Origin of the sequence: Pseudarthrobacter sp. CCNWLW217 (assembly GCF_037203985.1) — a bacterium.
Classification (GTDB): Bacteria; Actinomycetota; Actinomycetes; order Actinomycetales; family Micrococcaceae; genus Arthrobacter.
In genome coordinates, this window is sequence record NZ_JBBCBT010000001.1 from 228,890 (window position 1) to 342,586 (window position 113,697).

General features: G+C 64.1%; 106 protein-coding genes and 2 pseudogenes (2 of these 108 only partly in view). 46 read left to right on the forward strand and 62 right to left on the reverse strand.

Features of this window, described 5'->3' with window-relative positions:
• Positions 1-103 carry the start of a LapA family protein gene (locus V9L18_RS01065; protein ID WP_337345321.1) on the reverse strand. Its footprint begins 275 nt before the window's first position, so the window shows 103 of its 378 coding nt (coding positions 1-103); the start codon lies at positions 101-103; its stop codon lies beyond the left edge, outside the window.
• A gap of 157 nt (positions 104-260) precedes the next feature.
• Positions 261-1,448: an ABC transporter substrate-binding protein gene (locus V9L18_RS01070; protein WP_337345322.1), complete on the reverse strand. Its 1,188-nt coding sequence runs from the start codon at positions 1,446-1,448 to the stop codon at positions 261-263.
• A 193-nt stretch (positions 1,449-1,641) separates the two neighbouring features.
• Between V9L18_RS01070 and V9L18_RS01075 the strand changes: the two genes are divergently transcribed.
• Positions 1,642-2,226 carry a TetR/AcrR family transcriptional regulator gene (locus V9L18_RS01075; protein ID WP_337345323.1) on the forward strand — a complete coding sequence of 195 codons (585 nt, stop codon included), beginning with the start codon at positions 1,642-1,644 and terminating at the stop codon, positions 2,224-2,226.
• 685 nt (positions 2,227-2,911) lie between these two features.
• On the opposite strand, the pseudogene V9L18_RS01080 reads toward V9L18_RS01075, so the two are convergent.
• From V9L18_RS01080 to V9L18_RS01125, 10 genes and pseudogenes are all read right to left on the reverse strand, one after another.
• A pseudogene (locus V9L18_RS01080) lies at positions 2,912-3,127 on the reverse strand (6-phosphofructokinase); the annotation flags it as partial.
• Between the two features lie 64 nt (positions 3,128-3,191).
• Positions 3,192-4,385, reverse strand: coding sequence for a mannose-6-phosphate isomerase, class I (manA, locus tag V9L18_RS01085; protein WP_337345324.1), 1,194 nt, complete (start codon positions 4,383-4,385; stop codon positions 3,192-3,194).
• A 37-nt stretch (positions 4,386-4,422) separates the two neighbouring features.
• A complete protein-coding gene (locus V9L18_RS01090) occupies positions 4,423-5,346 on the reverse strand; it encodes an N-acetylglucosamine kinase (RefSeq protein ID WP_337345325.1) in 924 nt (307 codons plus the stop codon).
• 36 nt (positions 5,347-5,382) lie between these two features.
• Complete coding sequence (locus V9L18_RS01095; protein WP_337345326.1) at positions 5,383-5,817, reverse strand: glycosyl hydrolase 2 galactose-binding domain-containing protein; 435 nt, start codon at positions 5,815-5,817, stop codon at positions 5,383-5,385.
• Positions 5,818-5,916: 99 nt separating this feature from the next.
• Positions 5,917-8,457: a glycoside hydrolase family 2 protein gene (locus V9L18_RS01100; protein ID WP_337345327.1), complete on the reverse strand. Its 2,541-nt coding sequence runs from the start codon at positions 8,455-8,457 to the stop codon at positions 5,917-5,919.
• Between the two features lie 12 nt (positions 8,458-8,469).
• A complete protein-coding gene (locus V9L18_RS01105) occupies positions 8,470-9,384 on the reverse strand; it encodes an ABC transporter ATP-binding protein (protein ID WP_337345328.1) in 915 nt (304 codons plus the stop codon).
• A complete protein-coding gene (locus V9L18_RS01110; protein ID WP_337345329.1) occupies positions 9,381-10,280 on the reverse strand; it encodes an ABC transporter ATP-binding protein in 900 nt (299 codons plus the stop codon). The genes V9L18_RS01105 and V9L18_RS01110 overlap by 4 nt, the downstream gene beginning before the upstream one ends.
• A complete protein-coding gene (locus V9L18_RS01115; protein WP_337345330.1) occupies positions 10,277-11,272 on the reverse strand; it encodes an ABC transporter permease in 996 nt (331 codons plus the stop codon). The genes V9L18_RS01110 and V9L18_RS01115 overlap by 4 nt, the downstream gene beginning before the upstream one ends.
• A 13-nt stretch (positions 11,273-11,285) precedes the next feature.
• A complete protein-coding gene (locus tag V9L18_RS01120) occupies positions 11,286-12,275 on the reverse strand; it encodes an ABC transporter permease (RefSeq protein ID WP_337345331.1) in 990 nt (329 codons plus the stop codon).
• Between the two features lie 76 nt (positions 12,276-12,351).
• Entirely contained in the window at positions 12,352-14,055 is a 1,704-nt protein-coding gene (locus V9L18_RS01125; protein WP_337345332.1) for an ABC transporter substrate-binding protein, read from the reverse strand.
• Positions 14,056-14,227: 172 nt separating this feature from the next.
• Here V9L18_RS01125 and V9L18_RS01130 point away from each other — a divergent pair, with 172 nt between their 5' ends.
• Complete coding sequence (locus V9L18_RS01130) at positions 14,228-15,514, forward strand: ROK family transcriptional regulator (protein ID WP_337345333.1); 1,287 nt, start codon at positions 14,228-14,230, stop codon at positions 15,512-15,514.
• Complete coding sequence (locus V9L18_RS01135) at positions 15,511-17,655, forward strand: alpha-galactosidase (RefSeq protein ID WP_337345334.1); 2,145 nt, start codon at positions 15,511-15,513, stop codon at positions 17,653-17,655. Before V9L18_RS01130 ends, V9L18_RS01135 begins: the two co-directional genes overlap by 4 nt.
• Before the next feature lie 26 nt (positions 17,656-17,681).
• On the opposite strand, the gene V9L18_RS01140 is transcribed toward V9L18_RS01135, so the two are convergent.
• Complete coding sequence (locus V9L18_RS01140) at positions 17,682-18,551, reverse strand: LacI family DNA-binding transcriptional regulator (protein ID WP_337345335.1); 870 nt, start codon at positions 18,549-18,551, stop codon at positions 17,682-17,684.
• 59 nt (positions 18,552-18,610) lie between these two features.
• Between V9L18_RS01140 and V9L18_RS01145 the strand changes: the two genes are divergently transcribed.
• Together V9L18_RS01145 and V9L18_RS01150 are read left to right on the forward strand one after the other, a co-directional pair.
• On the forward strand, positions 18,611-19,810 hold the full coding sequence (locus tag V9L18_RS01145; RefSeq protein WP_337345336.1) for an ROK family transcriptional regulator: 1,200 nt from the start codon (positions 18,611-18,613) through the stop codon (positions 19,808-19,810).
• A 1,059-nt stretch (positions 19,811-20,869) separates the two neighbouring features.
• Positions 20,870-23,227, forward strand: coding sequence for a glycosyl hydrolase (locus tag V9L18_RS01150; RefSeq protein ID WP_337345337.1), 2,358 nt, complete (start codon positions 20,870-20,872; stop codon positions 23,225-23,227).
• 558 nt (positions 23,228-23,785) lie between these two features.
• Here V9L18_RS01150 and V9L18_RS01155 read toward each other — a convergent pair.
• From V9L18_RS01155 to V9L18_RS01175, 5 genes are all read right to left on the reverse strand, one after another.
• Positions 23,786-24,043, reverse strand: coding sequence for a hypothetical protein (locus tag V9L18_RS01155; protein ID WP_337345338.1), 258 nt, complete (start codon positions 24,041-24,043; stop codon positions 23,786-23,788).
• A 206-nt stretch (positions 24,044-24,249) separates the two neighbouring features.
• Positions 24,250-24,630, reverse strand: coding sequence for a universal stress protein (locus V9L18_RS01160; RefSeq protein WP_337345339.1), 381 nt, complete (start codon positions 24,628-24,630; stop codon positions 24,250-24,252).
• A 45-nt stretch (positions 24,631-24,675) separates the two neighbouring features.
• A complete protein-coding gene (locus V9L18_RS01165; RefSeq protein ID WP_337345340.1) occupies positions 24,676-26,703 on the reverse strand; it encodes a tripartite tricarboxylate transporter permease in 2,028 nt (675 codons plus the stop codon).
• Between the two features lie 8 nt (positions 26,704-26,711).
• Entirely contained in the window at positions 26,712-27,920 is a 1,209-nt protein-coding gene (locus V9L18_RS01170; RefSeq protein ID WP_337345341.1) for a Bug family tripartite tricarboxylate transporter substrate binding protein, read from the reverse strand.
• Positions 27,921-28,003: 83 nt separating this feature from the next.
• Complete coding sequence (locus V9L18_RS01175; protein ID WP_337345342.1) at positions 28,004-29,083, reverse strand: PrpF domain-containing protein; 1,080 nt, start codon at positions 29,081-29,083, stop codon at positions 28,004-28,006.
• A 277-nt stretch (positions 29,084-29,360) separates the two neighbouring features.
• On the opposite strand from V9L18_RS01175, the gene V9L18_RS01180 reads away from it, so the two are divergent.
• Both V9L18_RS01180 and V9L18_RS01185 read left to right on the forward strand, forming a co-directional pair.
• A complete protein-coding gene (locus V9L18_RS01180; protein ID WP_337345343.1) occupies positions 29,361-30,275 on the forward strand; it encodes a LysR family transcriptional regulator in 915 nt (304 codons plus the stop codon).
• A gap of 99 nt (positions 30,276-30,374) precedes the next feature.
• A complete protein-coding gene (locus tag V9L18_RS01185; RefSeq protein WP_337345344.1) occupies positions 30,375-31,577 on the forward strand; it encodes an MFS transporter in 1,203 nt (400 codons plus the stop codon).
• 139 nt (positions 31,578-31,716) lie between these two features.
• On the opposite strand, the gene V9L18_RS01190 is transcribed toward V9L18_RS01185, so the two are convergent.
• On the reverse strand, positions 31,717-32,469 hold the full coding sequence (locus tag V9L18_RS01190) for an amidohydrolase family protein (protein ID WP_337345345.1): 753 nt from the start codon (positions 32,467-32,469) through the stop codon (positions 31,717-31,719).
• Positions 32,470-32,584: 115 nt separating this feature from the next.
• On the opposite strand from V9L18_RS01190, the pseudogene V9L18_RS01195 reads away from it, so the two are divergent.
• Positions 32,585-32,776: pseudogene (locus V9L18_RS01195) on the forward strand (Ldh family oxidoreductase); the annotation flags it as partial.
• Positions 32,777-32,917: 141 nt separating this feature from the next.
• Here the strand turns inward: V9L18_RS01195 and V9L18_RS01200 are convergent.
• From V9L18_RS01200 to V9L18_RS01235, 8 genes are all read right to left on the reverse strand, one after another.
• Positions 32,918-33,364 carry a VOC family protein gene (locus tag V9L18_RS01200; RefSeq protein ID WP_337345346.1) on the reverse strand — a complete coding sequence of 149 codons (447 nt, stop codon included), beginning with the start codon at positions 33,362-33,364 and terminating at the stop codon, positions 32,918-32,920.
• A 29-nt stretch (positions 33,365-33,393) separates the two neighbouring features.
• On the reverse strand, positions 33,394-34,257 hold the full coding sequence (locus tag V9L18_RS01205; protein ID WP_337345347.1) for a sugar phosphate isomerase/epimerase family protein: 864 nt from the start codon (positions 34,255-34,257) through the stop codon (positions 33,394-33,396).
• A gap of 235 nt (positions 34,258-34,492) precedes the next feature.
• Complete coding sequence (locus V9L18_RS01210; protein WP_337345348.1) at positions 34,493-35,728, reverse strand: MFS transporter; 1,236 nt, start codon at positions 35,726-35,728, stop codon at positions 34,493-34,495.
• Between the two features lie 312 nt (positions 35,729-36,040).
• Positions 36,041-36,619, reverse strand: coding sequence for a flavin reductase family protein (locus V9L18_RS01215; RefSeq protein ID WP_337345349.1), 579 nt, complete (start codon positions 36,617-36,619; stop codon positions 36,041-36,043).
• A gap of 203 nt (positions 36,620-36,822) precedes the next feature.
• On the reverse strand, positions 36,823-37,671 hold the full coding sequence (catA, locus tag V9L18_RS01220; protein WP_337345350.1) for a catechol 1,2-dioxygenase: 849 nt from the start codon (positions 37,669-37,671) through the stop codon (positions 36,823-36,825).
• 166 nt (positions 37,672-37,837) lie between these two features.
• On the reverse strand, positions 37,838-38,116 hold the full coding sequence (gene catC, locus V9L18_RS01225) for a muconolactone Delta-isomerase (RefSeq protein WP_337345351.1): 279 nt from the start codon (positions 38,114-38,116) through the stop codon (positions 37,838-37,840).
• A 50-nt stretch (positions 38,117-38,166) separates the two neighbouring features.
• Entirely contained in the window at positions 38,167-39,267 is a 1,101-nt protein-coding gene (locus tag V9L18_RS01230) for a mandelate racemase/muconate lactonizing enzyme family protein (protein ID WP_337345352.1), read from the reverse strand.
• Positions 39,264-40,175, reverse strand: coding sequence for a LysR substrate-binding domain-containing protein (locus V9L18_RS01235; RefSeq protein WP_337345353.1), 912 nt, complete (start codon positions 40,173-40,175; stop codon positions 39,264-39,266). The genes V9L18_RS01230 and V9L18_RS01235 overlap by 4 nt, the downstream gene beginning before the upstream one ends.
• A gap of 584 nt (positions 40,176-40,759) precedes the next feature.
• Between V9L18_RS01235 and betA the strand changes: the two genes are divergently transcribed.
• The 6 genes from betA to V9L18_RS01265 all read left to right on the forward strand — a co-directional run bounded on the left by betA (position 40,760) and on the right by V9L18_RS01265 (position 47,879).
• Complete coding sequence (betA, locus tag V9L18_RS01240) at positions 40,760-42,472, forward strand: choline dehydrogenase (RefSeq protein WP_337345354.1); 1,713 nt, start codon at positions 40,760-40,762, stop codon at positions 42,470-42,472.
• Between the two features lie 31 nt (positions 42,473-42,503).
• The gene (locus tag V9L18_RS01245) at positions 42,504-44,057 is read left to right on the forward strand and encodes an aldehyde dehydrogenase family protein (protein WP_337345355.1); all 1,554 of its coding nucleotides are present in this window, start codon (positions 42,504-42,506) and stop codon (positions 44,055-44,057) included.
• A 120-nt stretch (positions 44,058-44,177) separates the two neighbouring features.
• Positions 44,178-45,776, forward strand: coding sequence for an APC family permease (locus tag V9L18_RS01250; protein WP_337345356.1), 1,599 nt, complete (start codon positions 44,178-44,180; stop codon positions 45,774-45,776).
• Positions 45,777-45,910: 134 nt separating this feature from the next.
• Positions 45,911-46,729 carry an HAD family hydrolase gene (locus V9L18_RS01255; protein WP_337345357.1) on the forward strand — a complete coding sequence of 273 codons (819 nt, stop codon included), beginning with the start codon at positions 45,911-45,913 and terminating at the stop codon, positions 46,727-46,729.
• Between the two features lie 96 nt (positions 46,730-46,825).
• Positions 46,826-47,071: a hypothetical protein gene (locus V9L18_RS01260; RefSeq protein ID WP_337345358.1), complete on the forward strand. Its 246-nt coding sequence runs from the start codon at positions 46,826-46,828 to the stop codon at positions 47,069-47,071.
• Positions 47,072-47,135: 64 nt separating this feature from the next.
• The gene (locus V9L18_RS01265; protein WP_337345612.1) at positions 47,136-47,879 is read left to right on the forward strand and encodes a glycerophosphodiester phosphodiesterase; all 744 of its coding nucleotides are present in this window, start codon (positions 47,136-47,138) and stop codon (positions 47,877-47,879) included.
• Between the two features lie 39 nt (positions 47,880-47,918).
• On the opposite strand, the gene V9L18_RS01270 is transcribed toward V9L18_RS01265, so the two are convergent.
• Positions 47,919-48,341, reverse strand: coding sequence for a hypothetical protein (locus V9L18_RS01270; protein WP_337345359.1), 423 nt, complete (start codon positions 48,339-48,341; stop codon positions 47,919-47,921).
• A 130-nt stretch (positions 48,342-48,471) separates the two neighbouring features.
• Between V9L18_RS01270 and V9L18_RS01275 the strand changes: the two genes are divergently transcribed.
• A complete protein-coding gene (locus tag V9L18_RS01275) occupies positions 48,472-48,702 on the forward strand; it encodes a DUF6480 family protein (RefSeq protein ID WP_337345360.1) in 231 nt (76 codons plus the stop codon).
• Between the two features lie 43 nt (positions 48,703-48,745).
• On the opposite strand, the gene V9L18_RS01280 is transcribed toward V9L18_RS01275, so the two are convergent.
• From V9L18_RS01280 to V9L18_RS01290, 3 genes are all read right to left on the reverse strand, one after another.
• A complete protein-coding gene (locus V9L18_RS01280; RefSeq protein WP_337345361.1) occupies positions 48,746-49,810 on the reverse strand; it encodes an EAL domain-containing protein in 1,065 nt (354 codons plus the stop codon).
• Between the two features lie 173 nt (positions 49,811-49,983).
• Positions 49,984-51,519: a putative bifunctional diguanylate cyclase/phosphodiesterase gene (locus tag V9L18_RS01285; protein WP_337345362.1), complete on the reverse strand. Its 1,536-nt coding sequence runs from the start codon at positions 51,517-51,519 to the stop codon at positions 49,984-49,986.
• 21 nt (positions 51,520-51,540) lie between these two features.
• The gene (locus tag V9L18_RS01290) at positions 51,541-53,148 is read right to left on the reverse strand and encodes an ATP-binding protein (RefSeq protein WP_337345613.1); all 1,608 of its coding nucleotides are present in this window, start codon (positions 53,146-53,148) and stop codon (positions 51,541-51,543) included.
• A gap of 241 nt (positions 53,149-53,389) precedes the next feature.
• On the opposite strand from V9L18_RS01290, the gene V9L18_RS01295 reads away from it, so the two are divergent.
• Positions 53,390-54,199 (forward strand): class I SAM-dependent methyltransferase, encoded by an 810-nt coding sequence (locus tag V9L18_RS01295; RefSeq protein WP_337345614.1) that lies wholly within the window; start codon positions 53,390-53,392, stop codon positions 54,197-54,199.
• A gap of 9 nt (positions 54,200-54,208) precedes the next feature.
• Here V9L18_RS01295 and V9L18_RS01300 read toward each other — a convergent pair whose 3' ends face one another.
• From V9L18_RS01300 to uriH, 3 genes are read right to left on the reverse strand one after another with little or no spacing between them, the layout of a single operon-like run.
• Positions 54,209-55,192, reverse strand: coding sequence for a ribokinase (locus V9L18_RS01300; protein ID WP_337345363.1), 984 nt, complete (start codon positions 55,190-55,192; stop codon positions 54,209-54,211).
• A complete protein-coding gene (uriT, locus tag V9L18_RS01305) occupies positions 55,189-56,616 on the reverse strand; it encodes a uridine transporter UriT (RefSeq protein WP_337345364.1) in 1,428 nt (475 codons plus the stop codon). The genes V9L18_RS01300 and uriT overlap by 4 nt, the downstream gene beginning before the upstream one ends.
• Positions 56,617-57,678, reverse strand: coding sequence for a uridine-preferring nucleoside hydrolase UriH (uriH, locus tag V9L18_RS01310; RefSeq protein WP_337345365.1), 1,062 nt, complete (start codon positions 57,676-57,678; stop codon positions 56,617-56,619).
• A 234-nt stretch (positions 57,679-57,912) separates the two neighbouring features.
• Between uriH and V9L18_RS01315 the strand changes: the two genes are divergently transcribed.
• Together V9L18_RS01315 and V9L18_RS01320 are read left to right on the forward strand one after the other, a co-directional pair.
• Positions 57,913-58,890 (forward strand): LacI family DNA-binding transcriptional regulator, encoded by a 978-nt coding sequence (locus tag V9L18_RS01315; RefSeq protein ID WP_337345615.1) that lies wholly within the window; start codon positions 57,913-57,915, stop codon positions 58,888-58,890.
• Positions 58,891-59,051: 161 nt separating this feature from the next.
• Positions 59,052-60,176, forward strand: coding sequence for a glycerate kinase (locus V9L18_RS01320; RefSeq protein WP_337345366.1), 1,125 nt, complete (start codon positions 59,052-59,054; stop codon positions 60,174-60,176).
• Between the two features lie 49 nt (positions 60,177-60,225).
• On the opposite strand, the gene V9L18_RS01325 is transcribed toward V9L18_RS01320, so the two are convergent.
• From V9L18_RS01325 to V9L18_RS01350, 6 genes are read right to left on the reverse strand one after another with little or no spacing between them, the layout of a single operon-like run.
• A complete protein-coding gene (locus V9L18_RS01325; RefSeq protein ID WP_337345367.1) occupies positions 60,226-61,446 on the reverse strand; it encodes a fumarylacetoacetate hydrolase family protein in 1,221 nt (406 codons plus the stop codon).
• Complete coding sequence (locus V9L18_RS01330; RefSeq protein WP_337345368.1) at positions 61,443-62,912, reverse strand: aldehyde dehydrogenase (NADP(+)); 1,470 nt, start codon at positions 62,910-62,912, stop codon at positions 61,443-61,445. Before V9L18_RS01330 ends, V9L18_RS01325 begins: the two co-directional genes overlap by 4 nt.
• Positions 62,913-62,942: 30 nt before the next feature.
• Positions 62,943-64,130 (reverse strand): mandelate racemase/muconate lactonizing enzyme family protein, encoded by a 1,188-nt coding sequence (locus V9L18_RS01335; protein WP_337345369.1) that lies wholly within the window; start codon positions 64,128-64,130, stop codon positions 62,943-62,945.
• A 7-nt stretch (positions 64,131-64,137) separates the two neighbouring features.
• Positions 64,138-64,971, reverse strand: a complete 834-nt coding sequence (locus V9L18_RS01340; protein WP_337345370.1) for a carbohydrate ABC transporter permease — start codon at positions 64,969-64,971, stop codon at positions 64,138-64,140.
• The gene (locus V9L18_RS01345) at positions 64,971-65,957 is read right to left on the reverse strand and encodes a carbohydrate ABC transporter permease (protein ID WP_337345371.1); all 987 of its coding nucleotides are present in this window, start codon (positions 65,955-65,957) and stop codon (positions 64,971-64,973) included. The genes V9L18_RS01340 and V9L18_RS01345 overlap by 1 nt, the downstream gene beginning before the upstream one ends.
• The gene (locus V9L18_RS01350; RefSeq protein WP_337345372.1) at positions 65,954-67,216 is read right to left on the reverse strand and encodes an ABC transporter substrate-binding protein; all 1,263 of its coding nucleotides are present in this window, start codon (positions 67,214-67,216) and stop codon (positions 65,954-65,956) included. The genes V9L18_RS01345 and V9L18_RS01350 overlap by 4 nt, the downstream gene beginning before the upstream one ends.
• A gap of 111 nt (positions 67,217-67,327) precedes the next feature.
• On the opposite strand from V9L18_RS01350, the gene V9L18_RS01355 reads away from it, so the two are divergent.
• A complete protein-coding gene (locus V9L18_RS01355; RefSeq protein ID WP_337345373.1) occupies positions 67,328-68,071 on the forward strand; it encodes a FadR/GntR family transcriptional regulator in 744 nt (247 codons plus the stop codon).
• A gap of 57 nt (positions 68,072-68,128) precedes the next feature.
• Here the strand turns inward: V9L18_RS01355 and V9L18_RS01360 are convergent, their stop codons facing one another.
• Complete coding sequence (locus V9L18_RS01360) at positions 68,129-69,169, reverse strand: LacI family DNA-binding transcriptional regulator (protein WP_337345374.1); 1,041 nt, start codon at positions 69,167-69,169, stop codon at positions 68,129-68,131.
• A 232-nt stretch (positions 69,170-69,401) separates the two neighbouring features.
• Between V9L18_RS01360 and V9L18_RS01365 the strand changes: the two genes are divergently transcribed.
• Genes V9L18_RS01365 through V9L18_RS01415 form a run of 11 tightly spaced genes read left to right on the forward strand, consistent with a single transcriptional unit; the run spans position 69,402 to position 80,976 of the window.
• Positions 69,402-70,733 (forward strand): extracellular solute-binding protein, encoded by a 1,332-nt coding sequence (locus V9L18_RS01365; RefSeq protein WP_337345375.1) that lies wholly within the window; start codon positions 69,402-69,404, stop codon positions 70,731-70,733.
• On the forward strand, positions 70,730-71,668 hold the full coding sequence (locus tag V9L18_RS01370; RefSeq protein ID WP_337345376.1) for a carbohydrate ABC transporter permease: 939 nt from the start codon (positions 70,730-70,732) through the stop codon (positions 71,666-71,668). Before V9L18_RS01365 ends, V9L18_RS01370 begins: the two co-directional genes overlap by 4 nt.
• 1 nt (position 71,669) lies before the next feature.
• Positions 71,670-72,575, forward strand: a complete 906-nt coding sequence (locus V9L18_RS01375; RefSeq protein WP_337345377.1) for a carbohydrate ABC transporter permease — start codon at positions 71,670-71,672, stop codon at positions 72,573-72,575.
• Positions 72,576-72,605: 30 nt separating this feature from the next.
• On the forward strand, positions 72,606-73,796 hold the full coding sequence (locus V9L18_RS01380) for a Gfo/Idh/MocA family protein (protein WP_337345378.1): 1,191 nt from the start codon (positions 72,606-72,608) through the stop codon (positions 73,794-73,796).
• 27 nt (positions 73,797-73,823) lie between these two features.
• A complete protein-coding gene (locus tag V9L18_RS01385; RefSeq protein WP_337345379.1) occupies positions 73,824-74,828 on the forward strand; it encodes a sugar phosphate isomerase/epimerase family protein in 1,005 nt (334 codons plus the stop codon).
• Positions 74,829-74,877: 49 nt separating this feature from the next.
• Positions 74,878-75,576 carry a ThuA domain-containing protein gene (locus V9L18_RS01390; RefSeq protein WP_337345380.1) on the forward strand — a complete coding sequence of 233 codons (699 nt, stop codon included), beginning with the start codon at positions 74,878-74,880 and terminating at the stop codon, positions 75,574-75,576.
• Positions 75,561-76,685 (forward strand): Gfo/Idh/MocA family protein, encoded by a 1,125-nt coding sequence (locus V9L18_RS01395; RefSeq protein WP_337345381.1) that lies wholly within the window; start codon positions 75,561-75,563, stop codon positions 76,683-76,685. Before V9L18_RS01390 ends, V9L18_RS01395 begins: the two co-directional genes overlap by 16 nt.
• Positions 76,686-76,687: 2 nt before the next feature.
• A complete protein-coding gene (locus V9L18_RS01400; RefSeq protein ID WP_337345382.1) occupies positions 76,688-77,686 on the forward strand; it encodes a sugar phosphate isomerase/epimerase family protein in 999 nt (332 codons plus the stop codon).
• Between the two features lie 46 nt (positions 77,687-77,732).
• Positions 77,733-79,502 (forward strand): dihydroxyacetone kinase family protein, encoded by a 1,770-nt coding sequence (locus V9L18_RS01405; protein ID WP_337345383.1) that lies wholly within the window; start codon positions 77,733-77,735, stop codon positions 79,500-79,502.
• Positions 79,499-79,987: a ribose-5-phosphate isomerase gene (locus tag V9L18_RS01410; RefSeq protein ID WP_337345384.1), complete on the forward strand. Its 489-nt coding sequence runs from the start codon at positions 79,499-79,501 to the stop codon at positions 79,985-79,987. The genes V9L18_RS01405 and V9L18_RS01410 overlap by 4 nt, the downstream gene beginning before the upstream one ends.
• Before the next feature lie 2 nt (positions 79,988-79,989).
• Entirely contained in the window at positions 79,990-80,976 is a 987-nt protein-coding gene (locus V9L18_RS01415) for a 3-hydroxyacyl-CoA dehydrogenase family protein (RefSeq protein ID WP_337345385.1), read from the forward strand.
• Between the two features lie 30 nt (positions 80,977-81,006).
• Here the strand turns inward: V9L18_RS01415 and V9L18_RS01420 are convergent, their stop codons facing one another.
• The 3 genes from V9L18_RS01420 to V9L18_RS01430 form a co-directional block, all read right to left on the reverse strand.
• Positions 81,007-81,333, reverse strand: a complete 327-nt coding sequence (locus V9L18_RS01420; RefSeq protein WP_337345386.1) for a LuxR family transcriptional regulator — start codon at positions 81,331-81,333, stop codon at positions 81,007-81,009.
• Positions 81,334-81,393: 60 nt separating this feature from the next.
• Positions 81,394-82,056, reverse strand: coding sequence for a DUF6766 family protein (locus V9L18_RS01425; protein ID WP_337345387.1), 663 nt, complete (start codon positions 82,054-82,056; stop codon positions 81,394-81,396).
• Between the two features lie 73 nt (positions 82,057-82,129).
• Entirely contained in the window at positions 82,130-82,624 is a 495-nt protein-coding gene (locus tag V9L18_RS01430) for a DUF6328 family protein (protein WP_337345388.1), read from the reverse strand.
• A 219-nt stretch (positions 82,625-82,843) separates the two neighbouring features.
• On the opposite strand from V9L18_RS01430, the gene V9L18_RS01435 reads away from it, so the two are divergent.
• The 4 genes from V9L18_RS01435 (at position 82,844) to V9L18_RS01450 (ending at position 86,163) form a co-directional block, all read left to right on the forward strand.
• Positions 82,844-83,743, forward strand: coding sequence for an SDR family oxidoreductase (locus V9L18_RS01435; RefSeq protein WP_337345389.1), 900 nt, complete (start codon positions 82,844-82,846; stop codon positions 83,741-83,743).
• Between the two features lie 49 nt (positions 83,744-83,792).
• Positions 83,793-84,299 (forward strand): hypothetical protein, encoded by a 507-nt coding sequence (locus V9L18_RS01440; RefSeq protein ID WP_337345390.1) that lies wholly within the window; start codon positions 83,793-83,795, stop codon positions 84,297-84,299.
• A 179-nt stretch (positions 84,300-84,478) separates the two neighbouring features.
• Complete coding sequence (locus V9L18_RS01445; RefSeq protein WP_337345391.1) at positions 84,479-85,297, forward strand: GAF and ANTAR domain-containing protein; 819 nt, start codon at positions 84,479-84,481, stop codon at positions 85,295-85,297.
• Entirely contained in the window at positions 85,294-86,163 is an 870-nt protein-coding gene (locus V9L18_RS01450; RefSeq protein WP_337345392.1) for an SGNH/GDSL hydrolase family protein, read from the forward strand. The genes V9L18_RS01445 and V9L18_RS01450 overlap by 4 nt, the downstream gene beginning before the upstream one ends.
• A gap of 17 nt (positions 86,164-86,180) precedes the next feature.
• Here V9L18_RS01450 and V9L18_RS01455 read toward each other — a convergent pair whose 3' ends face one another.
• Positions 86,181-87,533, reverse strand: a complete 1,353-nt coding sequence (locus V9L18_RS01455; RefSeq protein WP_337345393.1) for a uracil-xanthine permease family protein — start codon at positions 87,531-87,533, stop codon at positions 86,181-86,183.
• A 272-nt stretch (positions 87,534-87,805) separates the two neighbouring features.
• On the opposite strand from V9L18_RS01455, the gene V9L18_RS01460 reads away from it, so the two are divergent.
• Positions 87,806-88,411, forward strand: a complete 606-nt coding sequence (locus V9L18_RS01460; RefSeq protein ID WP_337345394.1) for a malonic semialdehyde reductase — start codon at positions 87,806-87,808, stop codon at positions 88,409-88,411.
• A 29-nt stretch (positions 88,412-88,440) separates the two neighbouring features.
• Here V9L18_RS01460 and V9L18_RS01465 read toward each other — a convergent pair whose 3' ends face one another.
• Positions 88,441-88,863, reverse strand: a complete 423-nt coding sequence (locus V9L18_RS01465) for a response regulator transcription factor (protein ID WP_337345395.1) — start codon at positions 88,861-88,863, stop codon at positions 88,441-88,443.
• Between the two features lie 291 nt (positions 88,864-89,154).
• Between V9L18_RS01465 and V9L18_RS01470 the strand changes: the two genes are divergently transcribed.
• On the forward strand, positions 89,155-89,829 hold the full coding sequence (locus V9L18_RS01470) for a metal-dependent transcriptional regulator (protein WP_337345396.1): 675 nt from the start codon (positions 89,155-89,157) through the stop codon (positions 89,827-89,829).
• 57 nt (positions 89,830-89,886) lie between these two features.
• Here V9L18_RS01470 and pgm read toward each other — a convergent pair whose 3' ends face one another.
• Positions 89,887-91,545 (reverse strand): phosphoglucomutase (alpha-D-glucose-1,6-bisphosphate-dependent), encoded by a 1,659-nt coding sequence (gene pgm / locus V9L18_RS01475; protein ID WP_337345397.1) that lies wholly within the window; start codon positions 91,543-91,545, stop codon positions 89,887-89,889.
• Between the two features lie 232 nt (positions 91,546-91,777).
• Between pgm and V9L18_RS01480 the strand changes: the two genes are divergently transcribed.
• Together V9L18_RS01480 and V9L18_RS01485 are read left to right on the forward strand one after the other, a co-directional pair.
• Positions 91,778-92,671 carry a nuclease-related domain-containing protein gene (locus tag V9L18_RS01480; RefSeq protein ID WP_337345398.1) on the forward strand — a complete coding sequence of 298 codons (894 nt, stop codon included), beginning with the start codon at positions 91,778-91,780 and terminating at the stop codon, positions 92,669-92,671.
• A gap of 71 nt (positions 92,672-92,742) precedes the next feature.
• On the forward strand, positions 92,743-93,375 hold the full coding sequence (locus V9L18_RS01485) for a DUF4190 domain-containing protein (RefSeq protein ID WP_337345399.1): 633 nt from the start codon (positions 92,743-92,745) through the stop codon (positions 93,373-93,375).
• Positions 93,376-93,395: 20 nt separating this feature from the next.
• On the opposite strand, the gene V9L18_RS01490 is transcribed toward V9L18_RS01485, so the two are convergent.
• From V9L18_RS01490 to V9L18_RS01510, 5 genes are all read right to left on the reverse strand, one after another.
• On the reverse strand, positions 93,396-93,755 hold the full coding sequence (locus V9L18_RS01490; protein ID WP_337345400.1) for a hypothetical protein: 360 nt from the start codon (positions 93,753-93,755) through the stop codon (positions 93,396-93,398).
• A 126-nt stretch (positions 93,756-93,881) separates the two neighbouring features.
• The gene (locus tag V9L18_RS01495) at positions 93,882-94,085 is read right to left on the reverse strand and encodes a hypothetical protein (RefSeq protein ID WP_337345401.1); all 204 of its coding nucleotides are present in this window, start codon (positions 94,083-94,085) and stop codon (positions 93,882-93,884) included.
• Between the two features lie 96 nt (positions 94,086-94,181).
• Entirely contained in the window at positions 94,182-94,400 is a 219-nt protein-coding gene (locus tag V9L18_RS01500; RefSeq protein ID WP_337345402.1) for a hypothetical protein, read from the reverse strand.
• Positions 94,401-94,553: 153 nt separating this feature from the next.
• Positions 94,554-96,002: an amidase gene (locus V9L18_RS01505; protein ID WP_337345403.1), complete on the reverse strand. Its 1,449-nt coding sequence runs from the start codon at positions 96,000-96,002 to the stop codon at positions 94,554-94,556.
• Positions 95,995-96,738, reverse strand: coding sequence for a peptidase E (locus tag V9L18_RS01510; protein WP_337345404.1), 744 nt, complete (start codon positions 96,736-96,738; stop codon positions 95,995-95,997). The genes V9L18_RS01505 and V9L18_RS01510 overlap by 8 nt, the downstream gene beginning before the upstream one ends.
• Positions 96,739-96,848: 110 nt before the next feature.
• Here V9L18_RS01510 and V9L18_RS01515 point away from each other — a divergent pair, with 110 nt between their 5' ends.
• The 3 genes from V9L18_RS01515 to V9L18_RS01525 all read left to right on the forward strand — a co-directional run bounded on the left by V9L18_RS01515 (position 96,849) and on the right by V9L18_RS01525 (position 98,523).
• Positions 96,849-97,175: a rhodanese-like domain-containing protein gene (locus V9L18_RS01515; protein WP_337345405.1), complete on the forward strand. Its 327-nt coding sequence runs from the start codon at positions 96,849-96,851 to the stop codon at positions 97,173-97,175.
• 81 nt (positions 97,176-97,256) lie between these two features.
• Positions 97,257-98,237 carry a prephenate dehydratase gene (pheA, locus tag V9L18_RS01520; protein WP_337345406.1) on the forward strand — a complete coding sequence of 327 codons (981 nt, stop codon included), beginning with the start codon at positions 97,257-97,259 and terminating at the stop codon, positions 98,235-98,237.
• An 85-nt stretch (positions 98,238-98,322) separates the two neighbouring features.
• Positions 98,323-98,523, forward strand: a complete 201-nt coding sequence (locus tag V9L18_RS01525; RefSeq protein ID WP_337345407.1) for a hypothetical protein — start codon at positions 98,323-98,325, stop codon at positions 98,521-98,523.
• Between the two features lie 32 nt (positions 98,524-98,555).
• Here the strand turns inward: V9L18_RS01525 and V9L18_RS01530 are convergent, their stop codons facing one another.
• The gene (locus V9L18_RS01530; RefSeq protein WP_337345408.1) at positions 98,556-99,617 is read right to left on the reverse strand and encodes a diacylglycerol/lipid kinase family protein; all 1,062 of its coding nucleotides are present in this window, start codon (positions 99,615-99,617) and stop codon (positions 98,556-98,558) included.
• Between the two features lie 89 nt (positions 99,618-99,706).
• On the opposite strand from V9L18_RS01530, the gene serS reads away from it, so the two are divergent.
• Positions 99,707-100,987 carry a serine--tRNA ligase gene (gene serS, locus V9L18_RS01535; protein ID WP_337345409.1) on the forward strand — a complete coding sequence of 427 codons (1,281 nt, stop codon included), beginning with the start codon at positions 99,707-99,709 and terminating at the stop codon, positions 100,985-100,987.
• A gap of 38 nt (positions 100,988-101,025) precedes the next feature.
• Here serS and V9L18_RS01540 read toward each other — a convergent pair whose 3' ends face one another.
• A complete protein-coding gene (locus V9L18_RS01540; RefSeq protein ID WP_337345410.1) occupies positions 101,026-102,048 on the reverse strand; it encodes a hypothetical protein in 1,023 nt (340 codons plus the stop codon).
• 261 nt (positions 102,049-102,309) lie between these two features.
• Between V9L18_RS01540 and V9L18_RS01545 the strand changes: the two genes are divergently transcribed.
• On the forward strand, positions 102,310-103,170 hold the full coding sequence (locus V9L18_RS01545) for an HAD family hydrolase (protein WP_337345411.1): 861 nt from the start codon (positions 102,310-102,312) through the stop codon (positions 103,168-103,170).
• A 102-nt stretch (positions 103,171-103,272) separates the two neighbouring features.
• Here V9L18_RS01545 and V9L18_RS01550 read toward each other — a convergent pair whose 3' ends face one another.
• The 7 genes from V9L18_RS01550 to V9L18_RS01580 form a co-directional block, all read right to left on the reverse strand.
• Entirely contained in the window at positions 103,273-104,022 is a 750-nt protein-coding gene (locus tag V9L18_RS01550) for a ThuA domain-containing protein (RefSeq protein WP_337345412.1), read from the reverse strand.
• The gene (locus tag V9L18_RS01555) at positions 104,022-105,116 is read right to left on the reverse strand and encodes a Gfo/Idh/MocA family protein (protein WP_337345616.1); all 1,095 of its coding nucleotides are present in this window, start codon (positions 105,114-105,116) and stop codon (positions 104,022-104,024) included. Before V9L18_RS01555 ends, V9L18_RS01550 begins: the two co-directional genes overlap by 1 nt.
• 88 nt (positions 105,117-105,204) lie before the next feature.
• Positions 105,205-106,119: a carbohydrate ABC transporter permease gene (locus V9L18_RS01560; RefSeq protein WP_337345413.1), complete on the reverse strand. Its 915-nt coding sequence runs from the start codon at positions 106,117-106,119 to the stop codon at positions 105,205-105,207.
• Positions 106,116-107,078, reverse strand: coding sequence for a carbohydrate ABC transporter permease (locus V9L18_RS01565; protein WP_337345617.1), 963 nt, complete (start codon positions 107,076-107,078; stop codon positions 106,116-106,118). Before V9L18_RS01565 ends, V9L18_RS01560 begins: the two co-directional genes overlap by 4 nt.
• A gap of 2 nt (positions 107,079-107,080) precedes the next feature.
• Positions 107,081-108,370: an ABC transporter substrate-binding protein gene (locus V9L18_RS01570; RefSeq protein WP_337345414.1), complete on the reverse strand. Its 1,290-nt coding sequence runs from the start codon at positions 108,368-108,370 to the stop codon at positions 107,081-107,083.
• A 141-nt stretch (positions 108,371-108,511) separates the two neighbouring features.
• Positions 108,512-109,510 carry a LacI family DNA-binding transcriptional regulator gene (locus tag V9L18_RS01575; RefSeq protein ID WP_337345415.1) on the reverse strand — a complete coding sequence of 333 codons (999 nt, stop codon included), beginning with the start codon at positions 109,508-109,510 and terminating at the stop codon, positions 108,512-108,514.
• A 143-nt stretch (positions 109,511-109,653) separates the two neighbouring features.
• Complete coding sequence (locus V9L18_RS01580; protein WP_337345416.1) at positions 109,654-110,238, reverse strand: histidine phosphatase family protein; 585 nt, start codon at positions 110,236-110,238, stop codon at positions 109,654-109,656.
• Between the two features lie 96 nt (positions 110,239-110,334).
• Between V9L18_RS01580 and V9L18_RS01585 the strand changes: the two genes are divergently transcribed.
• A complete protein-coding gene (locus V9L18_RS01585; RefSeq protein ID WP_337345417.1) occupies positions 110,335-111,186 on the forward strand; it encodes a DUF6597 domain-containing transcriptional factor in 852 nt (283 codons plus the stop codon).
• A gap of 117 nt (positions 111,187-111,303) precedes the next feature.
• A complete protein-coding gene (locus V9L18_RS01590; protein WP_337345418.1) occupies positions 111,304-111,696 on the forward strand; it encodes a DUF1761 domain-containing protein in 393 nt (130 codons plus the stop codon).
• A gap of 58 nt (positions 111,697-111,754) precedes the next feature.
• On the opposite strand, the gene V9L18_RS01595 is transcribed toward V9L18_RS01590, so the two are convergent.
• The gene (locus tag V9L18_RS01595) at positions 111,755-112,354 is read right to left on the reverse strand and encodes a hypothetical protein (RefSeq protein ID WP_337345419.1); all 600 of its coding nucleotides are present in this window, start codon (positions 112,352-112,354) and stop codon (positions 111,755-111,757) included.
• Positions 112,355-113,040: 686 nt separating this feature from the next.
• Here V9L18_RS01595 and V9L18_RS01600 point away from each other — a divergent pair.
• A protein-coding gene (locus tag V9L18_RS01600) for a phosphoketolase family protein (RefSeq protein ID WP_337345420.1) crosses the window boundary here: on the forward strand, positions 113,041-113,697 show its beginning. The gene runs 1,737 nt beyond the window's last position; 657 of the gene's 2,394 nt are visible here — the first part of the coding sequence; its start codon is at positions 113,041-113,043; the stop codon falls past the right edge of the window.

Below are 113,697 nucleotides of genomic sequence, written 5' to 3' on the forward strand. Positions count from 1 at the left end.
TCGCAGCTGCGGGCGGAGGTACCGGCTCGGCGGGCCGAACCGTGGGTTGGGACTCCGGCGTGGGCGGTACGGCGGCGGGTGGCAACGGTTCTTCTGTGCTCATACCGCCATTGTCTCTCTGCACGGGAACTTTGGCGGGACCTCCGTGAGCGATTTAGGCGAACTCAACACGGCCGTTAACCCGCTCATCCGCCCGGAACTGGTTTGCAGTTCCGGGCGGATGAACGGGTTGCGTGAAGAAAGGCCTCAGCAGCGCGGTGCTACTCCTTACCCAGCCCTGCGGCGGAAGTCTTCTCCCCGGTGACCTCATTCAGGGCGGTGAGGTCGAAGATGCCGTTGATGTCTGCCTGCTTCGTGGTGCCGGCTTCCACGCCGTCCTTCAGCAGCTTGGGGTAGGTCCCGGCCAGCGGATCTACGGTGAAGACGATGTTCTTCAGGGACCGGTCGATCACATCGGCCTTCAGCTCCGCGCCGGCGGCTTCCTTCAGGGCGGCGTTGATGACCTTGGCTTTCTCATCCGCGGCGGCGCTGTTCAGCCACTCCACGGACTTCACGTGTCCCTTCAACAGGGCCTTCACGGTGTCCGGGTGCTCTGCCGCAAACGTCTTGCTCACGATCAGGATGGTGGTGGGGAATTCGCCGGCCTTGCCGGAGAGCGAACCGTCCCAGAGGTCCTTTTCGTCCACCAGGACCTTGGCTCCGGCCTGGAGCACCAGGCGGGAGGCCCACGGCTCAGGCAACCACGCGCCGTCGAGCTTTCCGTCCTGGAACAGTTTGAGCGTCTGCGCGTTTTCGGTGGGGTTGATGGCTACATCGCCGCTGCCGTCAACGTTCGTCTTGTAGCCCTGCGTGGCGAGCCAGGCGCGGAGCGCGACGTCCTGCGTTCCGCCGAGCTGCGGCGAGGCGAGGGTCTTGCCCTTGAGGTCGGCGGCGGAAGTGATTTCCGGCCGGACCACCAGCTGCGCACCGCCGGCGGCGGCCCCGGCGATGATGTTCACGGACTCCCCGCCGCTCTTGACGAAGGAGTTGATGGCCGGGTTCGGGCCGATGTACGTGGCGTCGATGGCTCCGGCGTTCAGGGCTTCGATTGCGGCGGGTCCGGCGTTGAAGACCTGCGTGGTGAGCTTGGTGTCGCCCAGTTCCTTGGCGATGTAGCCCTGGCTGACGCCAACCAGTGCCGGGGCGTGGGTCACGTTGCCGAAGTAGCCGAGCTTCAGCTCCGCGGCGGGGTTGCCGGCAGGCGCTGCAGCCTCGGCCGAGGTGCCGGTGCTGGACGAGTTGCTGGAGACGGCGGAGGCGACGGCCACGCCGCCGCCCACCAAGGCGAGGATGCCGGCCACGATGCCGATCTTCAGGCCGAGCGGACGCTTAGGCGTGGGGGACTGGCCAGCCACGATGCGGGTAGAGCCTTGCGGGTTCTGCGGACCGTTGTCCTGCGGTGTTGCCATGGAAATTCCTTTGTTGGGGCGGGTACTGGAGTTGAGATTACGGACGGCCCAACAGCGCCACAACGGGGCAGGACATGGACGTTCACCGGACGTAGCGGACGCTCAACAGAACGTAGCGCGGCGTCAAATAACGTCGCGGGGCGTCTTCTTTGGCAGAGATGCACCATCGCGGCTTTCGCCATAGTCTGGCCAAGTGGATACAAGCATCGTGAATTCAGGCGAACAGGTTGACAGGCAGTCGCGCATCCTCGAAGCGGCGCTGGCCCTGCTGTCCCGCCACGGCATCTCGGGGGTCAACATGCGCGCGGTGGCTCGCGAAGCCGGCGTCGCACTGGGGCTCGTGAATTACTACTACGAAGACAAATCGAGCTTGATCCGAGCGGCCTTGAATCGAATTGACGAAAGCGACCTCAGGCTGGTCGCCCCCGACCCGGGGTCGCCACCGGACGAACAGCTCCAAAAGGCCCTCCGGCGCGTTGCGGACCCGGAATTCCTGACCACACAGTATCTGTCCCTGCGTCTGCACCTTTGGGCGCTTGCGCAAGCCCATGAAGACTTTGCGTTGATCAATGCGGCAGCTTTTGAGCGGTATCTCGACGGACTCGCGGCGCTGATAGGAAATGCCAAGCCTGGGCTTTCCGGCGATGAATGCAGGGAGCGGGCAGCTGACATCGTCGTCGTCCAGAACGGGATGTGGTTGACGGCGCTCCTTGGCGTAGACAAGGCGTCCATCCGGAGAAGCATCGCACGCACTGAGGAGATCGCTTTCGCCGCGTAGACCCGCTTGGCAGGCTTGGGGCTTGGGCTCCGGGGGCGGGTGCCGGGGGCGTCGCGCCAACCGGTGTTCAGAGGGGCGGCCGCCTGCAGGCTGGACGACGTGATGATGCTTGTGGCGCTGCCGTCAGAGACGCCTCACAGCGTCAGGTTATGGTCTGACAGTTTCCACGCCCCACTGTCAGAAACGGAAGTCCAGCCCTATTTGACGGCCCTTGACCACCCTGGCTGACGTCAGGGTGGGGTGTAGCTTTATCTGAACCGGGAGTACGCCCAAGTACAAGATGGCTGCCCAGGGCGGCCATTGCAGTACCGTGAATTGCGCTGAAGTGGGTAGGTTGTGGCTGATCACGTATTGGGGCGAATATAGGTTCCGGGTTGGCGTTCAATAATGCGGCGGCCTGATGCCCCGTTGAACGCCAGCCATAGGGCGGATCCGTCAGCCATAACGGCATCCACGCGCCCCCGGTCGATTATGCTGCCACCGCGGTGTATCTCAATGTCTTGACCGTGGAGTGTTGTCCAGTCGTCGATGGATTGCCATGGTTTGGGTGGCTCGGCGGGTGCCTCTGTCTGTGTTGGGTTGGTTGCGGGCATGTCTTCCTCGTGATGTCTTAGTGAGGGTCCGGTTTTTGGTTTGCCTGCCGGTATCCTTCTGAGGCGTGGCGCCCTTTGGTCTGGTGGCAAAATCAGCCGAAGAGAACAGCGGCTTCGTCGTAGCGCTCTGGCGGGACGGTTTTGAGCTGGCCTAGGGCTTCCTGGAGGCCCACGTGTTCAATGTTCGTTCCCTTGAGGGCCACCTTGGTGCCCCACTTGCTTTCCATGATCGGGTCGATGGCGGCCATGCCGAGCCGGGTGGCCAGGACACGGTCGAAGGCGGACGGAACGCCGCCGCGCTGGAAATGGAATTTCGGGGTCAGCGGGGTAAGCGGTCTAAGGGACCTCTTCCAGAAGGGCATTGATTCTGCGCTAATGCGTGGGAACGAAAATCTGGGCCAGGGAGCCGCAGCCGGTGACTTGTATGGCTGGTTCTTCGGCAGACACGAAGAGGGATTGTCCCCTGGTTACGGTTTCTGCGTTGCTGGCTGCTGTTGTGGTTGTAACTTGGCCGCTGAGGCAGACGAGAACCCGGGGGCCGTGGCCGGGCAGGGTCGTGGTTCCGCCTACGGCGAGGTGCGGGCGGGTGATACTCAATGCGTATTCCGGAGTTGCTGGCTCGAAGACGTGCGTGATCTGGTCGCTGGGGGCTGTCTCGACGGCGAATCCGGAGGAGTTGAAGTCCAGTGCCTTGAGCATGGAGGGCACGTCAATGTGTTTCGTGGTGAGGCCGAGTCGAAGAACATTGTCGGAGTTACCCATAACCTCAAGGCCGAAGCCGCCGAGGTAGGCGTGCGGCACGCCGTCGCCGAGAAATACGAGTTGTCCGGGTTGCAGCTGGACCTTGTTGAGCATCAGGGAGATCACCGCACCGATGTCTTGCGGGTAGAGCCGAGATAGTTCGTTCACTGTGCTGCAAGCGGCGCGGATCGTGGGGTTGGCGTGTGTGTCAGCCAGTTTTGTAGTGGTCTCGAGGACCTCTTTGACTTGCAGGGCGTTCAGTTCCAGCATTTGTTCCAGCGTGGACTGCATTCCCTGCTCCCCGGGTGACTGGCAGAGGGCATCAGATGCCGGGCGGAGTGGCCCCGCCACTGTTTGGAGAAGGAGCGCGATTTCCTCTCGGGCCCGGAACCCGACGAGTCCTTCGAAGTATGTGATGGCGTAAACCATTTCTGGTTTGTTGTGCTCGTCTTTGAAGCTGCGTTGAGGGTCATCCAGGGGTATGCCGCGTCGTTCCTCCTCCTGGTAGCCGGCGATCGCCATCTGTCGGTTTGGGTGGACTTGCATTGAGAGGGGGCGTGCGGGGGCGAGGAGTTTCACGAGGTAGGGGAGTTGGCCAAACCTTGAGGTGACATCTTCTCCGAGGTATCGGGGGGTATCACCGGAAATGACCCGGTCCAGCTGCTCTGGCCCGTTTGGTGTTTCCGCGGTTGCGGGACCGGTGGGGTGGGCGCCCAGCCATAGTTCTGCGTATGGGGCTCCGTCGGGGGCGGAGCCCAGGAATTCGGACATGGCTGTGGTGGATCCCCAGTCGTATGAGCGCCTTGCTCCGGTCAGTCGGTGCATGTGATTGTCTTTCTACTTTTGGCGGTGGTGCTGGGAGTCACGCGGTGTGAAGGAGCGGATACAGGGCGTGGTGGCTTGGCAGGTCTGCCAGTTGGGCTATGCCGTCCAGGGGTCCGCCGTGGGGCGCGACGATGTTGGCGTTGGGCCATGCCTGTTGGAGTCTGCGTTGCAGGGGCTGGGCCATGCGGTTGTTGGAGAGGATTTTTCCCACCCAGCTGATTGTGGGGCTTGATCCGGGTTTCCAGCCGGTATTGCGAAGGCTCGCGCCGACGGAAAGTGCAAGTTCGTCGGTTGCGTGTTCGACGATTCGTGCTGAGACGGTGTCGTGTTCGGACAGGTCGATGACTTTGCGGGCGTAGGAGGCGACGAAGGAGATCTTTTCCGGGTTGGACTGTATTTCTATGTAGGCTCCTTCCACGTCGGGGAAATCCTGCTTGAGCAACCCGAGCAGCGCTGTGGGGTCTCCGCGGCCATCATGGGCGCGCATGGCGGCATCGAGCCCGGCGCGGCCAATCCAGTAGCCGCTTCCGGCGTCCCCCATGATGTTTCCCCAGCCGTCCACCCGGGTTGAACCCGTCGGTCCGGTTGCCAGGGTCACTACGCCTGTTCCCGCGGCGATGGCCGAGCCTGCCCGGTCGCCAAGGCATCCGAGGTATCCGGAGATGGAGTCATGGGCTATGCGGATGGAGGTGACGCCAAGGTCGCGGCAGGCTGCCATGACGCCGGGGGCGTCTGCGTTGGCTGAGGTGAGGCCGGAGAGGGCTGCCGCCACCCGGACGTTCTCGCGTGGGTTGGCGGTGAGAACGGACCGTACGACGCCTGCGAGTTGGGGCATGAGTGGTGCGTCGGTGAGCAGCGGCGGGAATTCCTGCTCGAACTCGATTCTTGTGCTGGCCAGCAGTCGGGCGCGGATGGATGACTGGCCGCCGTCGACGGCGAGTACGGGGACTTGAGAGGTCACAGTGGTGGCTTTCTGCTGGAAGAGTGGTCCGGTGCCCTAGCTGAGGGCGGGCACAACGGAGACTTTGAGGTTGTTCAGGCCTTGGAAGAGATGGGCCCCAACGTCATGCGAGTTCGGGTTTTGTTCTCCTGTACGGGTCAGCGGTTGCCCGTTGAGCTGTACTTCGGCTGCAGTGTCCAAACCACTGATCACGAGTTCCACGGGAGAGGCGGCAGGCTTCCGGAGGGGGAAGTCAAGGCTGTACTCCCAGGCGCATTGTGTGATCCATCCGAGTGCCTCTCCTGCCTGGTTGGAGGACAGGAGACCTGCGGTTGTCAGGTCCTGCCGGATTGAGCCGGGAACAGACGCGGGGATATGCCGCCCGGCGATGCCGAGGGGGGCCGGTCCGTCAATGAGGCGGATGTGCCAGCCAGTGTTGAGGGCACGGCACTCGGTGTCGGTATAGATCTCTGTGTTGAAGTGGTGTGTCATGATCTTCTTCGTCTTGGCTGCGGGCTCGCTTGTGAAACCGGCGCCGCCCTTGGGGGCGGCGCCGGCTGGTTGCTCGAGCTGGTGGGGGCAGTGGTTTCCTTATTGGATCCGGGCAGGCACGTGCTCTGTAGCGGCTACGAGGGGTACCGCGCGCAGGTCATTGCCGGTACGCAGGACGGCCGGTGAAAGGAATGCCTCCGGGTCAATACCGGCAGCTGTGCTGGCTACTGTGAAGGTCCATTCACCCCCTGCGGGGAGGGTGACGAGCCCGTCACCCACTGTTGCGTCCGGGTCCACCCTGTCAACGTGCAGCGTGATGTCACGCGCAAGTGAGACAGCCTGGACGTGAATTTCGTAGCCTCCCGGGACCGCTTTCGCGGTCGCGTTCAGCGGGTTCGGATCCAGGTTCAGCTCAACGTCATCGGCGAAGGTGTGGGCGGCCTGCTCTGCTCCGAGGGTGGCAACGAGCACTTCGCCTGTTGCGTCTTCGGGCCGGGACAACAATCCGCCCGTAACTGGCAGGGTTGTCACCGTCCGTGCAGCCACGTCCACATCTTCTGTATATTCGCCGCGAACGCCGCCGTCAAAGGTCTGCAGGCGCAGCACCAGATGGCCGGTCCACGGCTGGTCGGTGTCGTTGACCAGTGACACGGTCAACTGGTTTTCCCGGTTCCCGAAACTGATGATGCGGGGCGCGTTAGCGAGCCGGAGCCCGTGCCAGAGCGGCTTGGGCCGCTCCTGGGAGTCGACGGCGGCCCAGGATGTGACCGGCCAGCAATCGTTGAGCTGCCAGACGATCGCGCCGGCCGTGCGGGGCCACCAGGAGCGGTAGTGCTCGATGGCGTACCGTATAGCGCGGGCCTGGTTGAGCTGGGTTGCCCAGTGCCAGTCCTCAAAGTTCTCCGGCACACCAAGGTGCGGGGTGAGGCCGCGGTCGAGCTTGCCGTTTCCGTCGTCTGCCTTTTGGTGGATGAGGAAGACCGCGTCGTTCTTTGGGTCTTCTTCGCCGGTCAGAGGGCCACCGTTGCTGGAGTGCACGAAATCAGTCAGGGTACGCCACGTCGGCGGTCCCTGGAATCCGAACTCGGAGCAAAAGCGTGGGGTGTCGTTCCGGTAAGCGGAGTAGTCGATCCGGTTCCAGACTTCCCACTGGTGGTGGGTTCCATGATTGGGGTCGTTGGGGTGCACGGCTTCCGGTTTTTGGCCGGGGGAGTAGGGACTGTTGTCGCAGTAGGGCCGGGTGGGGTCCAGTTCGGCGACAATGCCGCCGAGCAGTTCGTGCGCATACCGGTCTCCCCAGGTCCGCCCTTCCAGGTCTTCCTTCCACCCCCAGTCTTCATGGCCCCAAACGTTTTCGTTTCCGCCGTTCCAGATCACCAGTGAGGGGTGCGAGGCGAGACGGACAACGTTCTCGCGAGCTTCTGCTTCCAGTTCTTCCCACAAGGGGGATTCCTCAGGGTATGCGGCACAGGCGAGCAGGAAGTCCTGCCAAACCAGGATTCCGCGCTCATCGCATGCAGCGTAGAAGTCCTCCGTTTCGTAGATTCCCCCGCCCCAGATACGCAGCAAGTTAAGGTTCGCGCCGATGGCCTGGTCCAGTCTCCTGTCGAGGCGGGAGCGTGTTATCCGGGTCAGGAGATGGTCGTCCGGGATCCAGTTGGCACCTTTAACGAAGACGGCTTTGCCGTTGACCTTGAGGGTGAAGGCGGTTCCGATTTTGTCGGGGGTTGTGTCGAGTTCAACGTTACGGAATCCAATGCGGCGTTCCCATGAGTCCAATGGTGTGGTGCCGGATGCCTCAAAGAGTTGGACCTGGAAAGTGGACAGGGGTTGCTCGCCGTAACCGGCAGGCCACCAGAGCGGGGCGTCTGGGACGTCAAGGGTCACCACTGTTGTGGTGGTTCCTTCCGGGACAATCGCAGTGGCGGTTTGCCCGTGAACGGATGCCTGGATTGCCAGATCACCTTCGTCGTCCAGGCCTGAACGTTCAACGGTGACGTGTACTTCAACGTGTCCTGTTCCTTCGGCCGTAACGCTCACCAGAGGCCGGACCTCGGCCAGGCGCGCGACGGTCCAGCGCTCGATCCGCACCTCTTTCCAAAGACCGGCAGTGCGCAGGTCCGGGCCCCAGTCCCAGCCGAAACTGCACGCCATCTTCCTGACGAAGTTGAACGGGACGGGGTGGTAGGCGCTGGGCCGGTCTCCCAGCAGTGCCCGCATTTCCTCGGCGTAGGCCGTGGCGGAGCGCAGGTTGACCGTCAGCGCTTGTGCGCTGCCGTCTGCTTCTGAACGGACATCGAACCGGTATGAACGGTGCATGTTGGCCGTTTGCCCCAGCTCCCGTCCGCCCACGCTGATGTTGCTGACGGTGTCCACACCGTCCAGGACCAGGTCTATCCGTTCCCCTTCAGCGGCAGCCGGCAGGGTGAGGAGGGTCTGGTAGCGCCAGTCAACGTCGTGCATCCACCGGAGGCTGGTTTCGTTGGCGTCCAAGTACGGGTCCTCGATCAGGCCGGCGCGCAGCAGGTCAGTATGTACGGTTCCGGGTACTTCTGCCGGAATCTGCGCCGGGATGTCCTGAGGGACCGTGCCGGAGACAGGCTCTACAGTCCAATCGTGTGTCAGTGGGGAAGAAATCATGATGGGGTCGTCCTAGCGGTGTTCGGAGGTCGGCAGGTCTGCGTGGACTTCGTCGATGTGCACCCAGCGTTGGCTGAAGTGGTTAAAGCACACGGAGTTGTCGATGGCGTCCCTGTCGGGCGGAAGCTCAGTGGCTGCGACTTTTCCGACGCGTTCGGGATCGGGGGCAGCCTGGGCCAGAAGTTTTGTGTAGGCATGTTGGGGGTTGAGGATGACATCGTCGGCCGGGCCCCGCTCCACGACCCTTCCCCGGTACAGGACCAGGATTTCGTCGGAGAAGTGCCGGGCGGTCGCCAAGTCGTGAGTGATGTAGAGGACGGCCAGGTTGTCTTCGCGCTGCAGGCGCCCCAGAAGATTCAGTACGCCGAGCCGGATCGAGACATCGAGCATTGAGACTGGTTCGTCGGCGATGAGCACCTGGGCGCCGGGGGCGAGGGCGCGTGCGATGGCGACCCGCTGCCGCTGCCCCCCGGAGAGTTCGTGGGGACGTTTGGCTGCAATGACATCAGCGGGGGTGAGGTTAACCCGCTCCAGCATCTCGAGCACCCGGTCATGCGTTTCCTGGGCAGTGCGAGTCCGTTGATGGATCCGCAGCGGCCGGGCGATGTGGTGTTCGACGGAGTGAAAGGGGTTCAAGGATGCGAAAGGGTCCTGGAACACCATCTGGACATGCCGCCGGTACACCGAGCCGAGCACCGGGGTTTTGTCGTCCAACTCGACCGAGATTTTTCCGGCGGTTGGCTTCTCCATCCGGGTCAGAAGCTTGGCGATCGTGGACTTGCCTGATCCGGATTCTCCTACCAGGGCTACTGTTTTTCCCGGTACAAGGTCGAAACTGACCCGGTCCACTGCCAGGAGGGACCGTCGCCGCAGGCCGCCCCTGAGCGCGTACTCCTTCGTCAGGTTTGATACTGAGACGCTGGTCATGGCTGCTCCTCGAAGCTGTCGTATTCGCCTGAACGGATGAAGGCGCCCCGGTCGCCACTGAGGCTGGGGAAAGATGCAAGCAGCTTGCGTGTGTAAGGGTGGACGGCGGAGCGGTACAGGGTCTCCGCGTTGTCCAGTTCAATAATTTCCCCGCGCAGCATCACGGCGATACGGTCGCTGATCTCCAGCAGCAGGGGTAGGTCATGCGTGATGAAGATGACCGCGAAGTTCAGTTCTTCCTTAAGCCGCACGATTTCGCGGAGGATGTCGCGCTGCACGACGACGTCAAGGGCTGTGGTTGGTTCGTCCATGATCATGACTTGGGGCTCCAGCAGCATGGCCATGGCAATCATGACCCGCTGACGCATCCCCCCGGACAGCTCGTGGGGGTAGGACCGCAACCGTTCGGGGTCTACCCCGACACGTTGGAGGACGTCTGCGCATCTGGTTCGGCGGGCCTGCTTGCCGAGGGACCGATCGTGGGCGCGCAAAGCGTCGTCGAGCTGGCTGCCAATGGTACGCACTGGGTTCAGGGCGTTCATGGCGCCCTGGAACACCATTGATAGCTTGGTCCACCTGAAACGGCGCAGCGCTTCATCCTCCAGCGTGAGGAGCTCGATGTCTTCCCCGTCTTGGTCGTGGAAGGTCACTTGCCCGGATGCGATGCGGGCCGGGGCCTGGTGGAGCCGGTTTATCGCGTAGGCAAGGGTGGTCTTGCCGCATCCGGACTCGCCTGCCAGGCCGAGGATTTCACCGCGCCCCAGCTGGAAGCTGGCGTTCTTGACGGCGTGGACCGGGCTGTCTGTTTCGTAGACAACGCTTAGGTTTTCAACGGTGAGGACAGGTCCGGGACGTACCTGGGCCTGTTGAAGGCCTTGGGTCAGTTCAACGCTCATGACACTGCTGCTTTCTTGTCCGTCCGGGCGGCCCGCCGGGCACGTCGGCGCACCAGGCGGGCGTTTTTGAGTTTGGGGTTGATGATCTCGTCGATGGAGAAGTTGATGAGCGAGAGCCCCATGCCGAAGAGCGCGATCATCAGGCCGGGGGGAAGGAACCACCACCAGGCACCCAGGGGAAGCGCGAATCCGTTCTGCGCGTAGAACAGCATGGTGCCCAATGTGGAGGAACCTGATGCCCCCAAGCCTAGGAACGACAACCCTGCTTCGCCGAGGATCGCTGAGATGACGGCGAACACAAACTGGGACGCTAGCACCGGTAGGAGGTTGGGCAGGATTTCGACGGCGATGACCCGCCAGGGCCGCTCACCGGAAACCCGGGATGCTGCCACGTAGTCACGGTTGCGCACCGACAGGGTCTGTGCCCGAAGGACACGGGCCGAGGCGGCCCAGCTGGTCAGCGCAAGGACCAGCGCAATGGTCCATAGGCCGCGGCTCTCACGCGGCACGAAACCGGAGATCACGATAACGAGCGGCAGGCCGGGGATGACCAGGAAGACATTGGATAACAGCGAGAAGACCTCGTCAGCGAATCCGCCGAGGTACGCACCGTAGATCCCGAAGAACGCTGAGAGGATGGTGGCCAGTACGCCCACGAGCAACCCGATTTGCAGAGAGCCGCGGGTGGCGTAGGCGAGCTGGGCCAGGACGTCCTGGCCGGTCTGGGTGGTCCCCAGCCAGTGTTCCGCGCTGGGCCCGCTGAGCCCTGTGTTGCTGATGGCGTCCGGATTGCCGACAAGAAACGGACCGAAGATACCGAAGGCTGCGATGCCGCCGATGAGGGCGAGGCCGGTGATGAGCCACGGCGTCGGTGTCGGCAGCAGCAGGCGCCAGGCGGCTGTGGGCCGTTGCCCGCTTGCTTTGGCGAGAGTTGCCAGTTCCTCAGTCGGACTGGCCGGGGCCGTTTCAGACAGGGGTTGGATGTTGGTCATGAGAAATCCTTCGTTAGCCCTTGGCCCGGGTCCGTGGATCAACCAGGCTGTACAGGAGGTCCACCAGAAGGTTTGCCGCCAGCACCGCGATGGTGATGTAGAGGAAGACGCCCTGCATCAGGGCGTAGTCGTTGTTGGTCACAGCGGACAAGAGCCTGGACCCGATGCCCGGGTAGGAGAAAACCTGCTCAGTGACGACTGAACCTGAAACGACGAAGCCGAGGGAAATAGCGAAACCGGCCACGGAAGGAAGAACAGCGTTGCGCGCTGCGTAGTTAACCATGATCCACCGGACTGGCAGGCCCTTCGCACGTGCTGTGAGGACGTAGTCTTCGGACAGCGTGGACACCATCATGTTCCGCATACCCAACAGCCAGCCGCCCAAAGACGCGATGACAATTGTCAGGGCGGGAAGGGTTGCGTGTTCGATGGCGGAGAGGATGAAGGGAAGGTTCCAGCCTGGATCGAGAATTACGTCGTAACCTCCCTGGCCAGGGAACAGACCGAGACCGCGGGAGAGGATGTAGACCAGCACCAGGGCAAGCCAGAAGTACGGAACAGCTGCCAGCAGGGTCGTAGCGGGAATCAGGGAGTCGAGCCATGTTCCCGGGCGCCACCCGACCAGGGCACCGAGGATGATGCCAATGGCAGCTGCCAGGACGGTGGAAACGCCAACAAGGATGACCGTCCACGGCATCGAAGCGCCGATCACGTCGGTGACTTTTGCCGGGAAGTAGCTGATGGATACTCCGAGGTCCCCGCGGGCAATGTTCGCCAAATAGGACCAGTACTGGGCCAGGATGGGCTGGGTGTCATCCCCGCCCAGGAGGATCGCGTACGCCTGACGGGTCTCAGGCGTGACGCTGCCGCCGCGCTGCTGCAGCTTTGCCAGAAGGATGTCGACGGGATTACCCGGCAGCATCCGGGGGATGATGAAGTTCAGGGTCAGCGCCGCCCAGAGGGCAGCGGCGTAGAAACCCAGCTTTCGTATTACGTAGTTCACTTTTGCACCTGTCACGCCTGGTTTTGGTTACGGTGACCTTTGGGCCGGGCAGCGGACTGCCCGGGCCAAAGAATTGTTAGCCGTTGGCTGGTTCGAGGGCCTTGAAGATCTGGGCCGCATCGAGGCGTGACCAGACGGCCGGGAAGGCGTACATGTTCTCCTCAGTGGGCCAGCCGGTGAACTTTGCCTTGTTCCAGATGCTGGTCGTGCCGCCTGTCAGGACCGGGATGTAAGGCATGTCCTCGACGATGGCGCCCTGGATGACGTCAAACTGCTTCTGGCGTGCTTCCTTATCCGCGAACCCTGTGTTCTTGACGGCGTCAATGGCAGCATCCACTGCGGGATTCGAGTAGCGGGCGTAGTTGTTGCCGGCGCTTTCGCCCACAGGTGCGGTGTTGGCCGAGGAGAAGAAGTAGTTGTAGACGTAGTAAGGGTCCGAGGCCGGCCCCTGCCAGAGGGAGTCGATCGCCAACTGGAAGTTGCCCTTGGTCCGCTTGTCGGTCCATTCGTTCCAGGAGGACTGCGATGCCTGGACATCAATGCCGGAGGCCTTGGCCTGCTCTGCAATGGTCTGGATCGCGGTGATGTAGTCGGTCCACCCGGTGACAACCTCGATTGTCAGGGTCAGCTTCTTACCGTCCTTGGCAAAAATTCCATCGGCTCCCTTGGTCCAGCCCGCTGCTTCCAGCGTTTTCTGCGCCGCGGCGGGATCTGCAGTCGCAGGCGCCTCAACAGGCTTCACGGACTCTGAGATCCATTCGGACTGGGTATCGGTCAGTGCGAACGATGGGGAGATCGGCGCTGCGGTGTCTTCGTAAGCAAGTTTGTTCAGCTGGGTGCGGTCGATCGCGTGGTAGAGGGCCTTCCGAACGGCCGGATCAGTCTGCGGTCCCGTGCAGCCCAGGGCCGCACTTGAGCAGGAAGCGAGCACCTGCTGGCTCTGGGCAACGGTCTGCTTTTCGTAGTTCGGGAAGTTCTTGGACACGTTCTGGATATCCGGGACCGGGCCGGTCTGCCAGTCGATTGACCCTGAAGCAATGGCATCGGCGCCGGCCGTGTTTCCCGACAGGGCGATGTAGCGAACGTTCTTGACGGCCGGTTCGCCGCCCCAGTAGGAAGGGTTGGACGTCAGCGTGAAAGCCTGGGGTTTGAAGTCACCGAGCTGGTAAGCACCGGTTCCGACAGGCTTTTCAATCACGTCGGTCTCCGGGTCAATTTTGGACCAGAGGTGCTCGGGGACGATGACTGCCTGGGTGAGGATGTCCGGCCCGGACACGAAGGCCGGGGCGTCCCAGGTGAACGTGACGTGAGTGTCATCGGTGGCGGTCACCGTGCCTTTGAAGCCGAGGCTGTTCAGTGCCGGGTGTTCTTTGAGCAGGTTAAAGGTGAAGGCCACGTCACCGGCGGTAAAGGTCTCGCCGTCACTCCACTTCACCCCATCCCGCAGTGTCACGGACAGTTCGGTGCCAGCCTCGTTCCAGGCGTACTCGGTTCCGAGCAGGGGTTCGGGTTTGGAATCGGCGGCTGCCTTATTCAGGAAGAACAGGGGTTCGTAGATAGTGCCGGGTCCTGCGATCTGCGAGGGGGAGAACGGGTTGAAGTTCAGCTGGTAGTCACCGGCCTGCCCGGTGTAGGCGATCAGCGTTGCATCGCCGGCTGCGTCGCTGCCGCCGCCGCTGGTGCATCCGCTGAGGAGGAGACCCAAGGCGGTTGCGCCTGCGGCGAGAGCCAGGGCACCCCGGTGCCGGACGGACCTGCGGGGTCGAGTGGGGAGGAGCATCTCTGGTCCCTTTCATTGTGCCGGACCACAGTGACCGGCTGGATTGTGGGCCGAAGATCACGGCCTAAGAAGAAGTTAGGTGATTAAATTAAGTTGGTCAAGTTATTATTGAAAGAGAGCGCACAGGCGGCGAAGGGCCACCCGGCGGACGGATGAACCAGGGAAATGAGGAATGATGCGATCTGCACCGGCGAGCCGGCCTGTTCTGTGGTCGTCGACGCGGTCGCGGCTGCTGGACATCATGCGCACGCGCGGCACCGTCAGCCGGGTCGAACTGGTGGGCGCCACCGGCCTGACACCCGGGACCATCTCCAACGTCGTGCGTGACCTCCTGGACGAAAATTTGGTGCTCGAAGTGGGACATGCACGCTCCCGGGGCGGGCAGCCCCGCCGGCTTCTGCAGCTTCGGGCGCAGGCCCATTATGCCGTGGGCGTTCAAATGGACAGATGTACGAGTTCGGTGGTCCTGACCGATTTCGGCGGCCAACTGGTCGCCCAGAGGACTTTTCAGGGCTCGGGCAACACCAGTCCCGAGGAGATGCTGGCGCTGCTGTCCCGCCACATTCTGGAGCTTCTGGACTTGGAGCAGATCCGGCTTGGCAAGGTCCTTGGGGTGAGCCTCGTCACGTATGGCCCTCAGGACCGGCTAAGCGGAAAGCTGATGGCGCCCCGTCCCACTCCTGAATGGTACGGACATCCCCTGGCCCCCGCATTGTCGCACCTGACGGGACTGCCGGTCCTGCTCGAGAACGATGCGACCGCCGCAGCGCTCGGTGAACAATGGCTTGGGGACGTGGAACCCGATACGTTCGGGGTGATTTACATGGCCAGCGGTTTGGGCGGCGGCGTCATCGTGGACCGGGAGGTTTACCGGGGGGGCGGCTCCAACACAGTGGAGCTGGGCCACATCTCCGTTGATGCTTCCGGTGCGCGGTGTGAGTGCGGCAACAGAGGGTGCGTCGAGTCAACGTACGGAACTGCCGCCGTCGTCGCCCGCGCCCTGTCAGACACCCGTCTCGGTACCCATCTCAGTCTCACCGGCAAGCCGGGCGACACCCTTGCAGACTTTGAAAAGTTGTCGCAGGCAGCCATCAGTGGCGATCCCTATGCCGAATCCCTGCTCGCCGATGCTGCCTACGGGCTCGGGCAGGCCGCGGTGACCCTGGTCAACCTCTTTGACCTGCAGACCGTGGTCCTTGCAGGACCGGCCTTCACAGTTGCGGGCCCGCTCTTGCGTGAGGGCATTTCGAAAGTCCTGAACGAAGCAGCCTTCAGCCGTGAGCTTCGCCCCATCAATGTCGTTTTGTCCTCCCACGGATTTTTGGCCGCAGCCATCGGGGGCGCTTTACAAGTACTGCGGACACCTGCCGGAGCGGCAGCGAAAGCATACCCCTTCCAGCACACAACTCCAGACACCGCCCAGAAAACAACACACCTTCCATCTACGGAGATCACATGACCCAGTCCTTGCCCCGATTCACAGTGCTGCGCCGCGACGGTGTCAGCCTTGTACTGCGCTTCCTGCCCCATGGACTGCCGTCCGTGCTGCACTGGGGAGCTGACTTTGGAGACCTTAGTGACGACGACCTGGGGAACATTGTTGCCGCTGCGGGCCGGCAGACCGCCCCGGGGACCCTGGACGCGGCATGGCAGCTGAGCATCCTGCCCCAGGAAGGCGATGGTTGGGCGGGCCGCCCTGGCCTGATGCTTACAACGGAGGGGCAGTCCGTTTTTCCCCGGTGGGCGGTCAGCAGCGCCGACAGCATACCCCACTCTGCCGTGGTCCACTCCCTCGACGCAGCCCGCGGGCTTGAACTTCTGAGCACATTCTCCATTGCAGCAGGCGGTGCGGTCATTGTCAGTCATGAGCTGACGAACAAGGGTGAAGGCATTGTTGAGATCAATTGGCTGGAGGCAACGCTGCCCGTGCCCAAGACAGCTGACTACCTGACCATGTTTTCGGGCCGCTGGACCAGGGAAAAGGCGCCCTTCACGACACCTATGCCCCGGGGTGCCATGAACCGGCAGACCCGACGGGGGCGGGGCGGGCACGATGCTCCCCACCTCGAGATTGCAAGCATTGACCGACCGCGGAACCGCACGGGGGAGGTGTGGGCAGTGCATCTCGGGTGGAGCGCGGATGCAACCTACCGGACGGACCGGATGACCGATGCTCTCACCCTGATCGGGGCCGGCGAGCTGGTCCGCCCGGGAGAAATCCGCTTGGCGCCAGGGGAAAGTTACTGCACTCCCATGACGTGGTTCGCCTGGTCGGATGCCGGCCTGGATGGCTTGTCGTCCCGGTTCCACACCGCGCTCCGTTCCCGGGACCAGCACCCCCGCGGACCGCGTCCCCTGGTTCTGAACACCTGGGAAGCTGTCTATTTTGACCACAATCCTCAGACCGTCCTGGAACTGGCCGAGCGTGCCGCTGAGGTTGGAGTCGAACGGTTCGTCCTGGACGACGGCTGGTTCATGGCCCGACGGGATGACACGAAAGGTCTCGGGGACTGGATCGTGGACCCTGCTGTCTGGCCCGAAGGCCTGGGTCCCCTTGCGGGCCGGGTTCACGAACTCGGGATGCAGTTCGGGTTGTGGTTTGAACCGGAGATGGTGAACCTGGACTCCGATCTCGCACGCTCGCACCCGGACTGGCTGCTGCACAATCCTGACCATGTCACCGCCACCCCGGACGATCTGTCTTGGCGGACGCAGTTTGTCCTGGACCTGGCCAACCCGGACGCCTACAACCATGTGCGCCGGCAGATGAGCGACCTCGTCAAGGAACTCGGTATCGACTTCATCAAATGGGACCACAACCGGGACCTGATTGAGCCGGTGCACGCTGGCCGCCCCGGGACCCATGAGCACACGCTTGCGACCTACCGGTTGATACGCGAGCTCAAAGAAGCCCATCCCGGCCTGGAAATCGAATCGTGCTCCAGCGGAGGGGCGCGCACCGATCTGGGAATTCTGGAGTTCGCAGACAGGGTCTGGGCCTCGGACTCCAATGATGCCGTTGAACGCCAGGATATTCAGCGCTGGACCCAGTTGCTGCTGCCCCCGGAGATGGTGGGGGGCCATGTTGGTCCTGCAACGTCCCACAGCTCAGGGCGCACAGTCGATTTTTCGTACCGGGCCGCGACGAGCCTCATGGGTTCTGCCGGGTTTGAATGGAACATCCTGGAATGCACTCCCGAGGAGTTGGAGACGGTCCGCGCATTCGGGCGTCTGTACAAGGAACTGCGCCACGTTCTGCACACCGGGACAGCGGTACACGCTGACGTCTTTGACCCGGCGCTGCGCGTTACAGGGTCGGTTCTGCCGGACCAGAGCGAGGGTGTGTGGACGATCGCCTCGATAGCGACCCTTGAGGACGCCCTGCCTGAAAAAGTCCGGCTCCACGGACTGGATCACGACAGCCGCTACCGCGTCAGCGTCCGGAAGGAGCTCGGCACCCCGCAGCACGGCTGGATCACGCCGCCCTGGTTTACTGCCGGGGAAGTAACACTTCCCGGCAGCATCCTGGCCGGGGAAGGGCTGCAGATTCCGGTCCTGTGGCCGGCCCAAGCGATTATCCTTCACGTACAGAAGGCCTAGGGGCCCCGCCCGGTACCGGACCCAACTCAGGCCCCGGTACTGGGCCAGGCCGCGGTGCTGCCACGCTGGATGATGTGGGCAGTAGGCACGTGGACCACCGTTTGGAGCGCCCCGGAATAGGTCTGCATCAGCACTTCCGCCACGATTCTCCCCAGTTCGTAAACATCCAGGCTAACCACCGAAAACGGCGGGTCGGACAGGCGGCAGTGCGGTCCGTCGTCCCATGCCAGCAGTGAGACGTCCGCCGGAACGGTCATCCCCAGGGTCTGCGCGGCAGTCATACCAGCTACCGCCATGATGCTGTTGTCATAAACGATGGCGGTAGGACGCTCGGCCGCAGTCAACAGGTGGCGGGTTTGTGCCGCCCCTGATGCGGCCGAATAATCCCCTTCGACAGAAAAGCCATTGATGGCCCGGCGGGCAAGAGCACGATCGAAGGCCAGGCTGCGGGCCCTCGTGTGATGCAGGTGCGTTGGGCCGGAAACCCTGCCCACTATTTGGTGTCCCAACCCGGCCAGGAAATCCACAGCCATCTCCATGGCTCCTGAATTGTCAACGTCAACCAGGGACACTCCGGGGGTCGGGGGGCCGCCCAGGACCACAACCGGCAGCCCAAGCTCGTGGCAGAGCCCGGCCCTGGAATCATTTTCCTGGGAATCAACCACCACGACCGCGTCAACGTCCCCACTGTCAGCCCATCGGGGATAAGAGTCCAGCTCGTCCTGATAGGAACTGAACTGTCTCAGTATTACGGTAGCGCCGTGCTGGTCAAGGGCTTCTTCCATACCGGTCAGGAGCTCTTCAAAATAGGGATCCGTGCCGTGTGGTCCGTTTTTGCTTTGTACACCAATAGCGAACCTTGGATGCAGGCTTGATCCTGTAGGGAGGGTGTCCATGTGCTAAGTATGGCTTTGACCGGCAATACTTAGCACATGAGCCCAGCCGCAGAGCGTCCATGACCGTCGTGCTGAACCCATCCGTAACGCAAACCAGCAGGGGCCTGGTCCTCGACCGCGTCAGGGCTGAAGGGCCCGTCAGCCGTGTCGAACTCGCGGAACGCACAGGATTAACCCAGGCTGCCATCTCCAACCTTGTCCGGTCGTTGCTGAACGAGGGGCTCCTGGTTGAGACCGGTGAACGAACGTATACCGGGGCCAAAGGTAAGCCCCGTGTGCTGCTGGGGCTTAACCCACGCGCGCGGTGCAGCGTGGGCGTGCAGATCGGCGCGGACTGGATCGTCCTGGTTTTGACCGATGCCGCCGGTTCAGTGCTGGCCAGGACACGGATCAGGGGCGCCCGCTCGAGAATCCCGGACGACGTCGTGAAGGACGTTGCCGAACAGGTAGGCGTCCTGCTGGGGCTGACCGGCGTGGAACAGGAAATTGTTGCTGGAATCGGGCTGGTTGCCCCGGGCGCGCTTGATGTTGAGAGCGGCTCCATACTGACCTCACAGAGCATGCCCCTCTGGGAGCAGTTTCCCGTCCGGGATGCGCTGGCAGCGGCATCGGGCCTGCCGACGCTGCTGGACAATGTCGCCACAGCGGCTGCAATGGGGGACTTCTGGAGCGGTGCCATTCCAGATGCAACCGCGCACTGCACGCTGTACATGGGGGCAAGCATCAGCGCGGGCCTGCTGATTGGCGGCTCGATTTATCGGGGCTCCAGTTCCAACACCGGTCTGCTTGGCAGCGTACGGTTCCAGGGCGACAGGCGGGCAGGGACAACCCTTGAAGAAGCTGCCGGACCCCGGGCGGTGGCTGAACGGGCCAGAGCCGCTGTCTCAGCGGGGCGGACCACCACTGCGAAGCTTTCAGGAGACTTCGATCCTTTCAGCGATTTCGCCGCCATTGCCACAGCCGCTGTGCACGGTGATCCATTGTCCATGGCACTCATCGAAGAGTCGGCAGATCACGTCGCAGACGCTGTCGTGGCACTGGTCAACATCCTCGACCTTGATTCCGTGACTCTCGCCGGCCCGTCCTTCACCACTGCCGGGTCCCTGTACCTGCCCCTCTTAGACCAGCGCCTGCGCGGTGAAGCGTTTGCCCGGCCCAAGCACGGAGTAACCGTGCGGCTCTCAACACAGGTCACCGATGCTGCGGCTGTTGGTGCTGCTGCCCTCATGCTCCAGCACAGCTTGTCTCAACCCGACTAGTCCAAAATTCCTGTGAGCGACGACGGCCGCCGTCGACGATATGAAGCATTTGCTGGACGAGATACGACGGCTCTGATCAGGAAACCATCGTTCTTCATCTCTATGCGACCATTCAAGCGCCTAACTTAGTTCGCTTGGTCCGTCGGAGCGGTTCTGTGCTCCTCTAGGTGCAGGAGCTCGAAGCCCTCCCCGGTGACGGTCATAATCGTTCCCGGAAATCGCTAGCTGCTTTCTGCGAATACCCGTGATCACTCCACTCCTTGGACCTCATCGCGGATCCCCAGTCAACAGTACCCACGGGGACGCGCTCAGCACTGAGATGAAAGAGATGCATCACGTGCACCTGATGAGTAGAAATAAAATGGGGAAGCAGTAGCAACCTCGGGGTTACCGGCACTTGGGTGGAATTGGAGCCGGGAGAAACGGGGTTGTTTATGCCCCGCTCATGCCTCCCTGCTGCAGTGATGGGTACAGAGTGAGGACATGGTCCGTTGCCCACCCCTGCTACGGGAAGCATCGTCCTTATGCCCATGAAGGTGTCGGTGCCGGACCAAACTATTGAAGGCCAGCTTGCACGGGCACTACATTGGCCGCCCCAATTCAGTTAATCGTCTGATCTCGGTCCATGCTCGTGGAGTGCCTCAATCTGAAATATGGACGACGGTTGGGGGTCGCTTCCACCTTCGCTCACCGGATGCTTCCATCCCCAACACCTCTCGCCCGCCCGGATCGGGCGCTCCGCTACGAATCTTGCAGAGCATGACTACAACCAACGCCATGCCTTTTTCTCATGGGAGGGCCCAACGAATTCAACACCGGTCTCAGGATTTACTTTACGAAGTTAACTTAATCACATACTGTTGTGCGTCAGTGATGCACTGAGGCGTCACGGAAGAGATGGGATTCGCGTTGATAAGCTCAGGTCAACTTTTAAGCCGTCTTAGACGAGGCGGCGCGACACTACTTATAGCCGCATTAGCAGCTTCTACCACTGGCACCGCTTTTGCCGCGCCTCCATCAGGGTCCGAACGCACAGGCGCACCGGAACGACTGTCCCTCGTGGACCCGGAGGCAAACTCGCGCACAGCGTCACTTTTCGGATACCTGCGCTCCCAGCAGGGCAACGGCATCCTTTTTGGGCACCAGCAGGACACTGAATTTGGCGTCACCTTTCCTGCAGAAAGCGCAGACGGTGTGCTGTCGGACGTGCAGGCGGCTACCGGCGACTACCCAGCTGTATTCGGTTGGGACTTTGGCCACCACGGATATGGCTCGGCACCAGGCAGTCCGACGCCCGAGGAGAACTTCGCGCACACAGTCAAGCTGGTCAAGGCAGCCGACCGGATCGGCGGCATTCAAACCTTTTCCGCACACATGGACAACTTTGTTACCGGCGGGCCATTTGACGATACAGACGGTGGGGTAGTCCCACGAATAATGCCTGGCGGGGATAAGAACCAAGCCTTCACGGATTACCTGGACAGGGTGGCCCGCATTGCACATGCCGCTGTCGATGACAATGGGACTGCCATTCCTATCGTCTTCCGCCCGTTCCATGAGAACGCAGGATCGTGGTTCTGGTGGGGCGCCGCACACGCTTCCTCCTCCCAGTACATCGAGCTCTTCCGTTACACCGTGGAGTACCTACGGGACGTCAAGGACGTGCACAACTTCCTGTACTCCTACTCCCCAGGCGGGGGCTTCAGTGGAAAAAGCGATGTGTTCCTGCAAACCTACCCGGGTGACGCTTACGTGGACGTCCTCGGTTACGACAACTACGACAGCTCCGGTGGTTCCCAGCAGTGGTTGGACGGCTTGGTAGCGGACTTGGGCATGCTTGCGAAGCTGGCTGATGAACGCGGCAAAATAGCGGCACTCACTGAAGTCGGAATTAGCGGGGCACTGAAAGCCAACGGCCAGAACTCGGAGGTGAACTGGTACACAAAGCTCCTGAACGCGCTGAAAGCTGATCCTGGTGCCCGACGTATGGCATGGATGCTGACCTGGACGAACTATGGGACGGGCCAGTTCTTCGTGCCCTACCCGGCCACGGGTGACCTTGCTGAACACGAAATGCTCCCGGATTTCCGCGCTTTTGCGGCAGATGACTTCTCTGTTTTCGCTTCAGCGCTTTCCCGGACCGATGTTTGGCAACGCAAAGTCAAGACTGTGGAACATGCACCTGCGATGCATGTTGTTTCCCCCGTAGATGGTGCCAGAATCACTGAACAGGAAACCACTGTCCGAGTCCGTGTCACAGATGCAAAGGCCACCAGCGTCGCATTTTCCATTCCTGGTGATCCAAGCCTGCACCAGTTGACTTTCGATGCTGCTTCCGGATACCACGTTGGTACTCTGGCCGTCTCCGAAGCCGAGCTGATCAACAAGCGGACCACGCTGACGGTCACTGCCGGACTGCCGGGTAAAAAGGAACTGACTGCTGTCCAGCAGCTCGTTCTAGGGGAGAAACCCGCCTCGGCTCCCGGTGTCGTGGATGACTTCGAAGGGTACACCGAAGACAGCGAGCTGCGGGCAACGTACAGCGCGGTCGGCGCCAACAGCATCTCGCTTTCCAGCGACCCGGTGGGCAGCGGCACAAGAGCGCTGAAATTCGATTACGACTTCAGCCTGCAGAACTACACCGGAATCACCCGGCGTGTTGAGGGGGATTGGTCGCAGTTCAATGCGCTCTCGTTGTGGTTGCAGCCGGACGGGTCGCAGCAAAAGCTCGTGCTTCAGCTGGTCTGCGGCGGAGTCGCCTATGAGGCGTATCCTTCCCTTGCCGGCACTGAAGCGCAAAAGCTGACTATCCCGTTTGCGGACTTCAAACCTGCCCCTTGGGACACCGCCAACGCAGGCCGCCGGATCACTGCCCAGGACTTGAAGGACCTTTCCCAGTTCAACATCTTCATCAATCAGGCTCCGGAGGGGACCACCACCAGTGGGACCTTCTACCTGGACGACCTGCGGGCGGGGGAGCCGAACAGCACTGTCGACGATGCCGTCGTGGTCGCCGACTTCGACAACGGCGCTGAGGGTTGGAATGTTGCGTCGTGGGAAACCAATGGCGGAACCGTTTCGGCTGCCGACGGTCGGCTGGTCGTCGACGCAGGCTCAGGCGGCAATTGGGTAACCTGGTCCGGCGGTCTCGACCTCGCCGGGCGCACGCAGCTACTGTTGGACGTTCCGGTTACCGTCGGCACGGGTACGAAGGCGGCTCTGCAACTGGGACCCAATTGGACCTGGTGCGAGACCGACACCGAATGGATTGACGGGCCCCGCACCGGGACCTCTGCCGTCGCCATTGACCTGACGACCCTTAGCGCTGACTGCCAGTCGATGCTCGGGGACGTGCGTGGCCTTAACGTTCATCTCGATGAAGGCCACCACGAGGTGGACTCGGTCACCGTGCGCTGATCTGAACGCGATGGCGGTCGTCTGTCCTAGGCGACCGCCATCAAACCCAGTAGACCAAAGAGAACCGTACACGGCACCCCGGACGGTTTGAAGACCGTGAACGCGTCTGGGCGCATTACCCGGATCCAAGCCGATGGAGGCAGGACAAGTCTTGTTGCGACCTATGAGAATTGCCCCAGTTGTGGGGGGGCAGCAAAAATTGATTCCGCCGCTTTTGCAGTCCACGCAAGGCGACGCCGCGAATGGACCCTTTCTGCGGCCACTCTCTAAACACCAAGAATGGATATTCCGTCAACCCGGCTCGACCGGGCGAGAGAGTGCTTGCTGATCACGCGGCCGGAACTGGTGGGAACTCTGATCCGTCCATGGCTGGGGGCAATTCAGGTTATCCACGGCTGGAAGTAGGAGCCGCTGGGGTAGCTCCCCCCTTGGCAGCAGTAGCGGTGGACAACCTATGAGAATTGTCCCCGGCTGCGGGGGCCGCAGCGTCCTTCTTAGTGGTGGAGCGAAGTACACTTCCCAATGCCAGGTTGGGGTGTTATCTCACCTGTTGTCGGCTCAGCTTTGCTTGACTGGTCGCCGGTACACGCGCAGTCCGTCGCTGTGCAGGAACAGTGCCCGGCCCTTTCCGTCGTCCTGCTGAAGCCAGAGGACGCTGCCGTCCATGGCGAGCATATCGATGCAGCCTGAGGTAATGACTTGTCCGTGATTGTGGATCTCTACTTGGTCGGCCCGGGAAAGTGTGGACCAGTTGGGAATGGGTTCGGGCCTCGGGGACCCGGTGTGGTGCGTGATTTTGCGAGAGCGGCTGTTCATTTCGGTTGTCCTTAATCTGGGGCGGTTCGGGCGAATAGTTCTTCTGGTAGTTATGGGAGGAGGCAGGGTGACCGTTTGGTCACCCTGCCTCCGTTTGCGTGCTGCGGCTGTCCTCGCGCCCGTCCGTCGGGCTTACCTGTTGCGATGGAGTGCGGGAACGGCAGCACACGCGCCGGACAATGTGTCCGGCAGTCAGTAGCGCCGGGTCAGAGTTTGTCGGCCCGGACTGCGAGTACCGGACACGTCGCATCCAGCAGGATGCGCTGGACGGTGCTTCCCAGGATGAGCTTGCCCACCATCGACCGGTGCCTCAGCCCAATGACAATCACTTCGACGTTGCGGTCCTGTGCGATCTGGATGACCGCGTCCCCCGGATCGGCCAGGATAGAGGATTCGAGGGTCAAGGCCAGGCCGGCCTTGGTCAGTTGGCTCTCCAGCTCCTGCAGTTCCTGTGCGTCCAGGTCGTGGTGGCCGCGGCCGATATTGACGATGAGCAGGTCTGACTTCCGCCGGTGGGCTTCCTTGATCCCCTCGGTCAGTGCCTCCCTGCCTTCGGGGGCGGATGCGTAGGCTACGAGTATCGTCATTTTCTTTGATTCTCCAATGGCGTTCTATTTACGGGGTGTCCGGTGCTAGACGAGGGTGTTGAGCCAGCCCTGCGGCAGGTCGATCGGCAGCAGCGAGGGCAGTGCCAGGAGCACGATGTACAGGACGCCGGTGTAGATGATAGCGACCTTGAGCCGTGCTCTTGCGACTATCAGGAGGAAGGCCGGGATGAAGATTGTGACTGCAATCAGGTATCCGAAGGCGGCCGTGAGGGCGAGGAATCCTGTCATCCATAGGAAGGTCTTCAAGGCGAACTTTGCGTCAACGGTCCAACCTGCTTTCGCGGGCTGTGTGCCAAGAATCCCCTCTGCCTCGTCAGAGATGGTTTGATCTGCATTCGGGGTTCTGGCGCGAAGCCTTCTACGGATCTCAATGAAGAGCAGGATGCCGGAGAAGATCAGGCCTGAGGTGCTCACCAACTGGGGCACCAGCCTGGCTTCCGGTGAGAACGAAGCGGACGAGATGAAGGCGGCCGCGAAGGCGACGAAGAAGATGCCTGATGCGGTGAGGGACCAGGTTGAATTCTTCAGCGGAGCTTCGTCGTCCTCGGGCTGTTCATCCCGGTGACCATCGTCAAGGTTGGTGTGTCGGCGGGCGCGGATGAACTTGATGAATGCCCATACCATCGGGAGGATCAGGATTGCCAGGAAGACCATGACGCCGGGGCGTGCCATCCAGTCGAATCCTTCGTAGAGGCTGTCGGTGAGGAAGTAGTAGCGTTCCAGTGGGATGGCCAGGACGAAGCCGATGAGGAACGGTGCCCGGGGGAATCCGGTTGATTTCAGCAGCCAGCCGAAGGCGCCGAGGATGATCATGATCCAGAGGTCGCCGAGCTGGCCGCCTTCCTGGAATGAGCCCAGGAGCATGATGGCTACGAGGCCTGCTGCCAGGACGGCGAAGGGGACCTTGGTCAGTTTTGCGAGCTGTTTGACGCTGAGGAAGCAGAGCAGTGCGCCAAGGATCGAGGCGATCGCGAAGGACCAGACGATCAGGTACATCAGGTCGAGGTGTTCGGTGATGATGGACGGGCCTGGCTGGATGCCGTATGTGAGGAGCATTCCCAGGAGCATCGCTGAGGGCACGCCGCCGGGGATGCCGAAGAGGAGAGTGGGGATCAGGTCGCCGGCTTCCACGGAGTTGTTGGCGCTTTCGGGGCCGACAATGCCGCGGGGGTCTCCCTTGCCGAACTGGCGCTTGTCTTTGGCGGTGGCGACGGCCTGGCCGTAGGCCATCCAGGTTCCAGCGGTGGCGCCGACGCCGGGCAGGACGCCTGCCCAGATTCCGATGAGTGCTCCACGGATGACCTGGCTCCAGTGGGTGAGCCATTCCCGGATGCCTTGTCCCCAGCCTCCGCCGAGGGTGATGTTTTCCTTCTGTCCTCGGCGTTGGCTGGCGCGGGACGCAATTTCGGCGAGTCCGAAGACGCCAAGGGCTACAGCTACGAGCGAAAGGCCGTCGCCGAGGAACAGGCTGCCGAACGTAAAGCGCTCCTCCGCCGTAGTCGGTGCCGTCCCGACCATCCCGAGGATCAGGCCAAGGAGGCCTGCCGAAACTCCCTTGATGATGTTTCCCCGTGAGAGGACTGCGGCCAATGAAACACCGAGGACGGTCAGCATGAACAGTTCGGGACTCGCGAAGGAAAGGACCAAGGGCCGGGCCAGTGGGATCGCCAGGGTCAGACCGACCGCGCCGATGATGCCTCCGGCCATGGAGGAGAGGAACGCCAGGGTCAGCGCGCGGGCTGCCTGCCCCTTCTTGGCCATGGAGTAGCCGTCGAGCATGGTGACGCTGGCTGATGCTGAACCTGGGGCGCCGAGCAGTACCGCAGAGACGGTGTCGGAGGTGTGAACGACTGCGAGGGCACCGATGAGGAGCGCCAGGGCCTGGGGCGGTTCCATGCCGAAAGTGATCGGCAGCAGGATCGCGACGGCGCCTGTGCCGCCCAGGCCGGGGATGAGGCCCATGATCAGACCGGCGACAGTGCCGATCAGGAGCATGATGAGGAGGGAGGGGTCAGCGAGGGATGCCAGCGCTGCCATTGCGGAGTCAAGCATGATGGTCCTTACTCAACGTGGATGTTGTATTTGCTCGCGAGCAGCCCTGTGACATAGGACCGGACGGAGCCGCTGACTTTGTAGGCGTCCCGGACGCGATCGGCCACTCCGGGGTCCGCAACAAGGGGGTAGCCGCCGAGCACTTTGGCGGCCTTCTCTTGGAATCCTGCGTCCATGCCGAGTTTTTCGCTGGACTGGCGCAGCAATGTGTAGGCGTTCTCCGGGGTCTCCTGCGGAACCCAGAGTCCTTTTTGATAGGTGTAGGTGAGACCGAGCAGGGTCTTGTAGGCCTCGTACTTTTCCCCTGACGGTTTCTTTCCGTGGAGCGTTTCGTAGGCTTCTGCGACCGTGGGCACGTCGGGAAAGTTCGGGTCACGGATGACGTCCCCGGCCTCGTTCAGCTGGCCGAAGGACATGAGGACGACGGCTTTGCCTTCCTTCACGATGCCGGCTACGGCTGAGCCGTAGGCTGAGGTCGTCTGGTAGTCCAGGTCGATTTCCCCGCGCTGCAGGGCCAGGTTGACCGGGCCTCGGCCTTCGAAACCGAAAGTGCTCGTCACGTCTGCTTCGAGCAGGTCGAAGGCTACCAGGGTAGTGATGTCCAGGCCTGTGGCGCTGATCCCGCCGAACTCAAGCGGCTGGTCTCTGTTGATCAGGTCCTGAATACCTGCAACCCCGGCTTCGGCCCGGGCATAAATGACTCCACCGGTGCCGTTCACAACTACAGGTTTGAGGTCTTCGAAGGAGTACTTCACGGCCGAGCGTCCCAGGACCCAGGGCACGACGGTGGATGCCGTGCCGACCAGGATCTCGGTGCCGTCGGTCTTGGCTGAGCGCGCGAACCTGTTGGTGCCCAAGATACCTTCGCCGCCAGCCTCGTTTACGGGTGCAAAACCGGGGCGGCCGGGGACGTAGTTAGTAAGTTCGGTGCCGATGAACCGGGCCCAGGTATCGGTTCCACCGCCTGAAGCCAGAGGAATCAGGAATTCGAGGGTTTCGCCGCTGAAATCGCCGTCTTCGGTGCTGGAGGGTGGGTTAAGCAGGCTCCCACCCAGGATCGTGGTTGCCGTTCCCAGCAGTGCGAAGGCTCCGACGGCTGTGAGGATCGTGCGCCGGGAGTGCTTGGGCGGATCGGGCTGTTCGCTTGGCTCGGTCTGCCCGTCGGTGCCTTCCGGGGAGAGTCCGGGCGGCTCCAAGGATGACTTGTTGCTCGTCATTGAGGAATCCTTAGGTAGGGCCTACCTCAATGCAACACCACTCCGGCGTCGATAGGAGGACAGGCTGTTTGTTTGTGTTCCGCTTACCAGGACTCTGGAAGCAGCAGTTCGGCGTCCGCGATGCGGCGGGCGCTTCGAATGGTTCCGACGACGGGCAGGCCGTCGCGATATTCCGCCCATGTCTGGACGATGCCGGCCGGGGTGCGCATGACCAGCCCTGAGGACGGATCAGTTGTGAGGAGGTCCCGGACCACGGTGCCTTCGTGCTGGGCGGCCATGGTGAGCGCCACGCTTCCCGTGATGGCCAGGGCAGGGTGGAGCCTTCCCATGGACAGCATTCTGACGTTGAGGTCGGCTTCATCGTCCTGGGACGCTTTGCCGACCAGGGCCAGCTTCGGTATCGCTCGAGCGGCCTCAGCGCGCGTGGCTGCAAGACCCATGCGCACGGCGGCATCTCTGCGGACGTCGTCCAGATGCACAAGGAGTGCAGCCTGGCTGTCGATGTCCGCGGCCGTCTCTTTGCCGGTAAGGCCGATGGACTCAGCGTCCAGAATGATCAGAGGAGCGCCGGCATCGATGAGAGTGGCTGGCACTTCCCGTCCGTCGAAGGTCACCTTGTCCAGCGGTTCGCCGGTAGGGAACAGTTTTCCGGTGGTTCTCCCGGCGGGGTCAAGGAATCCCAGGCCGACTGCCATTCCGGGGAACGGAACGCCGGGAATCATCTGGGTGCCCGGGTCCTGAAGTTCGCCGTCCGGCGTTGGAACCTTCTGCAGAATGAGCTGGTCTGTGTTGGTATTCAGGGTTCGGACCGTTGTGGTCTCCTGGCCGGGAGTCACCCATCCCCGTTGGATGGCATACGGGGCGACGACGGCGGAGCAGTTCCCGCAGTTGCTGCCCCAGTCCACCTTCTGCTCGTCGATGGCCACCTGTGCGAACGTGTAGTCGACATCGGCCGCGTCGCTAAGGGAGCGGGACAGGATGACTGCTTTGCTCGTCGTGGACGTTCCGCCGCCCACGCCGTCGATCTGACGGTTGTCGGGGCTGCCGAAGAGACGCAGAAGAACTTCGTCCACGCTCTTGCCCGGGACTTGGAGGTTGTCCCACTCGAACACCCAACACTTGCTAGTGCCGCCCCGCATCCACGCTGCTGGGATCTTAAACATGATTGCTTTCACACCTTCCTGGGCCCTTCTTTGGGCCTTGCAAGCCTTGCCGGCTGATCTAAGTGTGATCCGAACCTCAAATGAATTACAAACGCCAAATAATGCAGCTCTATGCACTTTTACTTCAGTCAAGGGCGTTAGAAATAGGGTTAGTAGCGACTCTTCATCACGATCTATGACATCTGGACCTGACTGACGCCCGGAATTCCGCTTTCGATGAAGCATGAGCCTAAGATTGTTTAGGGGGCTTAAGTAACACTTCAAAGGAGGCGCGGCTGTGTTGAACATTCGAAGGCTGGAATTGCTGTTGGATGTGGTCGAGCTTGGATCGATCACCGCTGCTGCAGAAAAGCATGTGTACTCACCGTCGGGAGTCTCGCAGCAGCTACGGCGTCTGGAAACTGAAATCGGGCAGCCGCTTCTTCAACGGCAGACCCGTGGCATGGTCCCCACCGATGCCGGGCACGTTCTGGCTGCGCACACCCGCCGTATCCTGCGCCAGATGGCCGCCGCAGAGGCGGATCTGGCAGAAATCGCCGGACTCCACCGGGGCAGCCTCACTATGGGGACCTTCCCCACCCTGGGCGGATCCTTTCTCCCGCTCGTGATCAGCAGGTTCAAGAAGGAATACCCGGCCATCGAACTGCACGTCCGAAGCAGCCGCTTCGAGGACTTAGTTGAAATGCTGGAAAACGGCCAAGTTGGAATGTCTCTTCTCTGGGACTACGAATGGAACCGTATTGACCCTGGCGACTTTGCGCTCACGACTGTCTTCGAAGACGCAACCGCACTCATAGTCGGAAAGGATCACCGGCTGGCGCGCCGTAAGCAGGTGGACATGGCAGATTTGGCCGCAGAAGAATGGATCGTTCGTGGTGATGCGCATCCTGTGGTTGAAGTACTGCAACGAAGCGCAAGCGCGGCAGGGTTCACTCCACGGATCGCTTTCCAAGCCAACGACTACCAGGAGGCCCAGGCCATGGTCAGTGTTGGCCTGGGCATCGCGCTTGCTCCGCGAACCGCAGTGGTGAATAAGCATCCCGGTGTCAGCATCGTTTCACTGGGTTCGAGTGCACCGTCGCGAAGGGTGCTCCTCGCTCACCGCCACGACAGGGTACGTGCTGCCGCGGAAATGGCCTTCCAAGCGACGCTCCTGCAGGTAGCCAAAGACACGACAGCGGACTTCCGGTGATGGGCTGCCTTCGAGAAGCCCAGTGCCGGCAGTGAGGCACTTCGTGTCGGCATCGCTTCTGTTGGCATCGGCTGACTTGGCCGCACCAAAGGGGGAGGGGTGAACGAAAGCCAGTCGATCCGTTGGTTATGGATGCTGATTGGAACCGCGGTGCTTTGCCAGATCGCTCTCAATCTGGCAAGGCCGCTCATCTCTTACAAGGTGTTGGCCCTGGGCGGAGACTCGGTTGCAGTCGGCTTGACCTCTGCCTCCTTCGCCCTCCTTCCGGTGGTGATCGCCCTCTGGCTGGGTCGAATGTCCGACCGCCGCACGTCCATGAAGAGCATCACCGTGGCCGGGACGCTCTTGCTCGCGGCCAGTCCGTTCCTGCTCTCGGCCGCCCCATCTCTTTTGCTCGTTGGTGTGGCCAGCGCGGTGCTGGGCGTAGGGCACCTGTGCTTCACGATTGCCGGGCAGTCCGCCATCGCACGATTTGTTCCGCTCAGCAGGATGGACGCAGCCTTCGGCTGGTTCACTGCGGCATTCTCCCTAGGCCAGCTCGTCGGTCCGCTGGTTGCAGGTCTGGCCATGGGAGCTGCAGGAAACGCACCAGCCGATACCCGGCTCATGGACGCCAACGCCGCATTGATACTCGCCGGGGCAATAGCGGTCCTGGCCATCCCGGTCGCTTTCGGGGCATCAACGAAGCAACGTGCCAACGCTCCAAAAACAGAAGCAGCTCCAGTGAAGGCCCCGGCCTCGAAGTCTGTGGCCCACCTTCTGGGTATCCCAACCGTGAAGACCAATATGCTCGCCAGCCTGGCATTGCTGGCGACAACCGACATCATCGTTGCGTTCCTCCCCCTCGTTGGGGAGCAAAACGGGATCGCCCCCATCGGAATCGGCGTCCTTCTGGCCATCCGGGCAGCCGCCTCGATTACGTCCCGACTGCTCCTGCCCATGATGCTGTTCCGGTGGAGCAGAACCGGGCTCATCACTGCCAGCCTCGTTGGGGCAGGTACCACCCTGGCGACCCTGCCGTGGCTGTTCGGGAATCCTGTCCTGGCGGCCATCCTCTTAGCCATCATTGGATTCTTCCTCGGTCTCGGACAACCGATCACGATGACGCTCATTACCCAGGCGGTTCCTCCTGACGCACGCGGCGCCGCACTGGCGCTGAGGCTCCTCGCAAACCGCCTCGGACAGGTTGCCTTGCCGATCGGGGCAGGGTTGCTGGCAGCTCCAGCCGGACCGGGGGGAGCCTTATGGATGTCGTCAGCAGTTCTCTGCGTTGCATCCATAAGATGGCCAAGGAAGCACTGAGCTGCCACCCATCAGAAAAGCTACCTTGGCCGCTGTCGGACTAGGGTTACTCCTCCAAGGACAGGGGGACGCTGTTGGCGCCCGGGCGGAGGCCGGCTGTTGAGCTCAACGACGGGCAAACCAACCGCAATGTTGGGGGCTACGCAGTCAAACCGTAAAAGCGTGCCGCGTTGTCGTAAAGGGCGAGGCTCGTGTCGTCAGCAAGAATGTCCGCAACGAGTTCCAGGTCGTCCCGATGGAAGGGCACTGGAGCCCTGGTGCTGGGGAGATCGGTTCCAAACATCAACGCCTCGGGGTTCTCTTGGTGGATCTCCCGAATAGTTGAAGTCACGTCCAGTTGGACCCGGCCGAAGCCTGTGGCCTTCACGCGTACGCCGCGGGACACGAGTCGGAGCAGGACATCGCGATGCACTGAAGTCATTCCTAAGTGGTCGATGCTCACCTTCGGAAGTGCTGTAATGACCGGTTCCAACTCGACGAGGTCCTTCGCGTCGAGATAGAACTCCGCGTGCATCCCTGCCACATCCCATGCTCGTCGCCCAAGTGAGGAAACACTTTCAATTTCTGCGGAGCCGCCCCGGTAGAGATTGAACCGAACGCCGCGGACTCCCGCTTCAGCAAGACGAAGAAGTTCCTCATCGCTTGTCGTCTCGGCAATATTGGCAACGCCCACGAACATCGGGCCAAGTGTTGCAAGTGCGTCGGTCAGATAGGTCTGGTCGAAGGCCTGGAATGAACCCGAAACCACTGCGCCGCCCGTAACTCCCAGGTCTGAAACGGCGCGCAGATAATCGGTCGCGGTGAACTCGGGCGGCAGGTATCCGTTGTTTCGCACGAGCGGAAAGCGGGAATCGATGATGTGGAAATGGCTGTCGAAGATCTGTCGAGTCACTGTGGTTGCCTCGCTTAGTGGATTGTGCGCCTCCAACCCTCATTCTGTCAGGTTGCCACATCCCTACTGAGCGACGACGGGACCAACATCAACGGCACAATCTTGGCGTCGGACGAGGCGCGCAGCGGCCGACGGGTGCGTGTCTATGCTGACCACCAACGCTTCCCCCGCCATGGCGCCCTGGGGCGGGCGCGAGAAAGTCATCGGCACGAATCCCTGGTCCATTGCCGCCCCCTATGGGGACACCGCCGTCGCCGTCGATATCGCCAACACGGCAGTCGCCCGAGGCAAGATCTACCTTGCACGCCAGCGAAGACCACGGTCGCGCGAGACCGTGGTCTTCGAGGCGAGCGCGTACGGGCTTCGGTCTGATCGCCGGCCGGTCGGCCGGCGACCAGGTGCAGAGTCACGCACTCGCCCTTTGACTGCAGACGAGAATTCGCCTTTCTTAGTCGAGTACCTCGACGAGCTCGAGAATATTTCCCTCCAGATCCCAAAAGTGCGCACACCGCATCTTGAGTTCGTCGTAGTCGGCGACATCCCAAGCGAACTTCACGTCGCGAAGTTTGAGCTCTGCAACGGCGGCGGCGCAATCGTCCACGGTGAAGGCCATGTGGAACGGGCCATTCTTAATGGCCATACCGGGCGGGTCACCCCACTGGGTTGATGACGGCGAGGATTCGTTCATCGAGACAAGCTCAAACGAGAATCCATTGACAGTCACGATCCGGACGTGAGCTCCAAGTTCCTCCGGGTCCCAGGCTCCGGTTACCACGGCACCGAGCTTCTCCTGGTACCAGGCAACCATTGCGTCCATATCGCGCACGGAGATCGCATAGTGGTGGCCACGGGTGACCTCGCCAAGCGGGTATTGCATTCGACCATTGCTGGACATTGTTGACTCCCTACAGTTTGGTGGGGTGATTAGGCGAAATCGGCGCTTCGTTTGAGCACGTCATTCATTGCGGTGAAACCGATCGTGGCTGCCTCCTCGACGGGGCGCAGCCAAACGTCATGCGGCGAGAATAGCTCTGCGTCCGCCCAAGTGTCGTAGCCGTGCTTGCGGAGTGCACCCAGGATTTCCACAGTTGGTGAAGCGCCCGTTCCCGGCACCAGGCGGTTGGGGTTTCCGGCAGGTGCCCGATCACACACGTGCAGACCGATGACGCGATCCCCGTGAGCCTCGATGTCCTCGAACAACGTGGGTGAATCCCCAGAATGCCACGTGTCGATTAGAATGCCAACGGCGTCCGCGACCCCAGCATCGTCGATAATGTGGGCCGTCTCAGCGATGGACTGACCCAGCGTGTGGATGATCGACGGGTGAATCGGCTCGATCGCGATTCGAACCCCACTTTTCGTCGCCACATCCGCGATGCGGCGCAGACCATCTCTCAGCGCAGCTTCAGCGGCTCGAGCGCTATCGAAGCCGTCCGGCGAGCCAAACGACACAGTCACGGACGAAGGCTTATACGGTCCGAGGCGCCGGACGGCGTCGCAAATCAGGCGGATACGGGTCTCGGTGTCCTCGGGACCTTCGAAGTCGATGCCCTTCCAGTCTCCCTTCGGCAACACCACTCCTTGCAAGGGCAGGATCGAGAGGACGCTTACGATGCAGTTCGACACCTCGAAGCCGTACTTGTCCAGCAGGCGGCGGTTGTTGTTGTCGTCTTCGGGCAGTTTCATCTCCAGAAGGCCAATGGCTTCGAACCCCGCTGCTGCATATGCGGGCAAATCCTCTTCGAATGTGGCTTGCATGGTCGAGATCTGGTTCATGGCGGGTTTCATGCTAAGACTTCCTTTCGCGGGGCCGCTAAGTGCCCGAGGTGGTGAACATAGATCAGATGTACGGAGCGTGAGCAGGACAGGTGACGGGCGCCGTCCCATTGCTGGGCGGGCTGGCCACCTATGCCTGGGAGCTGAACTGATAGTCCTTCACGCCGACATTTCCCTCTGTGTGGTGCAGCTGAACGAGACGCGAGCGGCTGCTGACACAGGTTTCCTTTTGTGCTGCTTGACGTAGTTATAGTGCGACGACGTACGAGTCAGCGGCGGGCGCTGAATGCACCTTCTTCGTTGCGATGACCAGCATGATGGCGCAGAGAATGACTAGCGCCGGGATGACCAGAAAAGCGAGGAATGTGCCGGTGACGTCCGACAATGCCCCTAGGATGATGGGGAAAGTACCGATCGCGATGCCCTGTCCAATTGAGATGCGCGACTGTGCCTTGGTTTCCTCTCCCGGAGAGACTGAGAACAGGGAAGCAGCTGTCAAGGGCTGCAGCGGGCCGATCCCCAGGCCGGCGATGAATAGTCCTACGACGGCAATGAGAGGGACGCTGGCAGTCCAGAAGATAAGCCATCCCAACGCAGTAACGCTGAGGGCAACCAGCAGCAAAGGCCTGAGCGTCCATCGCGTACTGAGACGCGATGAGATCGATCGGGCAATCAGTTCACCCAGAACGAGCGCGGAGGCCGAGGACGCGGCTGCCCCCAGGCTCATGCCAGCACGCTCCGAGAAGAGCGCCGGAACCCAGAACAGGGTGGAGAATTCCAAAGCGATACCGCAAATGCAAGCCACCCAGAGGAGCCAGAATACGCCAGTGGTTTTCGACGGGCGGGCTGCCGATGGGTGAGCGGCGCTTCGCAGGCGTCGTCCGTCAAGTGCACCTACTCGTGGCATCCCCGCCAGGAAGAGGCATGCGATCACGAGGAGCACAACGGTTGTGGAGATGCCGACCCTCCATCCCCATCCCGCCGAGATACTCAGACCAACGAGGAACGGTGATGCCAGGCCCGCGGCCGCCCCAATCGCGGCGCCCTCACTCAACGCGGCTGGAGCCATGGCCTGGTGATGCACTGCGAGGCCCGGGAGCACTGAGGCGATAATCAACTCGGCCCCGAAAGCACACACAAAGGTCGCGGCGACAGTCAGTGGGAAGGAAGAACTCAAAAGGAGCCCAATAACGCCAACAGTCAGGATGGTGCTTGCAGAAAAAAGGACCCTCTTGCGGCCCAAACCGGCTGTGGTTCGGTTGATCGCGAGTGCCCCCAGAATAAGTCCCAAGGCGAGAGCCGGTCCTATCAGCCCCGCTTGGCCATTTGAGATATTCTGCTCCTGGGCGATGATCGGAACGCACGGAGAGAATCCGAGCATGAACCAACCAAATGTGCAGAAGTAGGCGTATAGCGAATAAGTGACGCGGTTTCTCACGAATTTAGGTTTAGCGGAAACGGCGACGATGGGCTCAGCGGACATTGCCTGCTCCTGCCATCGTGTGTAATGTTTTCGTCATTGTCTTATCTCCTTTGATAGCAACAAACTTCAGAATCTGGATGAAAAAGGATGCCCAATTCATTCACGGGCACGCGCAAAGCACGCGGCCAGTTCTCGGGTCTGACTTTCACGCCTGACGGCGCAAGAGTGCACGAGCGATCGGAACGCCTTATGCAAGCGTCTGGAAAGAGCGCGTTGTGTTCCGGCTACATGGAACTGCCAGTCGCTGCCATCCGGCACTGAACCGACGGACACCGGCAGGCGGTCCGGCCGTGCTGCCGGGATAAATCTCGGCTAGGGGCTGCGCATCCGTGTGAAAGTACTGGAGCCGGCGAACCAGCCCGATTCGGGAGCGTCGCCGGGGTGGTCCCACGGAGCGCCCTCGACCAAGCGCCCGATCTCCCGGAAGTCCCCGCCGAAGAACAGGAGCGGCTGGCGATCGGTGATGTGCATGGCGACGACCTCGCCCACCACGACGATGTGGTCGCCGCCGTCATAGATATTCCAGGGCCGGCATTCAAGCGTAGCTGCATTCTTCAGCAACACCGGAACGTTGCCGGCGAGGGTCCACTCGGGCTCTTCGTCCAGCACCTTGCCGCCGAAGTGCAGCGCGACGTCTCTCTGCTCGAGCGAGAGGATGTTGATCGCGAAGGGGGTGCCTTCGAGGTACCGGGCGGCCCGTGAAGTACGGGTTAGCGTCACCAGGGCAAGTGGTGGGTCAACGGACACTGCGGTGAAGGCGTTGACGGTGGCACCGTGCGGGACACCGTCGGCCGCGCGGGTGGTGACCACCGTGACTCCGGTAGCGAACCTGCCGAACGCGTGCCGCAGGTCGAGGTTATCAACGCCGGCTCTGACTGCTCCCTGAGTCATCGACCTCTCCTGTCTGGTGTGGGGTTGTGTGAGCACTGAATGATGGGCTTTATCGGGCAGAAGGAGCGTTTTTGGCAGCGCGCCATCGCGGCACGTCTGCTGTGTGGATCGACGGCGGTACGGTGCCGCCGTGTGCGGTGTTTGGTTAGGCCCGTGGCCGTCCCCGTGCCTAACGAGTACCAGTCCTGGAACTGGTAGCGGGCTTAGTCCTCGGGGTCGAGGATGAAGTCGTAGGTGACTTCGCGGCCCTGGCCGTCGGCACGCCGGGTGGGGGCGAGGATGAGTTCGGGCTTGACGGCAGAGGCGATGTCGTCGCCAACGTGCTCGCCGCCTTCGAAGTAGAGCTGGGTGGTGATGGGCTGGTGCCCGGGAGCTGAAACCTTGAGGTGCAGGTGGGCGGGGCGCCAGGCGTGCCAGCCGGCCGCGGCGATGAGGGCACCGCAGGCGCCGTCGGTGGGGATCTGGTACGGCGCGGGCTGGATGGTGTTGATCTCGAAGTTGCCCTCGCCGTCGGCGATGACAGAGCCTCGGAGGTTCCACTCCGGCAGCCCCGGGGCGAACTGGGAGTAGAAGCCGAGGTCGTCGGCGTGCCACAGCTCAATCAGCGCACCGGCCAGCGGTTCTCCGGCGACGTTCTTCGCCTGGCCCTGGAAGAGCAGCGGAGTGCCGGGCTCATCCTCGCGCATCGGCAGGGTTGCCGGAGTGTTCTGTGTGGGCGCGTCCGGGATGTAGTACGGCCCCTCGATGGTGCCCTTGGTCCCATGCCGGTTGGCGTTGGCAACCTCCTCGACCGAATGCTCCACCCAGACGTCCAGGAACAGCGGCCATTCGCCGTCCTCGCCGACCTGGATGAGCCAGGCCTTGAAGGCGTTGTACTCGTCGTAACTGACCTTCTCGTCAAGCACGATGTCATTGACCGCCTTGATGAGCCGGCCGGCGAGGGTGTTCACTCGCTCCTGGCTCGTGCCAGTGGCAAGCTGCTTGTTTTCCCTGAAGCGGGCGGTGGCGCCAGCGCCCGAAGCGGCCGCAGTGGCATGTGTTTCCGTGGTCATGATGACTCCTTTGTCGATTCACGGTTGGGGTTCCGGACCGTTGTGCGCTGCATTGTGCTGGGCCTCACGTTCCTTGTTGTTTCAACAGTAGGCCCGGCATTGATTGTTGAGAAATACCTATCTGCCGCTGATTGAGAGGTGGGGTATATGAATCCGCATCCGACCGCTACCCGATGGCAGAGGGGTGCCTGGCGAGCGGAGTGACCTTGATGTCCATATACGGAAATAGCGGCAGGCCTGAGAGGAGGGTGTGTAGCTCGTCGTTGTCCGCGACGTCGAACACCGAGTAGTTGGAGTACTCGCCCACGATCCGCCACAAATGCGGCCAGCGGCCGTCGTACTGGAGCTTTTGGGAGTACTCCCGTTCCTCCGCCTTGATGGCGTCGGCGCGTTCTTTGGGCATGTCCAGCGGGATATCTACATCCATGCGGACCAGGTAGAGCATGAGATTCTCCTTGTTGTGTGGGGTTTCTGGGCAGGCGTGGGCGGGGCGGCCTAGTCCTGGCGGTACTTCTGCAGCTTGTCGGCATCGATGACAGCACCGACGCCAGGGAACTCACGGACCCGGATGGCGCCGTCGTTGATTTCGAGCGGCTCCGCGAGCAGGTCATCCGTCATGTCCAGGTAGTTGGAGAGCTCCCCGGCCCGCCGGCTGCTGGCCTCGAAGGCCGCGCCGAAGGTGACTGTGGCCAGGCTTCCGACTTGGGTGTCGATCTGGTTTCCCATCGTGACGTCCACACCCAGCCCCTCGCAGAGGCTGAGGATCTGCTGGGCCTCGGTGAAGCCGCTGCGGGCTGTTTTGATGCAGATGGCGTTGCTGCCGCCGGAGAGCAGCTCCCGGGACACGTCGCCGAGGGTGGGGACGCTTTCATCGCCGACGATGGGGATGCGTGACTGCTGCACGAGCCGGCGTCGGCCCAGGGCCTCACTGGCGTCGCACGGTTCTTCCAGCATGGACAGTCCCAGGCCTTCGGTTTGGCGGAGGACCTCCATGGCCTCGTTCGCCGTCCAGCCCCGGTTGGCGTCGAGGTAGATCTCGGTGTCCGCACCGAGGCCCTCCCGCAGCACATGGCAAGCCTCGACGTCCAGGGAGAGCGGCCGCCGGCCGGTCTTGAGCTTGAAGGTGTCGATGCCGTACGTTTCGCGGAACCCCAGCGCTTCCTCGAGGAGCTCGGCGGCGGGCTTGAAGCCCAGCATGTGGGACACGCGCATGCTGTCAGTGAAGCCGCCAAGCAATTTGTGCACGGGGGTGTCCAGGGAGATGCCGATGATGTCCCACAGGGCGATGTCCAGGGCCCCCTTGGCCGTGGGGTTGTTGATCGTGCGGCGGAGCACCTGCTGGACCTTGGAGCGGTCCATTGGGTCCAGCCCGATCAGCTGCGGGGCAAACACATTGGTCACCACAGCGACGATGGATTCCTGCGTTTCGCCGTACGTGTAGGGGCGTGGAGGAGTGTCGGCCACGCCGCAGATGCCAATGTCCGTATGGATCCTGACCAGCACGTGTTCCGCGGCCGCGACTTCTCCGCTCGCGAACTTCAAGGGACGGGCGTAGGGGATGGAGTAGGGGATGGCCTCAATACGTGCGATTTTCATGCGGAGATGTCCTTTGCGGCGGCTGCTGGCTGTGAAGTGGGGAGGGCGTCGAAGAGGCCCAGAAAGCTCCGGATCAGCGGTGTCACATTGTTCCGGTTCCATGCGACGGCGAGGTCAACCGGCGGCGGGTCCCGGAGCGGGCGGAAGGCGACGCCTTGGAATGAAAACATCCGGGCGGTCATGGGCACGAGTGCGACGCCCATGCCGGCGGCCACGAGCGAGAGCAGGGTGGATGTTTCCTTGGACTCCTGCACCAGGCGAGGTTGGAAACCGGCCTTGCGGCAGGCTTCAGCGGAGATGGTGTTGACGGCGGAGTGCGCGGAATAGCCTATAAAGTCCTCGTTGGCCAGATCGGTGATGTCCAGTGTGCCGCGCTCCGCGAGGGGCGAATCGGCAGGAAGCGCCGCCACCAGCTGGTCCTGTTCAAGCAGCCTCAGCTTGAGCTCGCCGGAGCGGACCGGCGGACGGAGGACTGCCACGTCCAGCCGGCCCTCTTCGAGAGCAGCCTCCATCTGTGGTGTCAGCATCTCGCCTTGCACGGTGATCCTGAGCCCTGGGAGGGTCCGGCGTGCTGCCTGAACGATGCTGGGCATCAGCCGGTACGTCGCCGTTCCGGTGAAGCCTACCCGGATCACGCCGGTGGCTCCTGCCCCGACCTGCTGGACGTCCTCCACGAGGGCGCTGAGGTCCTGCAGCAGCACGCGTCCGCGGTCCAGCAGGACTTGTCCGGCCGGGGTGAGCTCAACCTTGCGGGTGGTGCGCACCAGCAGGGGCGTGCCGAGATGCTCCTCGAGCTGTCGGATCTGCTGCGACAGCGGCGGCTGCGCCATGTGCAGGCGGAGGGCTGCCCGGCCGAAGTGTCTCTCCTCGGCCACGGCAATGAAGTACTTCAGATGCCGAGTCTCCATTGACGCTCCTGGCAGATCGAGGCAGGGCACGGTGCCATGCTCCGACCAGCTTAGGATCCCCGATTAGTAAGGGGAAATACTTATTTCGGATTCATTAGGACGAATCCGATACTAATCTTCCTGCACGGTCCGCGGGTAGTGCCGGGGGAGTGGCTCGCCAACGATGACTGAATCGATCGGCCCACATGCACCCGCGGACAGGACCGGTCTCCAAACGGCAGGATGAGCGAGCCATGTTACGCCCACGTAAATTTTGAACACTTGTCCAGTCGGGCTATTGAACACTTGTTCAAGGTGCACTATTCTGCATGAGTATGACCTACACCACACCAAGCGGACATGAGGGGGCGTCAACGCCGACCTCCCTTCGCGGCCCAAGGAAAATCCGGCGCGGCTGCAGTTCCAAGGGCACGTCGGAAACCTCCGCATCCGGCTAGGTAGATACCCTGCCGGCGCCGTGCGCCAGCAATTCCAAAGATCCAACAAAGAGTTTTCCCGGGCACCAAGAGGCATTGCCCGCTTCCGGAAGAAGGACGACCGCCCTCAGCGGCTGGTCGGCACCAGGTAGAAGGAGAGTTTGCAGCATGACCAAAACCCACTACGACTACGTCATCGTCGGAGGCGGAAGCGCAGGTTCCGTGCTCGCCAACCGGCTCAGCGAGGGCGGCCACAACAGCGTCCTGGTTCTTGAGGCCGGACGGAGCGACTACCCCTGGGACCTTTTCATCCAGATGCCCGCCGCACTGACTTTCCCCAGCGGCAACCCGCTGTACGACTGGCGCTACCAGTCGGATCCTGAGCCGTACATGGGCGGCCGCCGTGTGGCCCATGCCCGCGGCAAGGTCCTGGGCGGCTCCAGCTCCATCAACGGCATGATCTTCCAGCGCGGCAATCCCCTCGACTATGAGCGCTGGGGTGCCGACGCCGGCATGGAAACCTGGGACTTCGCCCACTGCCTTCCCTACTTCAACAAGATGGAAAATGCCCTGGCCGCGGATCCGGACGACGAACTCCGCGGACACGACGGCCCGCTGGTCCTGGAACGCGGCCCGGCCACCAACCCGCTCTTCCAGGCGTTCTTCAAAGCCGCCCAGGAAGCCGGCTACCCCCTCACCGACGACGTCAACGGATACCGTCAGGAAGGCTTCGCGGCCTTTGACCGCAACGTCCACAAGGGCCAGCGCCTGTCAGCTTCAAGGGCGCACATCCGTCCCAACTCCAGCCGGCCAAACCTCACAGTGCTGACCAGGGCGATGGTCACCAAGGTCAACTTCAACGGCACCACTGCCACGGGCGTCACCTACCGCCGCAACGGCAAGCTGCACACGGTCAACGCCGGTGAAGTGATTCTGTCCGGCGGCGCCATCAACACTCCTCAGCTGCTCCAGCTCTCCGGTGTGGGCGATGCCGAGCACCTCAAATCGCTGGGCATCAAATCCGTGGTGAACCTGCCCGGCGTCGGCGAGAACCTGCAGGACCACCTGGAGGTCTACATCCAGCACGCCTGCACGCAGCCTGTGTCCATGCAGCCGGCCCTGGATGTTTGGCGCATGCCGTGGATCGGCCTGCAGTGGCTCTTCGGCCGCAAGGGCCCGGCAGCCACCAACCACTTCGAAGGCGGGGGATTCGTCCGCTCCAACGAGGACGTGGCCTACCCCAACCTCATGTTCCACTTCCTGCCTGTCGCCGTCCGTTATGACGGCCAGAAGGCAGACGCGAAGCACGGCTACCAGGTGCACATCGGCCCGATGTACTCGGACGCCCGCGGCAGCCTCAAGATCAAGTCCACGGACCCCACAGTCCACCCGTCGATGGTCTTCAACTACCTCTCCACCGAGCAGGACCGCCGCGAATGGGTGGAAGCCGTCAGGATCTCCCGCGACATCCTGGGCCAGCAGGCCATGGGCCCGTTCAACGGCGGCGAGCTGTCTCCCGGCCGCAGCGTGCAGACGGATGCTGAAATCCTGGACTGGGTGGCCAGGGACGCAGAAACCGCCCTGCACCCCTCCTGCACCGCCAAGATGGGCCCGGAATCCGACCCGATGGCAGTGGTCAACCCGCTGGACATGTCCGTCCACGGCACCAAGGGCCTGCGCGTCGTCGACGCCTCCGCCATGCCCTATGTGACGAACGGCAATATCTACGCCCCGGTGATGATGCTGGCCGAAAGGGCCTCCGACCTCATCCTCGGCAAGGCGCCCCTGGCCGCGCAGCACACGGAGTTCTACCGCCACGGGATCAGCCCGCTGGAGCGTAACGCCGCTGATACTGCAGCTGCCCCCGCGGCTGGGGCCTAGGCATGATTGATGGACTGGAGAAGGAGAAACCATGACCGCCACCGTTGAACAAATCCACCACGCCGGGAAAGGGCAGGACCCCATTAAGGGCCTGTACATTGACGGCTCATGGCACCAGGCATCCGACGGCGGGACAACAGTTGTGCGCTGTCCGGCGGACGGACATGAGGTAACGGTTGTAGCCTCGTCGACCGTCGAGGACGCTGAGCGGGCAATCGCGAGTGCACGGGCAGCGTTCGACGGCGGTGCGTGGCGCCGGCTGACGGACATCGAACGCGGCGAGGTGCTGCTGCGCATCGCCGGGCTGCTTGAGCGGGACAAGGCGGCTTACGCCCGGGCCGAGGCGCTGGACACGGGTAAGCGCCTCGTCGAGGCCGAATACGACATTGACGACATAGCCGCATGCTTCCGCTACTACGGAAAGATAGCGGGCCTCGATGCCGGCAGGGTTATCGATACGGGCCGGCCGAATGCCATCAGCCGCGTAGTCTACGAACCGCTTGGCGTCTGTTCCCTCATCGCACCATGGAACTACCCGCTCCTCCAGGCCGCCTGGAAAGTGGCACCGGCACTTGTCGCGGGAAACTCCTTTGTGCTCAAGCCCAGCGAGCTCACGCCGTCCACCTCCATCCTGCTCATGGAAACACTGGCAGAGGCCGGGGTTCCCGCCGGAGTCGCGAATCTGGTCACGGGATCCGGATCGAGGGTGGGTCCCGCGCTGAGTTCGGACCCGCGCGTGGACCTCGTCTCCCTGACCGGAAGCCTGGCTACGGGCCAGACCATCATGGCGGCCGCCGCGGAGACCGTGAAGCGCGTCGCCTTCGAGCTCGGCGGGAAGAACCCCAACGTCGTCTTCGCGGACGCGGACTGGGACGCCGCCGTCGACAACGCCCTGACAGCTGTTTTCCTGCACTCCGGCCAGGTCTGCTCGGCCGGGGCGCGGCTTGTCGTCGAGGAGACCATTGCGGAGCGCTTCGTTGCCGAGGTGGTTGAACGGGCGAAAAAGATCCGGATGGGCGGGCCGTTTGATCCCGACGCAGAAACGGGCCCGCTGATTTCCGCCAAGCACCGCGAACAGGTCCACGCCTACGTCCAGGCCGGCATCGCGGAGGGCGCCGAGCTGTTGTGCGGCGGCTACATCCCCGACGAGGGGACTCTTGCGGACGGATTCTTCTACCCGCCCACCGTGCTCGGCAACTGCCGCTCGGGTATGAGCGTGCTGCGGGAGGAGTCATTCGGCCCGGTGCTGACAGTCGAGACGTTCCGGACCGAAGCCGAGGCCGTTGCCATAGCCAACGACACGGAGTACGGCCTGGCGGGAGCGGTCTGGACATCGGACGCATCGAAAGCGCAGCGCGTTGCGGGCGCCCTCCGGCACGGAACAGTATGGATCAATGACTACCACCCGTATGTCCCGCAGGCGGAGTGGGGCGGATTCGGCAAGTCCGGCATTGGCCGTGAACTTGGCAGCGCGGGCCTCAACGAATACCGCGAGGCAAAACATATCTGGCAGAACATCCAGCCCGCACCCAGCGGCTGGTTCGGTTCATCTTCGGACGGAACGGGGGCGGTTCCGGCCGAATAGGCAACGGCAATGGGGGAACGGCCGGGCGCTGCCGAGCGCAGTGCCCGGCCCTGATATAAACCCGCGTCCAATGGCGGCCGCGGGTCATCACCATCGTGCTTTTCTCACTTAGGAGCTCGGATGTTAGAACCCACAAAGCGTGCAGACGCAAGTGGCATGGACGAATTCGGCTATGCCCAGACCCTGGACCGCAGCATCGGCAAGTTCGCCAGCTTCGCGGCAGGAGTCAGCTACATCTCCATCCTCACCGGCGTATTCCAACTTTTTTACTTTGGCTTTTCCATGGCCGGCCCCGCCTACGCGTGGTCCTGGCCCCTCGTTTTCGCCGGCCAGCTGATGGTAGCCCTCTGCTTTGCTGAGCTGGCAGGCCGCTACCCGGTGGCCGGCTCGGTGTACAACTGGGCCAAGCGGCTCTCGTCAGGGACGTTCGCCTGGCTGGCGGGCTGGCTGCTGCTCATCTCCTCGATCGTGGCGCTCGGGGCCGTGGCCCTTGCACTGCAGCTCACCCTGCCCCAGATCTGGTCCGGTTTCCAGATCATCGGCGACGGCACGGGCACTTACGATTTCGCCCTCAACGGCGTGCTGCTCGCCAGCATCATGATCTCCATCTCCACCATCATTAACGCCTTCGGCGTGAAGCTGATGACCAAAATTAACAGCATAGGCGTCTTCGTGGAGCTCGCTGCTGCCGTGCTTCTCATCCTGGCCCTTGCCTGGCATGTGGTGCGGGGGCCGGAAGTCCTTTTCAGCACCGCAGGCTACGGCATGGACCACGACCTTGGCTTCTTCGGGGTGTTCCTCATCGGCGCCATGGCCTCCGGTTACGTCATGTACGGCTTTGACACCGCCAGTTCCCTCGGCGAGGAGACGAAGGACCCGAAAAAGACAGCCCCCAAGGCCATCCTGCGTGCAATCACGGCGTCCTTCGTCCTGGGCGGACTAATTCTCCTTGGCGGACTCCTGGCCGCCCCCGACCTCAACGACCCCAAGCTGGGCGCCGCCGACGGCGGCCTGCAGTACATCGTGCTCTCCGTGTTGGGCGGCCCCTTCGGTAAGGCGTTCCTGGTGTGCATCGTCGTGGCAGTGATCGTCTGTACACTGGCCGTTCACGCCGCCGCCATCCGCATGATGTTCGCTATGGCCAGGGACAACAACCTGCCCTTTAGCGGCCAGCTCAGCAAGGTGCATCCAGAGCGGAAGACGCCTACGGTGGCGGCCATCGTCATCGGACTCATCGCCATCATTCCCCTGATCGTCAACGTCTCCCAGCCCGCGATCTTCACCATCCTTTCGAGCATCAGCATCGTCCTGATCTACCTGTCCTACCTGCTGGTCACCGTTCCGATGCTCCGCAAGCGGTTCCAGAAGAAGTGGCCGCTTGCGGACGACGACACCGAACCGGGCTTCAGCCTGGGCAAGTGGGGGCTGCCGGTGAACATTGTAGCGGTGCTTTGGGGCGGCGCCATGACCGTGAACCTGATCTGGCCCCGCCCGGAAATCTACAATTCAGTGCCCCCGTTTGAGTGGTACCTGCAGTGGGGCGGCGTCCTGTTTGTCGGTGCCGTCGCCGGCGGCGGCGCCCTGCTCTATCGGCTCAAGATCAGGCATCAGACCGGGGTGCTTGCCGCGCATGCGGCGCCCGCCGCAGAACGTTCGTCGGAGGGTCCGGCCCAAACGGAACCTCCGACGGCCACCGAACTGGTGTCCGTTCCTGACTGAGCAGGACGCCGGGAAGAGCCGGCAGCCATGGAAGGGTATCCCTTCGCCAAGCTCCACGGTGAAGGGACACCCTTCCGGCAACCGGCTTCAAAGATGAGGGCGAGCGGTCCAAGCAACCCACGTAGACTGGCAGGATGCGGCTGGTAGCAAGTGACATTGACGGAACCATTCTTGGACACGACGGAAAGATCAGCGACCGCACCGTCCGTGCCTTCCACGCCTGCCGGAAAGCCGGCGTCGAACTTGTTTTTGTCACCGGCCGTCCGCCGCGCTGGCTGCACCCCCTCGAAGAACAGCTGGGCCACACCGGCACCGTGATCTGCTCCAACGGCGCCGTGGTGTGGGACCTGGAGGATAACCGGTTGGTCTCCGCCCGGGCCCTCAGCATCGAATCGGTCCTGGAGATCCGCCGGATCATCAAGGAATTGCGGCCCACCGCACTCTTCGCAGCGGAAACCCTGACCGGCTTCCACCTCGAGCCCGGGTTCATCGAGAACGGATCCAGCGAACTGCTCGCCGAGTTCACGCCGGCACCGCTTGCTGACACGCTCACCCCGGATGACCGCGTCATCAAATTCCTGGCCATCGTCCGGGAAGGCACTCCGGACAGCTTCCTCGCCGAGGTGAAACCCGCCGTCCAGCACCTGGCCGCCGCCACACACTCCTCACCAGGGGTCTCCATGCTCGAGCTGTCCCTGCCCGGCGTCAACAAGGCCGTCACCCTGGCCGAATACGCCAAATCCCTGGGCATCGACGCCGCCGACGTGGTGGCCTTCGGCGACATGCCCAACGACATCGAGATGCTCCGCTGGGCCGGCCACGGCTACGGGATGGCCAGCGGCCACCCGGAGGCCATCCTTGCCGCCGGCCAGCAGGCGCCCCATTTCGACGACGACGGCGTGGCCCAGATTCTTGAGGCCCGGCTCACCTCGCTGGGGGTAAAACTTCCCTAGCTTGACGCCCTTTTTCACAGCTGGCGCTCACCTGCCGTTTACCTTGCCGCCCTAGCGTAGGAAGTGGACAACCGATCCGCGGCTCAAGGGGACATCATGGCAAGGAACGTCAAGCACGATGCGGCCGAAGCGCCGCTGCGTCCGGCGGTACCGGCGGCCCATTGGAAAAAGCTCAAGCAGGGCGACCGCGTCCTGGTCCGCCTCGCACCCGGCTTCGAAAGCGGCGGCCTCGTGGATGCCATCACGTGGGACCACACCGCCATTTGGGTGGACCTCGATGGCGGCCGCGGCCGCATGCTGCTGCACTGCAGCGATGGCGTGGAGGTTGTCCCGCAGGAGTAGCCGGTACGCTCGCATTGTGACTGCATCCTCGCCGTTCCTGCACAACGCCGGACGTCCGGTGGCCATGGCCCACCGCGGCTACTCGCGCGAGGGCCTGGAGAACTCCATGGCCGCGTTCCGCGCCGCCGTCGACCTCGGCTTTACCTACCTGGAAACGGATGTGCACACAACGTCGGACGGCGTGCTGGTGCTGTTCCACGACGAGACACTGGACCGGGTGACGGACGCCGTCGGCCGGATCTGTGAGCTCACCGCTGCCGAGGTGGCTGCGGCCCGGATCGGTGGCCACGAACCGGTGCCGCTGTTCGACGAACTGGTGGCTGCCCTTCCCGGGGTCAGGCTGAACCTGGACGTCAAGGACTGGAATTCGGTGCGAAGCCTCGCCGCCAGCATCGAGCGGCACAGCCTCCATGACCGTGTGCTGGTGGCCAGCTTCTCGGACCGACGACGCCGGGCGGTGCTGAAGCTGCTCAGCCGCCCCGTTGCGTCGTCGGCCGGGATTGCCACGAACACGCTCTTTTTCCTGTTGCGGCCCCTGCCCGCTGCTTGGCTCCGGCTGCTGCTCCGGGCCCCACTGAAGGACGTCCAGGCGCTGCAGGTCCCGGTCAGCTATGGCGGGTTCCGGGTGGTCACTCGCGGTTACGTCCGGCGCGCACACGCCCTGGGCCTGATGGTGCATGTGTGGACCATCAATGACCCCGCCGAAATGCGAAGGTTGCTGGACCTTGGCGTGGACGGCCTCGTGACCGACCGGGCAGACCTCCTCAAGCAGGTGCTGCTGGAACGCGGGGAGTGGCCGGAAACCTGAGCCCGGGAACCCGAAACGTCCCAGTCGCTTGCCAGACAGTCAGCTGCGGCCCAAGTCCCTGGAGGGGTCCTGGTCGCCCTCGCCCGGATCGGCGCGCAAGGAGTCAGGGTCGCCGTCCGGCAGGCCCGCCGGACCCGGAACATCGCGGGGAACACCCCCGGCGTCGTCAGCGGACTGGCCAGCGCCCTCCGCTGCGCCATCGCCTGAGGGGCCAGGAGCAGTGTCCGGCTCCGCCGGATGGGAAGAAACCGGTCCTGTCGCAGTGCCGGGTTTGAGTCCGGGCGCCTTTTCCTTCTCCGCCTCCATCGCGTTGGATCCTTCACTGATGGACGAATGGACCTCGACGTCGCTGTTGGGATCCGTGGGTTCCGGAACCCGGGTGTTCTCCGTGGGCGATGAGGTCCCCGCCAGGTCTTCCATGGCGTTTTCTGCCGCCTTGCCGATGCTGTCGCCGATGCCCATCTCAGTGCTCCTTCTGCTCGGGGGGACGGCCTGTCCTGCCATCCCGGAACCCTTCCAGAATTATCAGCATGCTTACAATTAGTCCAGAGCTGAGGAAGAGTCCGCAGCCATCCAGGAAGGAACCAGCACTATGAGCAGCTACCATCCGGAAAACGATCCCGCCAACCCGGACAGGCCAGGCGCGGAAACGGCCGACGCCGGCACGGATCAGGCGCGCCCAGCAAAGGACTCTGCCGGAACGGCCAATCCCGATCCGCAGGAGGGAAACATCACCGGCCTCGAACCGGGCGGCGGCGTCCCGCCGGGGGAGACCCCTCCGGCCGAGGACCAGATGAGCGGGGACCAGGGGCACAGCGAGTAGGCGGCCGCTGTTGCCCAAGGCTTCAGGGCACTGCGGCTCGCACTCAGTGCTTGTCGGCTGCCCCTGGTGAGCCGTGGGCAACGTTCTCCGCCTCGGAGAGCTGCCTTATCAGGCCGTCCGGGTCCTTGGCGGTGTTCCAGGCTGCCCAGTCCTGGGGCCGGACCGACGGCCGGCCCAGCAGGTAGCCCTGGCCGGCGCTGACGCCAAGATCCGTCAGCACCTGCAGTTCCTCGCGGGTTTCCACGCCTTCGGCTACCAGCACTGTGCCGATCTGCTCGGCGAAGTCCACCATGCAGGCCGCCAGCGCCTGCTGGGTTGAATCGCTGTCCACACCGCTGATGATGTCGCGTCCCAGTTTGATGAAATCGGGGCGCAGGTGAACCATCCGGCTCAGTGCGCCGGCTCCGGAGTGCGAGTCGTCGATGGCAATGCGGAGGCCGCGCTCACGCAGCGGGGTAATTGCGGAAACGAAATGCGGGTATTCGTCATCCGGAATTCCCTCGGTCAATTCGAGCACAATCCGACTCACTGGCAGTTCGATGTGGTCGAACAATTCGGGCAGCCGCGGGTCAATGCAGGACGTCGGTGAGACATTTAGGGAAACGTAGAGGTGTGGGGGGAGATTTGCGGCGGCGGCCGCAGCGGAGCCCAACGCGGAGAATTCCAGGTTCGCCCCCAGCCCCACGGACGCGGCCTCGGCAAACCACAGCTCGGCGCCTGCGCCGTCGTCGCTGACGAACCGCGAGAGTGCCTCCACGCCAACAACGCCCTTGCTCGCCAGGCCGTAGATTGGCTGGAAAGCGGTCATCAACATCTGGTTCTCCAGCAAGGCGCTGATCCTTGAGAGACTGCGGATGGCATCCAGGCGTTCGAGCAGCTGCGGGGGCATGGCGTCGCGGGGGAACGGCACTCGGGCGGTGTCCGGGGTTCCGCTGCCTATGCTGTCCTGTTGCCGGCTTTCCAGCAGATGCTCCAGGAGGGCCCTTTCGGGTACTCCCGGATTCTCATCAAGACGGTCGCTAAGACGCTGACGCGTGGCTGCCTGGGCAGGATCCGAACCTGCCAGCACAGCAGCAATTACTCCCCAAGCCTGTACTCGAACCGACATTAACTACGCCCCCAGTTGACGAAGTAATGACCCGTTGGCCCCGTAATTGTTCAATTTCCAGATACCTTCGGAATCAGCCACTTCTGATTATGTCCGATCTCCCATGCAGTGTAATTCTGACACCGCATCATGATCGTATATCGGGCAGGGCAAAAGTACAGCCCTTTTCCGCACTATAGGCCCACATTCCCGGCCGGGAACGCCGCCGCCACCAGGGCGGGGATATCCTCGGCGGGCAAGGGCCTGCTGAAGAAGTAGCCCTGCGCACTGAGGCAGCCCAGGTTGCGCAAGTGCTCAGCCTGCTCAGCCGTTTCCACACCTTCCCATACAGCCTCGAGCCCGCAGGCCCGCACCAGTTGCAGGACTGCGGCCACCAGGGCGGGCTGGGTGGGGTCCGTTCCCAGTCCAACGATCAGGGAACGGTCCACCTTGACCCGATCCACCGGGAGCCGCCGAAGGTAGCTGATGGATGAGTAGCCCGTCCCGAAATCGTCGATTTCGATCCCAACGCCCAGCCCGCGCAGGCCGCCCAGCGAATAGCGGTCCAGATCATTGCCCTTCACGATGGCCATCTCGGTGAGCTCCAGGACAACCTGCTCGGGACGGACACCCGTCTCCTTCAGGACTCCCCGGACATCCTCGATGAACTGGAGGCTCTGCAGGTCGGTGGCCGAAATGTTGATCCGTACCGAGAACCTGCTGTCCACCGCATCTTCGTCGACCCACTGGCGTAGCTGCTCCACGGCGGTAGTGAGGACCCAGCGGCCAAGCTCCGAGATCAGGCCGGCCTCTTCCGCCAGGGGGATGAATTCATCGGGCATGATCCGTCCCCGGGTGGGGTGGTTCCAGCGGATCAGTGCCTCCACACCCTCCACGCGGCCTGTGGCCAGCTCCACCACAGGCTGGTAATGGAGCACCAGGCCTTCGCCCTTCAGCGCGGACCTCAGGTCATCCACCAGCTGGCTGCGGAGCCGGCGCACCAGCAGGAGCCCGGGCTCGAAGAAGTGGAGCCGGTTCAGGCCCTCGGCTTTTGAGGCGTACATGGCCACATCGGCCTGCATCAGCATTTCTTCGGGGCCCTGGCCGGCATCCCCGACGCTCAGGCCCAGGCTTGCGGCGCAGCGGATGCTCCGGTCGGGAAGCTCGATCGGTTCTTTCAGCGCTGCCAGGATCCGTTGTCCAACGACGGCGGCCTGGTCGGCTCCCGTCGCCGGCATCACGATGGCAAACTCGTCTCCGCCCAACCGGGCCACGACGTCGGTGCTGCGGACTGCATTCCGGATGCGTTCGGCCACGGTGATCAGCACCTTGTCCCCGGCGGTGTGGCCCTGGGTGTCGTTGATCGATTTGAAGGCGTCCAGGTCCAGCAGCAGGATGACGGGTGAGTCTGCCGTCCCGTCGGACTGCGCCGACTTCAGCGCAGTCAGGAGCGCTGAACGGTTGGCCAGCCCGGTGAGCGGGTCCTGCATGGCCATTTTCTGCATCTCCAAGTGGGCCTCGTGGAGCAGCTTGGTCCTGACCTCCACCCGCTGTTCGAGTTCCTCGTAGATAATCTGCAGGTCTTCGGCGAGGAGGTTCGTGCCCATGATGATGGCATCGAGCTCGTCCCTGGCGGGGGACACTTCAATCCTCGAGTTGAGGTCGCCGGAGGCCAGCCGGACGATGCCCTCCAGCAGCTGCGAGACCCTGGGGTCATTGTCAGCAAACACCTGGATTGCTCCTTCCGGCGGTCAGCTCGCCCGGGCCTCATGGGCAAGCGGCAGGGTCACGGTGACCGTGGTGCCTGCTCCCAGCTCCGAGGCAACATCAATGTGGCCCCCGTGCCGGCTCACGATGTCCTTCGTGATGGCCAGGCCCAGGCCGGTGCCCGGGACCGCCCCGGCCATTGCATTGGAAGCGCGGTAGAAGCGCGTGAACACATGGGAGATTTCCTCACTGGAAATGCCTATCCCGGTGTCCGTCACGCGGACGGTTGCCCATCGCGTGCCGTCAGAGTCGGCATGGGCAGCACTTCCCACGTGGATCTTTCCTCCGCTGGGAGTGAACTTGATGGCATTGGAGACCAAGTTGGTGAAGACCTGCTGCAGTTGAACCTCATCCCCCATGAGTTCAGGATCCTCCTGTGCGGGTTCCAGCGCTATGGTGACATCCTGCAGCGTGGCCAGCGGGCGGAGGGCACCGGCCACGATTTCCAGCGTACGGCCCAGCCGGACCGGCGTCAGGTGAAGCTGGCCATCCCCGCCACCGCTGCGGGAAACACTCAGCATGTCCTCGATGAGCATCCGCAGCCGTTCCGTGTTCCGGACCACGATGTCCAGCATCTGGTGGACCTCCGGCGACACGGGATCCGCCGTGCTCTCCTGGATCATGTCCAGGTACGCCATGATCGACGTCAATGGCGTTCGCAGTTCATGGTTGACCGTAGCGAGGAAATCGGTCTTGGCCTTGTCCAGCTCCTGCAGTTGCTTGACCACCTGGAGCTGGCTGCTGATCAGGTGGCTTTGGATCAGTCCATGGGCTGCATTGCCTGCCACATGCTGGATGAGCCCCAGTTCGGCGCGTGACCACGCCCGCGGGCTGTCCAGCAGGGCGATCCACAAAATACCCAGGGAAGAGTTTCCTTCTCCCATGGGCACCACCACAGATGCCTTCGCGTGCAGGTCCTCCAGCGACTTGGGGAGCCTGATGGAACCGTCTGAGCCGTCAGAGGTCAGCACTTCAGCCCTGGCCCACAGCTGGTCGGCCGTGGAGCGGGCTGTGGCTTCATCCTCCAGCGGGCCCGCCCGCAGCGGATCCAGGCCGGGCCGGCTCCACTGGGCGGTGATTGGGGGAACACGCTCATCTTCGAACGTGGTCAGCCACACGTGGTCGGCGCCAAACGTTTCGCCAAACCCGGTCACGACGTAGTCGGCGATTTCCTGCGGATCATTGGTTCCCCGCACAGCAGCCGAAACCAGCCTGAGCTGCTCGCGCAAGGCCTCGGCCTCCTGCCGTGCCCGGGTGCGCCGCTCCACGAGGTTGATCAGGGCAGTTGCGCGGTGCACAAGCTCCTTGGCAGCCGGAGGCTTGGCGATGCAGTCACGGACCCCCGAACCTTCGATGGCAGCGATCTCGTTGGCATCGTCCAGGTCCACCAGCACCAGCACCGGCACGCGGGACTCCCGCGGAGAGAGGGAACTGTCAACCACAAGGACCGATGGGCGGCCGCCCTCGAGCAGCGGGAACAGGGTCACGGCGTCCTCTGCCGTGTGGACCAAATAGCCGGCGTCGCGGAGGGCTGCGGCGCTGGACGCCAGCCGCCCGCCGTCGGGGTCGGCCACCACAGCTGTGCGTTGCATAGCTGTGACAAAGGGTGTGTCCGCTGCCACTATGCTCCCTTCGCTCCTAATTGAGTACATTCTAGGGGGATGCGGCACAGCTGCTTCCGAATCGTCGCGTGTACCGATGCGCCGGGGTTGAAGCTGCCCGGGCTTGCACGTTGGCCTGGCTGAGGACAGATACCCGGCAGTAACCGACGTTAACTGAAGAATTGTTGCCTGCCCGACATATATTTGGACCGTGTCTTCCCCAGCGAAAACCATGCGCTCCGCCCTGCGGAAGTACCTCATGGTCCCCAAACTCATCAGGCTGTCCCGCTCCGCGCCGAAGGACAGGACTGTTGCCTGGGACCGGTACTGGGCCGGAATAGCCCAAACCGGTGCGCAGAGCGAAGTGCTGTGGGACTCCGGAAGCGATCACGAGTTGCTTGGCTACGCTGCCGTGCTCCAGCGGCACTTGGATCCGGCTTTGCCGGTGGTGGACGTGGGATGCGGCCACGGCAGCTTCACCCGTGCCCTGGCACCGTCTTTCCCGAGGGCCATCGGCGTGGACGTGTCCTCGCACGCCGTGGAACGGGCCCGGGAAGAGTCCGCGGGAATCGACAATGTCACCTTCCTGGTGCGCGACATGACCCAACCGGATGCCGGTGCCGGGCTAGCCGGCGGAACCGACGCCAACGTCTTCATCCGTGGCGTCCTGCACGTGCTGGAACCGGCCGAGCGGAGGGCCCTGGTGGAGAATCTCCGGCAAGTGGTGGGTACGCGCGGCGCGGTCTTCCTGGCCGAAACCAACTTCCAGGGCAACGCTGTTGAGTATGTGACACATCTTGGCGCCACGAGGGAATCTATCCCCGCGCCACTGGAACGGGCCATCCGCGAACTGCCAATGCCCGGCCACTTTGGCCCGGCAGAGCGCAGCAGGGCCTTGCCGCCGGAGACCTGGGAATTGCTGGAGGACGGACCCACAACCATCGAAATAAACCCGATGACCGGGGACGCGGCCGCCAGCCTCGTCCCCGGCTACTTCGCGGTGTTGAAGCCCCGAAACCAGTCCCTGCAACCCCCGGGGTAAGCCGCGGCCCTAGTTCCGGGGATCCAGCAGTCGCTCCACGTCTCCGATGTCCGCGTAGGCAGCCTGCGTGCCCTTGCGCGTGGTGGCCAGGGCAGCCGCCACCGAGGCGAACCGGGCAGCAGCCGCCAGCGGCTGGCCTGCGGCCAGGCGTGCGGCCACGGCCCCCGTGAACGCGTCCCCGGCGCCGGTGGTGTCCACAGCTTTGACCGCTGTGGGCGCAATCTTCGTGACTTTCGGACCGGCCGTCTCTGAGTCCAGGACCACGGAACCTTCCGCGCCGAGGGTGAGAAGGACCTTGAACAGCCCGCGCTCGGCGAACCGGACCCGGATCCGGTCCCAGTCGGCGTCGTCCGCTGCGGCGTCCGGCATCCCTCCTGAGCCAAGGAAAAGTGACGCCTCGTGGGCGTTGACCAACAGGACGTCCGTCAGTTCCGTCAGTTCGCGGTTGATCGCCGCGTACGGCGAGAGGTTCAGCAGCACGGTGGCGCCGGCGTCGTGCCCGGCCCGCGCTGCGGCCTCCACTGTTTCTGGGCTGACTTCCAGGCAGAGGCAGACCACCGCGGCGCCGTCGAACTCCTCCGCTGACGCCGCGACGTCCGTGGGGGACAGCGTGCCGTTGGCGCCGGCGGAGATGATGATGTTGTTCTCGCCCTTCTCGTCCACGGCGATGACAGCCACGCCCGTAGCCTCTGACGCGGACGAGCGGACCCGCGAAATATCCACGCCCGCGCTGGCCGCGGAAGTCAGCAGCATCTCGCCGTTGGCGTCATTCCCCACGGCGCCGACGAGGCTCACGGAGCCGCCCAGCAGGCTCGCCGCAACGGCCTGGTTGGCGCTCTTGCCGCCGGGATTGACGGCAAAGCCGGTGCCGTGCACCGTTTCGCCCGGCCGCGGGAGCCGCTCGCAGTAGATGGTCAGGTCCGCGTTCAGGGACCCGACGACGACGATCCGGCCGGTCTTTTCGACGGCGGTGCCTACGGTTCCGGCGCTCATTCGGCCACCTCAGCCTCAACTGGCTTCGGGATCAGGAGCGAGGCCGCAAACGCCGCAACCGTGATGACCAGCCCGGTGACCACGACGGTCAGGTAGGAAGCCTTTGCGTCCCCGAGCGCCGACGTCGCCACCAGCACGGCAGGGAGCACCAGGAAGCTGAGGCCGGCACCGAGGTTGAAGGCCCCGGCGTTCATGCCGGGCAGGAAGCCGGGGTTGCCGGCAGGGGAGAGCACCACACCGAGGCCGTTGAGCATGATGTTGACCGTACCGGCGTACATGATGCCCAGCAAGACCGTTCCGGCGATCATCAGCGGCAGGCTGCTGAGCCCGAAGAACGCGATGATGGCCAGGGCCGCGACGCTGCCCAGCATGCCGATGCGCAGCACCTTGGTGTAACCAAACACGGGTGCCAGCTTGCCGCTGAGGGGTCCCACCACCCAGCCGAGAAGGGCGTACGGCGTGAGGATGATGAGCGACATTTCGGTGGGGCCCACGCCGAACCCGGGAGCCGCGGCCTGCACGTAGGCGGGAATGATGCCATTGATGACGGCGAAGATGCCGGTCATGGTCAGGGTAGTGGTCAGCAGCGGCGCCCACGTGGAGCGCTGGCGCAGGTGAATGGTTTCCACCATGGGCTCCTTCGCCCGCTTTTCCACCGTCCAGAACGCATAAAACGCGACGGCGGCAACGGCCACCAGGCCGATGGCCAGGATGAGGGTGCCCGCCGAGAACGCGCCTACCAGCTTGGAGCCTTCGTTCAGGGCCGTGAGCAGTGCGCCGACGGCCACCACGATGAAGAACACACCCAGCCAGTCCATGCTGGTTCCGGCAGCCGGTTTGCTTTCGCCGGCAAGGAAGGCGATCAGGGCAGTGGCCATGACTGCAAGGACCACCATCAGCCAGAAGATGCTGCGGAAGCCGTAGTGCTCGGCGAAGTAACCGCCCACGAAGGAGTCAACGCCGGCCACGCCGCCGTTGACTGCAGTGATGAGGCCCATAAGCGTGCCGTACTTGCGCGGGTTGGCGACGGCGGAGCGCAGCATGATGAGGCATAGCGGCACGGTGGGGCCGCTGACGCCTTGGATGATGCGGCCCACAAACAGCCACGTGACGTCCGGGGCCAGTGCCGCGATGACGGAACCGACCGCCATCAGCAGCATCATGCCGATCAGGATCTTCTTGCGGCCGATGATGTCGCTCAGGCGCGGCAGGAAGAGTGAGAACAGCGCGGCCGCAGTGAAGAACCAGGTCTGGGACAGTCCGATGACGGCCTGGTCGGTGTTCAGTTCGTTGCCCATGGTGACCAGGGCAGGGCTGAGCATGGAGGCGTTGAGCTGGAATGCCACGCAGGCGGCCAGCAGGGCGACCATGAGGGCGGTGACGTTGCCGCGGGAAGTCTTGGTTTCGGCGAGTGTGGCGGTCATTTACTTGATCCCTCCGATGGTGACCTGGGCACGTTCCTGGCGTTCGCCGTCGGCCGCGTTGGCGTTGGTGCCCTTCTCGCCGGTGAGTGGTTCGCCGATCCGGATGAGCGCGTCGGTGACGAGGTCCCAGAACCGTCCGTGGTCCAGGTCGACGGCGACCGAGGTGTTGCAGTCAGCGGGAGCAGGTGCGCGGAAGTCGGCCACCGTCATGCCGAGGGTCAGCCTGCCCCGGAGTTCGATGTCCACGGGCACCCTGCGCGTGGTGACAATGCTGGGGTCGATCACGTAGGCCACGGCGCAGGGGTCGTGCACTGGCGGGTAGTCGAAGCCCTGGGCATCTTTGTAGGTCCGGGTGAAGAACTCCATCAGTTCCATCACGAACTTCGCCGGTTTGGTGCCCACTGCGTCGATCTTCGCCACGACTTCCGGGGTGGCGAGTGCCTGGTGGGTGAGGTCAAGGCCCACCATCACCACGGGCCACTTTTCGTTGAACACGATGTGCGCTGCCTCGGGGTCGATGATGATGTTGAACTCAGCCACGGCGCTCCAGTTGCCTACGTGGTAGCCGCCGCCCATGAGGACCACTTCCTTGACACGCTCCACGATGCGCGGTTCCTTGCGGGCAGCCATGGCGATGTTGGTCAGTCCGGCGGTGGGGACCAGGGTCACGGTGCCCGGTTCGTGGGCCATGACGGTATCGATGATGAGGTCGACGGCGTGGCGGGGATCCAGCTCGATGGCGGACTCGGGCTGGGCGGGGCCATCCATGCCGCTTTCGCCGTGGATGTCCGGCGCTGTTTCGATAGTGCGCACCAGCGGCCGGTCGCAGCCGGCGGCGAACGGAACACCCGTGATGCCGGCGATAGTCCCTACGGACAGGGCGTTGCGGGTGACTTTTTCTAGGGTTTGGTTGCCCACCACGGTGGTAACAGCCAGGAGCTCGATATCCGGGTTGCCGTGCGCGAGCAGTATCGCCACGGCGTCGTCATGGCCCGGGTCGCAATCCAGGATGATCTTTTTGCGGCCGGGGGTGGCGGGGTTGGGGTCCACGTTTGTCTCCACGTCATTGGGGCCTGCCAGGGCGGGGCACCGGCAGGGCGCTAAAGCAATCAAGGGAGATCATGGCATCCGGGACGCCAGTGCGTCAAGCGCTTAACGTAGATTGAGTCAAGCGCTTGATGCCTTGGGGTGTCTGGTGACGCCGAGTGGGCCGCCAGCGCCGACTACCATCGAGGTATGGAAACCGCGGAGCACACCCAGCAGCAGCCGGGCCGGGGAGCGCGGGTCACGGCAGCCATGGTTGCCGCCCGGGCCGGCGTCTCGACGGCGACTGTTTCCCTGGTGGCCAATGGCAAAACCCGGGGTCGCGTATCCGAGGACAACATCACGCGCGTGCGGGACGCGATCGCTGAGCTTGGCTATGTGGTGGACAGTGTGGGCAGCTCGCTCGCCAAGGGCGTGAGCTCCATTGTCATCCTGGTGGCGCCGGATATCTCCAACCCGTTCTTCGCCAAGGTCATCGCCGGAGTCAGGGAATCCCTGGGCGCGGACTACCAGCTCCTTTTGTCCGTGACGGATGCAGGCGAGTTTCCCCAGGCCCACGACGTCCGCAAGCTGATGGCACTGCGCCCGGCCGGCCTTCTCGTGGACGCCCCGAACTCCGACTTCCTTGAGGACCTCTCGGCTGCCGGGCCGCTGGTGCTGCTCGACGCCCCCGGGCTGGAGTCGTACGCGCCCTCAGTGAACCTTGACGTGGCCTCCGGGGCACGCCAGTTGGCAGCCCATTTGGCCGAGGCCGGGCACCGGACGGTGGCCTACGTGGACAGCGTGACCGGCACCGCCACCTTCGATGTCCGGCGCACCGCCTTCCTGGAAGAAGCCGCACTGCGGGGGATCTCGGTGCCTTCCGGCTGCATAATCAGCACCACGATTGACGTCGGTGCGGCGGCGGCCGCCTTCACGCAGGCGTGGCCGCTTTGGCAGCGGGCCGGGGTGACCGCCGTCGTCTGCGGTACCGATACCCACGCCTACGGTGTGCTGCAGGAGGCCCGGGTGGCAGGCGTCCGCATTCCCCGCCAGCTTGCCGTAGCCGGCTTTGACGACCTCCCGTATTCGGCTACCAGCAATCCCGGCCTTACCAGCGTGCACCTGCCTGCGACGCCGCTGGGCCAGAAGGCAGGGGAGCAGCTGCGGGCCCTCATGGAGGGCAGGCCGCTGGAACAGGCCCAGCTGACCTTGGCGAGCTCCCTCGTGGTGCGCGGCTCCACAGCCTGACTGTTCCCCCGCCGCCCCCCACCCAACTAGGTAGCAGCAGATGTCGTTTTGAGCCCTGAAAACGACATCTGCTGCTACCTAGTTGGGGAGCCGGCCGAGTACGCGTCCGTATTACGGATCTGGCAAGCGCGTTCCGGAGCGTGGCTGGCATGATGGACCGCATGCGCATTCTCATTGCTCCGGACAAGTTCAAGGGCTCGCTGACGGCCGCCGAGGCGGCCGCCGCCATCGCCGAAGGGGCGCTGCGCGTCTACCCGGACGCAGTGGCCACCCAGTTCCCCGTGGCCGACGGCGGCGAGGGAACCTTGGAGGCGGCCGTCTCGGCGGGCTACGAAGAGCGGCTTAACGCAGTGGTTGGCCCCATCCTGGCTCCCGTCGGGGCAGCGTGGGCCATCCGCAAAACCGCCTTCGGCGGCGCCACCGCCGTGATCGAGACGGCGCAAGCGTCCGGGCTGGCCGAAATGGAGCCCACCCCCGAAAACTCGCTGCGTGCCCACAGCTACGGCTGCGGGCAGTTGGTGGCCGCGGCGCTGGATGCCGGGGCCACGGAAATCGTGCTGGGCCTTGGCGGATCGGCCATGACCGACGGCGGCAGCGGCGCCCTGCGCGCGCTCGGCCTCAAGCCGCTGGACTCCGCCGGAAACGTAGTGCCGCTCGGTGGCGGGGCACTCGCCGACGTGGTCGCTCTGGATACCTCAGAGCTGGATCCCCGTTTGTCCGCAGTGCAGTTTCGGATCGCCGTGGACGTCCGGAACCCGCTGTACGGGCCCGAGGGTGCCGCCCACGTTTTCGGCCCGCAGAAGGGCGCCGACGCAGACGCCGTTGAACTGCTCGACGCCGGCCTGCGGAACTGGGCATCAGTGCTGCGGGAATCGACCGGCCGGGACGTCAACATTCCGGGCGCGGGCGCGGCAGGCGGGTTCCCGGCGTCGTTCCTTGCCTTCACCGACGCCAAGCTGGAAGGCGGCTTCGCGCTGGTGGCCGGGCTCACCGGTCTCGCCGAGCAGCTGGGGGTCTCCGACCTGGTGATCACCGGTGAGGGTTCCATGGATTCCCAGTCCCTGACCGGGAAGGCGCCCATCGCGCTTGCCGACGCCGCCCGTGAACTTGGCATCCCGGTCATCGTGGTGGCCGGACGCATCCTGGTGACGCAGGAGGACCTCGCCAAGCACGGCGTTGTGGCCGCTGCCCAGCTCCTCGATGTCGCGGCGAGCCCGGAAGACGCCGTCGCCAATGCCGCCAAGTACCTCACCTGGGCCACCACACAGGTGCTCGAAGGGGCCTAACAGTCCAACGCCAGGACTGGATGGCTGCCCTCGTGCCGGGTCGAGTCGTTCACCGGGCCGCGTTATCCACCTGCTCTGGAGCTGCGACGGCAACGCCTGCGGGGGTGCCCGTCGCCAGCTGAGAGAGATAGCTGAACAACGCCCCAATACCGAAGGTCCACGGCTCTATGTCCTCGGTCCGCTGCGTTTGGTTGACGAGCGTCCCGAGCCGCGGGCTGCTGATGGTGACGATGTCGCCGTTCTTGTGTGTGAAGCCGAGGCCTTCGGTGTCGCGGTCCTGGGTGGGGGCGAAGAGTGTTCCTGTGAAGAGGGCGAAGCCATCGGGGTATTGGTGATGGTTTCCGCGGGCTGCCCTGATGAGTTCGTCGAAAGGGCGGCTGATGCGGGCCAGGCTGTTGCGCCCCGCCATTTGGTAGCCGTCCCGGCCTTCTACAGTGAGGGTGATTTCTTCGGTCCGTAGGGACTCGAGTGTGAAGTCCTGGTGGAAGAGCCGGATCAGTGGACCGATGGCGCAGGATGCGTTGTTGTCCTTCGCCATTCCGAGCAGGAGTGCGCTGCGGCCTTCCACATCCCGCAGGTTGACGTCGTTACCAAGCGTTGCGCCCCGGACTTGGCCGGCGGAGTCGATGATGAGGACGAGCTCAGGTTCGGGGTTGTTCCAGGAGGAGAAGCTGGGGATCCCTACGTCGGCACCAAAACCCACGGAGGAAAGGACGGGTGCTTTGGTGAATACCTCCGGGTCGGGGCCTAGCCCGACTTCCAAATACTGTGACCACATGCCTTGGGCACTCAACAACCGCTTGACCTCCCGGGCCTGCTCTGATCCTGGACGTATGGACTCCAGGCTGCTGTCGAGGGCTTGGGCGACAGCCTGGCGGACTTCCGCGGCGCGGTTGAAATCGCCGCCGCAGCGCTCCTCGATGACACGCTCGATCATGCTCTCAACGAACGTCACGCCGCAGGCTTTGACCACCTGAAGATCAATGGGGGCCAGCAGGTGGGGCCTGCTGCGGTCCCGGTCCAGCGAAGCCTCTGTTAGTTCCGCGAGGCTCCAACGGCGGGTGGCGGCCGTATTGAGAACAAGCTCCAGTGGGTTCTCGTGGTCCATGAGCTCAGCGACCGTGCGGACTTCGGGGGTCAGATCGAAAACATCTTCGCTCCGGACACAGACCACTCTTGGACCGCCGGAGGCGGGGTCCCAGACGCGGCCGATGAGGACTGCTTCTTGGGAGTCAGTCGGAACCATTTGCCGTGAGGTCATGTTGATCATTTGGCTTTTTCACCTGCAGTGGCTGATTCGTAGAGTCCGTCGACCCGCCGCCGGATGCCCCAAGGGTTGTCGTCCCGCAGTGGCTCGGGCAATTGCGCGGGCGGGAAGGAATCGTATGCAACAGGACGCATAAAGCGGCCGATCGCTGCGGTTCCGACGGACGTGGTGGTCGCTGTGGTGGCGGGGTAGGGGCCTCCGTGGTGCTGCGCATAGGTTACCGTCACCCCCGTTGGCCAGGCGTTCCAGACCAGGCGACCAGCCCGCTCCCTCAGTTCCGTAACCAACTCAGTGGCATCTTCGTCGGGATCCGCGTGGACCGTGGCCGTCAGCTGCCCCTCCAGGAGGCGGGCAAGCGAGGCCAGGTCTGTCCCTGGCCTGTACGCGATCACCAATGTGGCGGGGCCGAACATCTCGCGTTCCAGGATTTCCGGGCGCCGGCGGACTTCATCAGCGGTCGTGAGCAGGATCGTGGGCCGGGGTGCCTCCGATTCGTCCCCGGGCACCAGGACTTCAACGCCGGGGGTAGCCCGGACCGTGTTCAGTGCTTTGTCGTACCCCTCCCGCAACTTCGGGCTGAGGAGGGGGTGTGCGGATTTCGAGGCCAGTTCCCGGCGAAGAATCCCGGCGACTTCGTCGCCGTCGGTGAACGGTGCGAACAGCAGCCCTGGTTTCGTGCAGAACTGGCCCATGCCCATGGTGAAGGACGTGGCGTAGCCGGCAAGGATCTCCTCGCGCCTGGCGCTCCATGCCCGTTCGGTGACAAAGACCGGGTTGATGCTGCCCAGTTCGCCGTAGAACGGGATGGGAGCAGGGCGCCTGGAGGCCCGGTCGAAGAGGGCCCTCCCGCCGGCCGTCGATCCGGTGAATCCGATGGCCTTCACCAGTGGATGGTCAACGAGCAGTTCCGCTGCCTCGCGGCCTACGACCGTGGAAAAAAGGCCAACGGGCGCGCCGGCCCGTTCGAGCGCTTCCTGAACTACGGCACCGGTCCGCACGGCTAAGTGCAGATGTCCTTCATGGATCTTGTGTACGACGGCGCAGCCCGCTGCCAGGGCAGATGCGCTGTCGCCGCCCATGACGCTGAAGGCAAACGGGAAGTTTGAGGCCCCAAAAACACCAACCACACCCAGCGGCACGGAAAGTCGCCGGATGTCCGGTCGCGGGCCCATACCCCACGATGGGTCGGCGTGATCAATGGTTGCTTCAAGGTGTTCACCTTGGGTGATTTCGGCCATGAACAGCCGAAGTTGAAACACGGACCTCCTGAGCTCCGAGCGGAGCCGTCCTTCTTCCAGGTGCGTTTCCTGGCGTCCCAAGGTGACCAGCTCGTCAGCATGGGCTTCCAACGCGGAGGCGACCTCTTCCAGCCAGCGGGCGCGTACTTGCGGCGCGAGGTCTCTGGCCTGCTCATAGGCGCTGTGGGCGGTAACGATACGGTTCTGTGTCTCATCGCGTGATGTGGTCATCGCCTGTTCCTTCCGGGGTTCTCCCGTTGCTCAGATGGCCGGTGTGCGCTCAAGGTTGAAGTAGGAGCGGGCATCCGGAGGGCGGATGTCCGCGACGGCATCATGGAAGATCCGCATCGGATGCGGCGTGTACGGGTGTTCGGCGATCGCTTCGAAGTCGAGTTCGATGCCCAAGCCGATGCCTTCGGGGATGAGGATGTCACCCTCCCCGGTCAGCTGGAGGCGCTCGTTGGAGATCTGGCTGCGCCACGGCACGTCCGAGGCCATGATTTCCAGGTAGCGGAAATTGGGCAGCATCGCGCCCAACTGCAGGGTGGCCGCGGTACTGAGTGGTCCGCTCGGGTTGTGCGGTGCGAACGGAATGTAATGGGCCGCCGCGAGCGTAGAGATGAACGACAGCTCCAGGAGCCCGCCGGCGTGCGTGACATCGGGCTGGATGTAGTCCACCGCGTTCCGTGAGAGGGCGGGGACAAAGGTGTTGCGTCCGAACCAGCGTTCCCCGGCAGCGATCGGTACCGGCGATTTGGAGCGTATCTCCAGGAGCGCATCGATCCCGTCCGGCGGGCATGGTTCTTCGAAAAACACCGGCTGGAACTGCTCGATTTCGCGTGCGACCCGAATGGCTGTCGGGACATCGAACCGGCCGTGTCCTTCAATGAACAGCTCCACGTCGTCCCCCACTGCCTCGCGGACAGCGGCGACGGGCTCGAGCATGCGCCGCAGATCTCGCGGTTCGAGGGTGAGGTCAGCGGCTTCGAATGGATCCCACTTGAGTCCGCGGAAGCCTTGGGCGACCGTCTGGACGGCGGCCTCGGCGAAGTCCTCAGCCGTTTTGGCTCCGGAGAACCAGCCGTTGGCATAGGCCCGGACTCTGTCGCGGACCTGTCCACCCAGCATGCGGTGGACAGGGACGTCAAGCGCGCGGGCAGAGACGTCCCACATCGCCATTTCGAGGGCGCTGAGCGCTGTCATCGAGACGGGCCCTCCACGCCAGTAGGCATCGCGGTTGAGCTCGTAAATGGTTTGGGAGATCCGGGTGGGGTCCTTGCCGCGAACCGCGTCGGCGAGCACGGCGACGGCGCCGCGGACCGCGTGTTCCTGGCCTTCGAGGGTTGCCTCGGCGATGCCGGTGAGTCCCTCGTCGGTGCTGAGCCGGACGAAGATGAGGTTCGTCCGGTAAAAGTCGACAACGACGGTGTCGAGGTTGGTGATTTTCATTCGTGGATCATCCTTTAACAGCGCCCGCGGTCATCCCGCTGACGACATATCGTTGTGCGAACAGATAGAAGGCGACGGCCGGCAGCGTGAACAGGAGGCCGACGGCCATGATGGTCTGGATAGAGGTGTCCTGCTCACCGATGAACCCGGCGACACCGACTGAGGCCGGCTGCAGGGACTTGTCGAACACGAAGGTGACCGCGAAGACGTACTCGTTCCAGGCGCTGAAGAAGGCGATCACTGCGGCGGCGGCTATCGCCGGGGCTATCAGTGGCAGGATGATGCGGGCGAGGACGGTGGGCGGACGGCTGCCGTCGACCCTCGCGGCCTCGTCCAGCTCGCGGGGAACGCCATCTATGGCCCCCTTGAGAATCAGTGCTACCACGGGCAGTGTGAATGCGGTGTCGGCCAGGATCAGCCCGTGCAGCGAGTTCAGCAGGTCGAATCGCCGGAAGATAGCAAACAACGGAACAACCAGCAGCGCCTCGGGGAGCATCTGCGTGAACAGCAGCGCCAGCCCAACTACGGCCTTGCCGCGGAAAGTGAATCTCGACAGGGCATAGCCGAGGGGGATGCCCAGTCCGATGGACAGGACAGTTGTCCCGGCTGCAACGATGAAGCTGTTGAGCAGCCAGCCGACCACCTGGCCGTCCGCCAGTGCATCTGCGAAGACGCCGAAGCGGGAGAAGTCGGGAAGCAGGTTTATTGATGATGACCCGAAAAGGGCCTCGTCAGGGGCCAGAGCGGTCACAAACATCCAGTAGATGGGGAAAATTGAAATCCCGAGGACGAAGAGAACGGCGAGGGTACGGGCCGTCACTCCCAAACGTATGCGGCGCATTATGCCTCCTTGGCGGCCGCGCGGGCGACGAATCGACTGCCGGCGATGACGATCAGGGAGATGACAATGCCCACCATGCCGATGGCCGCGGCCGTCCCCAGCTGCTTTGATTCAAACGCCTGGGCGTAAAGGTCAATCACGAGGGTGCGCGTAGAGCCCAGTGGTCCGCCGCGGGTCATCAGCCAGATCAGCTCGAAGCGGCGCAGTGACCAGATGGTCATCAGTACCGCGACTAAACCGATCGTCGGCTTCAGAACCTGCCAGGTCACCACCCGGAAGATCATCCAGCGTCCTGCTCCGTCGACCTGGGCGGCTTCCACCAGCTCCTGCGGAACGCCTTGCAGGGCCGAGAGGAGCACGACCGCCACGAACGGCACCAGCTGCCAGATTGTGGTGACAAGGATTGCCGCGAGTGCCAGCCTGGGGTTGTCGAGGATACCGTTGGGTCCCGGGTCGATTCCTATTCCCCGAAGTAGGCGTGTGAGGATGCCGAACTGCGGGTTGAACATCCATGTCGCAATGAGTGCGACGGCAATTCCAGGTGCCGCCCAAGGCACGGTGACCAGCGAGCGGGCGACCGCCCGGCCAGGGAACCGGCCGTTCAGCAGGAGGGCTACGAGCAGGCCAAGGCCCACTGCGCCGATGACGCATGCCGTGACGTAGATGAGCGTGGTGAGCAGGGTCTGGCGGAACCCGGGGTCTGCCAGGACGGACTGGTAGTTCGCCAGCCCGACCCAGATGTTGTTGTTTGGGTTGAGCAGGGTGGTCCTCGTAAAGCTGAGCCAAACCTCCTGCAGGAGCGGGACCAGTTGGAAGACGATGATGTAGAGGGCTGCGGGGGCAAGAAAGAGGTACGGGGTCCAAGGGCTCCCGGCCGGGCTCCTGCGGCGTCGCTTGTTTCCTATCCGGCGGGTGTCGGGGGCCGGCGTCCCAGCCGGCCCAGGTGGCCGCGCCAGAAGGCGCGGACCCTTGCTTTGGTCTGTCATCGCCCGACCAGCTCCTCCGCCTGCTTCTGTGCCTTCTCCATCGCAGTCGCCATATCCTGCTGGCCCTGGAGTGCGGTCAGCACTTCGGTTACCACGATGTGGCGGATGTCTGCAGTCTGCGGACCGAAACCGTTCACGATCTGAGGGACTCCCGAGTCGGTCAGCTCATCAAGCGTCGGAAGGAACGGGAACTTCTGGAGGCTTTCGGCGCTGCGCTCTGTCGGCGTTGCCACGCTGCTGGCGCCGAGCACTTCCTGGAGCTTGACCTGCTGTGCGGGCTGGAGCATCCAGTTGATGAAGTCAAGCGCCGCATCCTTGTGCTTGCTGTTGGCATTGACGGTGATTGGAGCCAGCAACGCCCCCTGCTTCTTTTCCGGGAACGGAATGCGGGCCACACTGAAGTTGAGGTTCGCGTTGGCAGACTTGGTGGCCGTCACGTAGCCGCCGTTGTTGAGTTCCATCCCGACCTTGCCGTTGGCAAACATTTTGCGGAACGTAGCGGCGTCGGCGCCCTTCGGAATGACGTTCGCGTCGTAGAGCTGCTTGTACGCTTCCAGGCCATCAATCACCTTCGGCGAGTCGAGGGTGAGCTTTTCGCCGTCTGACCAGTCACCCCCAAAGCCAAGGACGTAGTTGAAGATGTCCTGCCAGACGCCGGCCTCTTCCGCCTGGGTTTGCCGGAAGGCGAGACCGTAGACATCGCCCTTGGTGGTGTCCTTGGCCGTCTGGACAAACTCCTCGAATGTCTTTGGGGCTTCCGGGATGAGGTCCTTGTTATAGAACATGCCGTAGTTCGAGTTCTCGAAGACCACGCCGTATCGGTGATCATCGACGGTCAGGTACTTGTCCGGGCCGGGAATGAGCTTCAACTTTTCCGCGTCGATCTTGTCGTCGAGGGGCTCGAGCAGGCCGGAGGATGCTGCCGTCGAGAATTCCGGCATGTCGAAGCGGACCAGGTCCGGACCTTCACCGCCGCCCATCTGTGTCAGTACGGTCTGGCCGAAACTGGGGTATGGCACTGATGCGGGTTCTACCGTGACGGTGTCCTGGCTGGCGTTGTACTCATCAATCAGCTTCTGCAGGCCGGGCCCACGTCCCGGGTCACCGAGCGTCGAAGCCGCAAAGGTAATGGTTGCAGGCTCCGGGCTGGCCGACGAGCCGTTGGATGCCGGCGAACATCCAGCGAGTGCCGTGGCGCCCGCTGCCAGGACGGCAAGGATCGAAATCGTTCTCGAGGGGCGGGATAGGCGTGATGACATAGCTACTCCTTCGTAAGCAATCGTGTGGTGAGCTTCGCCACATCAATACTTATATTACTAATAATAGGTATAAAGGCAATAGTGGACGCGAAGCGGGGTAAAGTTGTCTGCATGACCAATCTGCACTCGGGCCTCGTTGACATGCTTGGGCTCCGCATCGTCCGGGGCGACTACCCTCCGGGAACCCGGATCGACGTCGACTCCCTCGAGCCCGAGTTCGGGGTCAGCAAAACCGCTATCCGGGAGGCCTTGCGCGTTATCCGCGAGAAGGGGCTTATCGACTCCTGGCCAAAGCGCGGAACGATCGTGAACGACCGCAACGCTTGGAAGCTGTTGGACAGCGACGTCATTATGTGGCGGCGCTCCGCGCGGCGAGACGATGACCGTCTCCTGGCGGAGCTTTCGCAGTTGCGGGACGTCATTGAACCGGCCGCGGCGAAGCTGGCTGCACAGTATCGGAAGCCGGAAGATATTGAGGCGCTGAGGCGATCGTTCGCCGAGTTCGAGATGGCGGGGCATGACGTCGAACGGCTCGCCGCGGCGGACCAGGACTTCCACCTGCACCTGCTGCGGGCGACGCATAACGAACTGATGATGCGTCTTGACGTGGTCATTGTGCACGCCCTTAATGCCCGAAACAGGATCCAGCACCATCCCGGCGCGGCGTGGCTCGATCCGGTCCCGGACCATCGGCGGGTGCTCGATGCGGTCGAAGCGGGTGACCCCCAAGCGGCAGAAGCGGCCATGAAATATGCGATTCGGGAGTCCGACGTAGACCTCACCAGCGGAGAGCCCGTGTTTGATGAGCCGGTCGCCCGCCCCAGCCTCAGCAGTGACGGATCAACTGCCCGTTAGGGACCCAGGGCTCCTGATCCTCTGAGGGCTCCCCTCCTGTGGCTTGGTGCGGGGCGCTCACGCCGGGGGTGGTGCCGTTGAATCGCGGACGATTACATGGGTAGCCAGTTCGACGCGGTGGGAATCCGGGACTTCCCCGCGGGCCTGGCGGAGCAGGGCACGCAGCGCTGCGCGCCCCATTTCCTCCAGTGGCTGGGCAACTGATGTCAGCGCCGGTGTGGATTCCTCGCCTTGCTTTGTTCCGTCGAAGCCCACAAGGCTGAGGTCCTCAGGAATATTTATGGCGTGGTGGCCTGCTTCGCTGATAACACCCAGCGCAATGCTGTCGCTTCCGGCAAAGATTGCCGTGGGGCGATGGTCCAGCTTGAGCAGCGCCCTGAGCCCCGTTATGCCGCTCTCCCTTCGGAACCTACCCCCGGAAATAATGTACTGGGGATCAATGGGCACGCCCCGGGCCATTAGCGCGGCCATGTAGCCGTGGAGCCGCGCCTGGTTGCATTCCGCCCCCTCGATGCCGCCTATGTAGGCGATGCGGCGATGCCCCAGGTCCAGCAAATGTTCTGTCGCTGCTTTGCCACCGGCCCAATTGGTCGCTCCTACGCTGACCACGTCGGCCGAGGGCGCATTGAGCGGATCAATCACGACGACGGGAATATGCCGGCGCCGGAACGCATGCAGCTGGGCCTCGCTGAAAGCGGACGTCACCACGATCATTCCCGCCCTGCCCTCGTCCAGCATGCGCTGTGCGCGACGTTCGGGGCTGCGCTGGCCCATCGGCGCCGCGCCTGTGACGCTTACCAAAATCTCGACGTCGGCACCCGCAGCAAACTGCAGTACGCCATTGAGAACCTCAACCATGTAGGCGGAATCGAGCACGTCGATGACCACCTCAACGACCGTGCCGGTCTCTCCGGCTGCACGTCGCTGCAGTGGCGACTGGTACCCTGCCTGTTCCAGCGCGGCCAAGATGCGGGCGCGTGTGGCCGGCGCAACGTCCTCACGGCCGTTCACGACTTTCGAGACTGTAGGTGTGGAGACCCCGGCTTGCCGCGCCACGGTGGCCAGCGTCGGTTTAGCCTGGCGCGTCTTCTGTGCCATGAGGTTCGCAACCTTTCGATAGTTTCGGTAATTGCATTCTTCAGAACGTCGCTGTCAGGGTCAAGCGTACTTGCACAGATCATACGAAACTTTCCGAAACCTCTTGACGGCGCGGCTTTTATGGACTTAGTTTAGACCGTGACCTAAATCACGGGTCCGAAACATTTCGAAATACATCAGGCGGCCCACGCCCGTCGGATGGCTCAAAGAAGCACTTTCAGATGGAGAAGCAATGAAGCAACCCCAGTCCTCCCGGCGCTCTTTCCTCGCCCTTGCTGCCCTTACTCCCTTTGCTGCCATGGCGGCGACTGCCTGTGGAACGTCAGGACCGGGGACCTCCAACAGCGGCGGAGGCGGTGCCACCATGTGGTACCTGTCCGGCGAACCGAACCAGACCACGATGCAGAAGGCGGTGGACGCATTTAGTTCGGCCAACGCCAACGACAAGATCGCGGTGACCTACTTCCAAAACGATGCCTACAAAACCAAGATCAAAACCGCGATCGGCGCCGGCCAGGCGCCCACTATCATCTACGGCTGGGGCGGCGGGACGCTGAAGACCTATGCCGAGGCCAACCAGGTAGACGATCTGACCGGCTGGTTTGAAGAGAATCCGGACCTGAAGAAGAAGTTCTTCCCGGCCTCCTTCGGTGCAGCCACCGTCAACGGGAAAATCTATGCGCTGCCCAACCAGTACGTCGCGCCGATCGTCCTGTTCTACAACAAGGAACTGTTCGCGAAGGCCGGCGTCCAGCCGCCAAAGACCTGGGATGACGTCATGTCCCTGGTGAAGACCTTCAATGGCATGGGGGTGGCGCCGTTCTCCCTTGGTGGGCAGTCGCGCTGGACCTCCATGATGTGGCTTGAATACCTGCTCGACCGAATCGGAGGCGCCGAGGTATTCAAGGCGATCTTTGAAGGCAAACCCAATGCCTGGAAGGATCCGGCCGTGATCGAGACGGGCACAAAGATCCAGGAGCTCGTCTCGGCAGACGGCTTCATCAAGGGCTTCTCCTCCATCGCCGCTGACTCCAATGCTGACCAGGCGCTTCTGTTCACGGGCAAGGCAGCCATGATGCTGCATGGTTCGTGGACCTATGGCGCCATGAAGAAGGGCGGCCAGAACTTCGTCCAGGACGGGAAGCTGGGCTTTGTCCAGTTCCCGACCGTTGCCGGCGGCAAGGGCGACCCTAAGAACGGTGTGGGGAACCCAGCGCAGTACATGTCGATCTCCTCCAAGGCCACAGACAAGGAAAAGGAATCGGCGAAGAAGTTCTTCAAGGACGGCATCCTGACCGAGACGGTCATCGATACCTACATCAATTCCGGATCCGTTCCGATTGTCAACGGCATCGAAGACAAGCTCAACACGTCGGCAGACAAGGATTTCCTGAATTTCGTCTACGATCTGGCCAAGAACGCGCCGAACTTCCAGCAGTCGTGGGACCAGGCACTGAGCCCCACCGCCGCCGAAGCCCTGCTGAACAACATCGACCAGCTGTTCCTCAAGTCGATCACGCCCCAGCAGTTCGCTGAGAACATGAATGCCACCCTCGGGAAATGAGTAACGCCGTCTCCACCGCCCGTGGGACCGGGGCCAACGCCAGAACTGACGCTGGGCAAAGCGGACAGCGAAATACGGCCCTAGCGTGGCTGGCAATTCCTGCCCTGGTCTTCTTCCTGGTCTTCGCCGTCGTCCCGCTGGCCGGTGTCCTTATCCTGAGTTTCGCCAGTTGGGACGGCATCGGTGCCATCGGTTCAGCGGGGCTGGGCAATTGGTTCTCGGTGCTTGCGGACCCGGGGCTGTACAGCTCCCTCGGACTGACTTTCCTGATCATGATCGCCTCGTGGTTGGTCCAGACGCCCATCAGCCTCCTTTTGGGGGTCTTCACCGCGGGAAGCCAGCGCTACCGGGCCGCCCTGGCGGTGCTGTATTTTTTGCCGCTGCTGCTCTCGTCGGCCGCCGTCGCGATCGCCTTCAAGGCCCTGCTGGACCCGAATTTCGGCCTGGCCACAGGCCTGGGACTGCCGTTCCTGGCCCAGGACTGGCTGGGAGTCCCGCATCTGGCATTGGGTCTGGTGATCTTTGTGATTGCGTGGCAGTTCGTGCCGTTCCATACGCTCATCTACCAGGGTGGAGTGCGGCAGATTCCCAAGTCACTGTACGAAGCAGCGGAGATCGACGGGGCGGGGATTATCAAGCAGTTCTTCCACATCACCCTCCCGCAGTTGAAGTACACCATCATCACCTCGTCCACCCTGATGGTGGTGGGATCCCTGACGTATTTCGACCTGATCTTCGTCCTGACTGGCGGCGGCCCGGGCAACTCCACCCGGATCCTGGCCCTGGACATGTACCTGCGGGGGTTCCGGGCCAACCTTATGGGTCCTGCCAGCGTCATCGCCGTCATTCTCGTACTCATCGGCCTTGCACTCGCCCTGTTCCTCCAGCGCCTTGGAGGCAAGGACAAGCAGGGCAGCCAATTGGAAGGTATGTAGGGTGAGCACTGTACTGAAAAGCAGCGCGGAGGAAACTCCGGCCGGTTCGCGGGCCAACCCGTCCGCCGTCAAGCGGGGGTTCGGTTCCCGGATGAGGCGGCTCAACGTCCCTGCTGGCCTGGGCGGCTGGTTCTGGCTGGCCATCATCATCATTCCGGTTTACTACGTAGTGATCACCAGCCTGAAGACGCAGGCAGGCTACTTCGGCCAGAATCCGTTGGCCCTACCCACAGAGCCAACCCTGGAGAACTACCAACTGGTCCTTGAGAAAGACTTCGCCAAGTACTTCATGAACAGCACCATCGTCACACTCGGTGCCGTCATCCCCACGGTGCTTGTCTCCTTCATGGCCGCATTTGCCATTGTCCGGGGCAAGGGCAGGTTCCTGAAGATGGTCAACGGCATGTTCCTGATGGGACTGGCCATACCCCTGCAGGCAACGATCATCCCGATCTACCTGATGATCATCCGGCTCAACCTGTACGACAGCCTGCTGGCGCTCATGCTCCCTTCCATCGCCTTCGCTATCCCGTTGACGGTCCTGATCCTGTCCAACTTCATCCGTGATGTGCCGAACGAACTGTTCGAGTCCATGCGGCTGGACGGCTGCAGCGAATGGCAGACCATGTGGCGCCTGGCCTTGCCACTGACCCGCCCTGCGATCGTGACTGTCGCCATCTACAACGGCCTGCACGTATGGAACGGATTCCTGCTGCCGCTGATCCTTACCCAGAGCCCCGGCTTGCGCGTCCTTCCCCTGGGTCTGTGGACCTTCCAAGGGGAATACAGCGTCAACATTCCGGCCGTGCTTGCCTCGGTGGTGCTCAGCACCCTCCCAATCCTCGTGCTCTACGTGGTGGGCCGCCGTCAGTTGCTCAGCGGCCTGACCGCCGGATTCAGCAAGTAACAACCAGGAACTTCACGAAAGGACAGACACATGACCTCCGCACGGCCCCTTCGCGTCGGCATGGCGGGTTACGCCTTCATGGGCGCAGCACACTCCCACGCCTGGCGCACCGCACCACGGTTTTTCGACCTGCCGCTGCAGCCCCGGCTCACCGCCGTCGCCGGCCGGAACGCCGATGCCGCCAGGGCAGCCGCGGACAAGCTGGGCTGGGACTCTGTGGAGACGGACTGGCGCCGCCTGATCGAGCGCGACGACATCGACCTGATCGACATCTGCACACCCGGCGACACCCACGCCGAGATCGCCATAGCAGCCCTCGAGGCCGGAAAGCACGTGCTATGCGAGAAACCGCTGGCGAACTCCGTGGAGGAAGCCGAGCGGATGACCCTCGCTGCAGAGACCGCCGCCAAGCAGGGAGTCATGTCCATGTGCGGCTTCAGCTACCGCCGCACCCCGGCGCTGGCGCTGGCTAAACGGTTCGTGGAGCAGGGCCGGCTGGGCGAGATCCGCCACATCCGGGCGCAGTATCTGCAGGACTGGCTCTCTGATGCCAACGCCCCCATGACCTGGCGGCTGGACAAGAGCAAGTCAGGGTCCGGGTCCCTCGGCGACATCGGTGCGCACAGCATCGACGCCGCCCAGTGGGTGGCCGGGCAAAGCATCACAGGCGTTTCGGCGCTGCTCGAAACGTTTGTCCCGGAACGCCCGCTGGCCGGCGACCTCGTGGGCCTGGGCGGCCACGGCGACCTCAGCGGCGATGCGCCCCGCGGGAAGGTCACCGTGGATGACGCCGCCATCTTCAGTGCAAAGTTCGACGGCGGCGCTTCCGCGGGTGCGATCGGCGTCTTTGAAGCTACGCGGTACGCGCTGGGCCGGAAGAACGCGATGCGTTTGGAACTGAACGGCACCAAAGGCTCCCTCGCCTTCGATTTCGAGGACATGAACGTCCTGTCCTTCTATGACGCGGCAGAGTCCCCGGACGCCGGCTTCCGGAAAATCTTCGTCACCGAACCGGAGCACCCGTACGTCGGCAACTGGTGGCCCACCGGCCACGGCCTGGGCTACGAGCACGGCTTCACCCACCAGGTGGTGGACCTGGTCACCGCAATCGGTGAGGGCCGCCAGCCGGAACCGTCCTTCGCCGACGCCCTGCAGGTCCAGCGGGTCCTGGCGGCCGTGGAGGCCAGCGCCGCCAACTCCAGCCAATGGCAGAAGGTCTAGGAACGTGAACACAGGAGAAGGAACGCCATGACACGACCAATCACGCTTTTTACCGGCCAGTGGGCCGACCTGCCGTTCGAGGAGGTGGCCCGGCTCGCCGGCGAGTGGGGCTTCGACGGTCTCGAGATCGCCTGCTGGGGCGACCATTTGGACCCCCGCCGGGCGGCGGAGGACGACAACTACCTCCAAGGCCGGCTGGACATCCTGGAGAAGAACCACCTGAAGGTCTTCGCCATCGCCAACCACCTCACCGGCCAGGCCGTGTGTGATGACCCCATCGACGAACGCCACCAGGGCATCCTGTCCTCGGAGATCTGGGGCGACGGCGACCCAGAGGGTGTGCGCCGCCGGGCCGCGGAGTCCATGAAGGACACAGCACGGGCCGCCGCGCGCCTGGGAGTCAAGACAGTGACAGGCTTCACCGGCTCGTCCATCTGGAAGGCGGTGGCGATGTTCCCGCCCGCCTCCGAGGCAATGATCGACGCCGGCTACCAGGACTTCGCGGACCGCTGGAACCCTATCCTGGATGTCTTCGACGAGGTGGGCGTCCGTTACGCCCTTGAGGTCCACCCGTCCGAAATCGCCTACGACTACTGGACCGCCAAGCGCACCCTGGAGGCGATCGGGCACCGCAAGAGCTTCGGCCTGAACTTCGACCCGTCCCACTTCATCTGGCAGGACCTGGATCCGGTGATGTTCCTCCAGGACTTCGCGGACCACATCCTCCACGTGCACGTCAAGGAATCAGTCCGCCAGTTCGATGGCCGCAACGGCCGCCTGGGCTCCCATCTGGCCTGGGCGGACCCCCGGCGCGGCTGGGACTTCGTCACCGCCGGGCACGGGGACGTCCAGTGGAACCGGATTTTCCGCACCCTGAACGCCATCGGCTACACCGGGCCCACCAGCATCGAGTGGGAGGACGCCGGCATGGACCGGCTCGTCGGCGCACCGCAGGCGCTGGCCCTGGTCAAGGACCTCGCCCGCATCGCCCCGCCGGCAGCCGCTTTCGACGCCGCCTTCTCCAGCCGCTGACCCATACTTTCCGGCCCCGGCCGGCAGCCAAACAAAAGGAAACCCCGACATGACAGAACGCAAGAACGCCCTGGTGGTCCGCGGCGGCTGGGACGGCCACCAGCCGTACGAGGCCACGGAACTCTTCATCACCTACCTCAAGGACAACGGCTACGACGTCCGCGTCGAGGAATCCCCCAAGGTCTACGCCGACGCCGAATACATGGCAGGAGTGGACCTGATCATGCAGTGCATGACCATGACCACCATCGAAAAGGACGAGTTCGCCGGGCTGCGGACCGCCGTCGAAAACGGCACCGGCCTGGCCGGCTGGCACGGCGGCATCGCCGATTCGTACCGCAACAACTCGGACTACCTGCACCTGATCGGCGGCCAGTTCGCCTGCCACCCCGGCAAGCACCCGGACGAGTGCGTCGGCGAGCAGTCGGACAACTACGTTCCCTACACAGTCAACATGCTTCCGGCGGCCGCGGAGCACCCCATCACCCAGGGCATCTCCGACTTCGACCTTGTCACCGAGCAGTACTGGGTGCTCTCCGACGACTACATCGACGTCCTGGCCACCACCACCCAGAAGGTCCGCGAGTGGGACCCGTGGAACCGCGAAGTCACCTCACCGGCCATCTGGACCCGCCAGTGGGGCAAAGGCCGCATCTTCGTTGCCACCCCTGGCCACCGGGTCGAAATCCTCCAGGACACCAATGTCCGCACCATCATCGAAAGGGGCCTGCTGTGGGCAAGCCGTTGAAAGTCGGAATCATTGGCTGCGGAGCCATCATCGCGCAGTACCTGGCGAACTTCCGCAAACTCGGACAGATCGACCTCGTGGCCGTAGCGGACCTGGACCCCGCACGTGCCCAAACCGTGGCGGATGCTTACGAAGGTGTCCGCGCCATTTCCGTCGAGGAACTCCTTGCCGCGGACGACGTCGAACTGGTCCTGAACCTGACCATCCCCGCTGCCCACGCCGAGGTGGCGCTGAAGGCCATCGCCGCCGGAAAGAGCGTGTACGGGGAGAAGCCCCTCGCCGCCACCACGGCCGAGGCACGCCAGGTGCTGGATGCGGCACGCGAGGCGGGCGTCGCCGTCGGCTGCGCTCCTGACACGGTACTGGGAACCGGCATCCAGACCGCGCGCAAGGCGATCGATGACGGTCTGATCGGCGCACCTATCTCGGCTTCCGCCACGATGGTGACCCCGGGCCACGAGCGGTGGCACCCGAACCCGGACTTCTACTACCAGCCCGGCGGCGGACCGCTCCTGGACATGGGCCCCTACTACGTGACCGCCTTGGTCACCCTGCTGGGTCCCGTCGTCTCGGTCATCGGCGCCGCCAGCCATACCCGCAACGAACGCACCATCGGTTCCGGCCCGCGCTTGGGCGAGAAGGTCCGTGTTGCCATCGATTCCCACGTCACGGGCGTCCTGGTGCACGCCTCAGGCGCGCTCTCCACCCTTTTCATGAGCTTCGACGCCGTGAAATCCAAGTCGCCGAACATCGAAATCCACGGGGAGCGCGGATCCCTGGTGGTCCCCGATCCCAACTACTTCGACGGCGACGTCCAGCTGTTTTCCCTCGGGGCCGAGGACTGGGAAACCCTTCCGGTGTCCGCCGGGTACGTTGACTCCGGGCGCGGCTTCGGCATCGCGGACCTGGCGTCCACCCCGGCGGGTGCCGAACCCCGCGCGGGCGGCGCCATGGCCTACCACGCCCTTGAGGTCATGGAATCCGTCCTCGAATCAGCCCACTGCGGCGCGGCGGTAGCCATCCGCAGCACCGTGGAACGGCCTGCGGGCGTCGAGCTGACCGTCCTTGCCGAGGATCTGGACAGGCTCCAGACGCAGGAAGCGGTCTAGGGATGGCCTACACCGCCGAAAACTGGCCCATCACAGCGGCCCTGCTGCCCTTCCCGGGCACCAGCGCGCAGGGAACCCACATCAACGATGCTGATCCCTCCGCCTGGGCAGACGTGCTGACCGAGGTCAAGGACGCCGGGTTCGCCAACGCGGACCTGACCGACAGTTGGGTCCGGCCCGGCGACCTCAGCCCGGACCGGCTGGCTGACTTCAGGCAGACGGCACAGGACGTGGGCATCGGCACCCCTGCCATCTCCGCCATCCGCCGCAGCGTCATTGACGGGCGGAACTGGGAAGCCAACCTGGCGTACAGCCACCGGACCATTGACGCGGCCGCGGAGCTGGGCTGCGAGGTTGTCTCCTTTGGCCTCCACCAGGCCATCACGCCGGAGCAGCAGAAACAGCTCTGGTTCTGGACGGTTGAAGGCCACAAGGACCCGGAGGGAGACCGGGAAACCTGGGGCAACGCCGTTTCACGCCTCCGGGAACTCGGCCGGCACGCCGCCGAGGTGGGCCTCCTGCTCTCACTCGAAATGTACGAGGACACGTACCTGGGCACCGCAGATTCTTCCGTGCGCCTTGTCCAGGACATTGGGCTCCCCAATGTGGGCCTCAACCCGGACCTTGGCAACCTGATCCGGCTGCACCGGCCGGTGGAGGACTGGCGGGAACTGGTGGCCAAAACCCTGCCGTACGCCAACTTCTGGCACATGAAGAACTACCTCCGCGACGAAGACGTGGCCCGCGACATGTATGTGGCCATGCCGGCCCCCATGGAAAGCGGCCTCATCAACTACCGGGAGGCCTTCAAGATGGCACTGTCCGCCGGCTTCCAGGGGATCCTGTGCACCGAACACTACGGCGGGGACGGACTGAGTGTTTCGGCCACCAACCAGGACTACCTTCGCCGGCACGTCCTCCCCAAGACCGGCGGATACGCCCTGGGCAGCAGCCAGGTGGCCCAGGGGCGGCAGCAGCCGGCGCAGCCCGCCCGCGTGTAGGCGCGGCATCACGGCGTTTTCAACCCAAGGATTCGATGAGGAAACCATGACCCAGATCTTTGACAACCCCGCCGACTTTGCGGAGGAGGCACTGGACGGCCTCGTGGCAGCCAACCGCGGCTACGTGGCCAGGGTGGACGGCGGCGTGGTCCGCTCCACGGAGGTGCCCGCCGGCCAGGTGGCCGTGGTGGTGGGCGGCGGCTCCGGCCACTACCCGGCCTTCGCCGGCCTGGTGGGGCCAGGCCTCGCCGCAGGCGCCGTGTGCGGCAACATCTTCACGTCGCCATCCGCCGGGCAGGCGTATCGTGTGGCCAAGGCGGCCAACGCAGGCGGCGGCGTGCTGTTCAGCTACGGCAACTACGCCGGGGACGTGATCCATTTCGGCGAGGCGCAGCAGCGGCTCAACGCCGAAGGCATCGAGACCCGCACCGTCCTGGTCACGGATGACATTGCCAGCGCCCCGCTGGACCAGATCGACAAGCGCCGGGGGATCGCCGGTGACCTGACCGTCTTCAAGATCGCCGGCGCAGCAGCCGAAGCGGGACTGGACCTGGACGCCGTCGAACGGCTCGCCGTGCTGGCCAACCACCGCACGCGGTCCCTCGGCGTGGCTTTCGACGGCTGCACCCTGCCTGGCGCTGCCGAACCGCTGTTTCACGTGCCGGCCGGCGGGATGTCGCTCGGGCTGGGCATCCACGGTGAACCCGGGATCTCAGACCATCCCATGCCTACGGCGTCCGAACTGGCCGAACTGCTCGTTTCAGGCGTGCTCCGGGAGAGGCCCGATGATGCCGGGAACCGCGTAGTGGCCATCCTCAACGGCCTCGGCAGGGTGAAGTACGAGGAACTGTTCCTGCTGTTCGGCAAGATCGACAAGCTCCTCACCGCCGCCGGCCTGACCATCGTGGAGCCGGAATGCGGCGAGCTGGTCACCAGCCTGGACATGTCCGGCCTGTCCCTCACACTGCTCTGGCTGGATGACGAACTGGAGCGCTTCTGGACTGCCCCGGCCGACACCCCCGGGTACCGTAAGGGCAGCCTGGCACCGCGGTCTCGGCGGGAACTGGCCGCACCGGAAGGTGCCCTGGCCACCGAGGAGGAAGATACGACGGCGGCAGCAGCCGGGCTGGGCCGGCTGGCAGCCGCCGTGCTCGCCCAGGCGAGGGACGCCGTCGTCGTCCATGAACGCGAACTGGGCAGGCTGGATGCCATTGCCGGCGACGGCGACCATGGCGTCGGCATGCGCCGGGGCGTGGACGCCGCGGTGGCAGCGGCCGGGGAAGCTGTTGGCGCGGGATTTTCGGTTCACCGCGTCCTCACCGCGGCGGGCGAAGCGTGGAGCGAGCGCGCCGGCGGCACCTCGGGGGCGCTCTGGGGATCCGCCTTGGCGGCGGCCGGGCGGGCCCTCGGCAACAAGGACTCCTACAGCGGCAGGGACGCAGCGGCCGCAGTGACCGCCTTCGCGGACGCCGTCACCACGCTGGGCAAGGCTGATGTGGGCGACAAGACCATGGTGGACGCACTGCTTCCCTTCCGGGACGCCTTCGTGACCGCGTTCGACGACGGCACGCCAGTGAGCGGGGCGCTGACCGCCGCGGTGACCGCCGCCCGGCAGGCGGCCGACGCCACCGCATCCCTGCGCCCGCTGAAGGGAAGGGCGCGGCCGCTGGCCGAAAAGAGCCTGGGCCACCCGGATCCCGGAGCGGTGTCCTTTGCCCTGATCGCCACCCGGGTATCTGATTACTTCGAGTCGCCACCACCCCTCTCTTCTCCCAGGGCGGCCGCGTTGGTGGCCGGAAACGGGGCTCAGGGATGAGCGCCGGTGATGCGGCAGGATGGCGGATCGTTATCGGGAACGACGAGGCGGGCGTCGAGTACAAGGACGCGCTGAAGGCGCTGCTCGAAGCTGACAGCCGCGTTGCGTCCGTTCTGGACGTGGGCGTTGGTGCCGGCGACACTACCGCGTACCCACACGTCGCCGTCGACGCAGCCCGCAAGGTGGCCCGGGGTGAGGCGGACCGCGCTCTGCTGATCTGCGGCACCGGACTGGGCGTGGCCATCGCGGCCAACAAGGTCCCGGGAATCCGGGCGGTCACGGCCCATGACGGGTACTCGGTGGAGCGCTCGGTGCTGAGCAACAATGCGCAGGTCCTCACCATGGGCCAGCGCGTTATCGGCCTGGAACTGGCCAAAAAGCTGGTGGGCGAATGGCTCGGCTACCGGTTTGACGAGACCTCGGCCTCCGCCGCGAAGGTGGACGCCATCTGCTCCTACGAACCCGAATCCACGAAAGCAGTCTGATCATGACCAAAAATTCATCCCACCCAACCAGCACCGGCGGCGCCCGGAAGATCGCCATCGTGGGCTCCGGCTACATGGGCGGCGGGATCGCGCAGGTCCTGGCTCTGGGCGGGGCCCGTGTGGCTCTCTCCGATGTGTCCGCCGAGGTGGCCCAGGGAAACTACGACCGGCTCCTGGTTGAGTCCGACCAGTTCGTGGCCGATGGACTGTTCCCAGAAGGTTCCACCGAGATCCTGAAGCAGAACCTGTGGGCCGCGAAGGACATCGAGGAAGCGGTGGCGGACGCGGACTTCATCGAAGAGGCGGTCCCCGAAATCCTGGCCATCAAGCACCAGACGCTGGCCCGCATCAGTGCAGCGGCCCGGCCGGACGCCATCATCGGCTCCAACACCTCCACCATTTCCATCGCCGAACTGTCCGGGCCGGTCAGCAACCCGGAGCGGTTCCTGGGTGTGCATTTCTCGAACCCGTCGCCCTTCATTCCCGGTGTGGAGATCATCCCGCACGCCGGAACATCCGCCTCCACCGTGGGCGCGGTCCGCGAGCTGGTCCACGCAACCGGCAAACAGACCGCCGTGGTCAAGGACACCACCGGGTTTGTGCTCAACCGCCTGCAGTATGCGCTGTTCCACGAAGCGGCGCAGTTGGTGGAACAGGGCATTGCGACGGCGGACGACGTGGACACCCTGGTCCGCACCACCTTCGGCTTCCGGCTGCCGTTCTTCGGCCCGTTCGCCATCGCCGACATGGCCGGCCTGGACGTGTACAACTTCTGCTACAAATCCCTGCAGAAGGAGTTCCCTGAACGGTTCGCCACCCCGAGAATCCTGAGCGACCTGGTGGAGGCCGGAAAGCTTGGCACCAAGACCGGCGCCGGCTTCCTCAACGTCCCCGCGGAGCGCACCCCCGAGCTGATTGCCTACCGCAACAAGGCGTATGTGGCCATGCAGAAGCTGCTGGATGAGCTGGGTCCGGCGCCTATTGGATGAAAAGCGAAAGGCCTCTGACCGGAGACGCCGCTAGACGATGGTGGTGTTCCTCCGGCGGCGCCAGATCAGGACCACCACCAGGGTGACCAGGGCGACGGCGCCGATCACCCACGGTGCGTAGTCCACCCGCGTCGCTTCGGCGTCGCCCGTTTCACCCGTGCCCGGGTTGGCCGGGCCGGTTGAGGCCGGATCGGTGGGGGAGGGGCTGGCGGTGGAAGCAGGTACTGCTGCCTGCGCCTCCAGGGCTTTGGCCTCAACCCCTTGGGTTGCCATTGGCGTGGCATAGGCCGCCGCGGCCAGCGGTGCAGCGGTCAGCACTGCCAGCGCCACGATGATGGTCCTCAGCATTCTTCGCATGGAACTCTCCTGTCCAGGTCCTGTTCGGGATGGGTGTTTCCAAAGGTCCGAAAGCGCGGCTTACGCCCCGGTCTCGTAATGCGGCTCGGCCACCGGCTTGGACTCCGGGGAGCCCTTCTCGCGGAGGTACACGGACGTTCCCACCAGGACGGCTACGGCAAGGAACTCGCTTTGCCAGTTCTGGAAGGACTCGAACCAGAACTGGCTGGTTCCCAAGTACTCCAGGACCGTAACGGTGGACTCCCCGTGGCTGAGCTGTTCCTCGTTGTACGCCGACGTGCCGCCCAGCGCGTGCATGGTGAAGGAGAAGACAAAGAGGGCCAGGAGGAGCAGTGACAGTGAGTGTTCATAGATCTTGAGTACCAGGCCACCACGCTTCACCGGCCAGGGAGTGGCGTCCTTGATGGTCGCATCGCGCGGATCCTGGTCCTGTGGCGCCTTCTTGCCCATCGGTTTGGACTCCGAGGAGCCCTTCTGGAACAGGAAGACCGTCAGGATGACGTACATGGCCATCTGCAGGAATTCCGATTCCCAGTTTTCGAAGGTGGCCTCCACGAAGTTCCCAGTGGACAGGTACTCAAGGATGCTCACCGCCTGCTGGCCATGCGCCGCCTGTTCCTCGCTGTAAGCAGCTGCGCCGGACAGGATCATCCCGCCGAAGAACACCACGAATAAGCCGGCGTTGGCGAGCAGCAACCCGTGCTCTTTGGCCCATGTGCGCATTGTTGCTCCACCTTCTGAGGTTTGCTGATCGTCTGGTCTTGCCGGGACTGGCTTAGCGCAGTTAGGAGCCTGGCTAGCGTCCCTTGGCGCGGTGGTTCAGCCGCAGTGGGACGTAGATCAGCAGCACCAGCAGGACGGCCAGCAGGATTCCGCCGGCAGTCAGGCCCGCTGAGCGGCCCGCAGTGACATCAAAGACCAGGGCTGCCGTTCCAACGCTGAGCATGGCAACCCCAGCCAGCGCGATCTTGGTGATGGAATCGGCGCTTGAGACCAGCGTCGCCTTGAGGCGCTGCCGGAACAGCCGGCGATGCACGCTGACGGGAAGCAGGATAAAGGCAGTGGTGAGCGCGGCGATGACCACGTTGACAAGATAGAGGGTGACTTGGAAATCGTCGAGGTGTTCGAAGCGATCCTGGAATGGAAGGGTCAAAAGAAAGCCTGCGAGAATCTGGACACCGGTCTGCAGCACGCGGAGCTCTTGCAGGAGTTCGGCCCAGTTGCGGTCCAGCTGCTCCTCCCGGGTCTCGTTGCGGCCTGTGCTTCCGGTGTAGTCCTCCACGTCAGACATGCCTTCTCCCTCTCCGCCTGGTTGCTGCCTCGCCGCAGGGATCCTCCTGCGGCGCCGCGTGCTCCAAAACTAGGCTGAAGTTGCGCCAAGATCAACGTTTGATAAGTTTACTGATTATTCAGCCTGAACGGTGGACTTTGCTTCGCCCAGCGGGATAGTTTCGAAGAACCGGCGCAAGCAGGAGCCCTTCGAAAACCGATTGACGTGAGTAGGTGGACTATGAGCGATACGCAGAAACAGACCGACCCGCCCACCGACCCCAGGGGCGGCTACCACTCCGGGCCCTTCCCGGAGCAGGAACAAAAACAACCCGGCCTCACAGCACCCATGGACCCGCGGCCGGACCACGGCGAGCACAGCTACGAAGGCCATGGCGCACTGGAAGGCAAAGCTGCGCTCATCACCGGCGGCGACTCCGGAATCGGCAAAGCGGCGGCCATTGCCTTCGCCCGTGAGGGGGCCGACGTCGCGATTTCCTACCTCCCGGAGGAGGAGGACGACGCCCAGGACACCGCCGACTGGATCCGGAAAGCTGGCAAGCGCGCCCTGCTGCTGCCCGGCGACGGGCGACAGGAGGAATTCAGCACCCGGATTGTGGAGGATACGGTGGCTGAGTTTGGCGGCCTGGACGTCGTGGTGCTCAACGCGGCATACCAGAAGAACCGCGAGAGTTTCGAGTCGCTTCCCACTGAGGAGTTCGACCGGGTATTCCGGACCAACCTGTACTCGTTGCTCTGGACCGCGCGGGCCGCGGTTCCGCACCTGAAAGCCGGTGCTTCGATCATCACCACCGCCTCCATTCAGGCTTTCAATCCCTCGCCGGGGCTGATCGACTATGCGATGACCAAGGCGGCGCAGGTGGCCTTTACCAAGGCGCTTGCCCAGGAACTGGGGCCAAAGGGAATCCGCGTGAACGCGGTGGCCCCGGGCCCTATCTGGACGCCGCTGATCCCGGCCACCGAGTGGCCGGACAAACTGCCCAAGTTTGGTCAGGACACCCCCCTGCAGCGCGCGGGCCAGCCCGCCGAACTCGCAGCGGCCTATGTCTTGCTCGCCTCCGACCAGGGGTCCTACATTTCGGGTGCCGTGCTGCCAGTGACCGGCGGCAAGGGGCTATAGCGAAGAAGTTTGCACGTCAGATTCATCCACATCCACAACAGGAGGAACCATGAGTCAGGACAACCAGCCGGAAGAGGAAGTCGGAGGCTACGGCACGCCCACCGCGGAGCAGGAGATGGGCGGTGCCGATAACAAGCAGTTCGCGCAGCCCCGCGAGGAGGAGGACTTCGACGCTGCGGGCCTGAACCAGGACAGCACCTCGGGAGAAACCTTCCCCACGGGCACGCCCAACCTCGGTCACCTGGCCGAAGAGGACCAGGACAGTGCCGGCGAGCCCGGCGCCGGACGCTTTGGCGGCACGGACGAGCAGTACCACGCCGAAACCGACACCAACGATCCCGGATTCGAGCCCGGGGAGCCGCCGGTACCCCGCGATGCGGACGTGCCCTCCGCGGAGGCCGAGATCAACGAATCCAACGCTGATGAGCAAGGTTCCGAGCCGTTCTCGTCTGAGTCCGGGCAGGAGGCGGCCGGCCTTCCGGACGGAAGCGGGAACGATCTGCCCGCGGACAAGGCACCAAAGGACGACGACGACGAGAGTTTCGACGCCGGCTAACCTGCCGGTGCCGCCCGGCGTCTGCCTGGGTGCCGTTCGGCTCCGTGCCGGACGGCACCCTTTTTCGTGCCGCACACCAGTTACTTTCAGTCTGGAACCGGCCTGTAGGGCCGTTCGCGGACGTATCCTAGTAACAGGCTTTGAAGTGGGCCGGCTCGTATCGTAGCGAGGCGTGGACCATGGTTGCGGAGACCCCGGGGGATGCAGGTTGGGAGTCACTCCCGGCCTCCCAGGATGTGGTGTTCGACAGCAAGGAAGTGGAGAGCTTCCTTGGTGAGGTCACCCATGAGTTCATGCGGCGCATCGATGGCCACCGCCGCGGCATCAGTTGGGCCGCCACGTTTTTCCGCCACGGGGACGCGCATACCATCGCTGCAGGCAGCGACGTGGCCAGGGCCGCAGACCAGGAGCAATGCTCGTTCGAGGACGGACCAGGTCTGGAGGCCATACGTTCAGGCGAATTTGTCCACCTGGCCGACACCGCGCGGGACAGGAGATGGCCAGGCTACGCCGCCGCCGCTGCTGACCACGGCGTCAGGTCCCTGCTCTGCATGCCGATCGTATCCACGGCGGGATCCAGCGCAGCGATCAACCTTTACGCCTCCACGCCGCATGCCTTCACCAGCGAGGACATCGTCCTGACCCGCGCGTACGCAAGGGAAGTAGCCAGGGCGCTTCGCGTGGTGCTGCGGGTAGCCGAACGCGCGGAGGCCAGTGCCGAACTTGCCGTAGCCCAAAGCTCCATGGTGCTGATGGACCTCGCCATCAGCGCCCTGATGGCCGACTACGGGCTCAGCCGTGAAGTAGCGCTCCAGTACCTCCGAACCGTCGCGAAGCACAACAATCAGGGGCTTCGCGACGCTGCCTTGAATATTGTGGCGGCCTCGCGCCGGGACCCGGTAACCCCGGGCCTGGACGATGCAGGCTTCGCCGGACTCATGGCAGTGGAATCACCGGCCCGCAAAAAGGGGCCTTACAAGACAGGGAGTTCGGCATGAACGTCTGGAAGCAGGAACGGCCATCCCGGGATGGCCCTGCGGACCCTGCACCGCATCCTTGGCACCGGTTCGTCGCGCTCGGGGACTCGTTCACCGAGGGAGTGGGGGACCCTGAACCGCTCAGTGAAGGAGGGCTGCGCGGCTGGGCAGACCGCGTGGCCGAAGAACTCAGCACCAACCAGCCGGATTTCGCCTACGCCAACCTCGCCGTCAGGGGCCTGTTGGTGCAGCAGATCCTCGACCAGCAGGTGGAACCTGCCCTGGCTCTAAAACCGGACCTGGTGACGCTGTCCGCCGGCGGCAACGACATCGTCTTCCGGCGGAGTGACCCTGACCGGCTGGCGGAAAAAATCGACGACGGCGTTGGCCAGTTGGCCAGATCCGGCGCCACAGTGGTCCTCTTCGCCGGACCGGACTGGGGAGCCACTCCGGTTTTCGGGCAGATCCGGGGGAAAGTGGCGATCTTCAATGAAAATCTCCATGCCGTAGCCGCCCGCCACGATGCCGTGATGGTGGATCTGTGGTTCCTCCGTGAGCTCTCAAATCCGGGGATGTGGGATCCTGACCGGCTGCACTTTTCTCCGCTGGGGCACCACACCATCGCGGCCGCTGTGCTGAATGCCCTGGGTGTCCCGCACACCCTGATGCCGCTGCAGCCCAAGCAGCTGCCGCCGCGCAGCTGGCGCCAGGCCAGGGCGGAGGACCTTATCTGGGCACGCGAGTACCTGGTTCCGTGGGTGCTCAGGCAGCTCAGGCCGCACACGGCTGAAGACGAAGGGCTGCACGCCAAACGGCCCGAACCCGGCCCGGTCTTTGGCATCGGCAGCCCGCCGGGACCGTTCATCGGCGGGAGCAGCGCCGCCTGACTGGAGCCTTGCCCGGGTCAGCGCTTCTTCGGTGCCCGCTTGGCCGCCGCATTGACCGCTGCTTTGACGGCCGGCGGCAGCCCTGACTGCTCCGTTTCCGGTTCCGCTGCCGTTCCCCTGGCCTTCGCGATCGCCTTCATGCCGTGGTAGATCACCAGGGCTGCTGCCGAGCCCAGCGCAATACCCGTGAACTTCAGCTCCCCGATGGTCCAGGTGTAATCGGCAATGCCAATGATCAGGGCCACGGCGGCCGTAGTCAGGTTCACGGGGTTGGAGAAGTTCACCTTGTTCTGTACCCAAATCTTGACGCCCAGGATACCGATCATCCCGTACAGCATGGTGGCAGCACCGCCCAGTACCCCGGGCGGCACCGTGGCGATCAGTTCGCCGAACTTTGGCGAGAAGCTGAGGACGATGGCGAAGGCCCCGGCAACCCAGTACGCCGCCGTCGAATAGACCTTCGTGGCGGCCATAACGCCGATGTTCTCTGCGTAGGTGGTGGTGCCGGATCCGCCACCAAGGCCGGCCAGGACAGTGGCCGCACCGTCGGCCATCAGCGCGCGGCCGGAGACGCCGTCGAGGTTCTGGCCCGTCATGGCTGCCACGGACTTCACGTGGCCGATGTTCTCAGCCACGAGTACCAGCACCACAGGAACAAAGAGGCCCAGGACGCCGAAGTGGAATTCCGGCGTCTGGAACTGCGGCAGGCCAACCCAGGCGGCGGCGTCCATCTTTTCGTAGTTCACTTCGCCGCGCAGCATGGCTACCAGGTAGCCCACAACAACGCCCACCAGGATGCTGAGCCGTCCAATAATTCCGCGGAAAAGGACACTGACCAGGATGATAGTGGCCAGTGTGATGACGGCGGTGATGGGGGCGGCGTCGAAGTTCATTTTGGCGGCGGGGGCGAGGTTCAGGCCGATCAGCGCCACGATGGCACCGGTGACGATCGGCGGCATCAGCCGGTTGATCCACCCCGCGCCAAACTTCTGCACAATCGCACCGATCAGGGCCAGTGCGACGCCGGCAAGCACCACTCCGCCCAGCGCGCCGGGCACGCCGAACTGCTGCTGGGACGCCATGATGGGGGCGATGAAGGCGAAGCTGGAGCCGAGGTAGCTGGGCACACGGCCCTTGGTGATGACCAGGAACAGCAGCGTGCCGATGCCGGAGAAGAACAGGGTGGTGGCCGGCGGCATGCCCGTGATGATGGGGACCAGGAACGTGGCACCGAACATGGCCACCACATGCTGCATCCCCACCCCGATGGTCAAGGGCCACGCCAGCCGCTCATCGGGGCCAACTACGTGGCCGGGCCGGATCGACTTGCCGGTGCCGTGGAGCTTCCATTTCATTCCAAGCATGCTCATGGCGTGGGCCTTTCAAAGGGGGGGTGCCGCAAGGTGGCAGGGATCTTCCGCTGCAAGAATACCGCGCCGCCTTCGGTTCCTAAGCGTGTCCGCGGTTCCTGACCGTCAACGTCAGGATCTCCGAACAACCCTTGGTTCCGGGCCCGCATGCCCTGCTGTGGGCAACGTCACGTGGGGTCACGGGAAGAGGACCCAATCGCTTGAAGTTGCAACCATAGGAAGAGGAACAGACAGCCGCCGTCCGGCGAGGCTGCGCAGCGAAAGGTAAGCCAATGACTATTGCCCACGAAGAAGCGGCCATCGATTCGGCCGCCGTCGACGCCATCTTTGCCGAGGCCCGCACCGCCAACTCCTTCACCGGCGAGGTGACCGAGGACCAGGCCCGCGCCATTTATGAGCTCACCAAGTTCGGCCCCACCGCCTTCAACTCACAGCCGCTGCGCGTCACCTACGTCCGCTCCGATGAAGCCCGCGCCAAGCTCGTGGATGCGCTGTCCAACGGCAACAAGGCCAAGACCGCTTCCGCGCCGCTTGTGGCTATCCTCAGCTATGACACCGACTGGGCCGGCCAGTGGGATAACTTCCTCCCCGGCTACAACGCGCCCAAGGCCATGTACGACGCCTCACCGGAGCTTGCAGCTTCCACCGGCAACAACAACGCCCACCTCCAGGCAGGCTACTTCATCCTGGCCGTCCGCTCGCTCGGTTTCGCAGCCGGACCCATGACCGGAGCGGATTTCGGCGCCATCGACGCCGCTTTCTTCCCTGCCGGCGACCAGAAGAGCTTCCTGGTGGTCAATATCGGGCAGCCCGGTGAGGGCGCCTGGGGTGCCGCGAAGCCCAAGTTCAGCTACGACGACGTCGTCCGCACCGTCTAGCAGTCCGGGCGGCGACGCAAGAGGTACTTTTAGGTGCGTCGCTTCGCCAGTTCCCCCTGGTCGCCCGTGATTACCAGGGCGCCTGCGGGGTCAGGGCAGAGCTGGTTGGCGACATCCCGAAGTTCCTGGGCCCGGAAGGGCTTGGTCAGGTAGGCGGCGGCGCCCGAGGCCATTCCTGCAAGCAGGTCATCGTTCTCCGCCCGGGCAGTGATGAACAGCATCGGCGCGGAGCTCAGCGCCCGAACTGCCCGTGCCACGACGTGGCCGTCCATGTCCGGCAGCCCCAGGTCCAGGGTGATGAGGGAGACGGCCGGATCTGCTGCCCCGGCGATGCCTTCAGTGCCGGTGGCCACCGAACGGATCTCAAAACCGGCGCGTTTCAGCACCATCCCGATCAATCCGCGGATGTCGTCATTGTCCTCAATGACAAGACAGATGCGTCGTTTTTCCATGGAAGCCCCCCGGCCGTTGCTACGACAAGTATAGTGGCGCCAAGTTTCCCCAGGACGGGTACATCGCCGCAGACTAGGCCCGTGACGTGGGGTTACGCCTGGACCAGCAGGCCGGTGGCGAACATTACCGCCGCGCGCCGATGCCAAGCAGGAGGCAGAGAGTGACGGCTGGTAGGCCGTAGCCCGGCGTGACGATTGCGAGGCCCTCGGTGGTGTTGTGGATGCTTCATTGCCAAAACAAATTTGTTCGGTGAGCCTAACAATCGGCTGCGGGTTGATACCATGGGCGTCATGCCGGTCTCTGATTTATCCTCCGCCGCCCAGGACTACCTGAAGTTGATTTGGTCAGCAACGGAGTGGTCCCCGGCCCCGATCACCGTCAGCGTGATGGCCGAACGGCTCGGTGTGCGGCCCTCCACCGTGTCGGACGGGATCAAGAGGCTGGCCGGCCAGGGGTTGGTGACGCACGCGCCCTACGGCAGTATCGAGCTCACTGACGCCGGGCGGGCACATGCCGTCGCGATGGTCCGCCGGCACCGCCTCCTCGAGACGTTCCTGGTGGACGTGCTGGGGTACAGCTGGGATGAGGTCCACGATGAAGCAGAGGTCCTCGAGCACGCCGTCTCAGACACGCTGATCGAGCGGATGGACCGAAAGCTTGGCCATCCCACCCGGGATCCGCACGGCGACCCCATCCCTGGCGCCGACGGCCGGCCCAGCCTGCCGGAGGGGACCCGGCTCACAGCAACCGCCGCGGGGGACACGGTGGCCATCACGCGCATTTCGGATGCGGATCCGCAGATGCTGCGTTATTTCACCGAGCTGGGCCTCGCACCGGATACCAGGCTCACCGTCAGGGAGCACCGCCCCTATGCTGACGTGACCACCGTCCGGGTGCACGAACCCGAGCGGGACATCGACCTGGGGGCCTCGGCTTCTGACGCGATCTGGGTGGTGGCAGTCTAGGGCCCGGCCCGCGACATATCGCCGGCCGGCTCCCGCTGCCGCAGCCTCGACTGTCCGCTAGGCGATGACGCCGTCCACCAGGGCCTTGGCCTCTGCCTGGACCTGCTTGAGGTGTTCCTCGCCCTTAAAGGACTCGGCGTAGATCTTGTAAACGTCCTCGGTCCCGGACGGGCGGGCCGCGAACCAGGCGTTCTCGGTGACCACTTTCAGCCCGCCGATGGACGCACCGTTGCCAGGCGCCTCGGTCAGTTTGGCAATGATGGATTCTCCGGCCAGCTCGGTTGCCGTGACGTCCGACGGCGACAACTTGCCCAGTGCCGCCTTCTGCTCCCGTGTGGCCGCGGCATCGATGCGCGCGTAGACCGGGGCGCCGAACTGGTCCGTTAGCCCTTTGTAGAGCTGGGACGGGGACTTGCCAGTGACTGCGGTGATCTCCGAGGCGAGCAGCGCCAGCAGGATGCCGTCCTTATCGGTGGTCCAGACACTGCCGTCCTTCTTGTTAAAGGAAGCGCCGGCCGATTCCTCGCCGCCGAATGCGCCTTCTCCGGACAGCAGGCCGGGCACAAACCACTTGAAGCCCACGGGAACTTCCACCAGCTTGCGGCCCAGGCTCTCGGCCACGCGGTCGATGATGGAGGAAGAGACCAGCGTCTTGCCCACCACCGAGTTCGGGTTCCAGCCGCTGCGGTTGCGGTAGAGGTAATCGATGGCGACGGCGAGGTAATGGTTCGGGTTCATCAGCCCGCCATCGGGGGTCACGATGCCGTGGCGGTCGGCGTCGGCGTCATTGCCGGTCGCGACGTCGAAGGCGGCGGCAGCACCGCCGTCGGACATCCGCTTGATCAGCGAGGCCATCGCGGACGGTGACGAGCAGTCCATCCGGATTTTTTCGTCCCAGTCAAGGGTCATAAAGGCCCACTGCGGATCCACGGTGGGGTTCACCACGGTGAGGTTCAGGTGGTGGCGCTCGCCGATTTCGCCCCAGTAGTCCACTGCGGCACCGCCCATGGGGTCCGCGCCGATGCGGACGCCGGCGTCGCGGATGGCGTCCAGGTTCAGCACCGACGGGAGGTCGTCAACGTAGCTGCTGAGGAAGTCGAATTTCCCTGTGCTGTCTGCGGCGAGGGCGTCAGCCAGCGGGATGCGCTTCACGCCCCGGAGGTCATTTTCGAGCAGTTCGTTGGCCCGGTTGGCGATCCAGCCCGTGGCGTCGGAGTCGGCGGGTCCGCCGTGCGGAGGGTTGTACTTGAAGCCGCCGTCGGCCGGGGGATTGTGGCTGGGCGTGACCACGATGCCATCGGCCTCGGGCGCCCCGGGCAGCCGAGCCTTGTTGTAGGTCAGGATGGCGTGGCTCAGGGCGGGTGTAGGCGTGTAGCCGTGGCGGGCGTCGATCAGGACGTGGACGCCGTTGGCGGCCAGCACCTCAAGCGCCGAGTTCTGCGCCGGCTCGCTCAGGGCGTGGGTGTCCTTGGCCAGGAAGAGGGGGCCGGTAATGCCCTGGCCCGCGCGGTACTCCACGATGGCCTGCGTAATGGCGACGATGTGCTTTTCGTTGAACGATGCCTTGAGGCTCGAACCCCGGTGCCCGGAGGTGCCGAACGCCACGCGCTGGCCGGGGTCCCCCAGGTCCGGTGTGATGTCGTAATACGCGTCAAGGAGCGCAGTGATGTCAACAAGGTCCTGGGGTTGGGCAACTGTGCCCGCGCGGCTAGCCATGGCACCAGCATGCCAGACGGGGGCTGGAGTCCAAACGCCGGGTCCAAAATCCGGCCCCTATGACGAAAGAGAATCTGCTGCGACGGACGCGAAGCAAGTAGTCAGCCTGAGTACACAGGCCTAAAAGTACTTATATACCGGCCACCCGCGACGCTGTTACTTTCAAAAAACTCGTAAGGACAAGGACGACGGCGGGACTCACCGCAGCGTCGGGTGGCGGAAGAGTGGGGGAATGGTCATGGCGGCAGGCGACGGCGCAGCCGAGCAGTCCAGGCTGGCTGCGGAACGGGTGGCACGGCTCAGGCGCCAGCTCGACCAGGCGGAGCGGCAAACCAGATCCTGGGACGCGGGGGCGGTGGGGGAAAGGATCATCGCCGACAGGCTGAGCCAGCTGATCCCGCACGGCTGGTACGTACTCCATGACGTGCACTGGCCCGGGCGCCCCAAGGCCAACCTGGACCATGTGCTCGTGGGCCCGGGCGGCATCGTGGTGGTGGATGCCAAGAACTGGACCGGCGAGGTCCGGGTTTCGTCGGGCGTTCTTTGGCAGGGGCGCTATTCACGGACGCAATCCGTGGAGGGCGCGCTGGCCCAGTGCGCGGCCGTAGCCTCCGTGCTGGCGCCTCCGCACAGGCGGCTGGTCCGGTCACTGATCTGCATGGCTGCACAGCCTCACCTCTTCGGCATCACGAGCTCTGACGTGGCAGTGGCCGGGGTGGATCGCGTTGTTGCGGCGGTTAGGGCCCTCCCAACCGTCCTGGACCAGCAGACCGTAGTCGGCCTCTACGCGCACTTGGGGCAGATGCTGACTCAGGAGCAGGCCGAAAGTGCGCTGCTGGGGATGAGTGCCGCGGCTGTCACCAGGGCAGCGACTGCGGCGTCAGCTGATGGGCGCGCCGGGACGGGACCGGAAGAGACGGGCCGGGTTCACTCAGGCCGGGTTCAGTCAGGCAGGACCGCGCTTCGTCGGCCTGTGGCCGCCGGCCACGGCGGAAGGGGAACCACGCGGACGGGCGGACGCAAGGCCAGGGCACACGATCACGCTGCCGGCAGCACGGCCAGGCTCGTCCTCCTGGGCGCCTTTGTGATCTTTGCCGTGTACGTCCTGCCTTTTTGGGGCTGGTAGTCCCGTCAGCCGGTAGTCCTGCCATAGTGTCGGCGGTAGGCTGGGACCAAAGACTTTTGAGGGGGAAAATCATGAGTGAACAGCCAACGCCGCGCCCGGATTCACAGGGGTCCGGCACCCACGGTTCGGGAGATTCGCCGGCGGGCTACGAGCCACCGCAATTTGTGCCGCCGCAGGGCACGGAGATCCCCGCCCCACCCGTTTATGGCCAGAACCAGTTCGGCCAGACCCAGTATGGTGCGGGCCAGTACGGCCAGCCACAGTCCGAGCCGCCGCAGTTTGGCCAGAACCAATACAGCGCCGGCCAATATGGCCAGCCCGGCGGGCAATACGGTGGATCGTACGCGCAGCCGGCCGACCCGTATGGCCAGCCGCCCGGTGTCTACGGCCAGCCTTCCAGCCCCTACGCTCAGTCCAATCCGTACGGGCAGCCCGCTTACTATGGCGCGCCGGCCGAGCCCAAGGGGCTGAGCATCGCCAGCATGGTGTGCGGGATCGCCTCGGTCATCCTCGGGTGGTTCCTGCTGCCACAGGTCGCTGCGATCATCACCGGCCACCTGGCGCTCAAGCGTGAACCCTCCAGCAAGGGCCTGTCCATCACCGGGCTGGTCCTGGGCTACCTCTGCCTGCTGGGATACGGCGGCTTCTGGTTGCTGGTCGCCGTATTCGGGGCCATGTACAGCACGTCCGGGTATTCTTACTGACCCACCCGGTCCAGCGTGGACTAGGACGTGGCGATCCGCTTCGCCTGCTCGCTTTCCGCAGCGCTCAGCACCCCTGCGTGGCTGTCCCGCAGGGACCAGTTCGTCCTCACCCCGTCCGGACCGGTGAGGGAGCCCGAAGCCAGGGCCTTATCTATCCGGCGGCGAACTTCGGCTTCCCGCGCCGGTTCAACGGCGAAGACGATCCGCAGGTCCACCGCGGCACCGTTCCGCTCAGGGCTGGTGTGGTGCGGGGCCAGCGGACAGGGCGGTTCGTGGCTCCAGCTTCCGCACAATTCCAGGGTGACGGCGGCGCCCGGTGCTCCAGCGTCGGCGTCGGAGTCCATCCGAACTGAAGCCGCGTGCACGAAGTGTCCCAGCATGCAGCCATTCTCCCAGCAGGATGGGCTTCCGGATGGACGACGCCCGCCTGATTCTAAGGTGAGCGCCCAGCGGAAAGGCCTCCCCGGGGGGAGGCCTTTCTTCTGGGAGTTCCGTCCCCGCGGGGGTCAGACTCTCTCGTGCGTGCGGTCAGCAACCGGTTCTTCAGCTGCGGGTGTCTTCCGGCGAAGCGGGAAGGCCCAGAACTTGAAGTCCTGCGCCGTGTAGTGCGGCTCGGGACGGTCCGGCGGTGTTTCCTGGCGCGCTTCGGGCTTCCGGTCGGCTTCCTTCTTATAGCCCCACCCGAAGTCCTTGCTCGATGAATAGCACATCACAGGCCTCCTCATAGTGACTGCCCTTTAATCGTCCTCCGGTCGCAGCCATCAGTCGACCCCCTATGCACGGCTATTCCACTCCGTGGGTGGGGCTCAGCCGCGGAGGATGTCGTCCGCCTCCTGGGGTTTGTGGAACTCGCAGGGTCCGTGATGCCGGAGCGGCAGCAGGCAGGTCCGGCCGGTCGCCAAGTGGACGTTGGCGCAACGGCCAGCGCGGGCCAGATCTTCCCGGACATTGACATTGCTCAGGTCCGACCTGAGCGCCCCCGTTTCCCCAGCGCCGGTGAATGGGTGCTCAGCGTTCATGTCCATTGCAGCTCCTCTTTGAGTGCTTGCCGTCGGCGATTGCCGCTGATGTGAGACCTACCCTTTATTGTGCTCCTGGCCGGTTACCAATGGGTTACGTCGGCGCCAGTTTTTTTGGGAAGTTGACGGTGGAGCATCGCAAAGCCTGGTGCTTCGCCCTTAGAACCCCAGCTGTGCCGCCACCTGGAGGAGCAGCCGTTCGGAGCCCGCGGGCCCCACCAGTTGGATGCCCATCGGCAGGCTCTGTCCAGGGCCGCCGCCTGTCCAGTACACGGGTATGGTGATGGCCGGCAATCCGCAGACATTGACCATGGAGGACCATGGCGCGTATTCGCACTGTTTCCGGTAGTCGCCGTCGGCGTCCCCGGCCCATTCGGCGGCAGGCCAGCGGTCGTCGCCGTGGGCGGCACCAGTGAACCAGCCCACGGGACGGGGAGTTTGCGCGAGCGTGGGTATCAGCATCAGGTCCCACTGCCCGTACTGGGCGAGGGTGTCGCGTTCGAATTGCCGCAGGAATGCCAGGGCCTCATTGAGCTTGGCCGCACTGCGCTGCTGCGCCCGCCGCCGGAACGTCCGCGTCAGCGGGGCCAGCAGCGCCTCGCGGTGCGGGCTGATCCTGGCAGTGCCGACGGCGGCGGTCCAGGCAGTGGTGAACGCACCGGGGTAGCGGTTGTCGTACCGGACGGCAGCTTCGGTAACCCGGTGGCCGGCACGCTCCAGGAGTTCCATGCCCACCCGAAGGGCGTCGAGGGCTTCGGGTTCGGGGGTGAACGGAAAGGTAGTGGACCAGGGACTGTCCAAGGTCATGCCAATTCGCAGGGGGCCTGGCTCGTGCGCCACAGAGTCGAGGTAGGTATCTCCGGGCGTGGCCGACAGCGCATCCATCAGCAACGCTGCGTCCGCGGCGCTGCGTGCCAGCGGACCGGCCGCCACCAGCCGCGCCGGATCACCGGAACTCTCCCCTGCAGCTACCACTCCACGGCCCGGTTTGAGGCCCACCAGTCCGCAAGCCGCGGCTGGTATGCGGACTGAACCGCCGCCGTCGGACCCGGGGGCAAACGGAAGCAGCCCCGCGGCAACCGCGGCGGCGCTGCCTCCGGAGGAACCGCCGGAACTCCGGCTGGGGGCGTGCGGATTGCGCGACGGCGGGGCGATGCGGTTTTCGCTGTACGCGGTCAGGCCGAACTCGGGAACCTGGGTCTTGCCCAGCGATACGACGCCGGCCGCCTTGAGTGTGGTGACCAGGGCTGCGTCAGTCACTGCGGGTTTGTGGTCCAGGGCGGCGCTGCCGTGGGTGGTCACCACTCCCGCGACGTCGGTCAGGTCCTTGAACGCGACCGGCACGCCGTGGAGCAGGGGCAACCCTTCACCGGCCCCTGCCCCGGACGCCGACGCGGACGGCCCGCGCCGGAGCCGCGCGAAGGTTGCATCGGCGGCATCGGCGTCGGCCATGGCCTGCTCGGCAGTCACGTTGATAAAGGCGCCCAGGAGCCGGTTGCCTGATTCGATCCGGGCCAGGTAGTGGGCAGCTGTTTCCCGGGCCGAGAGTTCACCGGACCGCAGGCAGTCCCGCAGCTGGACAGCGGACAGCTCGTGGATTTCAGCCAAGGAAACGTGGCTCCAGGCGCTTCTCGGAAGCGGCCTTGGCGCCAGAGGCGTCAGTCTCAGCAGTGACGATGTACGCGCCTTTGCCGCGGACTTCGGTTACCGCCTCCACCAGTTCCGTTCCGTGATAGACCAGACCCACGCCGTCGTCAGTGCAATGCGTTTCCCCCAGGGTCCCATCAGCCACGAGACGGTGGACCAGCGGCCGTCGTCTTTCCTCGGAGTCATAATGCACGCCGTTGGCGAACGGCAGGAAGGCCAGTCCGTTGGTGACGGCACGCAGCTCCGGTCCAAAGGAGTCGGTGGTGCCGCCCCGGTACCAGCAAATGGACCCAGCCGAAACCCCCGCCAGCACCACGCCGCGCTGCCACACCCGGTGGAGGACGCTGTCCAGCCCGTGGGCGCGCCAGACAGCCAGCAGGTTCACCACGGAGCCCCCGCCCACCCACACCACGTCCTGCTCGAGGAGGTGCGCCTCCGGATCCGGGTGGTTGGGCATGGTGAAGAGATTCAGGTGGCTGAAGTCGAAGCCCGCAACCCGCGCGGCCTCGTCGATTTCCGCGCTGAACCAGCGTTGGTCCCCTGAAGCCGTGCCCAGGTACGTCACTCGCGGTGCCCGCCCGCTGACCCCGGAAAGATCGGCGGCGTGATGGATCAGGCGGGCAAATTCCAAGCGGGTCCGGACTCCGGGTTTGAAGCCTCCAGAGGTGGCCAGGATGGTGGGCTGTTCAGCGGGCAAGGATCCTCCTACGGGTCAGCAACAGCGTAACTTGTCCCAGGTTTCGGGAACGCGGCGAGCGGCTGGCGCTAGGCTGGAAGGAGACCCTGATTCTCCGAAAGAGGACTCCCATGAGCGATTTCGATTCCGTGCCAGTCAACGACATCCCGGCCGACGCCGTGATCCTGGACGTCCGCGAAGACTACGAATGGGTAGCCGGACACGCGGAGGACGCCCTCCACATTCCGCTGGACCAGCTCCCGTCGCGGCTTGGTGAACTTGATCCCGATGAGGACGTGTTCGTGATCTGCCGGACCGGCGGCCGCTCCTTCCGTGCGGCCCAGTGGCTGACCGGACAGGGCTACACGGCAATCAACGTGGCAGGAGGAATGGACCAGTGGCTTGAGTCCGGCCGGCCGCTCGTTTCGGACAACGGACTGAAGCCCCTGGTTCTCTAGCAAGCCCGCCTGTCCGGTGCTGAGTTGATCGAGCGGCCGGGATACTGGTTCCGCCAATTTATAACCCCTAAGGAATATTCGATGCCCGCGTCCCCCGTTACGTACACCTTCCTCGGGCCCGAAGGTACCTTCACCGAGGCGGCGCTGCTGCAGGTTCCCGGGGCTGACGCGGCAATCCGCATCCCGGCCTCGAACGTCAACGCGGCGTTGGACAAGGTACGGGAGGGCTCCGCCGATGCCGCCATGGTGCCGATCGAAAACTCCGTAGAGGGCGGTGTGACCGCCACCCTGGATGCCATCGCCAGCGGGCAGGAACTACGCATCATCCGCGAAGTCCTGGTGCCCATCAGCTTTGTCCTCGTGGCACGGCCCGGAGTTGCCGTCTCCCAGATCCGTCGGGTCTCGACCCATGGGCATGCCTGGGCACAGTGCCGGCTGTGGGTTGATGCCAATATTCCCGGCGTCGAATATGTTCCAGGTTCGTCCACCGCGGCTTCCGCCATGGGGTTGCTGGAGGGCGGCGCGCACTACGACGCCGCCATCTGCGCGCCCATCGTTGCCCAGGAGCAGCCGGGGCTTACCGTGCTGGCTGAGAACATCGGCGATAACCCCGGCGCCGTGACGCGGTTTGTCCTGGTCAGCCGGCCGGGAGCGCTGCCGGAGCGCACCGGCGCGGACAAGACCACTGTGGTGGTGCCCCTCCCGGAGGACCACCCGGGTGCGCTGATGGAAATCCTGGATCAGTTCGCAACCCGGGGAGTCAACCTCAGCAGGATCGAATCCCGGCCTACCGGGCAGTACCTGGGCCACTACTTCTTCAGCATTGACGCGGACGGTCACATCGGCGACGCTCGGGTTGCCGATGCGCTGGCAGGGCTCCACCGGATCAGTCCCGCCACACGCTTTCTGGGTTCGTATGAACGGGCGGATGCCCAAGCCGCGTACGTCGCCCCGCACACGTCCGACGAAGCATTCCAGGCTGCCCACGAGTGGGTGGGGGCCATCGTTCGCGGGCAGGCATCCCCCTCCGAAACCGTTTCCGGGGCTTCGCCCACAGCGTAGGTCCAAGTACTACCGCGCAGTTAATACAATGCGTATGCTTACTTGATCCACATTGGGGGACGGCCCCTAACGAAGGGAGCGGGTCATGAGCAGCACTACTGACAATGACGGCCAGGGAATGATTGTCAATCCCAAACCGACTGCCGATAACCAGGACTGGGACGGCGACGATGCAGACCGCGCTGACCGCCTGCGCTTCGAAGAAGAGCAGGCTATGATCCGTGAACAGTCCGAGGCCCGGGCTGCCAAAGCTGCCGCCGAGGCCGCCAAGAAGGCCACCGCCTAAGGCGCCACCAAATATCCAACGGCCGCCGGCGCTCAGGCCTGCGGCTGGCCCTTCACCCGGATCAGGAGGGACCTCGGCTCCACGCGCACGGTGACCTTGGTGGCTTCCCCGGCGGTGTCGCCGTCGAGCTGTGTGGGCATCGGCTCGGGGCACTTGATCACGATTTTCCCGGACCGGTACATCGTCATGATCGGCAGGTTCCCCCTGTGCCTGAGCAGGACCTTGCCGTACATGATGATCCAGCCAAGCGCGCTCCGCGGGCTCATGACAACCACATCAAGCATGCCGTCATCGATCATGGCCTGCGGGATGAAATCGATGCCCCCGGGCACCAGCCCGCAGTTGGCAAACAGGACGCTGCGGATGTTCCGGGCCTGTTCAGGGCCGTCGTCCAAGGTGATGGACACTTTCCGCCGCCTGCCGGGAAGATGCCGCATGCCGGCCTCGGTGTACGCCAGCCAACCCACCGCTCTCTTGAGGCCATCATTGGTGTCTGCAAGGATTTCCGCGTCCAGGCCGATTCCCGCGATCACCAGGAACGCGTGTTCGGAGGAGTGTCCAGTGCGGGAGTTCTCGATGCCCATTCGCGCTGTGTCGATATAGCGCTGCTGTCCGAACAGCGCCGTCTGTACATTGGACTGGAGGTCGTTGACGTCCAGGTCCACGTTGCGGGCCAGCAGGTTTCCGGTGCCAAGCGGGATGATGCCCATGGCGATATCGGTGCGGGCGAGGGACTCTGCCACCACCCGCACGGTGCCGTCGCCACCGCCCACCAAGACGACGTCGGGCTTGTAGTCCAGTGCCGCCCGGGCCTGGGTGTGGCCCGGGTCCTCGGCGGTCGTCTCGAGGAACAGGGGATCGTCCCAGCCCGCGGCAAGGCAGGCCCGCTGGATGGCTGCTTTGGCCTCCGGGGCGCGTGCTTTGACAGGGTTGAGAATCACCGCCACCCGCTGGTGGGTAAGGCCCGCCTCGTGCGAATCTTCGGCGACTGCACTTCGGATGTGAAGGGCTTTGAGCTTGCGCACGCCCCACCAACTGGAGACGGCGAAGGCCAGTGCCGCGGCACTCAGGAGGTAAAGCAGCCAGTCGCTCATGGTGGTTCAACAGTATCCCGGCAGGAGGGTCCGCGTTCCCGCCCTTTCCTTGGCCGCGCTGCCGCCGCGGGATTCGATACTCTTGTCTGGTGATCGACGTAAAAGACCTCAGCGAAAATCCGGACAAGTTCCGTGCCAGCCAGCGCGCCCGCGGCGCGGACGAATCCGTGGTGGACGCGATCATCGCCGCAGACTCCGCCCGGCGTGCGGCCCTGATCCGGTACGAAAACCTCCGCGCCGAACAGAACGTCTTCGGCAAGAAGGTCGCCCAGGCCAAGGGCGAGGAGAAGAAGGCGCTCCTCGCGGAGGTCAAGGAGCTCGCCAACACGGTCAAGGCTGCTTCCGCCGAGGCTGACGCCGCGCAGGCCAAGCAGGACGAACTGCTGCGTGCCATCCCGAACCTCATTGAGGACGGAGTGCCCGAAGGCGGCGAGGACGACTACGTTGTGGTCAAGACCGTTGGCACTCCCCGCGAGTTCCCCGACTTTGAACCGCGCGACCACCTCGAAATCGGCGAACTGATCGGCGCGATCGACATGGAGCGCGGCGCGAAGGTGTCCGGCTCCCGCTTTTACTTCCTGCGTGGCGTGGGTGCCCGGCTTGAGATGGCGCTGCTGCAGATGGCCATGGAGCAGGCAATCGAGGCTGGCTTCATCCCCATGATCACCCCCACCCTCGTGCGTCCCGAGACCATGCAGGGCACCGGCTTCGACGTCAAGCACGACGCCGAGATCTACCGTCTCGCTGAAGACGACCTTTACCTCGTGGGAACCTCCGAGGTGCCCCTGGCCGGGTACCACGCGGACGAGATCCTGGACCTCACGCCAGGGCCCATCCGGTTCGCCGGCCAGAGCTCCTGCTACCGTCGCGAGGCCGGCTCGCACGGCAAGGACACCCGCGGCATCATCCGTGTGCACCAGTTCAACAAAGTGGAGATGTTCGTCTACACCACTGTCGAAGAGGCTGCCGCCGAACATGCACGCCTGCTCGCCTGGGAAGAGGAGATGCTGGCCAAATGCGAGCTCCCGTACCGCGTGATCGACACCGCCGCCGGTGACCTCGGCATGTCTGCGGCCCGTAAGTTCGACTGCGAAGCCTGGGTCCCCACGCAGGGCGCCTACCGTGAGCTGACGTCCACCTCCAACTGCACCACCTTCCAGGCCCGCCGCCTCAACATCCGCGAGCGGGTCTTCAACGAGGATGGTGCGCCGAAGGGAACCCGGGCGGTAGCCACCCTCAACGGCACGCTGGCCACCACGCGCTGGATCGTGGCCATCCTGGAGCACCACCAGAATGCGGATGGTTCGGTCAACGTCCCGGCAGCACTGCAGAAGTACATCGGCGGCCTGGAAGTCCTCCCGGTCCTCTAGCTTCCGGGAATTCCCCGTCGCATGGTCCATTCCCCCGTCTACGCGAAGGGGAGTGGTCCACGCGGCGGGGATTTTCTCCTGCTAAGTCCGGCACCTTCGAGCTTTCGCCGCAGCACCTCCGGGTCAGTCACAGCTTTCCAGTCCCAGCGGACAACCGTGTAGCCGAGCGCCCGTAGCCGGTCCTCGCGCTTTTTCTCCGCCAGGATGGCCTCCCGCGTGCTGCGACCGCCCAGAAGTTCGTCGTCGAGATACTTGGCGTCGCCGTCGAACTCCCCAACGACGCCGTATTCGGGCCAAAAGAAGTCGGTCCGCGCTATGAATCCTTCGTGGTCGTAGAAGGAGTGCTGCAGGACCGGAGGCGGGTACCCAAGCACATGGATGAGTGCCCTGCTGCGGGATTCCCCAACCGACTCCGCTGCTTCGTCAGCGAGTGACAATACTTCCAAAACCCGGCGGCGTTTGGCAGCCGACGCAAGGCCCGCCGATGCCTGCTCCAGGTCAACCCGGGTGAGGCTCTCGCCTTCAATGCGCCGGCGCCCCAGCACGTTGTCTGCAATGGCCACAGCCTCAGGAAGTTCCAGACGGACAAGACAATCCATCACCGTCTGAACGAGCGATGTCACGGCGAACCCGCGGACCTGGACGATGTTGGCTTCCCAGTGATGCCGGGCGACTCCGTAGCCGCGCACGTTTTCCAGGCCGGTGAAGCCAGTCTTGGGGTCCTTTGCGGCCCGGGTGGTCGATGGGAGTTTGCCTGCCTTATGCGGGGACGACGTGATCATGTGGACATGGTCCGGCACGCCCGGGCAGGGCAATCGCCATAGACGCAAAGCGGTCAGATAGCAGAAGCCTGCTGCGGGCTCCATCGCAGCAACCGCTGCAACTGTCGCCGAGTAGCGTTTCCAGGCCTTGACGGCCAGCCATGCAGGCTTGCTGCAGTAGACGCCCGCCCGGACGCGGACAAGCTCGCCGTTGGCGTAGGCGCGGCTCAGACTGCGGCTGCTGCCGGTGAGGACACGTCTGCGGCTGGCAAGGATCAGGACAAGGGGTTCGGATTGCATAGGTCCATGCTGGGCTGCTCCCCAGGGCGTATCCAGAGGCGGCCGCCCGGGTGTGGATAAGTCCACGCATTTCCCCTTTGGGTGGACAATTCCCTGTGAAACGCGGAGGGGAATTGACCACCAGGCGGGGAGAACGGCTCAGCCCGCCGGGAAAGGTTAACACTCACACCGGGGATAACGCTGTGAGTATTTACCGCTTGTTCACTAGTGCTGTGGCGTGCGTCCTAGCAGGTGTCCGGGGGCATCTGCTCTACTGGATGAATGACAACACTGACTGAACACACAGTCGCTGGCAACGATGACCAGCGAAACAACCACCCGGATGCCACTACCAAATTCATGGTTGCCCTGGATGTCGACGGCACGCTCGTGGACCACGACGGCCACATGTCCCCCGGAGTCCGTGAAGCCGCCCGCGCCGTGGTTTCCGACGGCCACGACGTCCTGATTGCCACCGGGCGTTCGCTCAACGCCACGCTGCCCGTGATTGAGCAGATCGGGCTGGACCGTGGTTACGCCGTGTGCTGCAACGGCGGTGTGACCTTGCGCCTGGACCCGGCCCTCTCTGCTGGGTACGAGGTTATCCACAAGGCTACGTTTGACCCCGCCCCCGCCCTCCGCGCACTGCGGGAAAAGCTCCCCACCGCGAAATACGCACTCGAGGACGAGGAAGGGAACTTCCTGTCCACCGAGCGCTTCCAGGACGCCAGCTTCGGCGTGGAGGCGGTTGGCGTCGACTTCCAGACCCTGCTGGAGTCCACCGCCGTCCGCCTGGTGGTGTTCAGCACCGAGAACACGCCGGAGGAATTCTCCACCACCATCCGCCAGATCGGCCTGGCCGGCGTAACCTACTCCGTGGGCTGGACGGCCTGGCTGGATATCGCCGCCGCGGGCGTCACCAAGGCCAGCGCCCTGGAGGCGCTCCGGGGCAGGCTGGGTACGCCGCAGCACCTCACCGTGGCGGTGGGGGACGGCCGGAACGACATCGAGATGCTCGGCTGGGCGGGTCGCGGGGTGGCCATGGGCCAGGCCCCGGAGGAGGTCATCGCCGCAGCCGATGAGGTCACGCACTCGGTGTACGACGACGGCGCCGCGCACGTGCTGCGCAGCCTCCTGTCGTAGGGCTGCTATCGCCCCTCCCGGACAGGAGTTTTTGTCCAGATAATGCGGGCTAAGGGCCTGCAAACGTGCATTATCTGGACAAAACCTCGAGAGGGTCCTGGGCTAGGCGTCCTCGAACCAGCCCCGTGAAGGATTGCTGACCTCCGGAACGGAACGGTGCAAGCCCGGCTGGGCCGCCCAGCGCACGCCGTTTGCGAGGACCCGTTGGATCTGCGGGTGGTGGTACACCGGGTATTCCTGGTCACCCGGGCTGAAGTAGAAGATCCGGCCCTTGCCCCGGGTGAACGTCACACCGGACCGGAACACCTCACCGCCGGCGAAGGAGCTGATAAAGATCAGGTCGTCCGGGTCCGGGATGTCGAACAGCTCGCCGTACATTTCCTGCTCGGGAATGACAATGGGGCTGTCCACACCCTCGGCGATGGGGTGCGAGGGCTTGACGGTCCACACGAGCTCGCGCTCGCCGTCGTTCCGCCACGCCAGCGAGCAGCTCGTGCCCAGCAGCCTGGTGAACACCTTGGCGAAGTGCCCCGAATGGAGCACGATGAGCCCCATCCCGCCCAGGACGTGCCGCTGGACGCGTTCGACGACGGCTTCGCTCACCTCGCCGTGGGCCATGTGGCCCCACCACAACAGGACGTCGGTGTCGGCGAGGATCTCCTCGTCAAGGCCGTGGTCGTCGTCCGTGGCCAGGACCGCCGTCGTGATCTCAGCGTCCGGGTAGTAGGAGCGCAGGCCGGCCGCGATGGCACCGTGGATGCCGTCAGGGTAGATCTCCCCGATGTGGGAAGGCTCATTGAGTGCCTCGTGGACGCCCTCGTTCCAGACCCGGATTCTCAGCTTGTCGTTCATTAGAGACGAACCTCCCTCTGTTCGCGTGCCGAGAGGTAGCACGCATCGATAATTTGGGCGCGGTAGAGCGCCAGCGATCCGTCGTGCTCGCCCCAGACCCCCGCACCGGCCCGAACGGCCGTCACGAAGTCTTCCACCACACCATCGTGCGCGCGGCCAGGCAGCGCCGACGGCACATAGTCGGCATTTTCTCCGTCCTTTTCCGTGAAGACCCTCAGCTGGCCAACGGGCGCGAACGGTGCCCCCTGGACCTTGAGCTCGGCGCCGCCGTCGGTCCCGTAGACCGTGAAGTCCAGCAAGTCATCCGTTTCCCGGTACGTGGCCCAGCCTGCCTCGATCAGCAGCGTGGCGCCGCCCTCAAGGCGCAGGAAGGCGGAGGCGAAGTCCTCCACCTCGAATGCATGGCTGGTGGCCATCGCGGTGTAGCGGTCGTTGCCGCCCCGGCCGCGGGGACCCAGCTCCGAATGGGTAGTGGCGGACACAGCCACCACCTTCGGTTCGCCGAGCAGGTGCAGGGCGTAGTCGAGGGCGTGAACGCCGATGTCGGCAAGCGGGCCCCCGCCTGCGAGGGCGGGGTTGGTGAACCAGCTACCCAGCATGGGGATTCCGGAGCGGCGGAGCCAGGATGCCTTGGCGTAGTACGGACGGCCCACGCCGCCGGCATCGATCACTTCCTTGAGCGCCTTGATGTCACCGCGCCGGCGGTGGTTGAAGGCGATGTCCAGGACCCGTCCTGCCGCGCGGGCGGCGTCCACCATGGCCTGGCCTTCGACGGCGTTGCGCGCGATCGGCTTCTCACTCAGTACATGCAGCCCACGCTCCAGTGCGGCGATGGCGATGGGCGCGTGCAGGAAGGTGGGCACTGCCACGCTGATCGCATCCAGGCCGCCGTGCTCCAGCATCTCTTCCCAGCCGGCAAAGGCGTTCGGAATGGAGTATTCGGCCTGCAACGACTCGCGCAGGTCCTGTTCCATTCCTGCCAGCGACACAATGCGGACGCCGTCCAGGGAATCGTAGGCCTTCAGGTGCTGCTGTCCCGCCCAGCCAATGCCGACAACGCCCACCCTCAGTTCCTCGGCTTGTGGTTTTTCCAAGGCGGAAGCCTGCTGGCCTGGGGACTGCTCGTTACTCACTGATTTTTCCTTTTCATTTGGTTGGCGAATTCGTTGGTTTGGTTGAGTTTTAGCCCTTGACGGCGCCGGCAGTCATGCCGGAAACGATGCGCTTCTGGCAGACGAGCACGAGAATGACGAGCGGCACCGTGATGATCACGGACGCGGCACTGATGGTGCCCAAAGGCTGGTCAAACTCGCTGGTTCCGCTGAAGAACGCAATCGCAACCGGGACCGGACGGGCCTCCGGTGAGGTGGTCAGTGTGACGGCAAGCAGGAATTCGTTCCACACTGAGATGAACACGAGAATCGCCGTCGTGGCAAGGCCCGGGACCGCCAGGGGCAGGATGACCTTGCGGAAAGCGGTGAACGGCGTGGCCCCGTCCATGTATGCCGATTCCTCAAGCTCACGCGGGATCTCCCGGAAGAAGGACGTCAGCGTGTAGATGGCCAGCGGCAAGGCGAAAGTCAGTTTGGGGATGATGAGGCCCAGGAGCGTGTCATAGAGGCCGATTTCGCGCCAGATCGAGAACATGGGGGCTGCGATGGCTATGGCCGGGAACGTGGTGACTGAGAGGATCAGCGTCAGGATCAGGGCTTTGCGGCGCATCTTGAGCCTGGCCAGGGCGTAGGCGGCGAAGGAAGCGAACACCAGCGCCACCGTAGTGGTGACGACGGCGATGATCACCGAGTTGCGCAGGGCCAAGAGGAACTCGGGGTTCTGGAACACCACCAAGTAGTTCTCGAACGTGGGCTGGCTCGGGAAGAGTTCGCCTTTGGACAGGCTCACGCCCTTCTTCAAGGAGGTGTTGACCAGCCAGTAGAACGGAATGAGCGAAAAGCCCATGACGGCAATCACGAACACCCATACCACTGGGTGCAGCTTGGCCTCCCCCCGGAGCCTGCGCTTGGGTGACCGACGCTTCGGTGACCTGCCGCTGGCGGCGGGTGCCGCCGTCGTACGCTGTGCAGTCAGCGTGCTCATTGTTCCTCCTTGGCGACTTCGCGAATGTTGCCCCCAGCGAAGCGGATGTAGACCACCGAAACTGCCATGACGGTAAGGAAAGTCAGGATGGACAGGGCCGATCCTTCGCCCACGAGCCGGTTTTCGCGGAGCTGGGTGTAGGCAAGCATCGACATGGACTCTGTGCCGTTGGCCCCGCGGGTGAGCACGAACGGCAGGTCGAACACACGAAGCGCATCCATGGTTCGGAAAATCGCCGCGAGCACAATGGCAGGACGGAGCAACGGCAGGGTGATGTTGACGAACGCCTGCCACTTGTTCGCGCCGTCGAGTTCCGCCGCTTCGTAGGTCTCGGCCGGGATGACCTGGAGGCCGGCCAGGATGATCAGGGCTGCGAACGGCGTCGTCTTCCAGACATCGGCGAGGACGATGACGGCCATCGCGTAGCCATGCTCGCCGAGCCAGACCACGTCGCCACCTGGCAGGCCCAGCGTCGAGAGGACATTGGTGACTAGGCCCAGGTTGGGCTGGAACATCGTCTCCCAGGTGATGGCGCTGACCACGGTGACCACCGCATAGGGCAGCAGGACCACGGTGCGCAGGAGCGCCCGGCCCTTGAACGCGAGGTTGAGCAACAGCGCCATAGCGGTGCCGAGCACGAGTTCGAGTGAGACCGAGAGCCCCGCGAAAAGGAAGGTCTGGCCGAAAGCGGCCCACCAGTGCGGCCCGCTAAGAGCGGTGATGTAGTTTTCCAGGCCGACGAAGCGGGACAGGCCTGCGGTGCGGACGCTGTACTGGTTCAGCGACAGCCAGAGCGCATAGCCGATGGGGACGGCCGCCACCAGGGCCATGAGGACCAGGGACGGGGCGGTCATCCTGAAAGCCAGCCGTCGCTCGGCCCGGTCGCGGCCAGTCACCCCGCTAGTGTTCACCCCGCGTCTCTTCACCCCGCGGCCAGGGGAAAGGGACTTGATAGCCATCATCAGAAACTCGCCTTTGCGGCGGCGATCTCTTCGGCCATTGTCTTCACCGCGTCCTCGGTGGAGGCCGTGCCGGAAAGGACAGCGTAGACGTTTTTGTAGATCGCCTGGGAGATCTGCGGGTAGACCGGGGAGATCGGGCGGGGCTTGGCGCCCTTGACCGAAGCGAGCAGTTCGGACGCGAATGGCATCTTCGCCATGACAGCGGGGTCGGCGTAGGCGGCCTCGTTGACGGGGGCCTGCGAGAAGTCCATGGCCACGTGCTTCTGCCAGTCCGGTGTGGTGGCGAAGTCGATGAAGGCTACAGCCCCGGCCTGGTTCGTGGAGTGGGCAGAGATGGCCAAGTTCCAGCCGCCCAGGACGCCGGAGGCCTTGCCGCCTTCCCAGGCCGGAAGCGGAGCGACGCCGAAGGTGCCGGCAAGCGGGGTGGCATTGAGCAGGCGGTAGACATGCGGCCAGTTGCGCTGGTAGCCAAAGTTGCCGGACTCGTAGGCCAACCGGGCCGGGTCCTCGTTGTAGGTCAGGACCGCACGGTCTGCCGAGCCGTCCTTGAGGCCCTTGCTCATGAAGTCGAGCACCTCACGGGTCTCTGGCGAGTCGATCGCGATCTCGCCGGTTTCGTCCAGTACTTCTCCACCGGCGCTGTATAGCATCTCCAGGAAGTTGACGGTGAGGCCCTCGTACTGTTTGCCCTGGTAGACGAAGCTGTTGCCGGGCGCCTCGGCCGCTTCAGCGTAGAGCTGTTGCCAGGTCTCCGGCCTGGCTACCTTGTCCTTCTGGTAGTACACGAGTCCTGCGTTGGTGAAGAACGGGGAAGCCCAGTACTTTTCCTCGTACTTTGCCGTTTCTACGGTGGAGGGGATGAGACGGTCCCGGTTGGCTTCAACGAGTTTGGTCTGGTCCAGCAGCCAGCCCTGGGAGGCGAACTCTGAGGTCCAGATGACGTCGGTGACGAAGATGTCGCATTCAGTGGACTTGCCTTCGAGCCGCTGCACGGCCTGCGTGCGGGCCTCGTCGGTGGTCGCTCCGATCTCGGTGTACTTGGCGGTGACCTTGCCGTTCGCTGTGGTGAAGGCCTCTGCCGTGCCCTTGTAGATGCCGGAGGCGTCTTTGCCGCCGCAAACGTTGATGCTGCCGGCAGCGTTGGCGGCCGACGCCGGATCGGCAGCCGCGGCGTTGTCCGCGCCTTGGGTGGCCGCGCCGCCACCACATCCGCTCAGGAGCAGGCCGGCGGCCATGGCCGCAGCCGCCATAGCAGTGGGTCGTGGTGAAGTACGTCGAGTTAAGTCCACAAGTGGCTCCTTTGCCTTGCCGGCGTCTTTTCGAGTGCGGATGGAATCGATTCCAAATGTGACCCAAAATGAGTGCGATGGAATGTTTGGAATCGATTCCAAAAGTGTGTCAGCCGCCACACGGAGCTGTCAACCCCTGCGTTATTTCCTCGTCGAGTCCCGCACCACGAGCTCGTGGGGGAGGAACGTCCGGCCGCGGCGGTGAACCCCCGGCACTGTCATCCGCGCCAGGAGCTCTTCAAAAGCCAAACGGCCCATCTCATAGGCCGGCTGCCTGATCGTCGTCAGTTCCGGGACGCACATTTCCGCCTGCACGGAGTCGTCAAAGCCTGCCACGGCGATGTCGTCCGGCACACGCAGCCCGGCGTCGGTGATTTCGCGGACACACCCGGCGGCGACGGTGTCGCTGCCGCAGAACACGGCGTCGGGGAGGGGGGCGGACGCCAGCAGTTTCCTGGTGAGGCTTCGCCCGGTGTGGAAGTCGAATTCACCTTCAACGAACAGCATCTGCTCCGGTGCCAAACCCGCTTCGTCGGCCGCCTCGCGAAAGCCTTTTTCGCGCAGCCTGCCGGAGCGGGCCGCCCGGTTGCCGATCATCGCCAACCGCCGTCCGCCGGTCTCAATGAGGTGCCGAGTGATGTCGAATGCGGCCTGCCGGTCATCGATGGAGACGCCAAACGCCGCCTCGGAGTCGGCGATCTCGCAGACCTGGACAACGCTGAGCTGCTCGGCCATTTCCTGGACGTCGTCGTCAGGCATCGTCGGCGAAAACATGATCAGCCCGTCCACGGACCCGTTGCGCAGCATATCCACCAGCTGCTGTTCCCGCTCCAGGTCCCCGGCGGTCGGTGCGATGAGGCTGACATAGCCTGATAGTGCCGCGGCGTCGCCGACGCCGCGGAAGGCCTCGCTGATGACGGGCGAGTTCAGGTTCTTGGCTAGGGCCAGGATCCGCATGGTCCGGTCCCGCCGAAGGTCGCGGGCAGAGGCCAGGGGACGGTAATTGAGGCGGCGGATGGCCGCGTTGACCTTTTCCTTGCTGGACTCGCTGACGGCCGGACTCTTGTTCAAGACGCGGGACACTGTCCCTACGGACACTCCTGCTGTCTTAGCGACGTCCTGGACTGTCGCTCGCGCCATTCGGTTGTCCTTCCGCGACCAGTGCTGATGGCCGTTGCCGCCATGCCCCTACCGGGCCGTGCTGCGGCCGGGTTTTCCTCAGCATAGCCGCACCCCGGCCGGCGCGCCGTCCTGCTGCCGATGGCCCTCAGCCGGTCACGCGCTCAGGCGTCAGCGGTCTCCATGACGGGTTCGCCGTTGAAGTACTTGAGCTGCCAGCCGTCAACCGCGTGGTGGTGGGCCAGATTGAGTACGGCGTTGTCCACGCTTTGAAGGGTGCGGCCGATAGCGCGGCTGAGGCTGACGCGAAGGAGTGTGCCGTGGGCGACAACCAGCACCCGGCCGCCGCGGAACTCCTCGGCGAGGGCTTCCAGGGCGGCCAGTCCACGGCTCGCTGCCTCGTCCTCGCTTTCGGCGCCCCGGAAGCCGCCGTCAATGCGCAATGCGTCCAGTTCCGGGCCCGCCTGCAGGCCCTCCGCGGGCCCAAAGCTGCGCTCGCTGAGTTCGGGGAGCCGACGGGCCACGGTGAGCCCAAGTCCGGCGGCGATCAGGTCTGCGGTCTCGGCGGCGCGGCTAAGCGGTGAGGACACAATCGCGTCCCATTCATGACCGGCCACAACGGCGACGGCGTCACGCGCCTGGCCGCGGCCGACGTCGTTCAGCGGAATATCGGTGGATCCCTGCAGCCTGCGCTGCGCATTCCAGTCTGTCTGGCCATGGCGGATGAGGGCGAAGGTCGTAAGGGTCATGCCCTCCATTGTCCCCGACGAAGTGCGGGCTCTGGAAACTGCCTCATGTTCGGCGGTGCTTCCCGCCCGGCATCCGGCTCACCGTAGACTGCTCGTGTGCTCTACGAGGAGTGTCCCGCGCCCGCCCGGCTGCAGCCCTACGTCAGCCATTTCTGGTTTGTGCGCGGCACCCCGGCGGCGAAGTACGAAAAGATCCTGCCGGGTCCTTTGGCCCACCTGATTCTGAACCTGTCCTCGCCGTACCGCCTCATCGATCCGTTTGCGGTGGCTCCGGACAAGGGAGCCAGGGAAGTGGCCGTTGGCTTCTATTCAGGCGTCCAGTCCAGCTACCTCATCAGCGAGAACCCGACGCACCTGTTCAACATCGGCGCAGCCTTGCAGCCCTACGGCATCGCGGCACTCACGGACCTGCCGCCGTCGGAACTGCAGGGAAAAGTGCAGGACACGGACGGTTTCCTGCCCGGCTTTACTGCCCTTCGCGCCGGGCTGATCGACGCCGGTCCCGCCGCCGCGTTCGACGCCCTGGAAACCTTCCTCACATCCCGGTTTAGCGGCGGAGCGGACCCGCGGACCGTGGACGCCGTGGCCCGGTGGGCCGAGGAGGACGTTCCCGTGGCAGAGCTGGCCCGCGACCTGGGGGTTAACCCGTCCACCCTGCAGCGGCTCATGCTCCGCGACTGCGGCATCACCCCCAAAAGCTACGCCGATGTGTGCCGTTTCTACCGCTTCGCCAACGCTGCCGCCCGGCTGCCCGTGGACGGCTCAAGCGGCAAGGCGCTGCTGGCACTGGCCGACTACTACGACCAGCCCCACCTGATTCGTACCTTTCGGCGCTTCAGCGGCTTCACGCCGTCGGAATACCTCCGTCTGATCCGGGAACACGGGCCGGAATACGCCACTTTCGTACCGCTCCAGAGCGTCGGGGACAGCCCGACGGCGGCAGGCTGAGCAGGCGCGGATTCGGCCTGCGTGCGGTGCGGCTTTTGTACAATACGCCGCTGGCTGGCGGGCATAGGCTCCAGCCAAGGACGCCGCGGAAGTGCGTCCCGGGGAAGGATGAAGGCGATGGACCTGGACATCAACTGGGTGGGTGTACTGCTTGCGGCGCTGGCGACATTCGTTGTGGGCGGTCTGTGGTACTCGGTGCTTTTTGCGAAAGTGTGGCAACGCGAGGCCGGTGTGACGGATGAGCAGCTGAAGCACGGAACCATTCGGGTTTTTGTGGGCTCGTTCCTGCTCGCTGTGGTCATGGCAGGGGTGCTGGCTGCGTTTATTGGCGACGGCGGTGCGGGCTTCGGCACGTTGGCCGGGCTCGCTGCAGGGGTGGCCTGGGTGGCGGCCGCCCTGGGCATCAACTACCTCTTCGAACGCCGCAGCTTCACGCTGTTTGCCATCAATGCGAGCTACAACATCGTGGCGTTCACGGCGATGGGGGCGATCATCGGCGCCCTGCAGTAGTGGCAGCAGCGCAGTGCAGTAACCTCAGCAGCGCCGGCGGGCGTGGACGGTGCGGCGCTCAGCGCACCTCGAGGATGAGCGCCAGCAACCTGGCCGCTGCCGGCCGGGCGGCGTGCTCCTCCACCCACTGGGAGCGGGCCACTGCCTTGCTTACGGCCTGGGTGGTGATGCCAAGTTCCTGGGCCACAGCTTTCTGCTGCCCGCGGACGCCGGGAGTCATCAGGTCCAAAACGCGCCACTCAGCCCCTGACCTGTCCCGCACAATGTGCCCCAGGAGGCGCAGCACGGCTTCGGCCTCGTGGGCCACGTCAGCCAGCGGTCCCTCCACGGCCACGGGGACCCGGTCCTTGCCGTTCCGCAGCCGGTCCACGGCACGGCGTGCGTAAACCAGGCCATGGCCGGACGCGTCCTTGATGAGGTTTGGCAGCGGTTCGTTCACCGGACCCACGCCCAGCCCCACGTACCAGGAACCGGAGCGCAGGGCGATCAGCGCGGCCTCCACTGCCTGGTGCGGACAGTCCACGATGCCCTGGACTTCGTCTTCGACCGAGCGGTCGAAGTCCAGGCGCGCAGGGATATGCCGCAGGTCCTTGAGCAACTGCGGCACCCGGTCACCATCGCGCCGGCTGTCCGTTTGATTGATGGTCAGCGTGAACATTCTGGGTACACCCTACCCGGTGGTACGGATCAGGGAAGTGCCTTAATTCAGGCCTGGTCGAGCCTGGTGGCAGAGCTGATCTGAATGGTCGCAAGCGCCTGCAGCCCGGCAGATCCTGGGGGCCGGAGGCCGGATTCGGCCATGGCCTGCTGCATCGCGGTAACCAGCCGGTCCGGGGTCCGTTCCGTGCTGAACGTAAAGAAGCCCGGCGAGGGCGCAATCCAACCCCTACAAGGGCAGGCAGCCACTTCCACGCTATGTGCCAGGACAATTCGCTGTGCCGCAGCCGCCCCAGCCTGGCCGCATAGAGCCGTTCAGCGCGGCGTACCAGCCAGGTTCTCTGGACGTCACCCACGCTCTGCCAACCGGAGGACTCGACCACCGGCTGGCCGTTCCCCAGCGTCTTCGTCCGTTTGCGTGCACTCTGGACGAGCGCAGGATCGCCGTAGGCTTCCGTTCCTGCCGTTCCTTGGGTTCCCGCCACGGTCATCCCCCCTGCCTGCGTCGAATCAACGCTTACGAACCTACCTGCTGCGCGGACCGAGCCGCGATGGGGAGGACGGCCCATCACGGTGGTGGACGCGTTTGCTGAGCATGAACCAGCTACAACGGTTGCGAGTGCGGCGGTCATCTGTTCGGATGGGAGCAACGGCCGCAGCGGCGGCAGGTGCGAGCTAAGGATGGCTATGACCGGCAACGTGGCGCAGGACGAACTCGAACTCGTGGACCGCTGGTGGCGGGCGGCGAACTACCTATCGGTGGGCCAGATCTATCTGCGCTCCAACCCGCTGCTCCGGAAGCCGCTCGCCGCGGAGGACACAAAATCCCGGCTGCTGGGCCACTGGGGCACCACCCCGGGGCTGAACTTCGTGTACGCGCACCTGAACCGGCTGATCCGACGTGACGCCCAGGAGATGCTGTTTGTGGCCGGGCCTGGCCATGGCGGCCCGGCGGTGGTGGCCAACGCCTGGTTGGAGGGCACCTACTCCGAGATCTATGGGCATGTGGGCAACGACGAAACCGGCATGGCTGAGCTGTTCCGGCAGTTTTCCTATCCCGGCGGCATCCCCAGCCATGCGGCACCGGAGACCCCCGGCTCCATCAGCGAGGGCGGAGAACTGGGGTACGCGCTGGCGCACGCCTACGGGTCGGTGTTCGACAATCCCCAACTGGTCACCGCCGTCGTGATTGGGGACGGCGAGGCGGAGACCGGACCGCTGGCGGCGAGCTGGCATTCGCACAATTTCCTGGACCCCGCCACGGACGGCGCCGTGTTGCCCATCCTGCACCTGAACGGCTACAAGATCGCCAACCCCACCATCCTTGCCCGGATGCCGGAGGGC

Coding starts and splice junctions, on each gene's coding strand:
- V9L18_RS01070 (WP_337345322.1), bottom strand. CDS start 1,448: ATGGCAACACCGCAGGACAACGGTCCGCAGAACCCGCAAGGCTCTACC.
- manA (WP_337345324.1), bottom strand. CDS start 4,385: ATGCACCGACTGACCGGAGCAAGGCGCTCATACGACTGGGGATCCACC.
- V9L18_RS01095 (WP_337345326.1), bottom strand. CDS start 5,817: ATGACACACCACTTCAACACAGAGATCTATACCGACACCGAGTGCCGT.
- V9L18_RS01100 (WP_337345327.1), bottom strand. CDS start 8,457: ATGATTTCTTCCCCACTGACACACGATTGGACTGTAGAGCCTGTCTCC.
- V9L18_RS01105 (WP_337345328.1), bottom strand. CDS start 9,384: ATGACCAGCGTCTCAGTATCAAACCTGACGAAGGAGTACGCGCTCAGG.
- V9L18_RS01110 (WP_337345329.1), bottom strand. CDS start 10,280: ATGAGCGTTGAACTGACCCAAGGCCTTCAACAGGCCCAGGTACGTCCC.
- V9L18_RS01115 (WP_337345330.1), bottom strand. CDS start 11,272: ATGACCAACATCCAACCCCTGTCTGAAACGGCCCCGGCCAGTCCGACT.
- V9L18_RS01125 (WP_337345332.1), bottom strand. CDS start 14,055: ATGCTCCTCCCCACTCGACCCCGCAGGTCCGTCCGGCACCGGGGTGCC.
- V9L18_RS01130 (WP_337345333.1), top strand. CDS start 14,228: ATGATGCGATCTGCACCGGCGAGCCGGCCTGTTCTGTGGTCGTCGACG.
- V9L18_RS01135 (WP_337345334.1), top strand. CDS start 15,511: ATGACCCAGTCCTTGCCCCGATTCACAGTGCTGCGCCGCGACGGTGTC.
- V9L18_RS01140 (WP_337345335.1), bottom strand. CDS start 18,551: ATGGACACCCTCCCTACAGGATCAAGCCTGCATCCAAGGTTCGCTATT.
- V9L18_RS01145 (WP_337345336.1), top strand. CDS start 18,611: ATGACCGTCGTGCTGAACCCATCCGTAACGCAAACCAGCAGGGGCCTG.
- V9L18_RS01155 (WP_337345338.1), bottom strand. CDS start 24,043: ATGAACAGCCGCTCTCGCAAAATCACGCACCACACCGGGTCCCCGAGG.
- V9L18_RS01160 (WP_337345339.1), bottom strand. CDS start 24,630: ATGACGATACTCGTAGCCTACGCATCCGCCCCCGAAGGCAGGGAGGCA.
- V9L18_RS01165 (WP_337345340.1), bottom strand. CDS start 26,703: ATGCTTGACTCCGCAATGGCAGCGCTGGCATCCCTCGCTGACCCCTCC.
- V9L18_RS01170 (WP_337345341.1), bottom strand. CDS start 27,920: ATGACGAGCAACAAGTCATCCTTGGAGCCGCCCGGACTCTCCCCGGAA.
- V9L18_RS01175 (WP_337345342.1), bottom strand. CDS start 29,083: ATGTTTAAGATCCCAGCAGCGTGGATGCGGGGCGGCACTAGCAAGTGT.
- V9L18_RS01200 (WP_337345346.1), bottom strand. CDS start 33,364: ATGTCCAGCAATGGTCGAATGCAATACCCGCTTGGCGAGGTCACCCGT.
- V9L18_RS01205 (WP_337345347.1), bottom strand. CDS start 34,257: ATGAAACCCGCCATGAACCAGATCTCGACCATGCAAGCCACATTCGAA.
- V9L18_RS01210 (WP_337345348.1), bottom strand. CDS start 35,728: ATGTCCGCTGAGCCCATCGTCGCCGTTTCCGCTAAACCTAAATTCGTG.
- V9L18_RS01215 (WP_337345349.1), bottom strand. CDS start 36,619: ATGACTCAGGGAGCAGTCAGAGCCGGCGTTGATAACCTCGACCTGCGG.
- catA (WP_337345350.1), bottom strand. CDS start 37,671: ATGACCACGGAAACACATGCCACTGCGGCCGCTTCGGGCGCTGGCGCC.
- catC (WP_337345351.1), bottom strand. CDS start 38,116: ATGCTCTACCTGGTCCGCATGGATGTAGATATCCCGCTGGACATGCCC.
- V9L18_RS01230 (WP_337345352.1), bottom strand. CDS start 39,267: ATGAAAATCGCACGTATTGAGGCCATCCCCTACTCCATCCCCTACGCC.
- V9L18_RS01235 (WP_337345353.1), bottom strand. CDS start 40,175: ATGGAGACTCGGCATCTGAAGTACTTCATTGCCGTGGCCGAGGAGAGA.
- betA (WP_337345354.1), top strand. CDS start 40,760: ATGACCAAAACCCACTACGACTACGTCATCGTCGGAGGCGGAAGCGCA.
- V9L18_RS01245 (WP_337345355.1), top strand. CDS start 42,504: ATGACCGCCACCGTTGAACAAATCCACCACGCCGGGAAAGGGCAGGAC.
- V9L18_RS01250 (WP_337345356.1), top strand. CDS start 44,178: ATGTTAGAACCCACAAAGCGTGCAGACGCAAGTGGCATGGACGAATTC.
- V9L18_RS01255 (WP_337345357.1), top strand. CDS start 45,911: ATGCGGCTGGTAGCAAGTGACATTGACGGAACCATTCTTGGACACGAC.
- V9L18_RS01260 (WP_337345358.1), top strand. CDS start 46,826: ATGGCAAGGAACGTCAAGCACGATGCGGCCGAAGCGCCGCTGCGTCCG.
- V9L18_RS01265 (WP_337345612.1), top strand. CDS start 47,136: ATGGCCCACCGCGGCTACTCGCGCGAGGGCCTGGAGAACTCCATGGCC.
- V9L18_RS01270 (WP_337345359.1), bottom strand. CDS start 48,341: ATGGGCATCGGCGACAGCATCGGCAAGGCGGCAGAAAACGCCATGGAA.
- V9L18_RS01275 (WP_337345360.1), top strand. CDS start 48,472: ATGAGCAGCTACCATCCGGAAAACGATCCCGCCAACCCGGACAGGCCA.
- V9L18_RS01280 (WP_337345361.1), bottom strand. CDS start 49,810: ATGTCGGTTCGAGTACAGGCTTGGGGAGTAATTGCTGCTGTGCTGGCA.
- V9L18_RS01290 (WP_337345613.1), bottom strand. CDS start 53,148: ATGCAACGCACAGCTGTGGTGGCCGACCCCGACGGCGGGCGGCTGGCG.
- V9L18_RS01295 (WP_337345614.1), top strand. CDS start 53,390: ATGCGCTCCGCCCTGCGGAAGTACCTCATGGTCCCCAAACTCATCAGG.
- V9L18_RS01300 (WP_337345363.1), bottom strand. CDS start 55,192: ATGAGCGCCGGAACCGTAGGCACCGCCGTCGAAAAGACCGGCCGGATC.
- uriT (WP_337345364.1), bottom strand. CDS start 56,616: ATGACCGCCACACTCGCCGAAACCAAGACTTCCCGCGGCAACGTCACC.
- V9L18_RS01315 (WP_337345615.1), top strand. CDS start 57,913: ATGGTTGCCGCCCGGGCCGGCGTCTCGACGGCGACTGTTTCCCTGGTG.
- V9L18_RS01320 (WP_337345366.1), top strand. CDS start 59,052: ATGCGCATTCTCATTGCTCCGGACAAGTTCAAGGGCTCGCTGACGGCC.
- V9L18_RS01325 (WP_337345367.1), bottom strand. CDS start 61,446: ATGATCAACATGACCTCACGGCAAATGGTTCCGACTGACTCCCAAGAA.
- V9L18_RS01330 (WP_337345368.1), bottom strand. CDS start 62,912: ATGACCACATCACGCGATGAGACACAGAACCGTATCGTTACCGCCCAC.
- V9L18_RS01335 (WP_337345369.1), bottom strand. CDS start 64,130: ATGAAAATCACCAACCTCGACACCGTCGTTGTCGACTTTTACCGGACG.
- V9L18_RS01340 (WP_337345370.1), bottom strand. CDS start 64,971: ATGCGCCGCATACGTTTGGGAGTGACGGCCCGTACCCTCGCCGTTCTC.
- V9L18_RS01345 (WP_337345371.1), bottom strand. CDS start 65,957: ATGACAGACCAAAGCAAGGGTCCGCGCCTTCTGGCGCGGCCACCTGGG.
- V9L18_RS01350 (WP_337345372.1), bottom strand. CDS start 67,216: ATGTCATCACGCCTATCCCGCCCCTCGAGAACGATTTCGATCCTTGCC.
- V9L18_RS01355 (WP_337345373.1), top strand. CDS start 67,328: ATGACCAATCTGCACTCGGGCCTCGTTGACATGCTTGGGCTCCGCATC.
- V9L18_RS01360 (WP_337345374.1), bottom strand. CDS start 69,169: ATGGCACAGAAGACGCGCCAGGCTAAACCGACGCTGGCCACCGTGGCG.
- V9L18_RS01365 (WP_337345375.1), top strand. CDS start 69,402: ATGAAGCAACCCCAGTCCTCCCGGCGCTCTTTCCTCGCCCTTGCTGCC.
- V9L18_RS01370 (WP_337345376.1), top strand. CDS start 70,730: ATGAGTAACGCCGTCTCCACCGCCCGTGGGACCGGGGCCAACGCCAGA.
- V9L18_RS01380 (WP_337345378.1), top strand. CDS start 72,606: ATGACCTCCGCACGGCCCCTTCGCGTCGGCATGGCGGGTTACGCCTTC.
- V9L18_RS01385 (WP_337345379.1), top strand. CDS start 73,824: ATGACACGACCAATCACGCTTTTTACCGGCCAGTGGGCCGACCTGCCG.
- V9L18_RS01390 (WP_337345380.1), top strand. CDS start 74,878: ATGACAGAACGCAAGAACGCCCTGGTGGTCCGCGGCGGCTGGGACGGC.
- V9L18_RS01400 (WP_337345382.1), top strand. CDS start 76,688: ATGGCCTACACCGCCGAAAACTGGCCCATCACAGCGGCCCTGCTGCCC.
- V9L18_RS01405 (WP_337345383.1), top strand. CDS start 77,733: ATGACCCAGATCTTTGACAACCCCGCCGACTTTGCGGAGGAGGCACTG.
- V9L18_RS01410 (WP_337345384.1), top strand. CDS start 79,499: ATGAGCGCCGGTGATGCGGCAGGATGGCGGATCGTTATCGGGAACGAC.
- V9L18_RS01415 (WP_337345385.1), top strand. CDS start 79,990: ATGACCAAAAATTCATCCCACCCAACCAGCACCGGCGGCGCCCGGAAG.
- V9L18_RS01420 (WP_337345386.1), bottom strand. CDS start 81,333: ATGCGAAGAATGCTGAGGACCATCATCGTGGCGCTGGCAGTGCTGACC.
- V9L18_RS01425 (WP_337345387.1), bottom strand. CDS start 82,056: ATGCGCACATGGGCCAAAGAGCACGGGTTGCTGCTCGCCAACGCCGGC.
- V9L18_RS01430 (WP_337345388.1), bottom strand. CDS start 82,624: ATGTCTGACGTGGAGGACTACACCGGAAGCACAGGCCGCAACGAGACC.
- V9L18_RS01435 (WP_337345389.1), top strand. CDS start 82,844: ATGAGCGATACGCAGAAACAGACCGACCCGCCCACCGACCCCAGGGGC.
- V9L18_RS01440 (WP_337345390.1), top strand. CDS start 83,793: ATGAGTCAGGACAACCAGCCGGAAGAGGAAGTCGGAGGCTACGGCACG.
- V9L18_RS01445 (WP_337345391.1), top strand. CDS start 84,479: ATGGTTGCGGAGACCCCGGGGGATGCAGGTTGGGAGTCACTCCCGGCC.
- V9L18_RS01450 (WP_337345392.1), top strand. CDS start 85,294: ATGAACGTCTGGAAGCAGGAACGGCCATCCCGGGATGGCCCTGCGGAC.
- V9L18_RS01455 (WP_337345393.1), bottom strand. CDS start 87,533: ATGAGCATGCTTGGAATGAAATGGAAGCTCCACGGCACCGGCAAGTCG.
- V9L18_RS01460 (WP_337345394.1), top strand. CDS start 87,806: ATGACTATTGCCCACGAAGAAGCGGCCATCGATTCGGCCGCCGTCGAC.
- V9L18_RS01465 (WP_337345395.1), bottom strand. CDS start 88,863: ATGGAAAAACGACGCATCTGTCTTGTCATTGAGGACAATGACGACATC.
- V9L18_RS01470 (WP_337345396.1), top strand. CDS start 89,155: ATGCCGGTCTCTGATTTATCCTCCGCCGCCCAGGACTACCTGAAGTTG.
- pgm (WP_337345397.1), bottom strand. CDS start 91,545: ATGGCTAGCCGCGCGGGCACAGTTGCCCAACCCCAGGACCTTGTTGAC.
- V9L18_RS01480 (WP_337345398.1), top strand. CDS start 91,778: ATGGTCATGGCGGCAGGCGACGGCGCAGCCGAGCAGTCCAGGCTGGCT.
- V9L18_RS01485 (WP_337345399.1), top strand. CDS start 92,743: ATGAGTGAACAGCCAACGCCGCGCCCGGATTCACAGGGGTCCGGCACC.
- V9L18_RS01490 (WP_337345400.1), bottom strand. CDS start 93,755: ATGCTGGGACACTTCGTGCACGCGGCTTCAGTTCGGATGGACTCCGAC.
- V9L18_RS01495 (WP_337345401.1), bottom strand. CDS start 94,085: ATGTGCTATTCATCGAGCAAGGACTTCGGGTGGGGCTATAAGAAGGAA.
- V9L18_RS01500 (WP_337345402.1), bottom strand. CDS start 94,400: ATGGACATGAACGCTGAGCACCCATTCACCGGCGCTGGGGAAACGGGG.
- V9L18_RS01515 (WP_337345405.1), top strand. CDS start 96,849: ATGAGCGATTTCGATTCCGTGCCAGTCAACGACATCCCGGCCGACGCC.
- pheA (WP_337345406.1), top strand. CDS start 97,257: ATGCCCGCGTCCCCCGTTACGTACACCTTCCTCGGGCCCGAAGGTACC.
- V9L18_RS01525 (WP_337345407.1), top strand. CDS start 98,323: ATGAGCAGCACTACTGACAATGACGGCCAGGGAATGATTGTCAATCCC.
- V9L18_RS01530 (WP_337345408.1), bottom strand. CDS start 99,617: ATGAGCGACTGGCTGCTTTACCTCCTGAGTGCCGCGGCACTGGCCTTC.
- V9L18_RS01540 (WP_337345410.1), bottom strand. CDS start 102,048: ATGCAATCCGAACCCCTTGTCCTGATCCTTGCCAGCCGCAGACGTGTC.
- V9L18_RS01545 (WP_337345411.1), top strand. CDS start 102,310: ATGACAACACTGACTGAACACACAGTCGCTGGCAACGATGACCAGCGA.
- V9L18_RS01550 (WP_337345412.1), bottom strand. CDS start 104,022: ATGAACGACAAGCTGAGAATCCGGGTCTGGAACGAGGGCGTCCACGAG.
- V9L18_RS01560 (WP_337345413.1), bottom strand. CDS start 106,119: ATGAGCACGCTGACTGCACAGCGTACGACGGCGGCACCCGCCGCCAGC.
- V9L18_RS01565 (WP_337345617.1), bottom strand. CDS start 107,078: ATGGCTATCAAGTCCCTTTCCCCTGGCCGCGGGGTGAAGAGACGCGGG.
- V9L18_RS01575 (WP_337345415.1), bottom strand. CDS start 109,510: ATGGCGCGAGCGACAGTCCAGGACGTCGCTAAGACAGCAGGAGTGTCC.
- V9L18_RS01580 (WP_337345416.1), bottom strand. CDS start 110,238: ATGACCCTTACGACCTTCGCCCTCATCCGCCATGGCCAGACAGACTGG.
- V9L18_RS01590 (WP_337345418.1), top strand. CDS start 111,304: ATGGACCTGGACATCAACTGGGTGGGTGTACTGCTTGCGGCGCTGGCG.
- V9L18_RS01595 (WP_337345419.1), bottom strand. CDS start 112,354: ATGTTCACGCTGACCATCAATCAAACGGACAGCCGGCGCGATGGTGAC.